This is a genomic window from Pseudomonas graminis, assembly GCF_900111735.1.
Lineage (GTDB): Bacteria > Pseudomonadota > Gammaproteobacteria > Pseudomonadales > Pseudomonadaceae > Aquipseudomonas > Aquipseudomonas graminis.
Genome location: NZ_FOHW01000002.1, coordinates 1 through 106346 on the forward strand (window position 1 = coordinate 1; position 106346 = coordinate 106346).

Consider the following 106346-nt stretch of genomic DNA (forward strand, 5'->3'; position numbering starts at 1 on the left):
CAATACTAATTGCCCGTGAGGCTTGACCATATAACACCCAAGCAATCTGCAGAAAGACAGCAGGTTGCGGTGTGTGAAGACGCATGAAGACGAAAGTTTGCGAACACACAAGCTGTACCTTGATCACATACCCGATTTGCTGAAGCGTTCGAGAGAACGACTCAGTACCCGAATTTCTTGACGACCATAGAGCGTTGGAACCACCTGATCCCATCCCGAACTCAGCAGTGAAACGATGCATCGCCGATGGTAGTGTGGGGTTTCCCCATGTGAGAGTAGGTCATCGTCAAGATTAAATTCCAAAACCCCATCTGCGAAAGCAGATGGGGTTTTGTTTTTGTGCTCGAAAAGTTCCTGGCCCCGCCAACCGCCAACCGCCAACCGCCGCCAATCAGCGCCCACAAAAAAGCCCCTCATCGCTGCGAGGCTTTTTGCTTTCGAGTGGTTTAATTACTCGCTAAGGGTTTCAACTGCTTGGGCTACGTTTACCGAAGCTGCCTCATCACGACGCTGAATGTACTTCCAGTCTGCCTCGTCGATATAGATCCCGGCAGGGCCGCTGCCGCCTTCCAGGTCAATGGCCACATGTGCCGACACTTGTGGCTTAACGCTCGCCAGAATCGGTACAAAGCCCAGCTGCAAACTTGTCTCCAGCAGCGCGGCCTGGTTTCTTTCATCAATGTCAGCGGCTTCGTCGAGGTAGTAGGGCAGACGAATCCGTCCGGCCTGCTCACGATCCATAAGGTGCAGCAAGAGGTACATGTTGGTCAGTGCCTTAATGGTCATGGTCGTCCCGTTGGACGCCGCCCCATCAATGTCGGTGTGGATAACCGGCTGGCTGTTGACTTTGGTGATCTCGAACGCGAGCTCGAACAAGTCTTTAAGACCGAGCTGGTTGTGGTTAGCCGCAACCAGGCGTGCCAGATACTCCTTGGCTTCTTCGTTCTTGTTGTCCTGCTCGGCGCTCTGGCTCAGATCAAACACCGACAGTGTCTCGCCCTCTTCGTACTGACCGGCGCTGTGGATGATCTGGTCGATGTGCTTGAGCGCTTCCTTGTTCGGCGCGAGGACAATGCGGAAGCTCTCCAGGTTGGACACCTGCCGGCGGTTAATCTCTCGGTTGAACAAAGCCAGTTGGTGTTCGAGGCTGTCGTAGTCGCTGCGGATGTTGCGTAGCGTCCGCGCGATGTCGGTCACAGCAGCCCGCCGCGCCTTGCCCAAAGTAAGCGCTTCATCAGTACGGTGCGCGTACGCGTTGATCAGCAACTGCAGACGCCGCTCCATGTCGTCTTCGCTGTCAAACTTCGCAACGCCTTTCAAACGTACTTGCGCGTACAGCGCTTCGATCTGACCATCGCAGCGCAAGAGTCCCTGCCAGCTGTCCTGATAATCATTGAGCAGCGGCAGCAGGTTCTCCAGTGAGTCGTCGACCGGCTCCATGAACGGTGTGCCAAATGGCAGATCGGCGGGGAGCAGCTGACGACGACGCAGTGCGTCATCCAATGTGCGTTGCTTGGATTCGAGATCACCGATCTGACGACCGATCAGCTGCAGCTTGGCTGAAAGCTGTTGAACGCGCTCGGTGAACGCATCACTGGCCCGTTTGAGTTCGTCTTGCGCCGCTTCCATCTGAGCCAACTGCTCAAGCTTCTCGCCCTCTTCGGCGCTCAATGTTTGAGCGCGGCGGAAGTCCTCGAGCGCCTTCTGCGCATCCAGCACCTGTTGGTACAACGCTTCCGTCTGGGTCTTGCTGGCCGCGCGGTCAGCTGCGACGGCTTGTTGCGTCTTCAGTTGCTTGAGCTCTTTCTCCAAGCGCTCCTTCTGATCACGCAGCGCGGCGCGATCGGCCAGCGCTTGCAGGGCAGGGGGCTCGATGTTCGACAGATTGACCGTCAGGCCGGGCACTTCGAAGCGCTCGCCTTTGAACCCGTCGAGAATCGCTTCGAGGGATTTGACCCACGCATCGCCATCATCCAGCGCGATGCCTTGCTCACCCAGTGGCAGGCTGAATAGCGCGCTGTTGAACAGGCGCATCAGACGCTCTACATCAGGCTGCGAGAACTCTTCGCGCAGGCGGGCATAGCTGTTGTTGTCCGCATGATCGAGCTGTTGTTTCACTGATTTCAGGCGTTTTTCCAGATCGCGCAGGCGCTCATCCAGATCCTCGGCGCTGAATTGGCGCGACTGCGCAAGCGCGCCGGCCAGCTCATCATGGGCATCCTTGGCAGCCAGTAGCTGCTGTTCCAGAACTCTTACGTCGTCGACCAGCGCAAAGCGGTTCTTCAGGACTGCCAGTTCGCCGATCCAGCGCTGGATGTTGCTGATCTCGCGCTCCAGGCGCATCAATTCTTGCGTGCCGCCACGCTGATCGTTCTGCAGCGAATCCTGTTCGTTACGGTAGTGCTCGCTCTGAATGACCAGCTCTTCTTTGCGCGCATTGGAATAGTCCTGCCATGTGCCCAGCAACGAGTCGAGCAACGGCGACAGGCGATGCAGCTTGCCGCGCAGGATGTCGCGCTGTCTGACGCCGTTGGCCAGTGCTTCGACCAGCGGGCCGGCGAGGACCAGTGCGTTGTAGTCCTGCTCCATGCGTCGTACATCGCGGAAGGCTTCTTCACATGCGGCGATGTAATCGACGCTGCCGGAACGCAGGCTGTGTTCGAATGCGTCGAGAAACAGCTGCTTCAATTTGGCAGCGGTGATCTCGCGCATGTGCAGCAGGTTGATGAACAGCGCGCGGAAGGTCTTCAGGCTCTGTTCACTGGTCGAGCGCAGGGGAATCAGCGTCAGGTCCAGCGGAATCGACGTGTGGCCACCGACGAGCAAGCGGCGCAGTTCATCGGGCTTCAGCTCATAGGCTTTCAGGCCCTGGCTTTCCAGATTGGCAAACAGCTCCTTCTGGCGCAGGCAGGTGTCGTTCTTCTGGTAGTGAGCCAGGTCCAGCTTGCCGGCATAGGCGAAGAACTGGTGACCGAAACCGCCGCCCGGGCCGCGACCGACCACGCCAATGACATGGGGGCCGTGGGGCAGGGAGACTTCGACGAGGATGTAGCTGGTGTCGGAAGCGAAATAGAAGCGGCGCGATTGATCAAGGCTGTATTTGCCGAAGCTCATGTCTGACATGCGCGCCAGAATCGGGAACTGCAGAGCGTTGATCGACGCACTCTTGCCCAGGTTATTCGCACCATAGACCGAGAGCGGATGCTCCAGTGGAAACAACCCGAGGCTGTAACCGGCCGTGTTCAGCAGCGCGAAGCGGCGTATGCCGTAGCGTTCCTGGCTCATGCGTCATGCTCCTGTTCTTCAGCGATCGCCCGGGCTAGCGCTTGCTCTTCGGTTTCTGCGGATTCATCGAATTTGGTGAGGTCCAGCGGATCGTCGGTTTCCAGCAGTCGCTCATCGCTGTCTTCGTCGATCAACACCGGGGCCGGTAACGGCAGGGCGCTATGCAGGCTGGCGGCCAGATCACGGTCTTGTTGCACGGACAGGCAGACGTCGAGGAAGCGATGCATGGGCGGCAGGAACCGATAGATGCCCACTTCTTCTGCAGCGAATCCCAGCTGGGTCATGCGCCGCATGATTTTTTCTTCCAGCTCTTCCTGGGTCTGTACTTCAGCTTGCAGGAACAGATCGCGGTACTTTTCCAGCAGCGAGGGCAATTCGTCACGGCCCAGGCTACCGCCATCCAGCACGGCAACCGGGTCGCGGCCCTGGTCGGCCAGGTGCTCGACGAGGATGAATGTGAAAAGCGCCAGACGTTGGGCCGTCTTGTTGACCTGCGCGGCCGCCAGATCAGGCACGAAATAGTAGAACCCACGTGTGTCGCAGACCAGTTCGAAGCCCAGCGCCTTGAACAGGCCGCGGTACTGGTCCTGAAGATTCGACAGTTGTGCGTACAGCTCGGGGTCGCGGCGGCTGACGTGGTAGCCCTTGAATAGCTCGCGGAAGATCGGCGCCAGCTGGGTCATTTCGGATAGATCAAGATGCATGGGCGGTGCCCTCGGAATTCTCTGTGGTGGCGTCTTTGCTCGAGAGCAGTGCGAAGGAGCGCAGGCTGACGCGGTGCTCCTGTGTCAGGTATTCGCGGCGCTCAAGGCGCTCGCGCGTGAAGCGTTTGTCCCGCGACAGGCGCGAAAACCAGTACAGCAATTCGTCGGTCGCGCCGGTGGGCTCCTGCTCCAGCAGCCAGACCATCAGATCCGGCATCGGCAGGGCGTCTTCGCAGCGCTCGACCATCTCTTTGACCGTACGCGGCGCGCGAGGCGGCTCGCCCTTGCGGGTGATGTTGGCCTTGGGGAAGTGCGCGGGCTTAGGCTCGAAGCGCGCCAGCGCATATACGTACGCTTCAACCTGATTGGCACTGCCGAGGAACGTACTTTGCGGACGGGTGAACATCGGCATAGCCGCTTGCGGCACCGCGTCGATCCCCCGCCGACGAATCGCCGACAGCGCCAGCGCTGCGCCCCGGGTCACGGCATTGTGGCGACGCGCTTCTTCACGCAGCGGCAGCAGCAATTCACGCGCATGACGCAGGGTCAGTTGCGCGCTGGTCTGCATTTCCAGAATCCGCGCGTGGGTACGCAGCAGCATGTCGTCGTCGACCAGATGACCGAGACGCTGCTGGTCGGTGAGCATGCGAAGCAGCACGTTCTCTACCTTGCGTACGCCCTGTTCGAAGGCGCCATCAGCGTTCACCAGCTGGATCATCGGCTCGACGTATTCATCCCAAGTCGCCAGTACTTCCGCGTAACGCTGACGCAGCGGAATCTGTCGATCACTGGTCTTGGCGCGTTCTGCCACGGCCACCAGCGCCTGCTCATCGTTGGCGAGCTTCTTTAGTACATCGCGCACGCGCATGTCGAGCAGGCGCAGTTGCCGCGCCAGGTCATTGGCGTCGCGGGCGTCGAAAGCTTCCTGTATGTAGCCAGCCAGCCGTTCGAGGTGGCGCAGGTACGCTTCGATTTCCAGGCACAAGCCCAGCCGATGCTCGCGGCGCAGGTACGAGAGGAAATCGTGGATCTGCGCATTCAGCTCGAAACGGTTCGGGCTTTTCGCCACCGGGACCAGAATGTCGAGCCGAATCCAGACGTCCAGCAGAGTGGTGATGTCCTGGGGCGTGCTCTCCAATTGCTGGGCCGCCAGCTGCAAGCGCAGTTCGCTCAGGCTCAGAGTGCCTTGGTCGAAGTGCTCGCAGAGTGGCTCGAGAAGCGCCCAGTGTTCGGCAAGGGCGCGCAGGACGCGCTTAGGTTCGATCATCGGATGGTCGCTGACTGGCAAATAAAAGCGGCGATTGTACTGCATCGCCGGGCTCGTTTTTCACCCTCAGTCGATCAACAGCGGCGGGAAGCAGTGAAGGCCTGTAGAATCTCCCGCCTGACTTTATCCACAGGTAGCTGACCTTTGCTCAACGAGCCTCGCCGTCGCGCTTATCTGACCGCCATGCAGGTGGTCAGCTGGCTGCCGCGCACTGAATTGCCTTTCGCCGCGCCGTCGCGCCCCGAGCTGCTTGCGCCCGTGCCGCAGGTAGTGGATGCGCCCGCGCCGGTTATTCAGGCGGATGCGCCACGCGCGCCGGAACGCGACTCGCCACCCGCTGCCCCCACGCTTGTTGCGCGTACAGTCGAGCGGCCGAAGATCGATATACCCCGACCATCCAGTGCGCCCAAGCCAAAAGTCGTGCAGGAAGAAGAACCTGCGCCGGCCGTGGTGAAAGCGCCGGTTGTCCCGCCTCCACGTTTTGCCCTTCAGCTGTTGCGCGCCGGGAGCTGCCTGCTGCTTGTAGAGCTGGTGACCGGCGAGCCGTTTCAGAGCCGCGACCCTTCCTATCTGTTGCTCAAAGACATGCTGCGCGCCGCCGGTTTGCCGGACAGCCCTCAGATCATCGGTGAGCCTGTGCGCTGGCCGCTATTGGTGCGCGGGCAAATGGATCAAGGGCCGGAAGCCGCGCGGGATTTCGTCCAGGGCTTTCTTTATGCACGCGTCGAAGAACAACCCTGCGCCTGCCTGTGGCTGATCGGACTTCCGGCGCTGCGGTTTGCGGCTGAAACGGATGCTGAATCTTTCAATCTCGAACTCCAGGTCGACGGCCTGGGCTTGGCCTGGGCGCTGCCGGGTCTGGAATTGTTGATGGACGAGCCGCAGCGCAAGGCCGAAGTGTGGCGCTCCATGCGTCAGTTGATGGGCCGTTGGAAGACCGTAGATGAATGACGCAGTAACGTTTCGCCGCATGACTGAAGCTGACCTTGATGCCGTCCTGAAGATCGAATATGCCGCGTTCAGCCATCCCTGGACGCGGGGCATTTACCTCGATGCGCTGAAGTCATACGAAGTCTGGCTGATGTTCGAAGGCAGTCAGCAAGTAGGGCACGGTGTGATCAACGTGATCATTGATGAGGCGCACTTGCTCAACATTACGGTCAAGCCAGAGAGCCAGGGACGTGGGTTGGGGCTGGTGCTGCTTGAGCACCTGATGAAGCGCGCCTACGAAATAAATGGCCGGGAATGTTTTCTTGAGCTGCGAGACAGCAACCGGTCGGCGTATCGCTTATATGAGCGCTATGGCTTCAACGAAATAGGCCGACGTCGGGATTACTACCCAGCAGTGGGCGGGCGTGAGGACGCGGTCGTCATGGCCTGTACGCTGTTCGAATAAATCAGAGGCCGTCGTGGGGCGAACCAGGTTCGCTCCCACAACACTCAAGCCGCTGATCAGACGCCAGGCTTGCCATCCAGCGGATCGAGAATAGCCATTTCTTCTTCATCCAGGCCATCGCCACCGCCGATGTCATCTTCATCGACAATGCTCAGGTCCAGATCAGCCGGGCCATCTTCGCCGGCTTCACGGGGCGAGCGCGCGCCGTCTTCACGGATCAATGTTTCCGGGCTCATGTCGTCGTCGGTCGGGTTGTGATCTTCGGTAGAGGCACCGGTCAAACCGGCTTCACGTGCACGTTCATCAGGAATCAACGTGTCCAGCTCATCTTCAGGGATGACATCGCCAATGCGCCCGCTCGGCTCATTGTTGTCGTTGAAGTTGAGCTCTTCCATTGATCCCATGCGGTCTTCGTTGTCATCGATGGGCTCAGGTTGAGTGGCATCGAATGGACGGCGTGAATCGTTCATGGCAAATCCTCAGTAATGTCGGTCCTAATGGGTGGACCGGACGACATGGCGAAGATTCCATCCACTTCCTGATCGGTGCCGCCGATGGGGCGATCACCGCGCGTGACCTGAAGCGCCGAGACCCAGTCATAGCTGAGCATCATTTCCGAGGCATCAACGCATGAACGAACTACAAGACTTGATCGACAACAACGAACGTTGGGCTGCCGCCATCAAGGAAGAAGACCCCGAGTTCTTTGCCAAGCTGGCGCGCCAGCAGACGCCGGAATTCCTATGGATCGGTTGTTCGGACGCCCGTGTACCCGCCAATGAAATCGTCGGCATGCTGCCGGGCGATCTGTTCGTGCACCGCAACGTGGCTAACGTAGTGCTGCACACCGACCTTAATTGCCTGTCGGTGATTCAGTACGCCGTCGATGTGCTGAAGGTGAAACACATTCTCGTTACCGGTCACTACGGATGTGGCGGCGTGCGCGCTTCGATGCAGGATCGCCAGTTCGGCCTGATCGACGGCTGGTTGCGCACCATTCGCGACCTGTACTACGAAAACCGCGAGCTGCTGGCGAAACTGCCGACTGAAGAAGAACAGGTCGACCGGTTGTGCGAGCTGAACGTGATTCAGCAGGTCGCCAACGTTGGCCATACCAGCATTGTGCAAAACGCCTGGCATCGCGGGCAGAAGTTGTCCGTCCACGGCTGCATCTATGGCATCAAGGACGGGCGCTGGAAAAGTCTGAACGCGACCATCAGCGGCCCGGAGCAATTGCCGCCGCAGTATCGGTTGCGTCCGCAGGGGGAGTGATCGAGTAGGGCAAGCGTCCATCAAGGTGTAGGAGTGAGCTTGCTCGCGATAGCGTCAGTCCAGTCACATCTGTGTGCGCTGAGGACATCGCGAGCAAGCTCACTCCTACAGGATCGATGCGTTAAAGCTGAGCGCTCTTCATCTGGGGCAGCGGCTTCTGCAGTTGCTTGATCTGCCGCGACACCTCGCCCGTCCGGCATTTCGCGGCCGCCTGATCCGGCGTCAACTTGCGGACCGTGGTGAAGAACGACTTGCAGGTCTGAACCTTGTTGGTCACTTGCCAGTTGGTCGTGCACTGGTTCAATAGCGCCGCCGGATCGGTTGCCGGTTTCTGGCCCATGCCGGCCTGCCAGCACGCCGCGCTCAGGTCCTGGCCCATGACCTTCAAACCGGCTTCATCCGCCTTGGCTTCGTCCCCGCCGTAATTGCTTTTGTCCGCTGCATTCCAGATATAGCTCGGGTGATTCGAACCCAGCACGGCGACGCTTTGCCCACTGGCCGGGCTGATGCTCGCCAGGCCCAACACCGGCACCGTCACGTTGTATTGCTGCTTGAGCCAGGCGCGCACCGGGGCACCGAACGCGACCATCGGCAGCGATGTGCCCGCAGTGCTTTGAGTGAGCTGCTTCACCATGCTGGTCTGGTAATCGGTAAAATAGCTGTAAACGTTTTCGAGGTCCTTGCCGGCGTTGGAGGGCGCAGCAATCGGCGCGATGTCGATGATGGTCTGATAGGCCGGCGTCTGCTCCTTGGCGATGCCGTTCTCCGTGAGCAGCTCAGACCAGCGGTCGGTAGTGGCCGAGAACAGATAGTCCTGAGCCTGAGTCAGCGAGTAGTCCGGAGGGAAATGCAGCAGCTCGACGCTCTTGCGGTTTTCCAGCGCCATGCCCAGCGGCAAAAACAGATACCAGTTGTAGGCGAATTTGCCATCGGCGTTGAGTTTGCTTGCGCCGGCGTAGGCCAGGTCGCCGGCGTCGAGCAGCGCTGAAAGTGGTTTGTCGTAGCCGTCCGGTACGCCGGTGATGTCGGCGTAGATCACATCGTTGTCATTGTGCACCGCGACCTGGGCCGCGCCGTAGCCATCACGCTGCACGCTTTGCGTGAGGTAGTGCTCGATGGTCTGTTCCAGCGTCCAGTTTCGGAAGCAGATGACATTGCAATTATTCGGGTAGGCAAACAGGTGCGTGACGCGCTCCTTGCTCCCCAGGTTCACGTTGACGTCAGCCTGAGCGTTGAGGCTCAGCGTCAGTACAGTAAGGGCGATACTCAGTGCAGCTGTTTTCTTCATGCTCATGTCCTTGTTGGCGTAAACACCCCTCTGCGTGGGTGGTGTTTCGATAATGAAACACTTGGACAAGGCTGGGAATGGGCTGGGAAGGCCGCGGTGACATTTTTCAATGGCGCCCGCCTCACAACACGAACCGCTGAACCACCGTGTTCAGGTCGGTTGCCAGCATCGACAGCGCATTGCTCGCCACCGTGGTTTGCTGCGCCCCCGACGCCGATTGCGTTGACAGGTCGCGAATGCTGCTCAGGTTGCGATCAACTTCGTTAGCCACTTGCGCCTGTTGTTCGGCGGCGCTGGCGATCAGCATGTTCCGGTCGCTGATGGTCGAGGTTGCGCTGATGATGACGGTCAGTGCGTGACCAGTGGCAGCGGCCTGCTCCAGAGTCAGATTGGCCTGAGCAGCGGTGACGCGTAACGTTTGCGCGGTTTCCTGAGTGCTTTTCTGTACATCGTTGATCAGCGTTTCGATCTCGGTGGTCGACGCGCTGGTGCGTTGAGCGAGTGAGCGCACTTCGTCGGCGACCACAGCGAATCCGCGACCTGCTTCGCCCGCCCGTGCAGCTTCGATGGCGGCATTCAGTGCAAGCAGGTTGGTCTGGTTGGCAATCGCGCGAATGACTTCGAGGATCTTGCTGATGCTCAGCGTGCGCTCGGCGAGACCATCGGCCTGGTGAGAGGAATCAAGAACGTTGTCGGTCAATTCCTTGATCGAATCGATGGTGCCGGTCAGGCGCAGGCGCCCCTCGGCGGCCGCTTCGTTGGACGCCTTCGATTCGATCGATGTGCTGCTGGCGTTGTCGGCGACTTCCCCTGCAGCCTGACTCATCTGGTTCACGGCAACCGCCGCCTGCTCGATCTCATCGTTCTGCAATTGCAGATTCCTCGCGCTGGCTTCTGCGATCGCCCCCATCTCCTGAACTGACTGGCTTAGCTGGCCCGCGGCGGCGTAAATCTGATCGATCGTGCCATGCAGATTGGCGCGCATCAGGCTCAGGGTCTTCAGCAGTTGAGCCGTTTCGTCCTTACCTTCCGGAATCGGCTGCGGGCTTAGATCTCCCTGGGCAATGGTGCTGGCGATGTGCAGCGACTGACGCAGGGGGCGGATGATGCTCAGGCTCAGTCGCCACGCGAGCAACAAAGTGAGCACCAGCGCCACCGCGATGGCGCTGACGGCGATGATGCGGGTCTGCTGGAAGCGCGCGCCGGCGGCATCGACGGCGCCCGCCGCACTTTGCTTGTTCAGCTCGCGCAGTAACTGCACCTGCATGTCCATCAGGTCACCCTGCAGGCTCAGCGTGGTGTTGAGCAGCATGCGCGCGTCGTCCAGTTTGCGTTGTTCAATCAGCGCGATTTCGTCGTGTAGCCCCGGCATGAAGGCGCCATAGGCGTCTTGAAGCGCCTTGATGGAGTCCCGCTCGGTGCTGTCAGTGGCGTGGGCGAGATAATCGACGAAGCCTTTTTCGACTTCGTTCTTCAACTGCTCGACATTGATCTTGCTGGTAACCACCGCGCCGGGGTCGTCGGCATTGGCAATCAGCCTGGCGCTCTCGCCGCGCAATTTGATCAGGTCGATGGCGATTGCGTCGGCCATGGCAATGCTGGGCAACGACCCACTCTCAACCGCTTTTCCCTGATCGCGGATGCTCTGCATCTGCAACAGGCAAAACACACCGAGCGCGACCAGCAGCAGCGCAGTCACGCCGAAGCACAGCACCAACCGCTGGGTAATCCTGAAGCGACGCAGGAAAGCAGGCCTGGAAGAAGGACGGACTACACGACGCAATAACCTTTTCACTGCCACCCATCCCATCGACGAAAACACCGGAGAAATGGTTATAGAGGTGTTCCGTGATGTCTTTGTGACATTGCCGGGAATGTTTCGGAATTGTTGCGGTAGGGTCAGCTGATGAAAGCGAGCATGACGTCGGCGGGGATACGAGTAGGCACTGGCAGCGCGGATTGTGGGATACGTCCTTACGTGTCTCGGAGACCTTGTTGCGTTATTTTCTGTACATACAATAATTCAATGCAGATAATCTTCGACATCGCGAAACGCGACATCACCCTTTTAGAGCGTGGCCTCGACTTTGGGGATGCCGGGTTGGTATTCGCCGGCAGGCATTTGACCAGCGAAGATTGCCGGCAGGACTACGGGGAAACCCGATACATCACGATCGGTGTGTTGTCAGAACGTATGGTGGTGTTGGTCTGGACGCCGCGCGGCGCGGCTCGCCGTATCATTTCCATGAGAAAAGCCAATGAGCGTGAACAAAACCTCTACCGGCATCGACTGGGTTGATCCCGACGATGCCCCCGAATTGTCAGATGCATACTTCGATCATGCTGATGAGTACATGGGAGAACAGCTGGTCAAGCGTGGCCGACCTCGTGCGGCGGTTTTGCGAGAGCGGATTACCATTCGCCTGGAACATGACGTGGTGGAGCAATTCCGTGCGTCAGGGCCGGGCTGGCAAACGCGTATGAATGCCGCGCTGGTCGACTGGCTAAAAACCCATAAGCCATCTGAAATATCGCTATGACCTTCCAGGCACCCTAAGCCCCAATCTCCTCCATAAACTCCATCAAGAACCGCTCCGCCCGTGCATGCCTGACCTGCGCCATATGGCGGCCCGCGGCCGTTTTAAACCCCTGCGCCAGGGTGAAGATTTTGGTTGTGAAGTGATCGACGGCGAAGCGTTTGTCGTCCAGGTCGCGCTGTTGCGCCTGCGGGTCGACCGGATCGTAGAGGTGGCTGCCCATCCGCCCGGACACGTAGAACAGCCGCGCCACGCCAACCATGCCAAGGGCGTCGAGACGGTCGGCGTCCTGCAGGATTTTTGCTTCCAGCGTGGTGGGTGTGATGTTGGCCGAGTAGCTGTGGGACTCGATGGCGTGTGCGACGGCCTGGGTGCGCTCCTCGTCCCAGCCCATTTCGGCCAGTAGCTCGGTCGCTTTTGCCGCGGCCAGACGCGAGGCGCTTGCGCGAAAGGGCGAGTTCTTTTCCACCGAAACGCAGTCGTGGAGCAGGGTGGCGGCCAGCAGGATTTGATGATCACCGCCCTCCGTGTCACGAATGGCGCAGACGTTGCTCCAGACTCGGTGCAGGTGGGAAACGTCGTGGGAGCCGTCAAGCCTTTCCGCCACGGTGTGGGGAATCAGCAGGTCGGCGAGGGACTGAAAAGGGGCGAATGAGAGAGCGGTCATTGATCATCCTGTCGATGTCGGCGGACGGTGCGCCAGCATACAGATTGACCCGCACCAGCGCGGCCGGTTCGCTGATCTCTGCCACGCACATCGCGCAGCAGAGATCAGTCAGCCGTTGCGGCGTTGCATCACTGGCTTTTCATGGCCGCTGTCAGCTTGTCCACGTTGTAGCGAAACATCGTCACGTACGTCGCCGCCGGGCCGTCTGCGGGCGACAGCGATTCCACATACAGCTCGCCGCCCGGGTGCGCGCCGCTGGCTTTGGCGATCTGCTGCACCAGGCGCGGGTCGCCGGAGTTCTCGAAGAAGTAGGCGCTGACGTGCTCCTTTTTGATCTGATTGATCAGCTTGCCGACGTCAGCAGCAGAGGCTTCGGTTTCAGTGGAAAAGCCCAGTGGCGAGAGAAAGGTCACGCCATAGGCGTCGCCGAAATAGCCAAAGGCGTCGTGGGACGTCAGCACCTTGCGTTGTGCGACCGGGATGGTGCCGATCTGCGTGCGGGCGTAGGCGTCCATGTCCTGCAGTTGGGCGATGTATTTCTCACCGTTGGCTTTGTAATCGGCGGCATTGTCCGGGTCGGCTTTCTGCAGGGCCTTGATAATGTTTCTGACGTAAACGACGCCGTTTACCGCACTGTTCCAGGCATGGGGGTCGGTGATCTTCTTGCCGTCTTCTTCCATGCTGCGGGTCATGATCCCGTCAGAGAGCACGACAGGCTGGCCTTTGTAGCCGGAGGCGGTAATCAGCCGATCCAGCCAGCCCTCCAGATGCAAGCCGCTGACAAATACTACGTCGGCTTTTTTCAGTGCCTGGGCATCATTTGGCGTGGGCTCGTAGACATGAGGATCGCCATTGGGCCCGATGAGCGAGGTCACGTGCACGTGATCGCCACCGACGTTGTGCACCATGTCGGCGATGACGGTGAACGAGGCGACGGTCTCCAGGGTTTTTGCCTGGGCGAAGTTGGCCAGGCCCGACAACGCCAATGCGGCGGTCAGAAGTGTGAAACGTTTCATGGTGGTTTCCTTGCGGTAAGAGGACGATCAGCCGGACAGATGAACCCTCGGGAACAGCCGGCGTACAAAGCCGCTGCGTCCAAAGAACAGTGAGAACCCGTAAAAGACGCTGGCGGTAAGCACGATGGCCGGGCCCGAAGCGACGCTGGCGTGGTAGGAGACGATCAGGCCGATGAAGCCCGAGAGCGTCGCCACGACGGTCGAAATCACGATCATGCCGGTGAGCGAGCGAGCCCAGAACCGCGCGACGGTGGCGGGCAGCATCATCATGCCGACGGCCATCAGCGTGCCCAATGCCTGAAACCCCGCCACCAGATTGAGCACCACCAGCAGCAGAAACAGCACGTGATACAGCGAACCCCGGCCCCCCACAGCGCGCAGAAAACCCGGGTCGAAGCATTCGAGGATCAACGGGCGGTAGATCAGCGCGAGCAGAATCAGGGTGAATGAGGCGATGCCGCCGACCATGAAAATCGCCTGATCGTCGATCGCCAGAATGGTGCCGAACAGCACGTGAAGCAGGTCCACGTTGGAGCCGTGCAGTGAGACGATCAGCACGCCGGCGGCCAGCGATGTCAGGTAAAAGCTGGCGAAGCTGGCGTCCTCGCGAAGCGTGGTGTAACGGCTTACCAATCCTGAGAGCAACGCCACGGCGAGACCTGCGATCAGGCCGCCGAAGCCCATCGCCGGGAGTGACAATCCGGCGAACAGAAACCCCACCGCAGCACCCGGCAACACCGCGTGACTCATGGCGTCCCCCACCAGGCTCATGCGCCGCAGCATCAGCAGCACACCGACCGGACCGGAGCCGATGCCCAGCGCCAGACACGCCACCAGGGCGCGGCGCATGAAACCGAAATCGACGAAGGGCTGGATCAACAGGCTATAGAGCGTCACAGCGTTTGCTCCCCATCGGCGTCGCACGGCTGTGCGTCAGGGTTCCAGTGTTCGGCCATGTTCTTGGCGCGGCGCAGGTTGTCGTCGTTGAGGATGTCGGCGGTGTCGCCCCAGGCAATGATTTCCCGGGCCAGCAGCAGCGTGCTCGGGAAATGCTGACGCACCTGCTCGATGTCATGCAGGACGGCGATGACGGTGCGCCCTTGGCCGTGCCAAGTGCGGATCAATTCCAGCAAGTCCCGCGTGGTGCGTGCATCGATGGCGGTGAAGGGCTCGTCGAGCAGAATCACCGAAGCGTCCTGCAATAGAAGCCGGGCGAACAGCACGCGTTGAAACTGACCCGACGACAGCGAGCTGATGCTGCGTTGCTCGAACCCCGCCAAACCTACTGCCCCCAAAGCCTCCTGTGCCTGTTGAGCGTGCTTGCGCGTGGCGCCGCGGAACGCGCCGATACTGCGCCATGCGCCCATCATCACTGTGTCGGCCACGCTGAGCGGAAAGCTGCGGTCGATCTCGGCAGCTTGTGGCAGATAACCGATGTGCCGCGTTGCCAGCTGGTTGCGCTCGACGCGCCCCGCGGCGGGTTTGAGCGTCCCGGCGATGGCTTTGATCAGCGTGGATTTACCGGCGCCGTTCGGCCCGACGATCGCCGTCAGGCTGCCCGCCGCGAATCGGCCGTTCGCGTGGTGCACCGCTGGCCGGCGCTCATAGGTTAGCGTCAGGTCGTGGAGGTCAATGGCGGCACTCATGGAATCGCCACCGCCCAGGCAACGCCGATCCACAGCAGCACCAGCACGGCGAGGGAAATCATCACGCGTTTGCCAGCCGATTGAGCCAGAGCGGACGTTGCAAGGGAGGGGGAAAGCCGAGAGTCGCGTTTCACGTAAAGGACTGCCTGAAATACTTTGTTATAGTATTACATCACCTTTGGCTTGATCTGCAAAGCGCGATTTGGGTGAGTTTCAGGCAGGCGACAGTTTCCTTCATGCACGGGAGGGTGGCGTTCCACCGCTGCGATAAACCCTGTAGTTTTCGATCACTTTTCTCTTTGCCAGGATAATCTCCATGACCGTTTCTCACCGGCGTCCGGTACCTCTCGCCAAATGCTACCGCTTGCTCAACCATGGCCCGACGGTCTTGATCAGCGCTGCCCACGACGGCCAACGCAACATCATGGCGGCGGCGTGGGCGATGCCGCTGGACTTCCAGCCGCCGAAAGTGACTGTCGTTCTGGATAAGTCCGTATGGACGCGGCAGTTGCTCGAAGGCTCCGGCACGTTTGTGATCAACGTGCCGACCCTCAGCCAGATCGATATCGTCGAAACGGTCGGCTCGACCTCGGGGCTGGACATCTCCCAAGAACAAGGCCTGGATAAATTCAAGGCTTATGGTCTGGAGACCTTCGCGGGCTCCCACGTTGAAGCGCCCCTGCTGGAAGGCTGCGCAGGCTGGCTGGAGTGCCGATTGATTCCCGAGCCGCACAACCAGAGCGCGCACGATCTGTTCATCGGCGAAGTGGTCGCGGCGTGGGCGGATGAGCGCGTGTTTTCCGAAGGGCACTGGCATTTCGAGGGGCATGACGCGCTGCGGACGATTCACCATGTCGCGGGCGGGCATTTTCTGGTGATCGGCGATGGCGTGGAGGGCAAGGTGCTGCCGCGATCTGCCGACTGATGATGCCTCGCTTGCCATGACCGCGCCCCTGATTGGAAGGAGCGCGGTGACGCAGGTTCCGTCGCCGGACGTGGATGCAGCTCAGTCCTTTGACAGTTCGCCGTTCACCAGCCGCCAGGTATTCAGCGGATTGCCGGCTTTCAACGCAGGCGGTAGCAGCGAGTCCGGCACGTTCTGGTAACACACGGGACGCAGGAATCGATCAATGGCCGTCGCGCCTACCGAGGTGCTGCGACTGTCGGAAGTGGCCGGGAAAGGCCCGCCGTGGACTATCGAATAACTCACTTCGACGCCGGTCGGGAAGTCATTGAACAGAATCCGTCCCGCCTTGCGCTCCAGGATCGGCAGGAGCGACTGGGCGGTGGCTTCGTCGCCGTCGTCGAACTGCAGCGTCACGGTCAGTTGCCCGTCGAAGCTGGCAGCGACCTTCTGCAGATCGGCAACGTCGGTGCAGACAATCAGCAGCGCGCTTGGTCCGAAGTTCTCGTCCTCCAGCGCAGGGTTGGCGAGGAAGGTGGCCGAGTCGGTACGGAAAAAAGCCGGGCGTGCCTGGAATGAACCTTCGGCCTCCTGACCTTCCGCCACCAGCGTTACACCGGACGCGCTGTGCAGATTATTCAAGCCGTTGCAGTAAGCGCCGTGGATATTTGGCGTCAGCATGGTGGTCGGTAGTTTGTCAGACAACGCCTTGGCCGAGGCCGACACGAACGTCTCCAGCGCGTCGCTTTCCAGTGCCAGCAGGATGCCGGGATTGGTGCAGAACTGCCCCGCGCCCATAACCAGCGATTCGACAAAACCCTTGGCGATGGCTTCGGCACGGGCCAGCAAAGCAGCCGGCAGCAGGAACACCGGGTTGATGCTGCTCATCTCGGCATACACCGGGATCGGCACCGGACGCGCTTGAGCCGCTGCCACGAGCGCCAGGCCGCCACGGCGGGAGCCGGTGAAGCCCACCGCCTGAATCAATGGGTGGCTGACCAGCGCCTGGCCGACGGCAATGTCCTTGTCGATCAGCAACGAGAAAACGCCCTCCGGCATGCCCGTGTCGCGCGCCGCTTTCTGAATCACGCGTCCCACCAGTTCGCTGGTGCCCAAGTGAGCCGGGTGCGCCTTGACGATGACCGGGCAGCCAGCCGCCAGCGCTGAAGCGGTGTCGCCGCCGGCGACCGAGAAGGCGAGGGGGAAGTTGCTGGCGCCGAACACTGCCACCGGGCCAAGGCCGATGCGCCGCAGACGCAGGTCGGCGCGCGGCAGTGGCTGGCGCTCCGGCATTGCGGTGTCGACCACGGCACCGTGCCAGCGGCCATCACGCAGCAGGCTGGCAAACAGTTTGAGCTGGTTCACCGTGCGCATCCGCTCGCCTTCAAGGCGTGGCTTGGGCAGGCCGCTTTCGACATGAACGCGCTCGGTCAGCACATCGCCCAGGTCCAGAAGGCCTTGGGCGATGGCTTCTAGAAAGGCGGCGCGTTGATCGTCACTCAATTGCCGGTAGTGATCGAATGACGCCTCGGCCAGTTCGCACGCAGCGTTGACGTCTTCCAGCGTGCTGGCGCCAAACGACGGTGCCAGGGGTTCACCCGTGGCGGCGGCGAGGGCAAAAACCTCTCCGGCCTGGCCCCGCACAGCGCGTTGTCCGATGATCGTTTCACCAAGAATCTGCATTGCTCAACACCTCTCGAGGGCGGCGACCGTCAGTTGGCACCGCTGTGGCCAGCCCTTGAGGTTACCTCATGGCGCTGCGATCGCCACCGGTCCGGGTGTTGAGCTTGCTGCGGCGCCTTTGGCCGCGCTTATTGCTGCAGCTTATTGCTGAACGACGCTGAATCCTTCAAACGCAGTTTGCTGCTGGATCGCGCTGACGATGTTCTTGCGCGTGGCGGGCTGCTGGTTACCGTCCTTGTCCACGAACACCTCGCTCTGCAGCTCGGCCTCCTCGCCTTCACCGACGAACGAGAAACCCAGGAATTCAAAGGCTTCCCGGTCCGCGTTGGCTTTCGAGCGCGGCGTACGCAGGGGCAGGGTGACGCTGGCGCCGTCCTTGCTGATGACGAAAACCTCGGCTTCCTTCTTCGGCCGTGCCGCTTTGCTCTTGCCGCCGCTCGGGTTGCTGACCGCTTGATGCGTCTGGTTGAGCACTTTCAACGCCAGGCTGTAGACCAGCTCCTGGAAACTCGGGTCGTCCTTGTAGCTGGAGAGAATCCGGCTGATCGGAAACTTCGCGCTCAGATCTTCGAGTGCGGCCATGTCGGCGGCTTCGGCGTCCTTGAGCTGTTTAAGCTGACCCATCAGTTCGTAGGCCTGGTCATCATCGAATCGGTCATGGGCGGCGCGTATGGCCAGGCGCAGATCGCGAATCTGGTCGCTTTCCTTGGCGCTCTGAAACGCGTCGAGCACCATCTCGCTGATGGTTTTGGCCTGTGGCACATGTTGTGAAAGGTTGATGGCTTCTTCGTAGGCTTGCTTCGACGACACGGCGTTTGCCGCCGGATCGGTATGGGAATCAGACATTGAACATCCACTGCTTCGTTAACTGGGTTTGAGGCGCGAAAAGCCCGGGGCGTTTCGAGGGGCGTAATCTATTGGACGAGAGCGCCGTTGTCACGGATTGCCGTCTTCGCCCGGGCCACAGGGCAACATCCAGCCGTCTTGCCGCATGCGCGCTACGCTATGAGTTCATCGAGCCACAGGCGCCGGACCATGCGAAAAATCTGGGTGCGTTACATCGATTTGCTGGAACACGATCTCAGCACGCAAATCTTCGACAACATCAAAAACCTGCTGGTGTGCGCGCTGTTGTTCGCGGCGGGCACCAGTGCGTTGAGGGCGGATTACCACCAGTTCATCGGTGTACTGGTGTCCGGCGCTACTGGATGGGGGCTGATTGGCGTGTCCGCCGTGCTGATGTTCCTGAACGTCAGCGACGGCATTCGCAGGCTTGGCAAGCTGCGCTACCACGTGGCGATTCAGATTCTGGTGTCGCTGGTTTATCTGCTGATCGCTGCCAGACTGGTGGAAGTGGTCTGGGCGTTTCGGGCTGGTTGAGGGGAGGTTGGCCTTAAGGTGCACCACGGAGCAGGGTTGATGACGTTCCGAGACAAATCTGGTTGAAACCTAAACGCCAGAAACAACAAAGCCCGCGCAAGGCGGGCTTTGTTGAGGTACTTGGTGGCTACACAGGGACTTGAACCCCGGACCCCAGCATTATGAATGCTATGCTCTAACCAACTGAGCTATGTAGCCAAGTGGCGCGCATTATTCGCTCAGATCGAATATGTGTCAAGCGTCTCTTTGAAAAAAATTATCCACGCGATCAATCGGTTAGCCTCCCGCACCGTCAACCATCCTTCATCCCCGCACCTCGGTGACAGTTTCACTGCTCACGATGAGTGCTTTTGCCCCACTTTCGAGCACCCGGCGCGCACTCTGACGGGTCTCGTGCCCGGTTTGATGGCCTCGTGCTATCGGTCCGTTTTTTGCTTATGCCTGCCGCAGCGCTGCCGATATGGATGTAGGTGGCTGCGGATTTCGACAAGCCCTAACGCGGCCCTGGTTCAAAAGATGGACGGTTATCGTTTTTAAAACACAGACATGGCATTTTGCCGGTAAAAATGTAAGGCAGCGCAGCGATGATCATGGGTCGTGCAGCGGTTGTCGGTGAGGAGTAGTCGGCTATGCAGAGTCTTTTGTCGCCAGGCATCCGCCTGCTCGGACGTCTCGGGTTCGCACGCAAGTTTCAGGTGCTCTTCTTTCTATTCATTTTGCCGCTCGCAGGCAGCCTCTGGATGATCGGGCAGGATTACCGCAGCAAGCTGGAAGTGATTTCTCAGGAACAGGCCGGCGTGCGCCAACTCATGGCGCTTGATGCGCTGGATGTGCAGCTGACGGCCCAGCGCAACCGCGCTGCGCGCTGGAAGGCCGTCGACATTCTTCGTGATCCGACGCCGGCCGCGAAGGCAGCCATGAACGCGCTGGATGCCGCCAACCCTGACCTGACCCGAACCCTCGCTTCTCTGGGCGATGAACTCAAAGCGCAGAACGCCAGCGCGGACATCATGACGCGGTATCAAGCGGTGCAGGCTTCGGTCAAAGGCATGGATTCGGAATCTCTGCGCACCGTTGGCTGGTGGCCGGACGGCTATGACCGTTTTACCTCCGCCCTCACAGCGTTGCAGAGTCTGCGAGAGCAGATCGCCATGGACAGCGGCTTGATTCTCGATCCATGGCTTGAAACCTACTTGCTGATGCAAATCTCTACGCAGCAGGCGCCGGAACTGGTCGAGCGCGTAGGGCGGATGGCGAGTATCGGCCAATCGTCGATCGCGTCCGGGCAGTTCTCGTTGCAGAGCCGTCTTCAAATGCGCGACCTGCGCAGTCGTATCGGTGACGCGCGGGATCAACTGGTCAAAGCCGTGGGTTCGCTCCAATCCAAAGCGTATCCGGGCATGGAAGTCTGGACGCGTCAGTATGAAGACAGTCTTCAGCGCCTTGATAACGAATTGAAAGTGCTCGACGACGGTGTGTTCGGCGGCAGCATCAAGTTAGACCCTGCTGCTTTCGAGCGCAGCGTCGATGGCGTCAGTGAAGGACTGGCTGCCTTGCGCAAGCAATCACTGTCGTCACTGACCAGTCGGCTCGATTATTACCATGAGCAGTCGACTCTGCAGTTCGTTCCGGTGGCCGCAATTTTCAGCATTCTTGCGCTCGCGGCGCTGTATCTATTCATGTGCCTGCAAGCGTCGATCCAGCGCAGCGCCAAGGGCATTACGACCCTGGCCGAGTCGCTGCGTGACGGCAATTTGTGCGTTGAAGTCGCCGTCCAGGGGCGTGACGAACTCGCTGCAATCAGCACCGCCCTCAACGTTGCGGTGGTGCAACTGCGCACCAGTCTGCTGGGCGTCAACCACGAAACCCAGCAACTGGGCTCTGCGGTGCTGACCCTCAATGCGCAGTCCGGCAGCACGCTCAACGAAGTTGAAGATCAACAGCAGCAAATCAGTCAGATCGCCGCTGCGGCCACCGAGCTGGCCGCGACGTCCATTGGTGTGGCCCGCAGCTGTGAAGCCGCATCCGGCAGCGCCCAGGCCACCCGACGCATCGCCGAAGACAGCAGCCGCGACAGTCAACGCACCACGGCGAGCATTCAGCAGCTGAACCAGAAGCTAACCGACACCGCCAACGCGTTGAGCAAAGTCAGTGAGCAGGGGCAGCAGATCCAGTCCGTGGTGGACACCATCCGCGGCATTGCCGAACAGACCAACCTGCTGGCGCTCAATGCTGCCATCGAAGCGGCGCGAGCGGGGGAGCAGGGCCGTGGCTTCGCCGTGGTCGCTGACGAAGTGCGCAGTTTGTCGCAGCGGACCCAGGCGTCGACCGCGCAAATCGCCGGGACCGTGGACAGCCTGCGTTCGACTGTCAGTCAGGCCGTCAGCCTGATGGAGGCGGCATGTGGCCAGGCGGTCAGTGATGCACAGTCGGTGACCGGGTTGGGCGAGCGGCTGGAAGAGATCGCCAGCGCGGTGCAGATCGTCACTGACACGCTGGCGCAGATCGCCACGGCGGTTGAGGAACAGGCCTCGACGGCGGACGAGGTCAGCGGCAACATCCAGCAGGTTGATCAGGCTGCTGGCCGTTTGCTTGAAGGCGCGCGTGCGGTCAATCAGGCCGCAGACACACTGACTAAAGGCAGTCGGGCCTTGAGTGACAACACCGCGAGATTCCATTTGGGGTGAGCTGCGCAGGCGAGGCGTGAGGGTGACCGGCGCGCGATTGCGTGCACGCCATCATGGGGCAGCGTACGGCGCGGGTTGAAAGAAGAAAGGAAGGCGACGTATAAGATCCGTCGCTTTCTTTTGGTATTTCGATACCCATCGCCGTAGGGGATTTCTCCATGACCGACAGCAGTGCCGCAGGTGCGGCGGTTTATTCGCCCCTGACGTTAGCGTTGTACGACGCCTGGGTGTTGGGCATCTCCAATCGGTATGCCTGGCGTTGCACGACCGACGAGGTGTTGTTGCCGTTCTTCCGCGCCAATGTTCGCGCGCATCATCTGGATATCGGTGTCGGCACGGGTTATTACCTGGCCAAGGCGAAGCTGCCGGTGGCCACCCAAATCACCCTGATGGACCTCAATCCCAGCAGCCTCGCCGCTGCCAAGCGCAGAATCGGCCGGTCAGACACGCGCACCCTTCAGCACGATGTGATGACGCCGATCCCCGGCAACGAGCGTTTCGATTCGATATCGCTGTTCTACCTGCTGCATTGCCTGCCAGGTCGGCTGGCCGCCAAGGCAGCGATCTTTGCTCACCTCAAGCACAACCTGAACCCTGACGGCGTATTGTTTGGCGCAACGATTCTGGGGGACGAGGCGGGGCACAATGGCTTCGGTCGCAAGCTGATGGCGGTTTACAACAAGAAAGGCATCTTCGGAAACAGCCAGGACACCCAGGCCGGTTTCGAGGCGCATTTGCGGACTCATTTTCGCGAGGTAACGCTCAAGCGCGAAGGCGTAGTTCTGCTGTTTCGCGCAGCACAGCCGATCGTCTGAGGCGCATTAAAAGCACAAAGCCCGCGGATCACTGAGTGATGTGCGGGCTTTGGTGTTCAACGAAGTTCGTGGAAGTCCACGAGGGCGTCAGACGTTGAAACGGAAGTGCAGAACGTCGCCGTCCTTGACGATGTAATCCTTGCCTTCCAGGCGCCATTTGCCCGCTTCCTTGGCACCGGCCTCACCTTTGTACTGGATGAAGTCGTTGTAGGCGACGCACTCGGCGCGGATGAAGCCTTTTTCGAAATCGGTGTGGATCACGCCGGCAGCCTGTGGCGCGGTGGCGCCGACACGGACGGTCCAGGCACGCACTTCTTCGACACCGGCAGTGAAGTAGGTCTGCAGATGCAGCATTTCGTAGCCGGCGCGGATCACGCGGTTCAGACCAGGTTCTTCAAGGCCCAGGGCCTCCAGGAACATGTCCTTTTCTTCGCCGTCATCGAGTTCGGCGATTTCCGCTTCGATCTTGTTGCAGACCGGCACCAGCATTGCGCCTTCTTCTTCGGCGATAGCACGAACCACGTCCAGGTGCGGGTTATTCTCGAAACCGTCTTCCGCGACGTTGGCGATGTACATGACCGGTTTGGTGGTCAGCAGATGGAAGCCCTTGATGACGGCTTTCTCATCGGCGTTCATGCTCTTCATCAGGCTGCGCGCAGGTTTGCCCAGCGTGAAGTGTGCGATGAGTTGTTCCAGCAGGCCTTTCTGGACCACTGCGTCCTTGTCGCCGCCCTTGGCGTTGCGCGTGACTTTCTGCAGTTGCTTCTCGCAGCTGTCGAGGTCAGCGAAAATCAGCTCCAGATCGATGATCTCGATGTCGCGCTTTGGGTCGACGCTGTTGGAGACGTGAATCACGTTCTCGTCTTCGAAGCAGCGCACGACGTGAGCAATGGCGTCGGTTTCGCGGATGTTGGCGAGGAACTTGTTGCCCAGGCCTTCACCTTTGGATGCACCGGCAACCAGCCCGGCGATGTCGACGAATTCCATGGTGGTCGGCAGGATGCGCTTCGGGTTGACGATGTCGGCCAGGGCCTGCAGGCGCGGGTCCGGCATTGGCACGATTCCGGTGTTCGGTTCGATGGTGCAGAAGGGAAAGTTCTCCGCCGCGATACCGGACTTGGTCAGGGCGTTGAACAGGGTGGACTTGCCGACGTTGGGCAGGCCGACGATGCCGCAGTTGAATCCCATGGTGTTTCCCCTCGAGTGATGTCAGGCCTTCTGGCTGTGCAGGACGCGCATCGCCTTGGCGAAGTCGCCAGCGAGTACATCCGGCAACACGCCGAGGGCAAAGTCGATGCTGGCGTCCAGTTTTTCCTGTTCGGCGCGTGGCGCACGACCCAGAACGAAGTTGGACACCAGACTGGCGTCGCCCGGGTGGCCGATGCCAAGCCGCAGGCGGTGGAAGCCGTTCTGGTTGCCGAGCTGCGCAATGATGTCGCGCAACCCGTTATGCCCGCCGTGCCCGCCACCCAGTTTGAGTTTGGCGACGCCCGGAGGCAGGTCGAGTTCGTCGTGGGCCACCAGAATGGCTTGCGGAGGAATCCGGAAGAAACCCGCCAGAGCTGCAACGGACTGGCCGCTGCGGTTCATGTAGGTGGTGGGAATCAGCAGACGAACGTCTTGGCCCTGATGACTGAACTTAGCCATCAGGCCGAAATATTTGCGGTCAGCGGTCAGATTGACACGCTGTGCGCTGGCAATGCGCTCAACGAAAAGAGCCCCTGCGTTATGCCGGGTCTGTTCGTATTCGGGGCCTGGATTTCCCAGGCCGACGATCAGTTGGATGGCGGTCACGTCAGGGGCTCTTCCTTGGGTCGAGTGTGATGATGGAAAACATCATCACGGGTTCAACCGGCTAGCGAGTAGTAATTACTCTGCTTCGCCTTCTGCGGTGCCTTCTTCTTCGTCCTGGACGATGCGAGGAGCGTGGACGTTAGCGATGTCCAGATCCTTGTCGTGGGCCAGAGCGACGAATTCAACACCTTTAGGTGCCTTGATATCGGACAGGTGAACCTTGTCGCCGATTTCCAGCGCGCCCAGGTCAACTTCGATGAACTCAGGCAGGTCTTTTGGCAGGCAGGTCACTTCCAGCTCAGTGGTGGTGTGCGAGATCTCGCCGCCTTTCTTGACCGGTGCTTCTTCGTTGATGAAGTGCACTGGAACGATAGCGGTCAGTTTCTGGCCAGCCACGACGCGGATGAAGTCGGCGTGCATGATGAACTGCTTGGCAGGGTGACGCTGCATCGCTTTAACGATGACGTTCTGCTTGGCGCCAGCAATGTTCAGCTCGATAACGTGGCTGTAAGCAGCTTCGTTTTCGAACATTTTGGCGAGTTCTTTGGCTTCGATGGTGATCGAAGTCGCTTCCTTGCCACCGCCGTAAACAACGGCTGGGACGGAGGCGGCGAGACGACGCAGGCGGCGGCTCGCACCTTTCCCCAGGTCAGTACGCGCTTGGGCGTTCAGAGTAAATTCGTTCATTTTGCATCTCCAATATAGCCATGACCGAGCGGCGTTTGCGACCAGCGCCTGACACGGTATGGGCAAAAAAGCCCCGCCCCGGCATTGAGTGTCGGGGCGGGGCGCTTTTCGTCAACGGATGGTTCGGCAGGGCAGGGCCCTTATCGGAACATCGCGCTGATCGATTCTTCGTTGCTGATGCGACGCATCGCCTCAGCGACTACCGGTGCGATATCCAGTTGACGGATACGGTCACAGGCCTGTGCTGCAGCGGACAACGGGATGGTGTTAGTGACCACCAGTTCATCCAGCACGGAATTTTCGATGTTCTCGATCGCACGGCCCGACAGGACAGGGTGTGTGCAATACGCGAAAACCTTGGCAGCGCCGTGTTCCTTCAGCGCCTTGGCCGCATGGCACAAGGTGCCCGCGGTATCGACCATGTCGTCGACGAGAATACAGGTACGGCCTTCAACGTCACCGATGATGTGCATCACTTCGGAGTGGTTGGCCTTCTCGCGGCGCTTGTCGATGATGCCCAGATCAACGCCCAGAGACTTGGCAACAGCACGTGCACGCACGACGCCGCCGATATCCGGAGAGACAATCATCAGGTTTTCGAAGCGTTGGTCTTCAATGTCATCCACCAGGACCGGGGAGCCGTAGATGTTATCTACCGGAATATCGAAGAAGCCTTGAATCTGGTCAGCGTGCAGGTCAACAGTCAGCACACGGTCGATACCGACGACGGTGAGCATATCCGCAACCACTTTAGCGCTGATAGCCACACGGGCAGAACGCGGACGGCGATCCTGGCGGGCATAACCAAAGTAAGGGATTACAGCAGTGATACGAGTAGCCGAGGAGCGACGGAAGGCATCAGCCATCACGACGAGTTCCATCAGGTTATCGTTGGTCGGAGCGCAGGTCGGCTGGATAATGAAGACGTCTTTACCGCGAACGTTTTCATTGATCTCAGCGGTAATCTCACCGTCGGAGAACTTTCCAACAGAGATGTCACCGAGAGGGATATGCAGCTGACGTACGACACGCCGAGCCAGATCGGGGTTGGCGTTCCCCGTAAAGACCATCATCTTGGACACGCGCAGTACCTGGAGGCTTAGGGTATGCCTGGATGACTATAGGAAAATGGCAGGGGCGGCTGGATTCGAACCAACGCATGGCAGGATCAAAACCTGCTGCCTTACCGCTTGGCGACGCCCCTGTATCTGTTGCACGAGTGCCTTGCACTCGGTTCCTTTTAGAGCAGCGCTTGTAACTTCCGGTGCAACATCGAGATGTTTGCGCCTTTTGCTACAAACCCTGTAAGGGTCTCTGTAAGAAGGGCCGAGACTTTATCAGCTTCAGCTTTGCTTGGGAAGGCCCCAAACACACAACTTCCAGTTCCGGTTAATTTTGCTTCGGTAAAATTACCTAACAAATTCAAAGCGTTACCAACTTCTGGATACCGCCTCGTTACAACCGGTAAGCAGTCGTTTCGACTGTTTCCCTTGGGAACGGGGCGCACTTTAATGGGAGGAGTGTCACGTGTCAACAGCGGATCTGAAAAAATTTCTGCTGTACTTACAGATACTTGCGGCACCAGCACCAGATACCAGGGTTCTTCGGGGGTTACAGGGGTCAGGATCTCGCCGATGCCCTCGGCAAAAGCGGCGTGCCCGCGCACGAAAACCGGCACGTCAGCCCCAAGTTTGAGGCCCAGCGCCGCCAGTCGATCTTCATCCCAGCCAAGTTGCCAGAGATGATTCAGGCCGAGCAGTGTAGTTGCCGCATCGGAGCTTCCGCCGCCAATACCGCCACCCATGGGCAGGATTTTTTTCAGCCAGATATCGACACCGAGCGGGCAACCGGATTGATCTTTGAGGGCGCGGGCCGCTCTCACGATCAAATTACTGTCGTGGGGGACGTCGGCAATTTCTGTCTGCAGGCGCACTTCACCGTCGTCGCGAAGCGCGAAACTGAGTTCGTCGCCATAATCGAGAAACTGAAACAGCGTCTGCAGTTCGTGATAACCATCGGCACGGCGTCCAGTGATGTGCAGCATCAGATTCAGTTTGGCAGGGGCGGGCAGTGTCAGTCGTGCTTGCAACATGCTCATTGCCCCAGTTTGCGTGGTTGCCAGTCCTTGATGACCAGCGTGACGTCCAGATCCTGCCCGTGCAGCTTCATGCGTTCAGGCAGCCAGAAACCGTTTTGCTGGGTGTAGCTCAGGTACTCGATCTGCCAGCCATCCTGTTCAAGGCTGGCCAGGCGACTGTCACCGTCAAGGGTCAGGCTGCTTTTGCTGTCCGGGGCGGGCAACCCGCGCACCCACCACACAAGATGCGACACAGGCAGTTTCCAGCCCAACTGATCCTTGAGCAGGGTTTCCGGATCCGGCGCGTCGTAGCGGCCCTGATTGGCGACTTCCAGCGACACCGCGCCAGGGCGACCCGTCAAGCGAGCGGCACCGCGACCCAGCGGGCCGGACAGGCGAATGTCGTAGTAATCCTGACGTTGCAGCCAGAACAGCGTGCCGCTACCGGAGTCCTTGGGCGCGCGGATCCCAACCTTCCCGTTGATCTGCCAGCCGTCGAGGCTGCTGAGTTGTTCTTTGTTCACACGCCATTGATTGGCGTCGCCCTTGCCTTGAACGGCTTCGCGGGAGGACATGCCGGCACAGCCGGCGAGCAGGGCGATCAGGCTGAATACGAGTACGTGGCGCAATTGCATAAATTCAAAGGGTCTCGGCGCCGGTCAGGCGTTTGATGGTGCTGCGCAAGACCGGGCTGTCAGGTTGTTGTTCGAGGGCCTTGGCCCACACTTTGCGGGCTTCACGCTGCTCGCCTTTGGCCCACAGGACTTCGCCCAGGTGCGCGGCGACTTCGTGATCCGGGAACCGCTCCAGCGCCTGGCGCAGCAGACGTTCGGCCTCATCCAGATTGCCCAGGCGGTAATTGACCCAGCCCAGGCTGTCGAGCACTGCCGGGTCTTCCGGATTGAGCTGGTGCGCGCGCTCGATCAAGTCCTTGGCCTCGGCGTAGCGCGTCGTGCGGTCCGAAAGCGTGTAGCCCAGGGCGTTCAGCGCCATGGCGTTGTCCGGCTCGCGTTTAAGAATGGCGCGAAGATCGCTCTCCATCTGTTTCAGATCGTTGCGTTTCTCGGCCAGCATCGAGCGGGTGTAGAGCAGATTCAGGTCGTCCGGGTGCTGCTTGAGCGCCTGACTCAACACTTGCCAGGCGCGATCGCTCTGGTTGTTGTTGGCCAGGGTCTCGGCTTCCACCAGATACAGCTGAATGGCGTAGTCGGGTTGGTCCGCGCGGGCCTGAGCCAGCCGTTTCGAGGCCTCGGCGGTGTTGCCGTTGCTCATGAGAATATCGGCCTGACGCAGCTGCGCAGGCAGGAAGTCATTGCCGGGGCCCACTTGGGCGTATTCGGCCAGCGCGGTTTGTGGGTCGTTGCGTTCTTCGTAGATGCGGCCAAGGTTTACGTGGGCCGAATCGACGTGACTGCCACGGGCGACGAGGTCTTCGAGGTAACCCTGCGCTTCGTCCCATGCCTTGTTTTCCAGGCACACGAGGGCGAGCGAGTAACGCAGCTCATCATCATCCGGGTACTGCTGAACCAGGCTGGAGAACTGCACTTTGGCGTCTTCCATGCGGTTCTGTTCCACCAGCATGCGCGCATAGGTCAGGCGCAGACGCTTGTCATCCGGGTACTTCTTAATGCTTTTTTCCAGTAGCGGAATCGCTTCCTTGCCGCGGTTCATGCTTTGCAGCAAGCGAGCGCGCAGCAGAATCGGCGCCACTTCGCCTTCACCCGGCGGGTTGTCTTCCAGCAGTTTCAGGGAGGCGGCACTGTCGCCTTCCTGCTGAAGGAGCAGTGCCTTGCCGAAGATCAGCTGGCCGTTTTTCGGGTACTTCGTCAACAGGCGGTCGAAGCTGGTGATCAGCCCTTTGCGCGTAGTGGAGTCGGTTTCCGACGCCGACAGCGCGAGGAAGTCAAAATGCGTGTCGCCCTGGCCCTGAAGCACCTTCTCCATGTAACGCATGGCGTCGTCGTAGCGACCGGCCCGCGCCAGCTGGATGGCTGCCGCGCGCTGTGCCTCGAGATTGCTCGGGTCGTTTTTGGCCCAGATCATCGATGTGTCGAGGGCTGCCTGATCGGCGCCCAGGTACTCGGCGATGCGGAAGGCGCGCTCGGAAATCCCCGGGTCCTGGGTCTGGATCGCCTGGGTCACGTAGTTATCAAGCGCGATGTCGAAGCGGTTGCGCTGGCCGGCAAGCTCGGCAGTCAGCAGGCTGACGACAGTTTCCTGAGTAAAGGAGCCGTACACCTGAGGTTTGGCCTCGGGTGCGGGCGGCGCTTCTTTCGCCGGTGCGGAGGGCTCCGTAGAAACGGAGGCCGTAGACTGGCAGCCACTCAGAGCGACAAGGGCAAGGAACAGCGCGGAGGATTTATTCATATAGAAGAGGGGCGGCTTACCTGCGGTTTGGAAGCATCATGACACAAGGCCGGGAGCAAACCCACAGCCCGCACGAAATCTGGATACGCTCAATCTACAGCCTGCGCGCGGACATTTTGTCGCAGGCCGGAGGCGGTGATACGCAACCTGTATAGGGACAATAGCGTGCTGCGGACGTTCTGAATGTATTGCGGTGGTTGTCCTCCCTCTAGTGAAGTAGGACAATTGCCGGCTTCACGTCACCATCAGCGACCTTGAATGGCCTTTCTTGCTCTGGGTATCAACCATAAGACTGCATCAGTTGATGTCCGCGAGCGCGTGGCATTTACGCCTGAGCAGCTGGTTGAGGCGCTGCAGCAGCTCTGCCGCCTGACCCAGAGCCGGGAAGCGGCCATTCTCTCCACCTGCAATCGCAGCGAACTTTATATCGAGCAAGATCAGCTGACCGCCGACGCCGTGTTGCATTGGCTGGCGGATTATCACCACCTGAATGTCGATGAGCTGCGGGCCAGCGCCTATGTACATCAAGACGACGCGGCGGTGCGTCACATGATGCGCGTGGCGTCGGGGCTGGATTCGCTGGTGCTCGGCGAGCCGCAGATCCTCGGTCAGATGAAATCAGCCTATGCCGTTGCCCGGGAGGCCGGCACGGTCGGGCCGTTGCTCGGGCGGCTGTTTCAGGCCACCTTCAGCGCTGCCAAACAGGTACGCACCGACACCGCCATTGGCGAAAACCCGGTCTCCGTCGCCTTTGCCGCCGTCAGCCTGGCCAAGCAGATTTTCAGCGACCTGCAGCGCAGTCAGGCGTTGCTGATCGGGGCAGGGGAGACCATCACTCTGGTTGCCCGTCACCTGCACGAGCTTGGGGTCAAGCGTATCGTCGTTGCCAACCGCACCCTTGAGCGGGCGAATATTCTCGCCGAGCAGTTTGGTGCTCACGCGGTGCTGTTGGCCGACATCCCGGCCGAGCTGGTCAATAGCGACATCGTCATCAGCTCCACGGCCAGCCAACTGCCGATTCTGGGCAAGGGAGCGGTAGAAAGCGCGCTGAAACTGCGCAAGCACAAGCCGATCTTTATGGTCGATATCGCCGTGCCGCGCGACATCGAGCCCGAGGTCGGCGAGCTGGACGACGTCTACCTCTATACCGTTGACGATCTGCACGAAGTCGTCGCTGAAAACCTCAAGAGTCGCCAGGGCGCGGCGCAGGCGGCCGAAGAGCTGGTCAGCGTGGGCGTCGATGACTTCATGTCGCGGCTGCGCGAACTGGCGGCGGTCGACGTGCTCAAGGCGTATCGTCAGCAGAGCGAACGCCTGCGTGACGAAGAATTGCAGAAGGCCCAGCGCATGCTCGCCAATGGCAGCAACGCTGAAGACGTGCTGATGGCGCTGGCGCGTGGCCTGACGAATAAATTGATGCACGCCCCCAGCGTGCAACTCAAAAAGCTGTCCGCCGAAGGCCGCGTCGATGCGCTGGCCATGGCCCAGGAACTCTTTGCCCTCAACGAGGGCTCCACGGATAAATCCCCGCAATGAAAGCTTCACTGCTTAATAAGCTGGACGTGCTCAGCGACCGTTTCGAGGAATTGACCGCGCTGCTCGGCGATGGCGAAGTCATCTCCGATCAGACCAAATTTCGCGCGTACTCCCGTGAGTACGCCGAAGTCGAGCCAGTGATTCAGGTGTACCGGCAACTGCAGAAAGTGCAGGCCGACCTCGAAGGCGCCCAGGCGCTGCTCAAGGACAGCGACCCTGACATGCGCGAAATGGCCGTCGAAGAAGTACGCGATGCCAAGGATCAATTGCTGGTGCTTGAGGCTGACCTGCAGAAAATGCTGCTGCCCAAGGACCCAAACGATGGCCGCAACGTGTTTCTGGAAGTTCGCGCCGGCACCGGTGGCGACGAAGCCGCCATTTTCGCCGGGGACCTGTTCCGCATGTATTCCCGCTATGCCGAGCGACGTGGCTGGCGTGTCGAGATCCTGTCCGAGAACGTAGGCGAACATGGCGGCTACAAGGAAGTCATCGCCCGGGTCGAAGGCGAAAACGTCTACGGCAAGCTGAAATTCGAGTCGGGTGTGCATCGTGTTCAGCGCGTCCCGGAAACCGAATCCCAGGGACGCATCCACACCTCTGCGTGTACGGTAGCGGTGTTGCCGGAGCCGGACGAGCAGCAGACCATCGAGATCAATCCATCCGACTTGCGCGTTGACACCTATCGCTCATCCGGCGCCGGTGGTCAGCACGTCAACAAGACCGATTCGGCCATCCGCATTACGCACTTGCCGTCCGGCATTGTGGTGGAGTGTCAGGAAGAACGTTCGCAGCACAAGAACCGTGCGCGGGCCATGTCCTGGCTATCGGCCAAGCTCAATGATCAGCAGACCTCTGCGGCGGCCAACGCCATCGCCAGCGAGCGTAAATTGCTGGTAGGTTCCGGGGATCGCTCGGAACGCATTCGTACGTACAATTTTCCACAGGGCCGAGTCACGGATCACCGCGTGAACCTGACCCTCTATTCCCTTGATGAAGTTCTGGCCGGCGGGGTCGATGCAGTGATAGAACCGTTACTTGCCGAGTATCAGGCAGATCAACTTGCGGCACTGGGTGATTAAATGACCATCATCGCCAGCTTGTTAAGAAGCGCCGAGTTGCCGGACTCTCCGACAGCGCGTCTGGATGCAGAATTGTTGCTGGCCGCTGCCTTGGGCAAACCGCGCAGTTTCCTGCACACCTGGCCCGAGCGTATTGTCAGCACCGAAGCAGCGCACGCCTTTGACGGCTATCTCAAGCGTCGTCGAACCGGTGAACCCGTCGCGTACATCCTGGGCCTGCAAGGGTTCTGGAACATCGACCTGGAGGTCGCGCCCCATACGCTGATCCCGCGGCCTGAAACCGAGATGCTGGTGGAAACCGCGCTGGAGCTTTTGCCCGGTGCGATTCCCCACACGCTGCTCGACTTGGGCACTGGCACCGGCGCCATCGCGCTGTCGCTGGCCAAGGATCGTCCGCAATGGAGCGTCACGGCGGTAGACCGCGTTGAAGAGGCGGTCGAGCTTGCCGAACGCAATCGGCAGCGCCTGCATCTGGATAACGCGAAGGTTTTGCACAGCCACTGGTTCGGTGCGGTCGAGGGTCAGCGTTTCGACCTGATCCTGAGCAATCCTCCCTACATCGCCTCCAACGACCCGCACCTGGTCGAAGGTGACGTGCGCTTCGAGCCAAGCAGTGCGCTGGTCTCCGGCGCCGATGGCCTGGACGATCTGCGTTTGATTGTGTCGCAAGCGCCCGCGCACCTTGAAGCCGGCGGCTGGCTGTTGCTGGAGCATGGTTACGATCAAGGCGCGGCGGTGCGCGAGCTGTTGGTTGAGCACGGATTCGAACAGATCAAGACCCGCCGCGATCTGGGCGACCATGAACGCATCACCTTCGGGCGAGTGCCGTGCTGACGGACGAGGAACTGCTGCGCTATAGCCGGCAGATCCTTCTGCAACAAGTCGACATCGATGGTCAGTTGCGCATCAAGCAGAGCCGCGTGTTGATTGTCGGCCTCGGCGGACTGGGTTCGCCGGTGGCGTTGTACCTTGTGGCGGCCGGCGTTGGTGAACTGCATCTGGCGGATTTCGACAGCGTCGATCTGACCAACCTGCAACGCCAGATCCTTCATGACACCCCGAGCGTGGGCCTGAGCAAGGTCGATTCAGCCATCACCCGGCTGACTGCTATCAATCCGCAGATAACACTGGTTGCCCATCGCGCGGCCCTTGATGTCGACTCACTGGCGGCAGCCGTTGCCGAGGTCGATCTGGTTCTGGACTGCTCGGACAATTTCTCGACGCGCGAGGCGGTCAATGCTGCCTGCGTTGCCGCGTGCAAACCCCTGGTCAGCGGCGCCGCGATCCGCCTCGAAGCGCAACTGTCGGTGTTCGATCCGCGCCGTCCGGAGAGCCCTTGTTACCACTGCCTGTACGGGCACGGCAGCGAGACCGAACTGACCTGCAGCGAGGCCGGCGTCATCGGCCCGTTGGTGGGGTTGGTCGGCAGTTTGCAGGCCCTTGAGGCTCTCAAGCTCATTGCCGAATTTGGCGAACCGATGGTGGGGCGACTTCTGCTGATCGACGCTGTGAGCACGCGATTCCGCGAGTTGAAAGTCAAACGCGATCCTGGCTGCAGCGTGTGCGGCACCGGGCGTCGAGCTTCCGCCGAGCATGAATAGAGACAGTGACGCGCCGGTGGCGGTATTTGATTCCGGCGTCGGCGGGTTGTCGGTGCTGGCGGAAATACAGCAACTGCTGCCACGAGAGTCATTGCTTTACGTCGCCGACTGCGGCCATATCCCCTACGGCGAGAAAACCCCCGAATTCATTCGTGAACGTTGCGCGACGATTGCCGAGTTCTTCCACAATCAGCGCGCCAAGGCCCTGGTGATCGCCTGCAACACGGCGACGGTGGCCGGCATCGCTGACTTGCGCCTCCGCTACCCTGACTGGCCGCTGGTGGGTATGGAGCCGGCGGTCAAACCTGCGGCCGCGGCGACGCGAACCGGTGTCGTCGGTGTGCTGGCGACCACGGGCACTTTGCAAAGCGCCAAATTCGCCGCATTGCTCGATCGCTTCGCGGCAGACGTGCAAGTCATCACGCAGCCCTGCCCGGGGCTGGTCGAGTTGATCGAAACGGGTGACCTGGTCAGCCCGACGATTCGCCAATTGCTGCAGGGTTATGTCGCGCCGTTGCTTGCGGCGGGTTGCGACACCATCATTCTGGGTTGCACCCATTACCCGTTTCTCAAGCCGTTGCTGCGGAAAATGATCCCTGCGTCCATCACGCTGATCGACACCGGGGCGGCTGTAGCGCGGCAGTTGCAGCGGTTATTGAGCGAGCGCGAGCTGTTGGCGAGCGGTCATCCTCAGACCGCTCAGTTCTGGACGACCGGCGATCCAGAAGATTTCAGAAACGTCCTACGCGTGCTTTGTAACAACTCCGACAATGTGCGAAGCTTCGTTTCGTGAAAAAAACGTGAATCGCTTCGTCTGTGGGTGAACTAAAGTTCAGCCGCCGGCTTCTACAGCACTTCTGTCGGTATAAAAATTTTTAACTGCTTTCGAAAATAGGATGTTTCAGATGAAGCGACTGTTTTGTTTGGCTGCGATTGCGGCTGCGTTGTTGGGGCAAAGCGCAATTGCTCAAGCTGATGGGGTCGAGTTGTCCGTAGGACACACTGGCGAGTCCACGATGACTTATCGTCTGGGCGCGCAATTTGATTGGGATCAAAGCTGGTGGCAAACCGGTGTCGGTCGCCTGACGGGTTACTGGAGCGGCGCCTATACATACTGGGAAGGCGACAAGAGCTCCAGCAACAACAGCCTGTCGTTCTCGCCGGTATTCGTCTATGAGTTTTCGGGTGAGAGCGTCAAGCCTTACATCGAGGCCGGCATCGGCGCCGCTGTATTCCAGCGTACCGAAGTGGAAGGCAACAAGTTGGGCAGTGCGTTCCAGTTCGAAGACCGTTTGGGTTTTGGTCTGCGCTTTGCCGGTGGACATGAAGTTGGCCTGCGCGCCACTCACTACTCCAACGGCGGCATGACCACCAACAACGACGGTATCGAAAGCTACGCTATTCACTACACGATGCCGTTCTAATCGCTATATCGCGTTAATGCAGTCGCGGCCCTGACCGCGATTGCAACGTAGCAGCCGCAGATGTGTCAGCCAACGCGGCTGACGCATAAAAACCAGTCATCACAGATACGCCGTCGCAATCCCTTCTCGTTCGGCAATACACTCCGGTGCACCCATTTCGAATTCTCTACAAATCAACGGCCGACGGTCGTAGATCGTGCACATCATCGTGTCGCGATCCAGCGCCGCGCACCAGCCATCGTCCAGGCGCAGCATGACTTCCCCGCCCCAGTCATCGGTGTCGATGTAACGCTCGGGCACGCCGGTGTCGGTGATCAGCATGACTTCCAGCTGGCAGCAGCAGGCCGCACAAGTTGAACACGTGATAGCGGGTTCGGCAGGGAGTTGAAGCGAGGGGATAACGGTCGTCATGGGCGGCAGTTTAAATCACCGCGCAGCAGACCGCTAACCGATGTGACCAATGCTCACCCAATCTCCTGGGTCTCGGCCTGTCGCTGTGGCAGCGACTTGAACGCTTGCAGCGCGCGTTCGCGGCTGGCTTTCAAATCGACGATAGGCGCGGGGTAACTTTCGACGCTGAACAGCCCGCCCAGTGCAGTGGGGTTGTGAATGTCGCGCTTGTTCAACTCAGCCAGTTCAGGCACCCAATGCTTGATGAATCGACCTTCAGGGTCGAAGCGCTCCGACTGACTTTGCGGGTTGAAGATCCGGAAGTAAGGCGACGCGTCGGTGCCGGTTGATGAACTCCACTGCCAGCCGCCATTGTTCGACGCAAGATCGCCGTCGATCAAGTGCTGCATGAAGTAGCGTTCACCTTCACGCCAGTCGATCAGCAGATTCTTGGTCAGGAACATGGCCGAAATCATCCGCAAGCGGTTGTGCATCCAGCCGGTTTCAAGCAGTTGGCGCATGGCTGCATCGACAATCGGCAGACCGGTTCGACCTTGTTGCCAGGCTTCCAGATCCTTCGGCGAATGGCGCCATTTCAACGCTTCGGTTTCCGGGCGGAAGGCGCGATGACGGGACACACGGGGAAAGCCCACCAGCACATGCTTGTAGAACTCACGCCAGAGCAGCTCGTTGATCCACGTCACTGAACCCGGATTACCGGTTTCAAACTCGCCATTGTTGCTGCGCAGCGCCGAATGCAGGCACTGGCGGGGCGAAATCACGCCGGCCGCCAGGTACGCAGACAGCTGGCTGGTGCCTGGCTTGGCAGGAAAGTCGCGCTCTTGATCGTAATAATGCACTTGCTCGTCGGTGAAGTTGTGCAGGCGGTCACGCGCCTCATCTTCACCTGCAGGCCAGAGCGCGCGCTGGGCCTCGGTCGGCGCGGCGAAACCCTTGACCGCATCCGGAACGACATCGCTTTTGATGGACAGCTTCTGTTGCGGCTTGGGCAGTGCAACCAGCGCCGGCATCGAGTAATGCAAGCGGGCGTAACAGACCTTGCGGAATTGTGTGAAAACCTTGAAGTAACCCCCGCTTTTGGTCAGCACGCTGCCCGGCTGAAAAAACAGCTGGTCGAGGTGGCGGCGAAACACAATGCCGGCGCCGTCGAGTGCCTCCTCCACTTCACGATCTCGCCGGGTCTCGTTGATGCCGTACTCGTCGTTGACGTGAACGCCTTCGATCCCGTGTTGCTGACACAACTCCAGTATCGCCTTGGGAGCCTGCGCCCACGTGTCTGCATGGACAATCAGCAGCGGCACGTTCAGCGCTTCAAGCGCCTTGCGCAGCTCGCTGAGGTTACGCAGCCAGAAATCGACTTTGCACGGGGCATCATCGTGGCTCTGCCACTGGCCCGGGCTGATCATGTACACGGCAAGAGTCGGGCCCTGCTCCATGGCAGCGCTCAGCGCGGTGTTGTCGTGCACACGCAGATCGCTGCGCAGCCATATCAATTGCATAGTTATTCCTTAGATAAGCCCCAGCCGCTGCAAAGCGGCCTGGGCGGTCAAAGGGTCTTCCGCAAGAGAGAGGCCGGAGACTTCACCCTCGGCTGCGGATAATTCCGTGGAATGAATGCGCACCGCGGGACCGACGATCAGCTTCGGACACTCGATTTTGTGCAGCAGGCGAGGCAACTGGCCGACGTTCAGTGATTTGCTGGAGTACAACAACACCGCGCGCGGCTTGAGGTATTCGCAGGCCAGGGCGAGTTCGCCGGCCGGCAAAGGCCAGTCGAACACTTCCACCGGGCAATCGGCGCTACTGAGCAGCCACGCGGTCAGCCACAAGTGCGGTTCGAGCGGCAGATCGGACTGGTTGACCAGCAGAAGGGGCGCGCCACTGACCTGACGATTGTTGTGGTACAGCCGCGCGCCGAACTTGCTGCGCAGCCACGAGTAGAAAAACACCCGCTCCAACTGCGCGCCGAACTGGCCCTGCCAGCGCTGCTCAAGTGACGCCAGCAGCGGGAGTAACAGTTGTTCGCAGAGCGTGCGCGGCGGATACAGCGACATCGCGCGGTTGAGCGAATCATCGAGACGTCGCTCGGCCAGGGCGCCGATGGCGTCCTGAAGGGTCTGGCGAAGAATGTCCCAGTCGTTCTCGACACTCGGCGCTGGCGCCTGCTGATCGTCGATCAACTGCTTGACCTGACTGACCGACACGCCGCGGTTCAGCCACGTGAGGATGGTCAGCACACGGTCCACATGCTCGTGACTATAGAGCCGGTGGCCCTTGGGCGTTCGGTGCGGAACGATGAGGCCGTAGCGGCGTTCCCACGCACGCAGGGTTACAGCGTTTACGCCGGTCAGGCGGGCGATTTCGCGAATTGGCAGCCAGCCGTTTTCAAAGGCACTCGCGGGGTCTTGCGGGTCGCCTTCCGGCGGTTCTTGCTCGTTGGGGGTCATGGTCAAATCGCGTTGCGAAGACTGAGGTTTTCCGGATGAGGCTGCAGATAGACCTGCAGCGCAATGTACGGATCGGGGTGTCGGCGGAAATGGTGTTTGAGCAGCGTCAACGGCACAACCAGCGGCACGATGCCTTGGTGGTACTGATTGATGACGCCCTGGATTTCTTTCTTGTCGGACGCAGTGAGTGTCTGCCGCAGATAGCCGCACAGATGCTGCAACACGTTGGTGTGGGTGCGCCGGGTGGCCGGTTTCTTCAGCGCGCTCATCAACTGACTGAAATAGCGCGGGGCGATTTCGGCCGGGTCATTTCGGCCCATGGTCCCCAGCAGATTGCCCAGCGTCTTGTACTGGACAGGATCATTGGCCATCAGTTGGTATTTATAGCGAGCGTGAAACTCGGTGAGCGCACGACGGGTAATGCCGCTTTTCAGCAGCGTCTGCCAGGCGGCATAAGCAAACACACGGGTGATGAAGTTTTCCCGCAGCACCGGGTCGTTCAAACGGCCGTCTTCTTCGACCGGCAGATCAGGATGACGCGCGCAGAACGCCTGGGCATAAATGCCGCGTCCACCTGTCTCGAACGGCACGCCGTTATCACGGTAAACCTTGACGCGCTCCAGGCCACACGACGGCGATTTCTGCATGAAGATATAGCCGCAGATGTCGCTCATCTCGGTGGCCATGTGTTCGCCGTAATCAGCCAGCTGCTCGGTCACGTTCATGGCGTGGTGGACACTGCCGACCGCCTGAGGATGATCCGGGTCACCCACCAAACGGATGGCTTCGCGAGGGATGCCCATGCCGATGGCGACTTCGGGGCACGCGGGCACGAAATCGAAATATTCGGTGAGGGCTCGGGTCAAAAGGTGGGATTCCTTGTGCCCGCCATTGAACCTGACCTCCACGCCCATCAGACAGGCGCTGACGCCCAGCTTGGGTTTGGAAGCTTGCTCTGATGAATGATCGAGTACAGCAGACATGACAAACCCTCGATGAACTTCTTATACAGATGAGTTTCTCTGTACAACATTTGCCCATCATAGGTTTGTCGCAGTGCAAGTCAAATAATTTGTACAGGATCGGGAAGTGAAACGACAAGATGCGCGGATTTAGCCGCATTTGACGGGTAGCGTGACGATTTGGTGGTGCCTACTTCCAGCCCATTTGCCAGGCTTGGTCATTCTGCAATGTCTGCCAGGCCAGCTTCTGACTCCGCTTGGTCATCACGGCTTGCAGTTCAATCTCCAGCACCGTGCCTTCTTCATCACAGAACAGCTCAGTGACCAGAAAGTGCTTTTCACGGTTTTGAGGGGACGCTGCCGTCCATTTCGACAGCAGCAACTTGCGCGGGTTGAGACGATTCATTTGAGGTGTTCCAGTAAACGCCGTGCGGCTTCCTGACCACTCAGCCATGCGCCCTCGACTCGGCCCGACAGGCACCAGTCGCCGCAGACGTACAGGCCCAGATCCGCATCAGACAACGCGCCGACTTCGCGCCCGCCAGCAGGTCTTGCGTACAGCCAGCGATGGGCGAGGGTGAACGCCGGGGCCGGTATCGCGCAATTCATCAGCTCGGCAAATGCGCCGTGCAACTGATCGATGACTTCTTCCTTTGGCATGTCGACATGTTGACGGCTCCAGGCGCTGGTGGCGTGCAAAATCCAGGTGTCCATCTGACTGTCGCGCCCGGGCTTGCTGCGATTGCGGGCCAGCCAGTCGATGGAGCTGTCTTGCACGAAGCAGCCTTCGAGTGGCGTGTCCAGCGGGCTGTCGAAAGCCAGCGCGACGGCCCAGGTCGGCTCCATTTTCACGCCAGCAACGACGCTCGCCAGTTTTGGTGCGTCGGCCAGCAACGTAGTGGCCTGAGGCGCGGGGATGGCGATCACCACCTGACTGAACGGGCCGTGGCTTTGGCCGTCGGCGTCCAGTAGATTCCAGTGTCGTTCGCCGCGAAAGACTTCAGTGATGCGGCAGGAAAAGGTCACGGGCATGTCGCCGAGCATGGCCCGGGTGATCGCACTCATCCGCGGCGCGCCGACCCAGCGCACTTGCTCGTCGGGGGACAGGCTGAGTGTTCCGCCATGATAGTTGTAGAGCAGCGGCTTCCATTCGGCCACATGGCCCTCGGCCTGCCATTGCTGTACGGCGGCGGCGAAGCGGCGGTCACGGGCCGTGAAATACTGGGCACCCATGTCCAGTGCGCCGGCATCGCTGCGTTTGCTGGACATCCGGCCGCCACTGCCGCGGCTCTTGTCGAAAAGGTGAATGCTATGCCCGGCGGCTTGCAGCGCCTGGGCGGCGGAGAGTCCGGCGATGCCGGTACCGATGATTGCGATGGGGACAGTCATAGGGGCCTCGTTACCTTGTCTGCACAGACTACGCCTCAGGCAAAAGCTGTACAATGCCGTTTTTCGGTATAAGTTGTCGCCCTGCATAGGCAGGACGCGACCTTTTCAAGGGCTCGCCGACAAGTCTGACGCGTTGCTTCAATCGTTCAACTGCACGATCGTGCTGTCCTAAAGAACAGCGGTGGAGTGGGGCGCCGTAACTTGACCTAAAGTTGAGTGATCATTCCGCGCACGAGCTTATGGCTTGTGAAGAAATAGACTCCGCAATTGCGATGAGCGCCACGTAAGGAACTCAGTCATGCACATCTTGCTGACCGGCGGTACAGGCTTGATAGGGCGTCGTTTGTGTAAACACTGGCTCGCGCAGGGCCATGAACTGACGGTCTTGAGTCGTAAACCCGAGGAAGTGGCGCGGCTGTGCGGCGCCAACGTTCGAGGGATTGCACATTTCGATGACGTAGGCAGCCAGCACGTCGATGCGGTGGTCAATCTGGCCGGCGCACCCATTGCCGACCGCCCCTGGACGCGCAAACGCAAAATATTGCTGTGGGACAGTCGCATCACTCTGACCGAGCAGTTGGTCACCTGGCTTGAGCGCCGTGAGCAGAAACCCGACGTGTTGATTTCCGGCTCGGCGGTGGGCTGGTACGGCGACGGCGGCGAGCGCGAACTCGACGAAAACGCGCAACCGGTCAGTGAAGATTTCGCCAGTCGCCTGTGCATTGCCTGGGAAGAGACCGCGCAGCGTGCTGAAACGTTGGGGATTCGCGTGGTGCTGGTGCGCACTGGTCTGGTGTTGGCTGACGAAGGCGGCATGCTGCAACGCCTGTTGCCGCCGTTCAAGATGGGCATGGGCGGACCGATCGGCAACGGACGCCAGTGGATGCCGTGGGTTCATATCGAGGATCAAATCGCCCTGATTGATTTTCTGATGAACCGGGATGACGCACGTGGTCCATATAATGCCTGCGCGCCAGCACCGGTCCGCAACCGGGATTTCGCCAAGACCCTTGCGTCCGTGTTGCATCGCCCGTCATTCATGCCAATGCCGGCTGTCGCGCTTCGGTTGTTGCTGGGCGAACTGTCGATTTTGCTGCTGGGCGGTCAACGTGCCCGGCCAGACCGTCTGCAAGAGGCGGGTTTCACTTTCCGATTCACTGATCTGCGCGCGGCACTGGAAAACCTTCTGGGCCGCCACTGACATCAAGGTGTTGCATGACCGATCACGCTTTATTGATGGTTAACCTGGGCTCACCGGCGTCCACGTCGGTGGCTGACGTGCGCCGTTACCTCAATCAGTTTTTGATGGACCCTTATGTTATTGACGTGCCGTGGCCAGTGCGTCGCCTGATCGTCTCGCTGATTCTGATCAAGCGCCCGGAGCAGTCGGCCCATGCCTATGCCTCGATCTGGTGGGAAGAGGGTTCGCCGCTGGTGGTACTGAGCAAGCGACTTCAGCAGGCCATGGTCAAGGAGTGGAAGCACGGGCCGGTTGAGCTGGCGATGCGTTACGGCGAGCCCTCGATCGAAACCGTGCTCACGCGACTGGCAGCCCAGGGCATCAAAAAGGTCACCCTGGCGCCGCTGTATCCGCAGTTTGCCGACAGCACCGTGACCACGGTGATTGAAGAAGCCAAACGCGTTGTCAGTGCCAAGAAGCTGAATTTCGACTTCTCGCTGTTGAAGCCGTTCTTCAATCAGCAGGAATACCTCGACTCCCTGGTGGCGAGCGTGCGGCCGCATTTGCAGCAGGATTACGATCATCTGTTGCTGAGTTTTCATGGCCTGCCCGAGCGGCATCTCACCAAGCTCGACCCGACCGGCAATCACTGTTTCAAGAGCGGCAACTGCTGTGAAACGGCGTCGCCTGAGGTGCTCGCCGTCTGCTACCGCGCGCAGTGCATGCGTTCAGCGGTAGAGTTCGCCAAGCTGATGGGAATTCCCGATGGCAAGTGGTCGGTGTCGTTTCAGTCGCGTCTTGGCCGCGCCAAGTGGATCGAACCCTACACCGAACCGCACCTGGCCGAGCTGGCGGCTCAAGGCGTCAAGAAGCTGCTGGTCATGTGCCCGGCGTTTGTCGCGGACTGCATCGAGACGCTCGAAGAGATCGGTGATCGCGGTGCCGAGCAGTTCAGGGAAGCGGGGGGCGAGGAGCTGGTGCTGATTCCGTGTCTGAACGACGACCCGAACTGGGCGAAGGCGCTGAACACACTGTGCGAAAAGGCACCGGCGATGGCGTTGTAATAACGCGAGCTCAGGTGTTGGCAAAATCTACTGTAGGAGCGCGCTTGCCCGCGAAGGCGTGTGTTCAGTCGCCGTCGATGTGACGTGGAAACCGCGTTCGCGAGCAAGCTCACTCCTACAGATTGGGCATGCGCCGACTGTCTCAGGTGTGAGCAAGATCCACTGTAGGAGCGCGCTTGCCCGCGAAGGCTTCTGTTCAGTCGCCGTCGATGTGACGTGGAAACCGCGTTCGCGAGCAAGCTCACTCCTACAGATTGGGCATGCGCCGACTGTCTCAGGTGTGAGCAAGATCCACAAGGAGCCGGCTTGCTGGCGAAGACGTCCGTCCAGTCGCCATTGGTGAGGCTGATGCGCCGCCTCCGTGATCAAGCTCACTCCTACATAATCGAGCAGACAAAAAAGGGGGCGTCACGTGAGTGATGCCCCCTTTTCATAACGCTTTAGAACTACGGCAACTGATCATCCAGATGCTTGTTCTTCCACGCGTCATTTCCCGGCAGGATCAGGTTCAGCACGATCGCGGTCACGGCGCAGAGCGCGATGCCTTTCATACCGAAATCATCAGGGCCGTTGCCGGTGCCGATCAGCACGCCGCCAATGCCGAACACCAACGTGACGGACACGATCACTAGATTGCGTGCTTCGGCCAGATCGACCTTGTGGCGAATCAGCGTGTTCATGCCCACCGCCGCGATCGAGCCAAACAGCAGGCACAGAATACCGCCCATGACCGGCACCGGAATGCTCTGCAGCAACGCGCCGAACTTGCCGATGAAGGCCAGGGTAATGGCGAAAACCGCCGCCCAGGTCATGATTTTCGGGTTGTAGTTTTTGGTCAGCATCACCGCGCCGGTGACTTCGGCATAGGTGGTGTTGGGCGGGCCACCGAAAGCGCCGGCCACGGTTGTCGCGATGCCGTCACCCAGCAACGTGCGATGCAGGCCGGGCTTCTTCAGATAATCACGGCCCGTGACACTGCCCACCGCAATCACGCCACCGATGTGCTCGATGGCCGGGGCCAGCGCCACCGGTACGATGAACAGGATCGCCTGCCAGTTGAATTCCGGTGCCGTGAAGTGCGGCAAGGCCAGCCAGGGCGCGGCGGCAATCTTCGCCACATCGACCACGCCGAAATAGAACGACAGCGCAAAACCTACCAGCACGCCCGAGATGATCGGGACCAGGCGGAAGATGCCTTTGCCGAATACCGCAACGATCAAGGTCGTCAGCAGCGCCGCCATCGAAATGATGATGGCGGTGTTGTACGGGATCAGCTCTGCGGCGCCGTCACCTGTCCGGCCCATTGCCATGTTGGCGGCAATGGGTGCCATCGCCAGACCAATGGAAATGATCACTGGGCCGATCACCACCGGCGGCAGCAGGCGGTCGATGAAACCGGTGCCTTTGATCTTCACGGCCAGGCCAAGGAAGGTGTAGACGAAGCCCGCTGCCATGACGCCGCCCATGGTCGCCGCAAGGCCGAACTGGCCCTTGGCGAGAATGATCGGGGTAATGAACGCAAAGCTCGACGCGAGGAAGACCGGCACCTGACGACCTGTCACCACCTGGAAGCACAGGGTGCCCAGGCCTGCCGTGAACAGTGCCACGTTGGGGTCCAGTCCAGTGATAAGCGGCATCAGTACCAGCGCGCCGAATGCCACGAACAGCATCTGCGCACCCGACAAAATCGTGCGCCAGAGTGGATCGTTGAACTCATCCGGCTTCATCAGGCTTCCTTCTGCTTGGTGCCGAAAATCTTGTCACCGGCATCGCCCAGGCCCGGAATGATGTAGCCGTGTTCATTCAGTTGCTGATCGATGGACGCGGTGTAGATGTTGACGTCCGGGTGGGCTTTCTCGACCGCGGCGATGCCTTCCGGCGCGGCCACCAGGACCATGGCGCGAATGTCACGGCAACCGGCTTTTTTCAGCAGGTCGATGGTGGCAACCATGGAGGAACCGGTGGCGAGCATCGGATCGATGATCAGTGCCAGGCGCTGGTCGATCTCTGGGGCGAGTTTTTCCAGGTATGTGTGGGCTTCGAGGGTTTCCTCGTTGCGCGCGACGCCCACGGCACTGACCTTGGCGCCCGGTATCAGGCTGAGCACGCCTTCAAGCATGCCGATGCCGGCCCGCAGGATGGGCACCACGGTGATCTTCTTGCCGGCGATCTTCTCGACCTGAACCGTGCCGGCCCAGCCCTGAATGTCGTAGGTTTCCAGCGGCAGATCCTTGGTCGCTTCATACGTCAGCAGCGCGCCGACTTCCTGAGCCAGTTCACGAAAGTTCTTGGTGCTGATATCGGCACGGCGCATCAGGCCGAGCTTGTGGCGGATCAGCGGATGGCGGATCTCACGAATGGGCATAGGGGAAAGGCTCCAGCGGGCGGGCAAAAAAAACGGCTTAGATTAATCTATTCAGCTGTAGCTTGTCCTGACGGTTAGGTTCGAGCGCCGACATTTCTGGGACGGCAGTGCAACGTTAGTCCAGAAACACTTGCCCTGATGTCGGCGGATGCGTACCTTTGCCCGCTTTTCCTTACACAGCCCCCTTGGAGAGCGTCATGTCCGCTGATCTCGAGCATATCCGTCAAGTCATGCGCGAGGCTGACTGCCTTTACAACGAGGCCGAAGTCGAAGCCTCCATCGCCCGCGTCGGCGAGCAAATCAATGGCGTGCTGGCCGACCGTAACCCGGTGGTATTTTGCGTGATGAACGGCGGCCTGATCTTCGCCGGCAAGCTGCTCACTCATCTGAATTTTCCGTTGGAAGCGTCCTACCTGCACGCCACCCGCTATCGCAACGAAACCAGCGGCGGTGACCTGTTCTGGAAAGCCAAGCCTGAAGTCTCGTTCATTGACCGCGATGTGCTGATCATTGACGACATCCTCGACGAAGGTCACACCCTCGGCGCGATCATCGACTTCTGCAAACATGCCGGTGCGCGTGCTGTTCACACCGCGGTGCTGATCGACAAGGACCACGACCGCAAAGCGCGTCCTGACCTGAAAGCCGATTTTGTCGGCCTGCCGTGCATCGACCGCTACATCTTCGGCTATGGCATGGATTACAAAGGCTACTGGCGCAATGCTGCCGGGATCTACGCCGTCAAAGGCATGTAACACGACGCAGCATGCTGCTCTACAGCGCCTGCGTCTGACGAAGATCTTGGGTAATACCCGAGATCTATTGTAGGAGCGCGCTTGCCCGCGAAAGCATTCGTTCAGTCGCCATCGATGCAGCCTGACCCACCGCGTTGGCGGGCAAGCGCGCTCCTAAAGATGCTGCCGGGCGCCACATGCTAGAGTGCCCCCATTTTTCGGGAGGCGCCCATGCCGTTATCGTTTCGAAGTACCGCTGCGTTGATGTTGCTGTTGACGCTGCCTCTCCCCGCACTCGCCGAACCCATGCATGCGCAGTACCTGCCGCCGGACGAGCTGTCCGTGCGCGAGGGCGAACCCGAGCAGCAGCAATTGCTGCAGATCACCGAGTATTCGGTGGTGGTGGGCAGTCAGCGCCAGTCGAATCAGCAGCCGATCCCGGTCACCTCGCCGCTGATCCTGCGCCTCAAAGGCAAGCCCATGAACAAGGGCGCCACAGTCACCGAGGTGCTGATCCACTTCGACGGCGAAAGCAAAAGCCTGAAGAAACCGACCTATGACCAGCCTTCGCGTACGCTGACGCTGTATTACCCGGCGACGCAGTACCGCGTGCTCATGGATTTGCTGCGTAACGAAAAGGTCTACTGCCAGTTCCTCAGCTATGCCAACGGTCATGTCTGGGCCGACCTGCACACCGGCAGCTTACGCGCGCGTTGAGCCCGCGACCGGGCGGGGGGTAAACTGCCCGCCCGAGAAATGTCCCGCAAGTCAGTTGGAGTCAGCAATGCGTAAAGATAAGAAGCAGGTGATTGGCGATGAAATCGGCGACGCCCAGATCAAGCTGTTCCTGGATTTCGAGCCGGTCGACGCCACTTCGCCTTCGCTGCACAAGCTGATCAAGGCCTACCGTGGCCTTCGCGTCGATGACTTCGGGCGGTTTCTGACGTTCTTCAAGGAAGCCGGTTACGACCTCGACGGCAAAGACGAGCACGGTAATGACTTCGTTACGCTGATCAAGGATCAACGCAACGCCGAGGAATACATCGACCTGATCGAGACGGCGAGAGGCTGAATCGCATAATTCCCGGGCGCCATCCTTCGGCGCCCGATGCTCCCCTCCCGTCATTAACCAAGTCGCTGCTCCTGCGCTGCCACTACATAATCGAAAGACCCTTCCTACCGTATCCTTCGGCGTTTGCGACTACCGAAATCGACGCGCTGAATCATACTCAGCCCTGTGACAACGCTCACAGGAACGCGAGCAGGACGCTCGCTTTAATGATCGAAAGGGAATTCATGCAATGAAAAATCGACTGACTTGCTTCACTCGCGCCATCGCCGCAATTGCAATGATGGCCGCGGCAGTATCCGCTCAAGCGGCGTATCCAAGTAAAATCCAGCTCAACATCGAAATGTGGAATCAGTCAGGCGTCGACCTCGCGCTGGTATCGGCCAGTTGGGCGCCGGCCAATACCGATTACACCGGCTACGGCTTTGCCGCTGACGCACCCACCGCAGCTGTGTCGGTCCCGCTGAAGAACCCGCGCAATGATTCTGCAACTTTCCGCGTGAGCGGCGAAGGCAAAATCTGCGAGTTCACCGCAGCCCATTCAGTGACCTTCAGTTGGGTTTCGATCTCGCCGGCACCGGAGAAGTCCGCAACGGGCAGGTCGATCGGGAAAGTCCCGGCGGAATGCATCGCTTCGGTGACCAAAGGCACGAACTCGATGCAGGCGTACTCCGTGAGATTCGTGATGAAGTGATGTTGATGCTGCGCTCTGCTACAGAGCCGCTTTGCGGTTAGAGCTGATCCCGCTTAATGCCAAAAAGAAAACCCCGCCTGATGGCGGGGTTTTTCTTTTGCAGCTTTATTGAAGCAGGCCGGCTGTCAGGCGAAAGTCGCCGCTTCGCTGTTCTGCACCAGATCCAGACTGGCGTCGCTCTGAGCACTGACGCGCTGGTAAAGCTGCGCGTCGGTTTCCAGTGCCTTTTCGCGAGCCGGGAAGATCTCGTTCAACTTGGCGGCCCATTCGGTGCGGGCCTTGTCCGGGAAGCAACGCTCGATCAGATCCAGCATGATCGAAACGGTCACCGAGGCGCCCGGCGAGGCGCCCAGCAACGCGGCAAGGGAACCATCCTTCGCCGACACCAGTTCGGTACCGAACTGCAAGACGCCGCCTTTTTTCGGGTCTTTCTTGATGATCTGTACGCGCTGACCGGCGACTTCCAGACGCCAGTCTTCGGCTTTGGCTTCCGGATAGAAACGGCGCAGTGCATCAAGCCGCTGCTCCATCGACTGCCGCACTTCGCTGATCAGGTACTTGGTCAGGTCCATGTTGTCGCGCGCGACCGCCAGCATCGGCGCGATGTTGGCCGCGCGGATCGACAGCGGCAGGTCCATGAGCGAACCGTGCTTGAGGAACTTGGTGGTGAAGCCGGCGTAAGGGCCGAACAGCAAAGACTTCTTGCCGTCCACAACGCGGGTATCCAGGTGCGGCACCGACATCGGCGGCGAACCCACCGCCGCTTGGCTGTACACCTTGGCCTGATGGCGTTTGACCACTTCAGGGTTGTCGCAACGCAGCCACTGGCCGCTCACCGGGAAACCGCCGAAACCCTTGCCTTCCTCGATGCCGGACATCTGCAGCAATGGCAGTGCTGCACCGCCCGCGCCGAGGAACACGAATTTGGCGTCGATGTCGCGGGTGCTGCCGCTGTTCACGTCCTTGATGGTGACGGTCCAGCCGTCGCCCTTGCGGCTCAGATCGGTGACGCGTTTGCAGTACTTGACCTGCGCATCGGGTGCGCTGGCCAGATGCTTGAGCAACATGTTGGTCAGGTTGCCGAAGTTGACGTCGGTGCCGTGCATGACCCGGGTCGCTGCGATGGGCTCATCGGCAGGACGGCCGGGCATCATCAGCGGCATCCACTCGGCCAGTCTGGCTTTGTCTTCGGTGTATTCCATGGAGGAGAAGGCGTGGTGGGGACGCAGCGCTTCGTAACGCTTTTTCAGGTACGCCATGCCTTTTTCGCCCTGCACGAAGCTCAGGTGCGGAACCGGCGTGATGAACGAGCGCGAAGAGCCGAATGTGCCTTTGCGGGCCAGGTAGGCCCAGAACTGTTTCGAGACCTCGAACTGGGTGTTGATATGAATCGCTTTTTTGGTATCGATCGAGCCATCCGCCGCTTCCGGCGTGTAGTTCAGCTCGCACAGCCCGGCGTGGCCGGTGCCCGCGTTGTTCCAGGGGTTGGAACTCTCGGCAGCACCGGAATCCATCAGCTCGACGACTTCAACCTTGAGGTTCGGGTCCAGCTCTTTGAGCAGCACTGCGAGGGTGGCACTCATGATGCCTGCCCCGACCAGCACTACGTCGACTGCTTCGTTATACGCCATTAACGCGTCTCCAAAATCTGCAGCACCAAATTGACGGCATGTGTTCCCGTGGTCAGTCGCCAGGTTCGGGCGGCGCGGTGTTCGCGCAGTGCCTCGTTCAACCTGGCCGGGATCGCCATGTCCGATTCTTCGCAATTTTTTGCATCTTCAGCGGACGCCACTGAACGAGCCTGGTTGATGCTTTTATAAAGCAAGCATGAACGCATTTTTCGGCCCGTGCAGCCATTCGACTATCGTCAAGGCGTCCGGTTGTGCAACCAAATCCGTAGTGGACAGGCTTCAGGCTCTTTTGACGGAGACTGCGTTGCGGTCGGTCCTTTGCAAGGGGGCTGGGTCAGACGCTAACGGTGCATTTACAAACGCGAAACTATTCATTTGCTTGCCACACTCTTGTGAAGTTGTGAAAACCCGTTTTTTTCACGCTCTTTTGGAGACGCGAACCTCAAAAAGGGCTGCGCGATGGCAGCTCTGGCAGATCAGGTTCATACGCGATGTGAGGCAAGGACTGGTGCAGGACGTTCGGATTAATCGACGATCCGGCGTCTGCGCCGCGGCCACATCGGGCTGCACATGTCTGTGTGGAAGGCTCTCTGTGGGCGGGACGGAGGAGTCGATAGTGTCTATCGACGATGCTGCGAGGCCCGATCAGGAGACGTCCTTATAATCGGGGGAAGATTATAGCGATGAAACGGGCAGAAATGATCCAGGAAAAATGACTTTTATTCGCCTTTCGGTCAGATGCTGAGCATATGCCGGGCGGTAATCGAACGTGACCGGGAAGTCACGCGCGCACTGGCAGGGAGCGGGCGCTGAAGCCAGCACAGGTTTGCTTCGTGGACTTCGACCCAGCCCTGGCCGCAAGGGGTTTCTGCGCAGTGCTTGAACGCCAGGCAGGTGCCGTGGGTGTCCAGACGAGCATAGTGACGATGACGGCGACGCAGCGAGAACAACGACCAAAGAAAGTCCATGGCAGGACTCCTTGCTGGAGAGTTGAAAAAAGTATGGCCGGCAGGCATGACACCGCTGTGACGTTGCGATTGCGCAATTGTGTTTATTTCGACCCGGTAGAGCATTCCCGTCTGGCCGGAACCGGCGCGATGGCACTTTGTCGTATGTTTACCCTAGTGAGCGGCCTTGGGAGGTCGCTATACTGCGGCACATTTTGTGCCTTGGCCCATGGAGAAATGAGCATGTTGCGTCGCGTTCTGTTCGGTTTGCTTGCCGCTGGCAGTCTGACCCTGGCGGGCTGTGCCCACAGCCCGCAATCCCTCACCCCGGAACCCAAGCTGAACGCTCAACTGGCACCGGTTGGTCACGGCCAGCAAGTGGTCGTGCGCGTGGTTGACGGCCGTCAGTCGCAGCAACTGGGCACCCGTGGTGGCCTGTACCCGGAAACCAGTTCGATCACCGTCAACGGTCAGCAGTTGCTGCCAAAGTTGCAGGCTCAGGCTGAAGCTGGCGTGCGGTTGCTGGGTTTCACGCCCGTGCCGAGCGGCAGTGGTCCGCAGTTGACCGTCACCCTGGCCGACCTGAAGTATCAGTCGCCGAAAGAAGGCCTGTACGTCACTGAAGCCAACATCAGCTCCACGTTCCGCGCTGACGTTCAGAATGGCGGTCGTAACTACAGCGGCCGTTATGCGGCCTCGATGGATCAACGCTTCGGCATGGCGCCAAACGAAGAGACCAACACCAAGCTGATCAGCGACGTACTCAGCGACGCCCTGACTCGCCTGTTCCAGGATCAGACGATCGGCCGCACCCTCGGCCAATAAGCTCAACGCCTGATTCTGATAAACAAAAGCCCCGGTTTCGCGAGAAACCGGGGCTCTTTTTATTCGGCGGGGGGCAGTCGGGACTTCAGGCTCAGGGGGCTCAAGCCGCCTGATAGAAATCCAGAAAACTGAAACCGGTCTGCTGATCCACTTCCGGCAGATCGTTGTGGGCATGTCCGCCAAGCGCGCAATACACCAGCCAGTGCCTGTCCTGGACGTTGAACGCCAGTGCGTCGATCAATGCTTCCTGTTCGTCGCTGGGGTTGATGAGGTAAAGGCGGTCCTGGTTGTGGGCGTGCAGCATGACGCTCTCCGTGGCAGTGGGTCGGTTTAAGGTCCCACACAGTGCCCGGTTCAGGTGACGTTAAGGTGACAGCGACTAGTGTGAGCGGCAGGTCCAAACAGAGTCTGCGGCGCCTTCAATGCGGCGCCATCGAGGCACCATGTCGCTTATCCATCACGCCCCCGGTCTCGCCATCAACCTCTGCGCATTGCTTGCCGCCGGCCCCGGCATCTGGCTGCTGCAGACCACGCGCACCCGCGAACAGCGGGAGATGGCCCACCTGCACCACCTCACCGAACAAGCCCCGATCGACGAGCCCATGCACCTGATGGATGTACCCACCCTCCGCATGATCCGTCTTAGCTACCGGTTCGGCACCGCCTGCCTGGCGTTCGCGCTGTTGCTGTCGTGGGTGAGCACGAAGCTGTGATCGCTTAGAAAGCCAGCGTCACCCGCGCATTCAACGTCTGATCCGACGCATCGCTGCTCACCTGTCCGTTGTAACTCAGCCCGACACTCAGTGTGTCGCTCAAGCCCAGATCGACACCCGCGCCCAACACTGCAGCGTTGCGAGCGATCGGCGCGCCGGAGAGTTCGAAGGTGTCGCCGCCGCTGAAGGCCGCGCGGCTCTCTGGCGTCACGTCGCCGTAGGCCCGACGCCAGCCCAGTGTCGCGTTGGGTTTGATCGCGACGCTGCCAGCGTTCAAGCGAGTGGCAGCACGCAGGCCGAGGGTGCTGAAGGTGATGTTATTGTCCTGAGACTTGTTCTCCAGCCTGATCGCGTTGCTGTTCTCATCGAAGGAGTCCGTGTCCAGTCGCACATGGGCGAGATTGGCGAAGGGTTCAAGCTGCGCGTTGCCCAGCTCGATGGCGTAACCCAGTTCGCCAAATACCTGATTGGTCGCCGCGTTGTAATCTTCCTTGAAACGCTCGGAAGCACCCGGCAAGTCCAGCGTGCGCTTGGCCGTCAGCTCGTGCCAGGTGCGGACCGCGCCGAGGCGCAGGCCCAGTTGGCCCCACTTGGCGCCCGCATAGACGCCCAGATGGTAGTTGTCGCTGTCAGTGGAGCCGGAGGCATGGCGCAGGTCGAAGCTGCTGTTGCTGAAACCGGCCAGCGCACCCACGCGCCAGGTCTCGTCGAGCGGCACGTCAGCGCCGAACAGCACGCCGCTGGTGTGCGTGTCGAGGCCCGACACATCACCCTTGCTGTCGGTTTTGCCGGTCGCGCCGATGGCTTGAGTCCACACCACGCCACGGGAATCATCTCCTGCGAGGGTCTGTGTCGTGCTGCCCAGTGCCGGTGCCGACTGCGCTTGCTGCAAGCGATCGTTCACCGCGTTGCGCACCAATCGGCTGTCTTCGATCAGCGCGGACTGGGTCGACGCATGCAGCTCGTTGGACAGCGCCTTGAACGTGGCCTGCGCGGTCGACGCGTCGTCCTGCACCACCTGACGCCAGAGCGCGTTGCCTGCCCCGGCGCTGTCCAGCCCTTGAGCAACGGCTCTGGCATTGCGGGTCGTCGCCAGGCTGGCGAAGGTTTGTGCGTTACGATCCAGCGTCAGCCCGACATCGGTCGCCGTGTAGTTCAGCGTCGGGGTGAGGAAGGCGTAGTTGGTTTGCACGCTGGCAAACGCACCAGTGACGCCACCGGCTGCCGAGAGAATCGAGTAACGGCTTGCGGCCAGCCAGTTGCCGCCTTCAACCAGCGAAAGCGTACTGTTGTTGAGCGTCGCGCGGCCGCTGGCGACGATACGATCGGCATTGCCGTTGGCGTCCGATTCGACCTGGTAGACCGAGCCCTGAGCAAGGTTGACGTCGCCGTTGACGTTCAGTTGCCCGACCGAGTTACCCGGTGCAACTACGCCGCCCTGGGCGACATTGATGCCGCCAACGGTGCCGTTGCCACCCAGCGTTGCGCCTTGCTGCACGCTGACGATGGAGTTGCCCAGGTTGCCATTGACCGCCAGCCGACCCGCTTGCACCGTCGTGGCGCCGGACAGGCTGTTGTTGCCCGTGAGGTTCAGCGAGCCAATGCCACGTTTGATTAACGCACCGTTGCCCGTGAGGGTGTTGGCGAGGGTGTCGTTGGTTGACTGATCGACGACCAGCGTCGCGTTGTCGGTGATCGTTCCGCTACCGAACGCCTTGGCATGGCCGGTCAGCACGCCACCGTTGATCACCGTGCCGCCCGAGTAACTGTTGTTGCCGGTCAGTATCAGATTACCGCTGCCGTTCTTGATCAGCGCGCCGCTGCCGCTGATGTCGTTGCGCCAGGCATCAACGGCGTTATAGCCGCCGAGGCTGGCGTTCATGTTGACCGTCACGTTGGAATTGAACGCCGCATAACCGTCGCCGGCTGCGTACAGGTTCAGACGGCCGTAGCCACCTGACTGATCAATCACCGCATAGCCGGACGAAATCTCGGTGGTCGCCAGTATCTCGCGGCGCTGACTGGCGTCCAGGTACGGGAAGCGGGTTTCCAGCAACACTTCGGCGTTGGTCGGCACCACGGCGGCCAGGTTGGTAGGGCCCACCGGATCGAAGCCATAGGTCATGCGCGAGGTGAACAGCGCCTTGTCTTGAGCGTGTTGAGACGTGCGATCGGTCGCCGGGTCTATGGCGGCCATGCAATTGTTGACGTCACCGCCGCACTGCGCCGTGAAATAGCTCAGTGCCTGTGCGCGAGCATCGGCGCGCAGTTGGGCGTTGGCCGGGTTGGAGAGGTTGTCGATGGCGAAATAGGTTGCGGTGATGCGCCCACCCATCACGTCGAACGGCGAATGCATGCCGGCTTCGATGCGGTTGTCGCCAATTTCCGAGGCGCGCAGCATCAACTCGCTGAAACGCTCGGGAATGGCGTACGCCAGTGCGTATGAAGACAGGTAGGCAGCGTTGGTATGACCGCTGGGGAAACCTGAGTCGCTGGCCGGCGTGGTGCTTTCTGCCGGGCGAAGGGAGGGCGCAACCACAAAAGCCAGACTTTGGCCGTCCAGACTCTGCCGCCATGGTCGCGGATACAAATAGTGGGATTTGGCCGGCGTGGTCGAGGCGTCGTTGCGTACAGCGCCGACCAGATCGACGACTTTGCCCAGCGCCGAAGACGAACTGCCTGCGCCATTGCCTTTGTCGTCGTACTTCACGGTTTTGTTGCTGTCGTCGAACTGAGTGATGGTCGTGAAGGCGCCGGCACCTGCCTTGTACGCAGCGCTCAACGAGCCCAGGCCGCTGATGGCGCTGTAGCTCTGGTCTCGGCGGTCATCGAAGTAGGCGGCTGTTTCCTGGGCGAGTGTCCGAGTGTTGGCACGGTCGACCACGATTTGCAGGTTGCGCCTCAGCAGACTCTGACCCAGGGCGGTCGGCGTGCCCGTGTCCCACGTAGCGCCGGTCGTCCACAGGGTGTTGAATCCGGACAGCAGGTCGACACCGTTGATGGTGTTGTCACCCGAACGGCTCGCTGCCTGAACCGACACGGCGAGCACTGAAAGTACCAGGGAAGACACCATGACATGGGCAACCGGTTTGCTGGATCGCATAGCGTACGCCTTCACTCGTTTGGATAGGCGACGACCTTAGCGAGCAAGTCTTACGCTTGAGTGTGTCAGCGGTGACACATTTGTGAAGGCTGATATCGCCAAGGCAACGGAGGCGCACAACGAAAAACGGCGCCTTGAGGGCGCCGTTTATTCGGGGGAGGGAAGGGGGCTTAAAGCGGCAACCCGGCCTTCACTCTGTACTGGTTGCGGACCGGCATCGCATATTGCTGAATCAGAAACGGACGATGCTCGGCAGGGCAGCCATTGAGGCGGCGCTGCCATTCGTCTTCGGCGCGGTCCAGCTCGTCCGCCGGAAACACGTCAGCGGCCTTCGGCACCTTCAGCGCCGGCTCGGCGTCGGCCCACTGCGCGTACGCCAGGTAGTGGACCGGGAACAGTCGATAGCCGCCGAGGATCTGCCGGTCCATCTCGATGGCCAGTAGCTTGGTGTCCTCGAACAGTTCGGTGATCGGCGGGGCAAAGTTCACGTGCACGCGGCCTTTGTAGCCGGTGATCCCCAGTGCGATGCTGACGTCGTCCTCGCCTGGCACTTTGGTGTAACTGCCGGTAGTGGCGCGGATATACAGCTCTCGCGCCTTGGCGTGATCGCACGGGTCGTATTCATAGCTGATCGACACCGGCGTCAGGTTCAATGACTGAATGACCTCGCGAAACGGCTCGTCCTTGCGGCTCATGTGGAACATCTTGAGGATGGCCGATTCGGTGCGGTCATCGCCGTCTTTGGCGCGGCCTTCCGCCTGGGCGATCCAGATCGACTGGCAATCATTGCGAATGGAGTGATTGATGTACGCCGACAGCAACTGGTAGGCCGCCATCTTCTCGCGACGGCCGATGATCGAGCGGTGCACGATGAAGCTTTTGTTCAGGCGCATCAGGTCGCTGACGAAAGGCTTCTGCAGGAGGTTGTCGCCAATGGCAATGCGCGGCGTTGGCAGGCCCGCGTGGTAAACCGCATAGTTGACGAAAGCCGGGTCCATCACGATGTCGCGGTGGTTGGCCAGAAACAGGTACGCCACCCCAGACTTGAACTGCTCAACGCCGGTGTAGGTCACACCGTCAGTGGCGCGTTCGATGGTGTGATCGACGTAATGCTCGACCTTGTCCTGCAGGGCCGCGACGGTGTCGATGCCGGCGAACTGGCGACGCAGCTTGCGCGCGATGGCCGGTTGCAGAATCCAGCCGAGGGAGCCGGCCAGGCGCGGAAATCGGAAATGCGTGAGGATCGCGAGGAGTGCTTTGTCGCCCAGCAGCCGATCAAGCACGGCTTTTACTTCGCTGTCGTCGTACGGTCGGATGGCATCGAATTCGCCCATCATGCTCTCTTGTCGGAAACGGCTAAGGTAAAGAAGGTCGAGTCCGGTGCAGCAGCGAGTCACGACACCGCAGGCGTGATGCCTGGGCGGCGGCCGCGCAACAAGGCGGCTTCGCTAAAAGTGTCGACTCAGGCTGATGCCCGGATGCTGAGGAATAAAGCTCGACCCGCAAACAAGTGGGCGATTATACGCAAAACTGGGCCCGGAGACTGGTATGCAGGAAATACAGGATTATGACTGCCCTTATTGCGGCGAACGGGTGGAGGCGGTGCTGGATTTGTCCGGCGGCGATCAGACCTACATTGAGGATTGCCCCGTCTGCTGCCGGCCGATCAACTTCAGTCTGCAGACCGATGGGGAAACGTGGACGCTGGACGTCCGCAGCGAGAACGAGTGATGCGCAAGATTTATGAGCCTGAACACCTGATGGAAGGCGAGCTGTTGCAGGCCATGCTTGCCAGTGAAGGCATCGAGTCCCACATCACCGGTCGGCACCTGCTGGGTGCCGTTGGGGATCTGCCGGCGTTCGGGTTGCTGGGCCTGACGGTCGATGACGACCAGACCGAGCGGGCGCGGCAGTTGATCACCGAGTACAATGCCGCCTTTCCGCTGCCCGGCGACGAGCCGGACAGCTACCCCGATGTGTTGCTGTGCTGAATCCGGTTCGCGCGCGCCTCATTCGCTTTTCAAAAGAGTTGTGCTGAACCCATGTGTGGACGTTATGCGCTGTTTCGTTGGTCGCCTGCCTTTGCGGCCTTGCCCGGATTTCCGAGCGATCAGCAAGCGCAGTGGAATATTTCTCCTGCTGCGACTGTCCTGATGGTCCGGGCGGGGGGCGAGGTCGAGGAGGGTGCGGAGCGCGGACGCGAAGTGGCGCGGGCACGTTGGGGGCTGACGCCGCCCTGGCTGACCGACATGTCCCGCACGCCGGCCCATGCCCGCGCTGAAACCGTGGCCGAGCAGCCGATGTTCAAGCAGGCTTTTCGGGAGCGACGCTGTCTGCTGCCGGCCAACGGTTTTTATGAATGGCGTGGCAGCGTTCGCAAGCGGCCGTTCTGGCTGACGCCGGCCGAAGGGTCGACGCTGTATTTCGCGGCGATCTGGGAAGCCTATCCCGTAGAAGGCCACACCTACCTGAGCGTTGCGGTGGTCACGCAGTCGGCCATGACCCAGCGTCGACCGTTGATTCTCGACGATGAAGGGCAACGCGCCTGGCTTGATCCGGACTGCCCGCTGATCACGTTGCAATCATTGCTCGCCGCCCCGCAGACGCAACTGCGCGAACGGCCGCTGGCCAATCTGGTGAATGATCCGAAGCTCAACGCGCCGGAATGCCTGACGCCGCTGTAGCACTGTCTCTTGCGGTATAAACCGCGATCCCGTTATTTCTTCCCTGTTACACAGACGCGTTTTCCTGCGCCTTTTCGCCTGGCAGACGGCTGGCATCTGGTGCTCAGCCCGGGTATTGCCTAGGATGGCGCGATTGTTTCGAAGGAGATACGAAATGCGCGGGATTTTTGCTCTTTGTGGTGTGACGGCAGCTTTGTTGATGGCCGGGTGTCAGGCGGTCAATACCACCACCGGCGATTCGGTGGGTGTCGAGCGCAAGCAATACATGTTCAGCATGCTGTCGACTGACGAAGTCAACAAGATGTACGCCCAGTCGTATCAGCAGACGGTCAGCGAAGCGTCATCCAAAGGCGTGCTCGACAACAGCAGCGCCGAGGGCAAGCGTGTTCAGGCCATCGCCAAGCGACTGATTGCTCAGGCGCCGAAATTGCGGCCCGACGCGGCGCAGTGGCAGTGGGACGTGAACCTGATCAAAAGCGATGAGCTGAACGCCAACTGCGGTCCCGGCGGCAAGATCATTGTGTACAGCGGCCTTATCAATACGCTGAAGCTCAGCGATGATGAACTGGCAGCGGTCATGGGCCACGAAATCGCCCACGCTTTGCGTGAACACGGCCGTGAAGCCATGTCCAAGGCCTACGGTGTGCAGATGGCGAAGCAGGGCGCCGGTGCACTGTTGGGTTTGGGCCAGGACAGTCTGGCGTTGGCCGATACCGTGGTCGATTACAGCCTGACGCTGCCGAACAGCCGCGCCAATGAAAACGAAGCGGACTTGCTGGGCCTCGAGCTCGCGGCGCGCGCCGGTTACAACCCGAACGCCGCGATCACGCTGTGGCAGAAGATGGAAGCCCAAGGCGGCGCGTCGCAGCCTGAATTCATGAGCACCCACCCGGCCTCGTCCAACCGCATCGCCTCGTTGCAGGCGGCGATCCCGAAAGTGATGCCGTTGTATCAGCAGGCACCGAAGGGCTGATCATCGCCTGATCCCGATAGGTGAGCTGGCGCGCCGTTTTTCGGAGCGGGTTGGTGCATGAAACGCTGTAGGAGTGAGCTTGCTCGCGATCATCGAATAGTCGCCGCGTATCTGCGGAACGATTGAAGAGCATCGCGAGCAAGCTCACTCCTACAAAGGCATGGGGTTTGTGACTACACCCAGCCGCTGATCTGCATCGCCTTGTACACCGCAACGATCGCCAGAATGAAAAACGCACCCGCCGCCAGGCGACGAATCAACGTCAGTGGCAGTTTCTCCGCGGCGAAATTCCCCGCCAGCACCACCGGCACATTGGCCAGCAACATGCCCAGCGTCGTGCCCAGGATTACCAGCCACAAGCTTGGGTATTGCGCCGCCAGCATGACGGTCGCGATCTGCGTCTTGTCGCCGATTTCCGCGATGAAAAATGCGATCAGCGTGGTCAGGAAGGGGCCGAACTTGCGACTGGTACTGGCTTCATCATCGTCCAGCTTGTCCGGAACCAGCGTCCACAGCGCCGTGGCGGTAAAGCTGGCAGCCAGTATCCAGTGCAGGACGGCGTCCGAAAGGTAGCTGCTGAACCATGCGCCAACGGCGCCGGCTGCGGCGTGGTTGGCCAGCGTGGCGGCGACAATCCCGGCAATGATGGGCCAGGGCTTGCGGAAGCGGGCGGCGAGAACGAGCGCGAGGAGTTGGGTCTTGTCACCGATTTCAGCCAGTGCGACGACAGCGGTGGGGACCAACAGGGATTCCAGCATCAGGGTTTTCCTAAGGGGCGGGTCAACACGGCTATGACACGTACAACCTCCCCGCCCCGGGTCAGGATGTTCGTGTCATAGGTCTTGTCAAACCACCGATCCGTCTGAGCGGATCTGGGGTCGCACGCACCATGGTCTGAGGACCAAGTATGTTGATGCGTGCCGGACGAGCATGGCGCTCGTGGGAGACTACTCCCCTAGGACGGTGCGGATTCTGCCTACACGTCTCGTGTTCGGCAAGTGCTAATTATCACGCACGTTTCGCACGGTAAATCCGGAAACCCTGGCCCTCGGCCATGATCGCGCACGGCCCGAGATGCGACTCGATGATCGGCTGATAGCGCAGGAAACTGTTGGCAACCAAACGTAATTCGCCGCCTTTTCTCAGATGTTCACGTGCTTTTTTCAGCAGGTTCTCGGTCGCGGCGTAGTCGGTATGCACGCCGGTGTGGAACGGCGGATTGGTCAGAATCACGTCCAGATCGCTCGGCGCGGCGTCGATTCCGTTGCCCGTCAGCACGTCGGCTTCGAGGCCATTGGCAGCCAGGGTCATGCGGCTGCTGGCAGTGGCGAACGCGTCGACATCCAGCATCGTCACTGTCGTTTCGGGGTAACGGCGTTTCACCGCCGCACCGAGAACGCCCGCGCCACAGCCGAAGTCCAGCAGATGGCCGGTGGGAAGGCGGTCGATGTTTTCCAGCAGCAGCGCCGAACCACGGTCCAGACGGCCGTGACTGAACACGCCTGGCAGACTCACCACCTTCAACGCGCCGCCTTCGATTTCAATGTCGAAGCGTTTAGCCAGGCTGTCGAGTTCAACGGCTGGCGGAGGCGTCTCGACAGTGACTTGCCAGAGCTGGCAATGACGCGCGCTGTCGAGTTTGCGGGTTCGCCCGAAAGGGCTCAGCTGGCGGGCGGCGGCTTCGATGCCGCCGCGTTTTTCACCCACAAGAAACAGCTCACGTCCGGCCAGGCGGGAAGCGAGCGCGTTGATGAGGTAATCGGCGAGGTCGCGGGCCTTGGGCAAAAACAGCACCGCCGCTTCAAAGTGTTCGGTGGGTGCTTCGGTGCCGAAGTGCACACGCTCGGGAAACCGCGAACCGAGGGTGTCGAAGTCGCCAGCGTGCCAGCTCCAGCCGCGTGCATTGGGCAGCGTGCTCATCAAGTCGTCGGCGGGGAGGCCGGCCAGCAACAAGGAGCCCTGAAACAAATCGGCCTGCCGGAGTAACACTTCACTGCGCGGGTCCATCATCGGCTCCTCAAAAAAAGGGCGAAGTTTAACAGGCCTGTCACGCTGCGCACGTGCCCTGTGCAACGGCGTGCGGGGCTGCAAGGCGCTGCGTGTCAGCTCACGACCCGAACGGGTTCGCCTGCATAAAACGCCAATGCGTTTTCGTTGATCTGTCCGACGATGCGCTGCCGCGCTTCCTGGCTACCCCATGCGCTGTGGGGCGTGATGATCAAGCGTGGAATATCGCCGGACAGCAGCGGGTTGCCATTCACCGGAGGCTCGACCGTCAGCACGTCGGTGGCCGCGCCGCCGAGATGGCCGTTGCGCAGTGCATCGGCCAGTGCCTGCTCGTTGATCAAGCCGCCCCGCGCAGTGTTGACGATGAAGGCTTTGGGCTTTAGCAAGCTCAACTCATGGGCGCCGATCATGTCCCGAGTGTGCTCGTTGAGCGGGCAGTGCAGGGTGATGGCGTCGACCTGTGGCAGCAGCTCATTCAGCGGCACGCGATCAGGACGGGCAGGACGACCGGGAATCTGACCCGACAGCACGCGCATGCCGAAGGCTTCCGCCAGCTTCGCGACGGCGCCGCCCAGTTCGCCATGGCCCAGTAGCCCCAGTGTCTTGCCTTCCAACTCGACGATGGGGAAATCCAGCAAGCAGAACTGCTTCGATTTTTGCCACTGGCCCTGTTGAATCGCTTTTTGATAATCAGGCAACCGGGTGGACATCGCCAGCAGCAACATCATTGCGTGCTGGGCCACGGAGGGCGTGCCATAGCCCTGACAATTGCTCACCACCACACCGTGTTTACGCGCGGCATCGAGGTCGACATTGTTGACGCCGGTTGCGGTCACCAGCACCAGTTTCAGATTCGGGCAGGCGGCGAACGTGTCGGCATCGATCATGATCTTGTTGGAAATGGCCACGTCGGCGTCCTTCAGGCGCTCGGCCACCTGATCGGCCGGGGTGCTCGCGTGCAGCACCAGTTCGCTGAAGGTTTCACGCCACGGCGCGAGGTCGAGATCCCCCAGATCCAGAGAGGTGTGATCCAGGAAAACTGCTCGGCGTTGACTGGGCATCAGCTGTACCTTTTGCTCGGTGGGTGGGAAGGGTAATGTGACGAGCCTACCAGAGCCTGCCGCTCGCCATAACGCCTGGAGAACTTCAATGTACTTGACGGAATTTTTAACCGTTGCGCTGATTCATCTGCTGGCCGTCGCCAGTCCTGGGCCGGACTTCGCGGTCGTGGTGCGCGAGAGCGTGACCCACGGGCGCAAGGCCGGCACCTACACTGCAATGGGCGTGGGCACCGCGATTTTTCTGCACGTCGGCTATTCGCTGCTGGGGATCGGCTTGATCGTTTCGCAGTCCATCGTCCTGTTCAATGCCTTGAAATGGGCCGCGGCGGCTTACCTCATTTACATCGGCATCAAAGCGCTGCGCGCCAAACCTGCGAGTGCATCGGATGCGCCCGTGGACATCCCCAAAGGCGAGCGCACCGCGCGCGGCGCCTTCACTGCGGGGTTCGTCACCAACGGGCTGAACCCGAAAGCGACGCTGTTTTTCCTGTCGCTGTTCACCGTCGTGATCAATCCCCACACGCCGATGCTGGTTCAAGCCGGGTATGGGGTTTATCTGGCATTCGCGACCGGCGCATGGTTTTGCCTGGTGGCACGCCTGTTCAGCCAGCCCCGGATTCGCGCGGGCTTTGCGCGGATGGGTCACTGGTTTGATCGGGCGATGGGTGGGGTATTGGTTGCGCTGGGTTTGAAGCTGGCGTTGACGGAGATGCATTGATTGCGCGGTATAGAAGGCAAATCGAGGTGGGCGGCGGCGTGATCAGAAGAATTGGGGGCGTCCGAGGGTTCTCCCCGGCCCACCAACCGCGTATCGCCGTGCACACATTTCCCGCCAGACGACGCCCAATGTAGGAGCGCGCTTGCCCGCGATCGGCTGCGCAGCAGTCGTAAATCAGACGCCTTGGTAACGTCTGACCCACCGCATGCACCGGTTTGCTACCGCTGCGCGCCAGATCGCGAGCAAGCTCACTCCTACAGTTTGCGGAGGGTCTGAAGACTTCGCCCCAGACCACGAACCGCGTATCGCCGTGCGCAGATTCCGCGCCAGACGACGATCAATGTAGGAGCGCGCTTGCCCGCGATCGGCTGCGCAGCAGTCGTAAACCAGACGCCTTGGTAATGTCTGACCCACCGCATGCACTGGTTTGCTGCCGCTTCGCGCCAGATCGCGGGCAAGCGCGCTCCTACAGTTTCGATCCGCGTCGTTCCCGCGCCTCTGATATTCGCCTTGGCAGACGGCGCCGGGCTGCACCGTTTCCGACAGACAATTCATCCCTTCGGCTGATCCGATCGACGATCCAAGGCCCTACAGTGCATATTTTCAAGCCCGCACCTGCACCGTGAAAAGGGATTCCTATGCTGCACACCCGCGTGATTCCGCCCGCCGAAGGGGCGTACCAGTACCCTCTGTTGATCAAGCGACTGCTGCTGTCCGGCGTGCGCTACGAAAAAACCCGCGAAATCGTTTACCGGGACCACTCGCGCTATTCGTATCAAATGCTCAACGAGCGCATCTGCCGGCTGGCCGGTGCGCTGACGGCGGCGGGGGTGAAGGCGGGTGACACCGTCGCGGTGATGGACTGGGACAGCCATCGTTACCTGGAATGCATGTTCGCCATTCCGATGATTGGCGCGGTGATCCACACGATAAACGTCCGGCTTTCGCCCGAGCAGATCCTGTTCACCATGAACCACGCCGAAGACAAACTCGTGCTGGTCAACAGTGAGTTCGTGCCCCTCTACAACGCCATCGCCGGGCAACTGACGACGGTCGAAAAAACACTGTTACTCACCGACACCGATGGCGCTACTGCCGACCTGCCCAACCTGGTCGGTGAGTACGAAGCGTTGTTGGCCGCCGCGAGTCCGCACTATCAGTTCGAGGATTTCGACGAGAACTCGGTGGCGACCACGTTCTACACCACCGGCACCACGGGTAACCCCAAAGGTGTGTATTTCACTCACCGGCAACTGGTCCTGCACACCCTGGCCGTCGCGACGATCATGGGCAGCGTCGAAGGCATTCTCGGCGGCGACAAGGTTTACATGCCGATCACGCCGATGTTCCACGTTCATGCGTGGGGCGTGCCGTATGCCGCGACCATGCTGGGCGCCAAGCAGGTGTATCCCGGCCGCTACGACCCCGAGCTGCTTGTGGCGCTCTGGCAAAAAGAGAAGGTCACGTTTTCCCACTGCGTCCCCACCATCATGCAAATGGTCCTCAACGCCAAAGCCGCCCAGAACATGGATTTCACCGGCTGGCACATCATCATCGGCGGCAGCTCGCTGAATCGTTCGCTGTACGAAGCGGCCAAGGCCAAGGGCATTCAGCTGTCTGCGGCCTACGGCATGTCCGAGACCGGGCCGTTGGTGTCCGTTGCGCACCTGAACGACGACCTGATGGCGGCCAGTGAAGACGAACGCATCACGTACCGCATCAAGGCGGGCGCACCGGGTGTGCTGGTCGAGGCGGCGATTGTCGATGGCGAGGGCAATTTCCTGCCTTCCGACGGCGAGACCCAGGGCGAACTGGTGCTGCGTGCGCCGTGGCTGAGTGAAGGGTATTACCGCGAACCGGAGAAGGGTGCCGAACTGTGGGCTGGCGGCTGGCTGCACACCGGCGACGTGGCGACGCTGGACAGTATGGGCGGGATCGACATACGCGACCGCATCAAGGACGTCATCAAGACCGGCGGCGAGTGGGTGTCTTCGCTGCAGCTGGAGGATCTCTGCAGCCGCCATGCCGGTGTGCGGGAAGTCGCCGTAGTGGGCATCGCTGACCCGCAGTGGGGCGAGCGCCCGTTTGCGCTGTTGGTCGCCCGCGAGGGTCACGTCCTGGATGCCAGGATCCTGAAGGAACACCTCAAGCCGTTTGTGGAACAGGGGCACATTAACAAGTGGGCGATTCCGAGCCAGATCGCCCTTGTTACCGAAATTCCCAAGACCAGTGTCGGCAAGCTCGACAAGAAGCAGATCCGCCAGAACATCCTTGAATGGCAGGGCAGCAACAGCGCTTTCCTCTCCACCCTCTGACGCTTTTCTTCGCGGCCATTTTCATCGGTCATTACGTTGAAAATGTGCCGCGGAGGCTCTACTCCGGCGTCTTCCTTGCCAATTCTTCTTTTTCAGCCATGCTCCCCCTGCGATGTGATTTGCCACTCTGGAGTCGGCGTGCCAGAGGTGTCGGCGCTTTAAATCACACTTTAGAGGGATCAAGCAGCAGCACCTGCTGGCTATAGTCGGCAGTAGGTTGATACCGGAGAAAAGCGCATTGATCGTTTCGCAGTTGATTGGCTGCCCGATCAGCGTTGACACCAGGCACTGCGGCCCGTCCGCCTGAGTCGTTTCCGGAAGCACCCACTGCCATAAAAATAAAAGCACATGGAGTAGCGTCGATGACATCAGCTAACCAGTTCTGGCGCCGGGCTAAATTGCCCTTGGCCGTCAGCCTCGCTTCCACGCTCGCCGGCCCTGCATTCGGCGTCAGTTTCAATATCGGAGAAATCGAAGGTAACTTCGACTCGTCGCTCTCTGTGGGGGCAAGCTGGTCCACCCAGAATGCCAACAAGAACCTGATCGGCTCCAACAACGGCGGTCACGGTCTTTCGCAAACCTCCGACGACGGTCACCTGAACTTCAAAAGCGGCGAAACGTTTTCGAAGATCTTCAAGGGCATCCACGATCTTGAACTGAAATACGGCGACACCGGTGTGTTCCTGCGGGGCAAGTACTGGTACGACTTCGAGCTCAAGGACGAAGGCCGCGACTTCAAGGACATCAGCGATTCCGGCCGCAAGGAAGGCGCCAAATCCTCAGGTTTCGAGCTGCTCGACGCATTCGTCTATCACAACTATTCCATTGCCGATGAACCGGGGTCGGTGCGTCTGGGCAAGCAAGTCGTCAGCTGGGGTGAAAGTACCTTCATCCAGGGCGGCATCAACAGCATCAACCCGGTCGACGTGTCCGCGTTCCGTCGCCCTGGCTCGGAAATCAAGGAAGGCCTGATTCCGGTCAACATGTTCTACCTCTCGCAAAGCCTGACCGAAAACCTGTCGGCAGAAGGCTTTTACCAGCTGGAATGGGACCAGACCGTCGTCGATAACTGCGGCACCTTCTTCTCGCAACCGGACGTCATCGCGGACGGCTGCAACAGCAACCTCGCCGTGCTGCGCACCCGCAACAGTCTCAATGGCGCGCTGCCAGCCGCGTTGCGTGGCCCTGTTCAAAGAACGCTGGCCGCCCGTGGCGTGAGCTTCGGCAATCCTGACGAGGGCGCCGTGGTTGCCCGCGGGCCCGATCGCGATGCACGGGACAGTGGCCAGTATGGGCTGGCCATGCACTACAACTTCGAGCCGCTGGACACCGAGTTCGGTGCCTATTACATGAACTACCACAGCCGCCTGCCGATCTTCAGCGGCAAGGGCGGGCCGGCAAGCGCGTACAGCGCAGCGGGTCTGGTGGGCGGTCTGGCGGCCAATGGCGTTCCTCGGGGCGTTGCGGCGGCCCTTGCGCCAACCCTGTTGCCTGTCGTGGTCGCCGGCAATTCCAGCTACTACGTGGAATACCCGGAAGACATTCACCTGTTCGGCCTGAGCTTCTCCACCACCTTGCCCACCGGCACGGCATGGAGCGGTGAACTCAGCTATCGCCCGAACGCACCCGTGCAGTTGAACACCACTGACATTCTGTATTCCGGCCTGTCGCCGCTGAACTCGAACGTGTCGCTGCTCCAAGGCGCGCCCGGCCAGGACCAGAAAGGTTATCGCCGCAAGGAAATCAGCCAGGCGCAGACCACCTTCACGCACTTCTTTGATCAGGTGATGGGCGCCGAACGTTTGACCGTGGTGGGTGAGGTGGGCTGGACCCACGTCGGCGGTCTGGAAAGCACCTCGAAACTGCGTTATGGCCGCGACCCGAGCTATGGCCCCGGCCCGCTGCCGGGTGGTCAATGCCAGACCCTCAACGCCAGCACCCTGGCCGGTGCGGCGCAGAACAACCTCAGCCGCTACTGCGAAAACGACGGCTTTACCACCACCGATTCGTGGGGTTACCGCGCTCGTGCCATCTGGGATTACAACAACGTCTTCGCCGGCGTGAACCTGCGCCCGAGCGTGGCCTGGTCCCACGACGTTGACGGCTACTCGCCGGGCCCTGGCGGCAACTTCGAGGAAGGTCGCAAGGCTGTGAGTCTGGGGCTCGACGCCGAGTACCAGAACACCTACACCGCCAACCTTTCCTACACCAACTTCTTCGACGGCAAGTACACCACCGTGGACGACCGCGACTTCGTAGCGCTCAGCTTCGGCATGAACTTCTAAGGACAATAATGAAAATGAAAATCACGAAGGGTCTGTTGCAGGTTGGCGTGTTAGGTCTGTCGTTATTGGCGACCAGCGTGATGGCGGCGGTGTCCGATGCCGAAGCCGCCAAGCTGGGCACTACGCTGACGCCGATGGGCGCGGAAAAAGCCGGCAACGCGGCCAACACCATCCCGGCCTGGAGCCCGATGCCGACCAATGCCGGCGCCGTGGACGATAAAGGTTTCCTGGCCAACCCGTACGCCAACGAAAAGGCGCAGTTCACCATCACTGCGCAGAACGTGGATCAGTACAAGGACAAGCTTGCCCCGGGCCAGTACGCGATGTTCAAGCGTTACCCGGACACCTACAAGATGCCGGTCTACCCGTCCCACCGTGGCGCGACGGTGCCCGCTGACGTGTTCGCCGCCATCAAGAACAACGCCACCAAGACCAAGCTGGTGGGCGGCGGTAACGGCCTGGAGAATTTCGAGACCGCGGTGCCGTTCCCGATTCCGAAAGACGGCCTGGAGGTGATCTGGAACCACATCACCCGTTATCGTGGCGGCAGCGTCTCGCGTCTGGTCACCCAGGCCACGCCGCAGACCAACGGCTCGTTCAACCCGGTGTACTTCCACGATGAGTTTGTCTTCCGCGACAAGATGAAGGATTTTGATCCGAAGAATCCCGGCAACATCCTGTTCTACTTCAAGCAGGAAGTGACGGCGCCGGCGCGTCTGGCAGGCTCGGTACTGCTGGTCCACGAAACCCTCGATCAGGTCAAAGAGCCGCGTGCGGCGTGGGTCTACAACGCCGGACAGCGTCGCGTCCGCCGCGCGCCGCAAGTGTCCTATGACGGGCCGGGCACCGCCGCCGACGGGCTGCGCACCTCCGACAACCTTGACATGTTCAACGGCGCACCCGACCGCTACGACTGGAAGCTGATCGGCAAACAAGAGATGTACATCGCGTCCGACAGCTACAAGCTCGACGATCCGAAATTGAAATACGCCGACATCATCAAGGCCGGCCACATCAATCAGGACCTGGCGCGGTATGAGCTGCGTCGTGTCTGGCACGTGACCGCTACGCTGAAAGAAGGCCAGCGCCACATCTACGCCAAACGTGATTTCTTCATCGATGAAGACACCTGGCAGGCAGCGGTCATCGATCACTACGACGGCCGTGGTCAACTGTGGCGCGTGGCGGAAGCCCATGCCGAAAACTACTACGACAAGCAGGTACCGTGGTACGCCCTTGAAGCCTTGTACGACCTGCAATCAGGCCGCTACCTGGCGCTGGGCATGAAGAACGAAGAGAAGAGGGCTTACGACTTCGGCTTCACCGCCACTGCCAGCGACTTCTCGCCCAACGCGCTGCGCCAGGAAGGCGTGCGCTAACGGCTGACCGGATAAGCGGAGAGCGTGCAATGTTGATCACAGCTACAGCGCACTGATGTACTCCGCTGTTTCACCCTATGGCTGAACCCCATAGAGCAGCAAGAAAACACCCCGAGTGGTCGGGGTGTTTTTTTTCGTCTGGATTCAACGCTGCCGCCGCGCTTCAGGCTCGACCGCACCCCCGATTAAACGTCGGCGGACGGGCAAACATGTACCTTCCCAGACATATAAACCGACATTCGCCCTGTTGATGGGATACGTTTTCTTACAGTCTTTCGTCTAACAATGTTCAAAAGGTTCCACATAGCCGCTAGTCTCCCGACATCTGAACGCCGAACAACAAGCACTCCAACAAGAGCCGGCCATGACTGATCTGTCGCGTTTGCAAGGATTCGCAAATCACGCAGTCACTGCGTTGGAAGGTCGTTTCTTCCGTCCGCCCCTGCCTGAAGGTTATGTATCGAGACCTCGATTGTGCGAGCGCCTGAGTGCGGGTCTGTCTGGCCGCCTCTTGTTGATCAGCGCGCCGGCCGGTTTCGGCAAAAGCTCGCTGGCGGTGGAGTTCTGCGAGAGCCTGCCCGATCAGTGGCAGAACCTCTGGCTGGGTCTCAGCCACAGGGACAGCGACCCGGGCCGGTTTCTCGAACGTCTTCTCTGCGGTCTCCAGCAATTCTTTCCTCAACTCGGCACCCAGGCGCTCGGCCTTCTGAAGATGCGTCAGCGTCACCAGCCGTTTGCCTTCGAAGAGTGGCTGGACGGCTTGCTGGACGAGTTGGCGATGCACCTGATGTTGAGCAAACCGCTGTTGCTGGTGCTCGACGACTATCACCTGGTGCAGGGACCCGTACTGGATCGCTGCCTGCAATTTCTTCTCAATCATCTGCCTGCGGGCATGAACATCATGGTTACCAGCCGGCAGAGACCCAACTGGCACCTCGCGCGGCTGCGGCTGTCCCGTCAATTGCTGGAATTGTCCGAGCAGGATTTGCGTCTGACTGACGACGAGTCGCTGGCGGTGCTGGATCAACAGCGCAACGGCTTGAGCGATGAAGCACTGCACGCCTTGCTGCAACGCAGTGAGGGTTGGGTGGCCGGGCTGCGATTCTGGCTGCTGGCGGCCAACGAAGCTGGGAGTAACGCGCTGACCCAGGGGCTCAACGGCGGGGAAGGGCTGATCCGTGATTACCTCCTCGAAGAGGTCATCGATTGCCTGCCGGCTGACGTTCAGGCCTTTCTCTATGAGACCGCCTGTCTGGAGCGCTTCAGCGGCGCCCTGTGCAATGCCGCACGTGACAGCCATGACAGCGACGAAATGCTTGGGTACCTGCAAGCGCATCAGGTGTTTCTGGTCCCCCTGGACGAGCATGGTCGCTGGTTCCGCTATCACCATTTGTTCTCGGATCTGCTGCGCGCGCGTGCCGGACCCAGTGTCACGCCGGAACAAAGGCGCGTGCACCTGAACGCCTGCCGATGGTTCAGCGATCAGGGAATGCTCGACGAAGCCATCGAACAGGCGTTGCGTGCGGGGCATCTTGATGTAGCCGCCAACCTGGTGCAGAACCTGTCCGAAGAGCAACTGCTCGCCGAGCAAAACGTCGGCATGCTGCTGCGCTGGAAAATGGACTTGCCCGACAGCCTGCTGGTCAGCACGCCGCGGTTGATCGTGCTGTACGCCTGGGCCCTGGGCCTGGCGTGTCAATTGGACGCAGCCGCGGAGCTGGGCAATCACCTCAGTCGATTTCTGCCAGCCCCTTCCGCGACCGCGCAAAATTCGATGCTGGCGCAATGGCTTGCGCTCAGCGGGATCATCGCTCGGGGCCGCGGCGACAGTGAAACCGCCCGGCGTTATTGCAGCGAAGCGTTGGTCAGTCTGCCGCCCAAGCGGTATGGCCAGCGTTTGTTGTGCCTTTCGACGCTGGCGAACCTGGCCATTGCCGATGGCGATTTATGGCGCGCCCGGGCGCTGAACCGTGATGCCCTTGAGTTGGCACAGCGGGTGGCCAATCCGTTGTTTGAGGCGCTGGCGCACTACGACCGCGCGCGCACGTTGCAGGCCCGTGGCGAAACGCTTCGCTCGATGGAGGAAGTGCGCCAAGGCTTGCGGCGTCTGAATGGCTTGTCTTCGCAAAAGCTGTACGCGGTGCGCGCGCGGCTGACGTTGTACGAAGGGTATTTGCTGGTGCAGTTCCTTCAACCGCAGGCAGGGCGCGAGCGTTTGAATGCCGGGCTGGCCGAGGCGCGCGCTTGCCGTGACATCAGCGTGCTTATCGGCCACTGCGTGATTGCCGGGATGGAGGGGCGTGAAGGGCGCTACGCCGAAGCCTTCGCCGAGCTGGCCGAGGCCGAGCGACTGATGCACATCTGGGACGTGCCGCCGGTGTATTACCTGGCAATGATCACCCTCGCCAAATGCGAGCTGTGGCTGGCCCAGGGCCGTATCGACCTGGCCGACGCCTGGTTGCTGCGACTGGGGCAGACTTATGGCGGCCAGCAACCCGCTGCCGCCCCCGAATGCTCGCCGCAACTGCCTCAGCAGATCGAAACCCTGCGGGCGGTTCTTGACCACATTCAGGGTCGCACCGAAGAGGCGATGGCGCGGCTGCACGGTCTGGTGGAGTATGCCCAGCGGATCGGTGCAGGGCTGCTCGGTCTCAATGCAGCGAGTCAGCACATCCTGTTGTTGCTCGACACATCACGTGGCCCTGAGGCCGATGAGCTGTTCCAACAGAGCCTTCTGCTCGCCACGGGGGGTGCGGTTCTGCCGTTCCAGCGCCTGATCCGTGGCCATCCCGACTGGTTGCGCGAGCAACTGCACAAACGCCCCTCATGCCGGCTTGTCGATTATCTGCTCCAGCAACTTCCTGAAGCGGCGCCCGCCCAGGGGCTGCCTTGCCTGCGCATGACCAGCGAGCCGTCCAGCTGCAACGCCGGCAACGGCGGCGACCACCTCAGCGCCCGCGAACTCGGCGTGCTGCAGCTGATCGCGCAAGGTTGCTCCAATCAAGAGATCAGCGAGCGCCTGTTCATTTCCCTGCACACCGTCAAAACCCACGCCAGCCACATCAACGGCAAACTCGGCGTCGAGCGTCGGACCCAAGCCGTTGCTCGGGCGCAAGAGCTGGGATTACTGAGCTGATTGATCGGCATGTGCGGCGTCCCAGCCCTTCTTGTAGGGCCGGTCTAAAGTCACCGCGTCATACACGTCGCAGATAGCGCACATTTTCGCGAGCAGACTGCCCGGTTATCCAGTCAATATCTATTTAATTCATAGGGTTGTATGCGTTGACAACGCGTTGTTTGACGGATTTCTCGAAGGATAAATACGCTGAGCAGCATGTTCAAAAAACACATAAATATTTGTTTTTTTATTTAAGAGACCTGCCTTTGGCCGTACAAAGGCGGTTCAGCCCCCGTTAAGGAATTTTTGACGGGGAGCATGCTCTAATCGCACAAATCGTCGGCCTTTATGTGTGGCCGTAGAAAAGCAAAACAGGAGCTCTCCTTGATGTTGACCTTTCGCCGTTTGATCATCGCTGCCACCGCACTGACAGTGCTTTCCGGCTGCGCGACGCAGAATCCATACGACAATCAGGGGCAGGCGCAGAACTCCGGCGGCATGAGCAAGACCGCCAAGTACGGCGGCCTGGGTGCCTTGGCCGGCGCCGTTGCCGGTGCTGCCATCGACCACAACAACCGTGGCAAAGGTGCGCTGATTGGCGCTGCGGTGGCAGGTGCGGCATCGGCCGGTTACGGTTACTACGCCGACAAGCAGGAAGCTGCACTGCGCGCCAGCATGGCCAACACCGGCGTACAGGTCCAACGTGAAGGCGACAACATCAAACTGGTGATGCCGGGCAACATCACGTTCGCCACTGACTCGTCGGCCATCGCCAGCAGCTTCTACTCGCCATTGAATAACCTGGCCGGTTCGCTGAAGCAGTACAACCAGAACATGATTGAAATCGTTGGCTACACCGACAGCACTGGCAGCCGTCAGCACAACATGGACCTGTCGCAGCAGCGCGCGCAGAGCGTTGCGACCTACCTGACCTCCCAGGGCGTTGATGCGTCTCACCTCTCGGTGCGCGGTGCAGGTCCTGATTCGCCGATCGCCAGCAACGCCGACGTCAACGGCCGCGCCCAGAACCGTCGCGTTGAGGTCAACCTCAAGCCGATTCCTGGCCAGCAGTACCAACAACAGCAGTAACCCCGTGACGTGAAACCAAAAACCCCGGCCAGTGAGCCGGGGTTTTTATTTGCCGAGCAGATTTCTCCCATCCCTTGTAGGAGTGAGCTTGCTCGCGGTAGCGGAGTGTCTGGCAACTGATAAGCGTCTGACAGAGTGCCATCGCGAGCAAGCTCACTCCTACAGCAGCGTATCAATGCAGCCTTCAGGATCTGGCGGGGTAGCGCTCATGCATCTGCGCGAGCAGCGCGTCCTTGTCTTCCCACAGCCGGTTGATCCACTGCTGAAACTCCAGGCGGTAGGCATCGTCCTGATCGTAGCTTTTGCCAATGAACTGCGGCGGGATCTGCACTTCTTCAAAATGCGCGACCACTTCGCGAACGTTCCCGCACAGCAAATCCCAATACCCTGGCCGACCGGCCGGGTAATGAATGGTCACGTTGACGATGGATTCCAACTGCTCGCCCATGGCGTCCAGCACGAAGGCGATGCCGCCTGCCTTGGGTTTCAACAGATAGCGGAACGGCGAGTTCTGCTGTGCGTGCTTGGCTTCGGTGAAGCGCGTGCCTTCGACGAAGTTGAAAATGCCTACCGGGTTGTTACGAAACTTCGCACAGGTGCGGCGGGTAGTGGCCAAGTCCTTGCCTTTCTTTTCCGGGTGCTTGGCCAGATACGCCTTGCTGTAGCGCTTCATGAACGGAAAGCCCAGCGCCCACCAGGCGAGGCCAATCACCGGCACCCAGATCAGCTCCTGCTTGAGGAAGAACTTGAGCGGGCGGATGCGCCGGTTCAGCACGTACTGCAGCACCATGATGTCGACCCAGCTCTGGTGGTTGCTCGTCACCAGGTACGAATGCTGATAGTCCAGTCTTTCCAGCCCGCTCAGGTGCCAGCGGGTGTGACCGAGCAAGTCCATCCAGGCGTTGTTGTTGCTGATCCACGCCTCGTGGATGTGGCTCATCAGCCAGTCGGTCACCTTTTGCGCGGCCGGGAAAGGCAGGCACAGCTTGAAGATAGCGACGACGAACAGCGGCGTGCAGCAGAGAATCGTGTTGAGCGCCAACAGCAACGAGGCGATGACGCCGCGCAAAGGGGCGGGCAGGAAATCCATGTGAATCGAACTCCGGGTCAGTCAGCCGCCGGTGGGTTCCGGCGGGGTTATTGTGGGCAAGCGATATTGCAGCGCAATGTTATTGCGGCAGCGTGGCTGCCTGAATGGCCGTCAGTGCAATGGTATAGACGATGTCGTCGACCTGAGCCCCGCGGGGTAGATCGTTAACCGGCTTGCGCAGGCCTTGCAGCATCGGGCCGAGGCTTACGCAGTCCGCACTGCGTTGTACCGCCTTGTAGGTCGTGTTGCCGGTATTCAAGTCCGGAAACACGAACACATTGGCGCGACCCGCCACCGGGCTGTCCGGCGCCAGTTGCCGGGCGACGTGCTCGTTGGCGGCGGCATCGTATTGCAAAGGCCCGTCGATCAACAGACCACGCTGGGTCTCGCGCGCCAGTTGCGTGGCTTCGCGCACCTTTTCCACTTCTTCGCCGCTGGCCGAATTGCCGCTGGAATAGCTGATCATCGCTACCCGCGGTGACAAGCCAAACGCCACGGCCGAATCCGCGCTCTGCACGGCGATCTCCGCCAGCTCGGTGGCGGTCGGGTGCGGGTTCATGATGCAGTCGCCGTACACCAGCACCTGCTCCGGAAACAGCATGAAAAACACCGATGAAACGAGGGTGCAACCTGGCGCCGTCTTGATCAACTGCAAGGCAGGCCGAATGGTGTTGGCCGTCGAATGAATGACGCCCGATACCAGCCCGTCCACTTCGTCGAGGGCCAGCATCATGGTGCCGATCACCACAGGGTCCTCCAGTTGCTGCTCGGCCATTGGCGCATTGAGGTTTTTGCTGCGGCGCAGATCAACCATCGGCGCGACGTAGCGCTCGCGGATCTGGTCCGGGTCGAGAATCTCCAGGCCCGGCGGCAGCTCGATGCCGTGGGCTCGCGCCACGGCATTCACTTCTTCGGGCTTGGCCAACAGCACGCAGCGGGCAATGCCGCGGGCCTGACAGATGGCGGCCGCTTGCACGGTCAAAGGCTCGGCGCCTTCGGGCAACACGATGCGTTTGTTTGCCGCCTGGGCGCGCTGGATCAGTTGATAACGAAACACGGCTGGCGACAGGCGCATCTCGCGAGGCGTGCCGCAGCGCTGATGCAGCCAGTTGGCGTCCAGATGGCTGGCGACGAAATCAGTAATGATCTCCGCGCGTTCGCGGTCATCAATGGGGATTTCCTTGTTCAGCTGATTGAGCTGCGTCGCGGTCTCGTAAGAACCGGTGCTCACCGACAGCACCGGCAACCCGGCCTGCAGCGCGCCTCGGCACAGGTCCATGATGCGCGGGTCGGGCAGGGTGTCGCTGGTCAGCAACAGGCCGGCCAACGGCACGCCGTTCAGCGTCGCCAGGCTCACGGCCAGAATAATGTCGTCACGATCCCCCGGGGTGACCACCAGCACGCCCGGCTTGAGCAGCTGCAGCGTGTTGAGCACCGTGCGGGCGCAGATGATGATCTTCGACATCCGCCGCTGCTCGTAATCGCCAGCGTTGATCACTTGCGCACCGAGCAGATCGGCGACGTCGCGGGTGCGCGGAGCGTTCAGGTCGGCCTGAAACGGAATGCAGCCGAGCAGGCGGAAATCACCGCTGCGCAAGAGTGGCGAGTGTTCCTTGAGCCGCGCCGAAAAGGCTTCCATGCTCTCGTCTGTGCGGACTTTGTTGAGGATCACACCGAGCACTTTCGGGTCCTTCGGGCCGCCGAACATCTGCGCCTGCAGCTCGACACGGCCGGAAAGCTCGGTCAGCACTTCGTTTTCCGGGGCCGATACGAGAATGACTTCCGCATCCAGCGCTTTGGCCATGTGCAGGTTGACCCGCGCGGCGTAGCTGGCGCTGCGGGTCGGGACCATGCCTTCCACGATCAGCACGTCGCGGCCAATCGAGGCCTCTTGGTACAACTTGATGATTTCTTCCAGCAGCTCGTCGAGCTGGCCTTCACCGAGCATGCGTTCGACGTGGGCCAAGCCCAACGGCTTGGGCGGCTTGAGGCCGTGGGTGCGCGCGATCAGTTCAGTCGAGCGTTCAGGGCCCACGTCCCCGGGATGGGGCTGAGCGATCGGCTTGAAAAAACCGACCTTGAGCCCGGCGCGCTCCAGGGTGCGCACCAGCCCCAGGCTGATGGACGTCAGGCCCACACCAAAATCTGTGGGCGCGATAAAGAAAGTCTGCATGCGGGCTTCTCGAAAATGAGCAGTGCAAGGGTCATGGCGCTATGAGTTCAGCCATCGAACCGGATAAACCAGGACGCTGTTCAGTCGCAGCGTCTCAACGGGGCCCAAGGTTATCGTTATCTGACCCCGACGCGCACCAGCCGCAGTGAAAGGACTGGCCGATTGTTGCCTCGCGCTGCGCCGGATCAACCACCCAGGCCCGGGATTGCCAGGGCGGGTCGTGGCGCAAATGCTGGGTGTGGCCGCAGGACAGCTCAACCACCCAATGACCGTCACGGCCCTGTACAAAGCCGGTAATGATTGAGTGGGGGGAGGGGGCTTTCGGGGATTCCAATCGGGGCCGTCCGTCTGAGTTGCGTTCGCTTTCGCGCGAGTGCTTGGTTAGACTTGGCCGCTCATATCTATTTGCAAAAGGTCTCGCCCCATGCCGATCGCCGCCAACAAGGCTGTCTCCATCGACTATACCCTGACCAATGACGCTGGTGAGGTCATCGACAGTTCTGCCGGCGGCGCGCCGCTGGTTTACCTGCAAGGCGCAGGTAATATCATCCCGGGTCTGGAAAAGGCACTGGATGGCAAGGAAGTCGGTGACGAACTGAAAGTGGCCATCGAGCCTGAAGATGCGTACGGCGAATACTCCGCCGAACTGGTCAGCACCCTCAATCGCAGCATGTTCGAAGGCGTCGACGAGCTGGAAGTCGGTATGCAGTTCCACGCTTCTGCGCCGGACGGCCAGATGCAGATCGTGACCATCCGCGATCTGGACGGCGACGACGTTACTGTCGACGGTAACCACCCACTGGCCGGTCAACGCTTGAACTTCGATGTGAAGATCGTTGCCATCCGTGATGCCAGCGAAGAAGAAATGGCCCACGGTCACGTGCACGGCGAAGGTGGTCATCACCACTGATTGTCCTGCTAAGCTGAGTGAGCTGGCCAGGCGTCCTCGCGGTCTTGTGAAAACGTTTGTTTTTGCGGTCTGACAGGGCGCCTTTTTCGGCCAAGGGTTTTTAGGGGAGTTGTCATGAGTGTATTTCACGAGCTGAAGTTGAAGGCTCTGGATGGCCAGGAGCTACCCCTCGCGCCGCTCAAGGGCAAAGTGGTTCTGGTGGTCAATGTCGCGTCGAAATGTGGCCTGACGCCGCAATATGCCGGGCTCGAAACCCTGTACCAGAAGTACAAGGATCAAGGCTTCAGCGTTCTCGGGTTACCGTGCAATCAGTTCGCCGGTCAGGAACCTGGTACCCAGGAAGAGATCCAGACGTTTTGCTCACTGAACTACGGCGTGACCTTTCCGTTGGGCGACAAGCTTGAAGTCAACGGACCGCACCGGCATCGGCTGTATCAGATGCTCGCTGGCGAAGGCGCCGAGTTTCCCGGTGACATCACCTGGAATTTCGAGAAGTTTCTCGTCGGCAAGGATGGCCGCGTTCTCGCACGCTTCTCCCCAAGCACGCTCCCGGATGACGCCAAAGTGGTCAGTGCGATCGAGAAGGCGCTGCCCTAGTCCCTCGATTCACTGTGGTTCTTCTTAGCCTTAATCACTCCAGTCAATAGTGCTTCGTCTCCCTCGCGCTTCGGCTCATTCTGTATGACCTTCATCATATTTCCAGAATGCCGAGGACGCCTGCATGCCTGCTCAAGCCTTGTTTAAACCCTTCCATATGGGCAGCCTCGAGTTGCCGACGCGCATCGTCATGGCACCGATGACCCGCTCGTTTTCACCCGGAGGCATACCGAATGCCAAAGTGATCGAGTATTACCGTCGTCGCGCGTCTGCGGGCGTTGGCTTGATCATTACCGAAGGCACCACGGTTGGGCACAAGGCCTCGAATGGCTACCCGAACGTGCCGCAGTTCTTCGGCGAAGCGGCGCTGGAAGGGTGGCGCAAAGTGGTGGAAGCGGTTCACGAAGAAGGCGGCAAGATCGTGCCGCAGCTTTGGCACGTTGGCGCTGTGCGGCGGCTGGGCACGGAGCCCGACGGTACGGTGCCTGCCTATGGCCCGACCGAGAAGCTCAAGGACGGTAACGTTGTCGTTCATGGCATGAGCAAGCAAGACATCGACGAGGTCGTCGCGGCGTTCGCCCAGGCGGCGAAAGACGCCAAGGCCATCGGCATGGACGGCGTCGAGATCCATGGCGCCCATGGTTATCTGGTCGATCAGTTCTTCTGGGAAGGCACCAATCAGCGTACCGACGAATACGGCGGTGACCTCGCGCACCGCTCACGCTTCGCCATCGAGTTGATTCAGGCCGTGCGAGCCGCCGTGGGCCCGGATTATCCGATTATCTTTCGTTACTCGCAGTGGAAGCAGCAGGATTACAGCGCACGGCTGGTGCAAACGGTGGAAGAACTCGACGCCTTCCTCAAGCCGCTGTCCGACGCCGGGGTGGACATTTTCCACTGCTCGACGCGGCGTTTCTGGGAGCCTGAGTTCGAAGGCTCCGACCTGAACCTGGCCGGATGGACGCGCAAGCTCACCGGTAAACCGACCATCACGGTGGGCAGTGTCGGACTGGACGGCGAGTTTTTGCAGTTCATGGTCAACACCGACAAAGTCGCCCAGCCCGCGAGCCTTGAAAACTTGCTCAAGCGTCTGGGTGACGAGGAGTTCGATCTGGTCGCGGTAGGCCGCGCGTTGCTGGTCGACCCGGACTGGGCGATGAAAGTGAAGGAAGGCCGCGAGCACGACATTTTGCCGTTCAGCCGCGAAGCCCTGGGCCGGTTGGAGTGATGATCCGGTCGCTTAGCCGGCGCGGTCTTCATGAGTAAAAGATTCCACAGGCGTCGCACCTTTTGTAGGAGTGAGCTTGCTCGCGAAGAGGCAGGTACATCCGCCGCCTATTCAGCGGTTTAAATACTGTCTTCGTGAGCACGCTCATTCCCACCCATATGGCGTTTGGAGACAGTGTGAGGCTCTTCTGTGACCACTACACGCCCAGAACAACCCCTTCCCGCGTCTCGCTCGCAGCGCGCAGGTAAGTCTCGAATGAGTCGATAATTCCGGCCCATCCCTGACGACTCGCGTGCTGGCGGGCATTCAGCCTGACCCGGCGCAACGTTTCTTCATCCTCAAGCATCCAGCGTGCGGCATCGATGAATCCTTCCGCATCCCCCGGCATCGCCACCGCCCCATTGTGGCCGTGGCGAATATGCTGAGCCGCCGCCGCTTCGTCATAGGCGACCACCCCAAGACCTGACGCCAGCGCTTCCAGCACGACGTTGCCGAAGGTTTCAGTCAGACTCGGAAACAGAAACAGATCACTCGACGCATAGTGCGCCGCCAGCGCATCCCCGCGCTGGGTGCCGCAGAAGATGGCGTCCGGGAGCTGACGCTGCAGAGTGGGCCGGACCGGTCCATCGCCGACGATCACCAGCCGCAGGTTTTTCTCGGGATAGGTGCTGACCAGTCCGTCAAAGGTGGTCTTCAGCAGCCCCAGGTTTTTCTCCGCCGCCAGCCGTCCGACATGCAGGATAGCCGTATCGCCCGGTTCAAGCCCCCAGCTTTCACGCAGCGCACTCGAACGCTTGGACGGGTGAAACAACTGGCAGTCGACCCCACGGGACAGCAACTCCAATCGCTCGAAGCCTCGGCGTTCGAGTTCGGTTTTCTGCGTGAAACTGGGCACGAGCGTGGCGTTAGAGCGGTTATGAAACCAGCGCAGGTAAGTCGTCAGCAGGCGAGTGACGAAGCTCAGCCCGTACTGCCGGGTGTATTGCTGAAAGTTGGTATGAAACCCGCTGACGATGGCGATCCCCAGCCGCCTCGCAGCACGCAATGCCGAGAGACCGAGCGGGCCTTCCGTCGCGATATACAGCACGTCAGGACGGTTGCGCTGCCAGCGGCGCAGCAGTTTGTGCATCGACGACTGCCCCCACTGCAATCCGGGATACCCTGGAATCGGCCAGCCACGGCACAGCATCAAATCTTCCCCGGCCGCGCGCATTTCATCGTCGCTCTGCCGCGGCCGAATCACCTCAACCCGATGCCCCCGCAGGCGCAGACCGTCGCATAAACGGCTGAGCGTATTGGCCACGCCGTTTATTTCCGGGGCATACGTTTCGGTGATCAGGGTAATACGCAGGGATTTACTCATGACGTCAGTTTCTGAGCGGGTCGTTGCGCTTGTGTGGCGGTTGAGTGATGGATTTGTGACTGCTAGAAACGCCGAGAGGGACTAGGTAGAAGTTAGGGAAGTAATAATAAGCGATATGCGTACGCATGAATTATTGGTCTGATAGGGCAGTAGGATGTTTCCTAGTTGCTCTTTATTACAGGTTTTGCTGTTGACTACGCCTCCGTCCTGAATAACGTCAGGGGATCGAGCTCCTCAAATCTATTGATGAGTTGTTAATCGATAAGCGTTTATCGGAACTGACGCTGGGTTCGATATCCGTCCCTTTATTTCAGGAAGTATTTATATGAAAACTTTAAATGGTTGAACGGTGGTGCTGTTGCTGCAAGCTTTGCATTTTCGGCAACTATGTTGTCAGCTCCGGCTCTGGCTGGAAGCTCCAACTCTTCAGTAAAACTACCAACGCTGCATTCTAAAAATTATGTATATACTGCTCATCTGCCAACAGCTTCTGGGTTGCGCACTGGGCAGTCAATCAAAAGTATTAGCTGGAACTGGAATGTGCACGGATGGCCGCGAGGGCTTCAGGTTCAGCTTTGTCAAGGCCCTACCAGGTGCATTGACGTTTCCCGCCAACGTATAGGCTCAACAAATAAGTTTAAGCATTTCCAGCCTTTCTACTACGAGTTTATGTTGTCCGACCCTGGCCGTGTACCAGTGGCCGGTCTCTTGGGAAAGCTTACTGTAGATTGGTAAGGTAACAGCTTATACCCGCACTCACCGTAGGTGAGCGCGGGTCGTTTTATAGTCCAAGCATGTCTTGGAATTCTTTTGGCATTGAGTCGTGAAACTCAAAAATTTTTTCCAGAATCTGATCAGCAGATGTGCCTTTTTTTATTTCTTGTCGGTACAAGTTTGCACACTGACGTTGCATCTCTTGGCTGATTTTAGCGAAGTAAGCTTCTGTCTTCGGCGTTACCAGTTCTCCGGTTCCGGAATAACGGATATTGGGCCTGTCCGATACGTCTAGCAAAGCGTGAGCTAAATAGTTAAAAGCATACCCATGGGCTATTTTTTTGCCCTCTTCAGGATTAGCCTTCGCTACTTCCAACGATCGTTCGCGCCCCTGCGCGCGTTCTTCGAGTCTAGCTGGCTCGCTAATAGCAGGGGATCTGGGTGCTGCCTCTCGCAGGACCCCCGCGAACGTGCTCGCGGGCGGATTGCTTGGCTTGTTCGAAACTGAATTGCCGGTGTCTACTGAGGTATGCGCGAACACAGAAACAGGGTTTATACGCATGGATGCTCCTTGAGTGGTGGTGCGCCAACCAGAGTAGGTAGGCGTTCGGTTCCTCGCCCGGAGTGGGCATTTCCATGGTTAAACACGAAGGCTGTGGGACGTTATGAATAGTGTTGTAGGAACGGTCCTGATTTTCCCGAGGTTGATTAAATCAGTGTTTCCGCCTTTAGCATGCGTCGCCTCAACTTCTGGGGGAAACGCTGTGTCCGAACAATTCAATACACCACCTGCTGCCGATTTGACGGCTTTGCCTACGAGCGGCCCACCGTTTTATACGGTATCGCTGGTCAAGTTGACGGTGATGATGTTTATCACTTGCGGGTTGTACGGGCTCTACTGGTATTACAAAAACTGGTCGCGATACAAAGCGTATTCGGCGAAGCCGATCTGGCCGGCTGTGCGCACGCTTTTCTGTTTTTTCTACATCCCGTCACTGTTCAGCAAGGTAGATGCCGCGCTTAAAGAGAAGGGTCGAGGCGGTATCCCTTACTGGGGCGTCTACGTAGCAGGGATCTACCTTCTTACGTTTACCCCTTCGATTGTCACTGGGTACGCATCGGGCATGGGCAGCAGTCCGTCCACAGCGCTAGGGCTTATCCCGACCATGGCGGTCTACGCCACTACCGGGCTGGGCCAGTTCTTAATCATGCTTAGGGTTCAGTCGTTCATCAATCGGCTGGACGGCAAGTCCGGAGAAAGTTGCAGGATCCGCTTCACGTTTTGGGATGTGGTCTGGGCGGTGACAGGCATCTGTTATTGGACACTGTTAGTGCAGATCTATGCCTGGCTGAGCTCAGCAAACATGTAATACAAAAAAGGCCTCGATCGAGGCCTTTTCTACAAATCAGCGAATCCGTTCCGCCAGCGTCTCCGCCCCACGCTCCCTCACCCAGAACAACGTCGCCCCCGCCACTGCAGCCGGCATCATCAGGATGTTGACCACAGGAATCAGCAGCACCAGATACACAATCCCGCCGAAACTCATGCTCTGCCATCGCTTGGCGCGCAGCCAGGCGAGCATGTCTTGCCAGCTCATTTTGTGGTTGTCGGCGGGGTAGTCGATGTATTGGATTGCCATCATCCACACGCCGAACATCAGCCACAGCGGCGCGGCGACGAGGTTTACCACGGGGATCCACGAAAGGATGAACAGGCCGATGGCACGGGGCAGGAAGTAGCCCAGTTTGCGCATTTCCCGGCTAAGGGTGCGCGGGACCATTTCGACCAGCTCGGCCCAGCTGAAGGCAGGAAAATCGTCCGTCCCGCGCAGGACCACTTCCACCTTCTCGGCGAGAAAGCCATTGAATGGCGCGGCGATGATGTTGGCGATCATGGTGAAGGTGAAAAATACCATCAGCGCGACAAGCACCACGAACAACGGCCACAGGATGTAGTTGAGAAAGCTGAGCCAGCCGGGGAGGGTCGGCATGAAGGAGTCGACCCAGAGTCTGAATTCGTGGCCGGCGAAATAAATCATGGCGCTGAACAGCACCAGATTGATGGCCAGCGGCAGCATGACGAACAGGCGCAGGCTTGGGCTCAGGACCAGTTTCAGGCCTTCGCGCAGGTATTGCGGGCCAGACAGGACGGGTGCAGGCATGTGTGCCTCCAGGCAGTGATATCGCGCCGACCTTACCGGCTTTGCGACGAGGGCGGAAGCGCCGCCGCAGGTGCGACATTCGCTGAAACAATCGTGCAGCGGTAAAGTCTATGCAGGACTGCAATGTCCAAAGCACAGGGCGCACATAGGGCGCGCCTATGAGCTGGATTGTGAAACGATATTTCCTTAATGTGCTCCGCCCCGATAAGCTTGCGGCCAACTTTCACCGTTGCTGTGCCCCGAGTGGCAGCTTCATGTTCTCAGGATCGGCGGGCGCCTCCCGTGCGGCGCAGGCCCCGTCAGTCCCAATCCTCTCAACCGGTACGCCGGTTCAGATCCAGTGACTCCGACCACGCGTAACGATGGCCGGTCAATAGGAGTGTGTCATGTCTGATGTACGTCATTCGCGAGTGATTATTCTCGGCTCCGGCCCTGCCGGTTACAGCGCTGCAGTCTATGCCGCGCGCGCCAACCTCAAGCCGTTGCTGATCACCGGGATGCAGGCGGGTGGTCAGTTGACCACCACCACCGAAGTCGACAACTGGCCGGGCGATCCCCATGGCCTGACCGGCCCGGCATTGATGGAGCGTATGCGTGAACACGCTGAGCGTTTCGAGACCGAGATCGTTTTCGATCACATCAATGCAGTGGATCTGGCCGGCAAGCCGTTCAGCCTGAAGGGCGACAATGCCACTTATACCTGCGACGCGCTGATCATCGCCACCGGTGCCAGCGCCCGCTATCTTGGCCTGCCGTCCGAAGAAGCGTTCATGGGCAAGGGTGTGTCGGCCTGCGCGACTTGTGACGGTTTCTTCTATCGCAACAAGCCGGTCGCTGTGGTCGGCGGCGGCAACACGGCCGTCGAGGAAGCCCTCTATCTGGCCAACATCGCCAGCAAGGTCACCCTGGTTCACCGTCGCGATACCTTCCGCGCCGAGAAGATCCTCATCGACAAGCTGCATGCCCGCGTTGCCGAGGGCAAGATCGAGCTCAAACTCAACGCCACCCTGGACGAAGTCCTGGGCGACAACATGGGCGTGACCGGTGCGCGCTTGAAGAACAACGACGGCAGCTATGCTGAAGTGACCGTCGACGGCGTGTTCATCGCCATCGGCCACACACCGAATACCAGCCTGTTTGACGGTCAGTTGGCGTTGAAAGACGGCTACATGGTCGTTCAAGGCGGTCGCGAAGGTAATGCGACAGCCACCAGCGTTGACGGCGTTTTCGCTGCCGGCGACGTGGCGGATCACGTCTACCGTCAGGCGATCACGTCGGCTGGCGCAGGCTGCATGGCTGCACTGGACGTCGAGCGCTATCTGGACGGCCTGGCGAACGTTTCGTTCTGACCTGATCTCCAGCTGAAAAAAACCGGCTTATTGAGCCGGTTTTTTTATATCTGGCAAACGCGCCTTGTCGCCGAAAAACCTGCGGTCATGCCTTGGGCTTGAGCGGCTCGGCCGAGAACTTCACGCCGGCCAGTCCGTTGGCAATCAGCGCCCGAATGTTGCCGTGGTCGGAGCCTTCCGGTGTATCGAGCACAGAACGGTAGTGCTCGCCAAAAGCCAGCAGCGCTTCTTCATTGCTCAGGCCTTCCAGCAGCGCCAGGCCGAGGGTCTTGCACGAGCCTTCGTTCTGGCCAGCGGCGTTTTCCATCGGGCCGTTGCTGAACGCCTGAGGGTGATAATCGTAATGCGCGGCGATGAAGGCCAGCGTGTCTGCGAACGAGTGATTGCCGCTGGCGAGGCTGGCGCGCAGGGCGTTCAGGTCAGTCATGCTTCGGTTCCTTGGCGAACGCGGCTTGCTGCTCGGCGCTGGCTTCTTTCTGGTACGTGGATTTCCACTCGCTGTACGGCATGCCGTAAACCACTTCGCGGGCGTCATCCAGGGTGATGTCGATCTGCTTCTCGTCGGCCTCGGCCTTGTACCACTTGGACAGACAGTTGCGACAGAAACCGGCGAGGTTCATCAGGTCGATGTTCTGCACGTCCTTGCGGCTGTCCAGGTGCGCAACCAGACGGCGGAAAGCGGCGGCTTCAAGTTCAAGACGTTGTTGCTCGGTCATGGTGTGCTCTGTCGGAAGTAAAGATGGGCGGATAATAAGAGTGGCAGTCAGGCCGGGCAAGCGCGCCCGCAAAGGCGAGCGCAGGAATCAGCGCGCTGCCGCCAGGGTGATCGACACCGATTCGGCAAACCGCAGCGCGTGGGGCTTATCCACTTCGACTTCGGCGTATTGCACTTCTTCATGGGTCATCACCAGGTCGAGCACTTCCTGGGTCAGGCGCTCAAGCAGAGCGAAGCGATTGCTTTCGACGTGCTGGATGATGGCCTTGGTGATGGTCCGGTAGTTCAACGCGTGATCAATGTCGTTGTCGCGCACCGCTTCCTGGGCCGCGTACAGGATCGTCAGGTTGATCAGCACGTCCTGCTTGTTGAGGATTTCCGCTTCGTTGATGCCGATAAAGGTACGCAGGCGCAGGTCTTTGACCCTGATGCGTGCGGTGCCGGGTTCGAGTCTTGCCATGGACTACTTGCTCCGTCCGATCAATTGCAGAAATTCCATGCGGGTCGTCGTCGACTCGCGGAAGGCGCCGAGCATTACCGAGGTGTTCATGGTCGAGTTCTGCTTCTCAACGCCGCGCATCATCATGCACATGTGCTGAGCCTCGATCACCACGGCCACGCCTGCGGCCTTGGTCACGTCCTGAATCGCATCGGCGATCTGCCGCGTCAGGTTTTCCTGAATCTGCAGGCGCCGCGCAAACATGTCGACGATGCGCGCGATTTTCGAAAGGCCGAGAACTTTCCCGGTGGGGATATACGCGACGTGAGCCTTGCCGATGAAGGGCAGCAGGTGATGCTCGCACAGCGAATACAGCTCGATGTCCTTGACGATCACCATCTCGTCGCTCGCGGAGGCAAACAGCGCGCCGTTGACGATATCGTCCAGCGTCTGCGCGTAGCCATGACAGAGGTATTGCATCGCCTTGGCGGCGCGCTTGGGCGTATCCAGCAGGCCTTCGCGTTCAGGATCTTCACCCAGGCCGACGAGGATTTCACGGTAATGCTGTGGCAGTGACTGGGTCATCAATGGTTCCTCGGGGCGGCTTACTTGACGTGCCTTCCGCCGTTTACGGTCAGAGTGGTGCCGGTGACGTATGGGTTGTCGAGCAGATAGCGCAGGCTCTGGTAAATCACCTCGGCGCCGGGTTCGATCCCCAGTGCCGATTTTTCCAGCGTGCGCGCGCGGTATGCCGCATCGTCGTCGGGTTGAAACATCAGCATGGCCGGAGCGATGCCGTTGACCTTGATATGGGGCGCATACCGGGCTGCGAAGGACAGGGTCAGGTTTTCCAGCCCCGCCTTGCTCGCGCTGTAAGCGATGTGCTTGCTACTGCCCTTGCGGGTGACATCGTCGCTGATGTGAATAATGTCGGCCGTCTCCGAGCGCCGCAACAGCTCGGCGCAGTGCAGATTGATGAGGTAGGGCGCCAGCATGTGGACATTGAACATCTGCATGAACACCTCCGCCTCGTCCCCAGGCGTCTCGGCCAGCCAGTCGGATGCGTTGTGCACGATGGCCCTCAGGCTGTCGGTGTGCTCTTTGAGCCGGGCGATGAAGTCCAGCACGCTCGTCTCCGACGAAAAGTCGGCCTGAAGTACCACCGCGCCCAGCGTCTTCAAACGCTGCACGCCCGGCCGCTCACTGCGGTAGGTGATGATCACCCGCTGGCCTTCCGCCAACAGACGCTCGGCGCAATAGAGGCCGACGCGCTGGCTGGCACCAGTGATCAAGACAGGGGCAGGGAAGCAGGCCATGGTCGTCACGCATTCATCAACGGGGGAGAGAGGTCGGGCGAGTCGGTGCTGAATGGCGAACAGTGGATGCTCGCGTGCACCATCGAAAACGACCGTGGGGCAAAGTTACCCCAACGGTCGGTTCTTGTACAATACCGCAGGGCTGTACATGTTTTTGAATCGGCGAAAGACCGGGCATTGCAAGGCAGGTCGGCGGCGCCCGGATCGGGAAAGCGCTTGTCGCTGAGCGCTAGCTGTTGGACACCGGCTCGGTGCCGCTGACCTGCGCAGGCGTGTTGGTGTTCAGCCAGCCCGCCAGAAGATGGGTCGACAGCGGAATGAACCAGAACACCATCAGCGGCGTGAGGATCAACGTGCTGATCATGATGCGCGGGAACAGATCCAGCTGACTGAGCAGCGGCCCCAAGACGAAGTTGAAGATCAGCGACACCGGAAAGAACGCCAGCCAGATGGCAACGGCTTGCTTCCAGCGCGGCGGGCGCTGACCGACTGCGCCAAACCAGCCGTCGATGCCGCTCACGCGGTGTACGGAATTTTTGGCAAACAGGCCGCTGCCGCGCACCAGCCAGGAGCGTCGGGAGGCAGAATGCTCCCAGGCGTGCATGGTGGCCTGATCGGCAAAGCGGAAAATAATCTGGAATTCGTCATCCCCTGGCGGCGGCGCGAGGACGCCTGACCCTAGATAGCCGGGGAAGTCTGTAGCGAGTTGTTCGCCTTCTTGCAGCCAGGCCATCAGTTCCTGATAGCGGCCATGGGCGACGCGACGGGCAACCATCAGCGTGACGGGTGAGGTAGACATTGTGTATCTCCGATAAACACGTGAGCTTCCCGGGTAGGGAAATCACATGACGCGACGCCGGGGTGGTGGCGATGCGTCAGCTTCACTGGAAAAAGCAAGCAAGGATTATTCCTGAAACCTGCGATAAAGCCAGCGGCGTTTGTCGGATGGGGGAGGGTGTCGCAGGGGATCGCCTGATCAGACAACCCTAAAGGTGCATCGAGGGGTGAATCTTGCGGTGTTCCTGAAGAATGTACTGACGCAGGCGTTCAGTGTCTTCCTTGCTGTTCTGACTCAGCCGATACGCCGCAAGACCATGATGGTTCAAACGTTCGAAGGTGCCACGCAAGGCGATTGGGGCATAGCCCTGGGGGGTGAACCAGGCGGCAAAGGACTTCGGCGGCTTGGTCTGCTTGCGCATCTCCAGCAGGATGCCCTTGAACGAGATTTCATGAACCCAGAGTGCGGTCAGCGAACCCTTTTCGGTCTCCAGCTGCACCGGCTCAGGCAGCGTCAGACGCCAGGGGCGAATGCGCGGACCTTCCTCGAAAATGCTCGGCGCGCCCAGCTCCAGATGCAGTGCATGGAATTCGTCTTCGACGAGGTGCAGCGGGAAGGTCATTTGCTGATTATCGAACTGGGCCTGGATCGTGACTTGCTCATGGGCCGCCAGACGAGTGAGCAGATCCTGAATCTGCACGCCGCCGTTCACCACCAGACTGCTGGACTTGTCGCCCAGATTCAGCGTGGGGTTGTGCTGCATGTTCTGGATGAACTCCAGTTCATCAGGCGTGAGGATATTGTCGCGCTGCATGGCCAGGCTCGATTAACCGGTTATTGAAAGAGCAGACAGATGGTTCACTTTTAGGTTGCGACCGTTCGTCAGTTGCAAGATGTTACCCCTTCAGGATTTCATTCTCCAGCCGAGCTTGCGCCCGTTCGGCATTTAACTCGACCTCTTTCCGCCGGGCGTATGGCTGATCACCGACGGCATTGGAGTGCTGATCTGACGTTAGTCCAGCGAATAGAGATCGGACAGGAGATTTGCAGCATCGTTGAAACTCATTTTCATCCACGCCGGCCTCATCACCTGAGATGTCGTTTGGCAGCTCAAGGTCGGGAGTCCAAGACATCGCGTCGAGCTGAGGCATAATGCCGCACGATTTTACCCGTCACAGGATTAACCCATGAAAGTCGCGATTATTGCGGGCTCGGTGTATGGCTCGGCTGAAGAGGTCGCCCGCCACGCCCAGCAGATCATCAAGGATGCAGGGCACGAGGTGCTGTTCAATCCACGCGCCACCCTTGCCGATCTGCAAGCCTTTGCACCCCAGGCCCTGCTGGCAGTGAGCTCGACCACCGGGATGGGCGAGCTGCCGGACAACATTCAGCCGCTCTATCACCAGATCCGTGATGTATTGCCTGCGGCATTGCGGGGGCTGCCTGGCGGTGTGATCGCGTTGGGCGACGCGAGTTATGGCGATACGTTTTGTGCGGGCGGCGAGTTGATGCGAGAGCTGTTCGGCGAGATGGGGATCCGTGAGGTGCAGGCGATGCTGCGTCTGGACGCCAGCGAAACCGTGACCCCGGAAAGTGATGCCGAGCCGTGGCTGGCAGAGTTTATCGGGCATCTGAACGGTTGAACGGCGAGCCCCGTGCTCGGAGCTGACCAAGCGGTTGACGACACCGTCGCCGCGACCTCCCGTTAACGGCTCGGTGGTGGAACCGGGAAACGACCAAGCCATCCCTTGACGTTATCGACCACTATTCAGCGTGTCCCGTGTTGATTGTGAGCCTGCTCCGAGTCGTTGACACTCAATGACATCACGCCCGCTCCTGCTTTCGCTGACACCTGATGGCTCCTGATGAGTCAAGGGCAGCGAGTGCAGAGCCGGCTTCATCATTGAGGAGAGCAACATGAGCGAGTCCGTGCGTTTCGAAGACAAAGTGGTGATCGTCACCGGAGCGGGCGGCGGACTGGGGCGAGCTCACGCATTGTTGTTCGCGCAACACGGCGCGCGGGTGATCGTCAACGACCTTGGCGGCTCCGCCCATGGCGAAGGCGCCAATGCCTCGGCGGCGGATCGGGTGGTCGCGGAAATTCGTGAAGCAGGCGGCGAGGCGGTTGCCAATCATGATTCGGTCACCGACGGCGACAAGATCGTCCAGAACGCTCTCGATGCCTTCGGCCGCGTCGACGTCGTGGTCAACAACGCCGGCATCCTGCGCGACAAAAGCTTTGCCAAAATGGAAGACGCCGACTGGGATCTGGTTTACCGCGTCCATGTCGAAGGCGCCTACAAAGTCACCCACGCCGCCTGGCCCCATTTGCGGGACCAGAACTACGGCCGCATCATCTTCACCTCCTCCACTTCCGGCATCTACGGCAACTTCGGTCAGGCCAACTACGCCATGGCCAAGCTCGGCCTTTACGGTTTGACGCGCACGCTCGCGGTTGAAGGGCGCAAAAACAACATCCTCGTCAACGCCATCGCCCCGACCGGCGGCACCCGCATGACCGAAGGCCTGATCCCGGCCAGCGTGTTCGAGCTGCTCAAGCCCGAGTTGGTCAGCCCGCTTGTGGTGTATCTGGGCAGCGAGCAGTGCCAGGACAGCGCCGGCCTGTATGAAGTGGGTGGCGGCTGGATCGGCAAAGTCCGCTGGGAACGCAGTCTGGGCGCCGGCTTCGACCCACACGCAGGCTTTTCACCGGAGGACGTCGCGGCGCAGTGGCAAACGATCAGTGACTTCAGCGATGCGGTACACCCGGCTGACAACGTCGAAGCGCTCAAGGAAATGATGGCGAACTTGCAGACATTTGGCTGATCCGTGTTCTATCAATCAGCGGCCAGTTCGGGTGATCGAACGGGCCGTTTTTGTAGGAGGCTTACTTGCGGCGATGTAGGAATGGTCTCTGAATCAGGCAATGATTCCGTCTTCACTTTTTCAGCCTCAACCCAACCAAGGGTCGCCCGACACTCCTGAGGATCAACCGATTTCAGGAGGTTTTATGATTGGCAATTTGAGTAAGGTGCAAGAGCGGCTGAGTGTGTATATGGCCGCGCCCTACAAACGCTTCGAGGCCAGCTCCGGGCTAAGTACCGAAGAGCAGGCAGTCAAACAAAAAGTCCGACAGTACTGGGCAGATGAAAGTCTTTCCAACATCAAGAAATTACAAGGGTTTAATCTCGATATCGCCGGGTTCGACCCTACCCGGACCAACAACAAGCAGTTGAGGGAGATCGGTGCGGTCTTGGCGGAGCGCGGACTCATCGATGAAGGACTTGTTGATGCGATGTCCAGCATCAATATCGAATTCGACGCCGATGGAAAAGAAATCAACATGGAGCGCGAAGTGAATGCTTATGCCTTTTTCGAGAAGGAGTTAGGCGCGCTTCATGACCTGATGACCCAGGAAAATGATGTGGCCAAAGGTGGACTGGTGGAATTAAAGACGGTCATGTCTGTGGTGATGGCGCTTGCCGAGTATGCAAACACGCCACGCGAACGCTCGCTGGTGAACATCCGCGCCTAAGCCTTCCTTTGTGGCCCGACCCGTCAACACAAAAAAAAGCCGCTGCAATCGCAGCGGCCAAATAAGACGTTGAATCCAGGAGCTTCAAAACACAACGTCGGGGACGAGGGGCGAGCACATCCAGTCCGTGCAAAAACAGCGTTCCTGCGAAGGCCTTGGGGGTTGTGCTCAGATGGCGCGAAGGTTAAGGGGTTTACTGTTACTGAAACAGTTGGCTTTTTGACAAGCAGTGTTACAGCCACAGCAACAGTAGGAGTGCGCGGCGGATTATCAGCGAATGACGCTTTTTCCTGCATAGCTCGTCGGTGCAGGTTGCCTCATGGCATCAATAGTTATTCCATCGGTGAGCGATGCAGCACTTTTAATAACAGCTCTTTTGGACTGCTCACGTATTTCACACTTTGGCTGGATGCCTGGGTGGCGCGGGCGGTCATCATGGAGCTGTAAAGATGACTGATCATATTTTCAACAATCATCCCCGCCCAAACCCGGGCTCGTTGCTCGATCACGCCAATAACGAGGCCGAGCTGTCAGCGTTGATCGTTTCGCATCTGCGTCACGCCCCCACACTGCGCGAGGCTGCCAGGCAGTTGCTGGTCGAGCAACTTCGCCAACTCAGGCCATTCCCTAACCCTGACGCGCTCTTCATTCACAGGGAGCATGCCGGAGAGGCAGATCCCGCCCCGCGGTGTCTGACCGATGCCCTGCTGCACGCCCTCATCGGAGACAGGGTTTACCTGGATGACCCAAAGGCCGTTTTCTCTACGCGTAAAGACTCCTCCCATGTCGCCTATACGTTGCCGGGGTTTGGCATTGGCGCGTTCAGAGCAATGTGCGAGGACCTGATCACTCAACTGCCTGGTATTTTGAAGTTCAACCTCAATGCGTATTGGGAAGTGGATGAGCCGACGTTCAAATCCATACCCGGCGAGAGTGCCATTAGCGGTACACGCAAGGAGGTCTTCGCGACGCTGCAGTCCTGGGTTTACGGGCACTCCATTCGATTGGCCGTGGGCCGCGGCGAGCTGGATGCTCAAGACGAAACACGTCTATCGCGCGTTGTCGGGGACACCGAGGCCAAGGGTCGCTATGCCCTGTCGTTGCGCACCTCACAAGGCACACTGCTGCCCCTTGCAGGGGTTTACGCAGCGACTGCGGACGATGTCGATGCCATGCCGCTGACTGACGATGGCAGTCATGCGGGCGTCTACCTGTTCAGCCCGGCGGCCGGGGTGGAGAAGTTCGCCACAGTCAGTGCAATGAGCGCGGCGCTGATGCACCGTCTTGAGCAGGATTCCACTCGGTATATGCTGGCAGGGTGCCTGTCCCTTGAAGATCAGGCGTCGCTGGAAAGCACGCCGGGGTGCGCGTTGCAGGTGGAGTACTCGCTGCTCAAAGAAAAGCCCGCGAGCCACTGGATAACTCGCTTGCGTGAAAAACAGCTGGGCGATCTCAACCACCTGCTCGCCTACGCGCCATCGATAGATGCCGAACCCCAGGCACGGCTGCAAATGTTCGATGATGCCAGCCGCCTTGATGACCTGGATGAGGCCCTTAACGTCCGCTACCTTGAGCTGCTGGCGATCATCCAGGAGCGACGTCTGCCCGATGGAATCCGGTTCGCGGCCCCTGAAGATCGTCATCGTTACGACACACTCGCCGCCGAGCAGTCACGATGTGAGGCGATCATGCAGGCGCAGATGGCCGGCACCGAGTCGCCCGAAATCTACGCTCGCAGCGAAATCGCTGCTTATCTGATGAAGCATCTGGGCTTTACCCTCGATCCGGCGAAAGTGACGATTAATCTGCCGGACGAAATGGCGTTCGCCAGCGGGCCGCTCAATGCTGTGTACACCCATACATTGTTAGGGTTTGCCCTTGATGGCTTGCCGGAGCTCGATCAGCAATTTAGCCCCGGTGTCGAGGTTGATCCCGCTTATTCACACCCGCGACTGGACTTCGACTTCATCTGTCGTTTGCTGAAAGACCTTGATCTGAAACAACGCTTCGAAAGCGAGCTGGAGCACCGTTATCGCGAGCAGGCCACACTGGACGCCATGGCAGCACTACGTGCCAGCACCATTGCATTGAGTGCGTGGGCGGCAAAGCTCCAGGGTCATCTTTCCGATCGTGGTCTGGCGTTGATCGAGCGAGCGCAGTCGAGCTTTGGCAGTACCCGCGCATTAAGTGTCGGTGGCCTGTACCTCAAGGGTGGCGACCGCAGACTGGAAGATGCTGTGGTCATCAGGGAGACCAACGGCGATGACGCCTTTTATGTGCTCTACGCCCCGGGGCATCCGAGTGGGCGCGACATGTTCGATTTCGACAGCTGGCGCAAGTTGTCGTTTGAAGTCGGCGGCTGGACGGCCACTGCTCGCGGGGCCCAGTATTTGCTGGATCAGACCGTGGTCAACGCTGATCAGCACGTGGTGCCCTACATTGAAAGCCTTCGGTTGAAGCCTTCAGCCTGGAATGTTGACAGTGTGCTGTTCGTCACCGTCGACGCTTCCTCGTTCAACGGGGCGTTGTCGAGCTTGAGTCACTACAAGATCGAGCAGATGTTGAGCCGTAATCGATTCGTCTCCAGCACCCGTGCGCCACACATCACCCGGAAGGATCGGATGGCGGCCGTGGTGTTGGAGCAGCGGATCTCGGCACTGCAGAAAGCCTATGACAGTTTCGGCGTCATGCCATGGCGCGCCGCTGCTCGTCAGGAGTGCGAGCGCTTGATCGACAAGCATCTGAAAGCCTCGGGGGTGCCGGGACGCATCGACCCGGACACGGTGTTTTTTGATCTGGAAGGCAGCACGGGCAATGGGGAGCCGGATTTTGGGCGGTACACAACGCTCCGGTGCCTGACCGACTTGTTCATGGTGGGGTATTCGGAAGAAGACTACGCGTTCGCCCCCGATGCGCCGGTGTACTCCTCCATTGGTCAGGATGTGTCCGGGCTTTCGGGTGCGTTCGTGGATGAGATGATCCGTGGGTCCAATTACGCCGACAAGTACATCACCGCGTTGCGCCGGCATACCCAAGGGCTGACCAACTCCCCGCCACCCAGAGTTCGCGCCCTGTTCGCGCGCAAGACACATTATGAGCTGCGCCGTGATGCGCTGAACGAGTACATCGCAGGCCGGCTGACGCCCGATCAGTACATGTGGCTGGTCAGAATGGCCGCAAGCCTGGACACCAGCATTGTCGGAAATACTGCTCAAACGCCCGGGACTCTCCATATCCTGATGATGGAGCAGAAAACCTTTGCCGGTATCTACGTCTTCAGACCGGACAAGGACAATGCTCGTCTGGGAGCATGGGTTTACACCCCCGGGGCGCCGGACGGCCACCTGTTCCGTCAGGAAGAGGACGTCGTGCGATCCGTCGCCCGGCCAGGTATGAGTCGTTATTACTACGACCGGGTCCCTTACAGAGCCCAGCGCATCATTGGCACGCTCATGCAAAAGCTTGAGATGTCACCGGAGGTAGACGGCAAGCCGTATACGGTCGGCTATTCAACTCCGATCAGAAGCCTGGAAGGGCTGCACGGTATCGCCGTGCAGCACTTGATCGTTGATATCGATGCGCAAACCGAAAGCGTTGCCGAACGGCGCTTGCTCAACACGTATACCTTCATACGTAAATACGGCGGCTATCTGGCTGACCTTAACCCGATGACTAAACTGGTGTGGACGGCCCTTCACGCTTCGGTGGATCTGTATCGCGGCGTTCAGGCTTACCAGGATGGCGACCGAGCGCGGGCGCGGGGCTATTTCGCCAAAGCGGCTTTCGGTGCATTCAAGGCGGGCCGGCAGGTACGATCGATCCGCAAGGCCGAGAAGTTGAAGCAGCTGGAAAAGGCGAAAAACACCACCGGCTCGCTGGCGCGTTCCTGATTTTCAGTGCAGCGCGCCCATGCCGGGCAGCTGAACCAGACGCTGAGTGAGCCGCATCCGTTGAACCGGGTCATCACTCAACATCAATGCATGCTCCAGGTCGAACCGTTCGGCCTGAGGGCATTCCAGATGCTGATACAGGCTGGCACGAGCGAGGTAATCGCTGGTGTTGGCCTGGCCCAGTTCCATCACGCGGGTCGCGTCTTTGAGTGCGGCGATCAAGTCGTCGTTTAGCTGATGCAGGTACCGCAGGTTTCGCGACAGGCGCTGCAGCATCGCCGCTGGCGTCGCCGTTTTCATGTGCTCGGCCTTGAGCAGCATGTCCGCGCCAAACTGGCGCAGCAACAATTCCCGGCAGTCTTTCGGATAGAGCCTGCGCCCGCCGCAAGGGTCAAGCGTATGGTCGGCGCCGGGCACGCGCAGCAAAAAGTGTCCGGGAAAGTTAACGCCCTCGAGGGGGATTTCCAGACGCCGTGCGATCTCCAGCGCAATGAGTGCCAGGCCCAGCGGCTGGCCGCGACGACGTTCAAGCACTTTGTGAATCAAGGCAGCCTGGGGTTTGGGCTGAGCGGCATCGTCCTGCTGGAACCCCAGCGCCGCCAGTTGCCGCAGCAACGGCTGGGCAAGCTCTGCGGCCGGCAACAAAGGAAGCGAGGTGCTGACGATGCGTTCCAGAGCGGTGAGCTGGTCGCGGATAACCTGAAAATCAACTTGCCCGTCGTGCTCTGTGGCGATCCACGAAGCGGCTTCGAAGGTAGACGGCGGGTTACGTTCTAGACAGGCAATGCATTGCTGGCGCGGATTCATCGACTTCTCCGGCAGGATAAGACGGCTGAGAAGAACTACAGGATGACTCTGTTTTAGCCTTGGCCGCGGCCTTCGTCCAGCGATGATTCATCCCGCGTGGCCAACGGCAGTCCTTCGTCCGGATCCGCCCGGGGCCGGCCTTCTTTTTTTCAATCAGCGCCTATACTCGCCAGTACGAAAAAGCGGAGCAGTGCCCATGTTCGCACTCATGCAAAGCTCTCGCGTGCAGTCACTGCACATGATGGTTGAGCCGCGCACCGGCCTGAAGGCCGTGATCGCGATCCACAGCAGCCAGAAAGGTCCGGCGATGGGAGGCTGTCGCTACCTCTCCTATCCAAATGAAGAGAGCGCCATCGAGGACGCCATTCAGCTGGCACGGAACATGAGCTACAAAGCCGTGCTTGCAGGGTTGTCACTGGGCGGTGGAACGGCCGTGATCATGCGTCCGGCCCACGTGCCTGATCGGGCTGCCTTGTTCGAGGCCTTCGGGCGGTTCGTGCAGACCCTCGACGGCCGTTATGTCACGGCCATGGACAGCGGCACTTCAAGGGAAGACATGGACTGCATTGCCCAATCCACCCAGCATGTCACCAGCACCACGGCGGTCGGCGATCCGTCAGCGCACACCGCGCTGGGTTTGTACGCCGGGATTCGCACCACGGCCATGGCAAGACTGGGCAGCGACAACCTCGAAGGTTTGCGCGTGGCCATTCAGGGACTGGGGCATGTGGGTTATGCGCTTGCGGAACAGCTGCACGCAGCGGGCGCCGAGTTGTTGGTTGCAGACCTGGACAGCGGCAAGGTGCAGCTCGCCATGGAGCAATTGGGCGCCAAACCGATTGCCAGCGAAGCGCTCCTCAGCACGCCTTGCGACATCCTTGCGCCGTGCGGGCTGGGAGGCGTGCTCAACAGCCACAGCGTGACCAAGTTGCGTTGCGCCGCCGTCGCGGGTGGCGCCAACAACCAACTGAGCTGCGCTGCGATCGCCGACCAACTGGAAGCACGCGGCATTCTGTATGCGCCGGATTACGTGATCAATTCCGGCGGCCTGATTTATGTCGCGCTGCATCATCAGGGGCAAAGCCCGGGCAACATCACCGCGCATCTGTCTCAGATCGGCACTCGGCTGACCGAGGTGTTCGCCCATGCGCAAGCTGAAAAGCGCTCACCCGCGCGGGTTGCAGATGAGCTGGCAGAGCGGCTGCTGGACATGGACTGAATCGCTTGGGTGGCAAGCTTGCCTTCAGCTGGCTGAAGCCGAAGTCGCGGGCCTGATTACTCTGCCGGCTCGGCCGCGGGTGCGAGCTCGTTGAGGGCCAGCGCATTGCTCTTGAACGCGGCAGCGAAAACGGCGCGGTTTTTCGCCATGAAAATGCTGGCATCTTCTGCGTGTTTTTCGGAGAGGCCGTCGACGTTCTTCATCAGCACATCGGTGAGCAGTTCGGCCAGTTCCAGCATCTGATCATGGGCATCGGCGAGTTTGCGGTCCACGAACGTAGTCTCCAAATCACGGGTACTGCGGTAAAGGGTTTCAACAGCCATTGTTGGCCTCGTCGTCATTTCCAGAGTTGTAAGGGATCAGCCCGGGCGCTCAACGCTTCGGCCGACGGATGATGCAAAGACAGCGTACTCTGTCTTTTTACTGTGTATTTATACAGTGCGCAGCATAGGTGAATCGCCGCAGCTTGGGTAGGGGGTGTGCGCTCACTTTTTTTGCCAGTCGCGGCCTTGCGACATCTGGTCACGTTCTCAACCTTAGCCGATGGCCCTATTAATGCTTGCCTGCAACCAGGCTGCGCACGAGCAAACCGTCATGCGCGTAGAGCATCATCCGGTCCAGGTCATCCAAGGAAGTACATCGTGAACATCAATGCGGTCATAGCCCTGCGTCGACAGATCCACTGCTGCGATCAATCGCAGCGCTCGTTATGAACACTTTTGTTTTGGTCAGGGGAGGTGAGGGATGGCGGGTGTGAGATGGGCAGATCGAATGCGGGCGAAGCTTCACGGCGGCGCCAACAGCCTGGGCAATCTGGCCGTTGAAGCGTTTCATTATCTGGCGCTGTTCGGTATTGGGGCGGTGACCGCCTACGCCGCGATCAAAGCCTTCATCGGCATGCTTGGGCAGGAGTACATCGCCGTAGATGATATTTTGCTGTTGTTCATCTACCTTGAGTTGGGCGCGATGGTCGGGATTTATTTCAAGACCAACCACATGCCGCTGCGCTTCTTGCTCTACATCGGGGTGACCGCTTTGATTCGCTTGCTGATCAGCGACGTGTCGCACCATAAGGCGCCCGATCTGGGAATTATCTATGTCTGTGGCGGGGTGCTGTTGCTGGCGTTCTCGATTCTGGTCGTGAGGTATTCCTCGTCGAGGTATCCGTCGGTGCAGGAGAAAGTGGATTAGTGATGAGGCGAGTCCTTATCGTTAAGGACTCATTCAACGTTTGTCTGGCCTAGTTCCTGGCGTTTGGTATGCATGTAGTTGTCAGCCGCCGCCGAGGACTGGTGACAGGGGCGTGGCGACGGCCTTTCCCATCCATACGCATCACCAGACGGGCCTGGATTACTTCCTGACCTTTTTCATGATTTCTTCAATCATCTTGAGCGTATCCGAGCCGCGACCTTCGATAAGTTCGACATAAAAATTGCTGTAAGCTTCAGAAAGATCGCGATATTTTCGGAGGTTTGATTCATCCATGATTCGATGGCCAGGTATGTCTCGTGGTTCGACCTGGGCATTAATCTCACCTCGCTCGGCGGCCGATATTAAACACTCCATATGTTCGTACAACGCGAGTGCTGCGGGTTCTTTTTCTTTATATCGTTCTAATTGCTTCCGCAATTCGAGTGCGGTCTGTTTCAACGCTAGAATATCCATGGTGATTCCTAATTGTCGATTTCGCCAATGAGCTTTGCTGCGGACCATTCTTTCCTATTAGGCACTAGATATTGTGCCGCCCCGCCTGTTCTAGTGACATTTCCGCCAAACTCTACTGTTGGTGCAACCGTGCTCTTGAATACTTCGGTGGGCTGAAGTGGCGTAATTTCAAAAACATGATATCTGGCATTTTCACTCGTAACCGGTAAGCCGAGTGCATCTGCTAGCGTTTTATCGGATTTAGCCGCCGCTTGCAATTCTTCCATCGTAGTGAAGAATGGTGAGTAGTCAGAGACACTTTTTTGGGTCACAGGTACGATTTTCACAAGCGGTGTTGTAATGCTGGTGGTGACCGGTACGGTACTCCCTGATGCTACATGGCTGAAAGCTCTTTCCATGACGCCTGTAGATGATAACTTAGGATCTGCCGCTACGATTTTAGCGATATATTTCTGTCCGTCAGCGCTTTGCAGGTAATCATGGATCTGCTGGGCGCTTAAGCCCTTTGGCTCAAGTGTCTTCACAGAGTCTCGTTTATGCTCGACTGACACGAACTCTGGGTCTTGCTTGGCGTAAAACTTGCGCATCTTACTTTCCCGCGCCAGCTGCTCGACTGAAGTGACCCCCCTGATCTGTAATTCAGGATGCCCCAAAAGAATCTCTTCATTTTTCGTGAGCCATTCAACGATCGGTTTACTGGAAATATCTGATCGCAGCCTGGCACTTCTTGTCGCGATACTTTCCAAGCTGTTGAATACACCCGCTCTCATCTCCCCACGGGTCAGATAAGTGACAATAGCCATTAGTAATAGCAACACCAATTGCTCTTGCCCTTGGGCCAGCAGCCGAGCTGCGCGCTCTGTGCGGTCCTGAATCATCGCGGCGGCCCCGCCAGTTGGATCGAGGCCTGGATTTGTCAAGCCGTCATCAGCTTGCCAAGCGGTGCATAGACCTTCGTATATCGTCGATAGGCATGGCCCTATACCTGCCGAGAAATAACCAGCGATTGCATATAATCCGAGCGCTGCCATGATCAAGTTGCCAACCTGCAACCCTACACTTGCGCCGATTGCCGCACCGGGCAAAGCTCCAGCACCGAAAGCAAGTGAGCCGGCTGCGCCACCCATCGCAGCTCCCATCATGACGCTGCCGCCTACGATCATCACCACTTCCTGCAACAGCTTAATCAGCTCCGGCAGAATTTCCTCAATGTTGATCGACGCCCATTTGCGCCGAATGTTCATCTGCATGATGGGAGAGGACAAGTCCAGCGCGTGGCGAACATTATCTATCTTATGCCCACCTACGTACCCGTAGGCTTGAGTTGCGCCGTTACTGACGCGGCGGGTGAAGCCGTTCCAGCCGTCATCAACGCCCTGATTCAGCTCACTGAATTTTTGGTCGAGGTTTCGCTCGATGTCGCCCCAGCTAGGTAAATTAGCGAAAAAATCCATTTAGCGGTTATGTCCCCATTGGAGGGCGCCAATTACGCCCAGATGGTGGCCCGACAGGACCACGGCATGCCGCTAATTTAGGACTACAGGCGCCATAAAACAACTGAGAGTGGATCCTGTCCTTCGCCATTAGCGCTACGACCAGTGAGGCTTCAAGCAGTTGGCAGGTTGTTGCTGCAGCGGTGACCGAGATACTTTGCCAGATGGGATGGTCGTTCGGTACGAACTTGCCTCTCCCTTGTAATCACCGCTTGCAACCAATGAACTGCTTTCGATGACCTATCCACCAGCGAATCCAAAAAAATGCCCCGTCTCAACGGGGCATTTTCATGTGCAAAGAACCGTCAGTTCACCCACACCCCAACATGGTAATGCCAGCCATCGCCCCGGCTTTCCCAGTACGGATGTTGATAGCGATAGCCCGGCCGTACCGCTTCCCAGTGGCCGTGCTCGGCGACGTAGCGGTTTCCGTTCCAGCGCCAGTAGCCGCGGGACCAGACATAGCCCGGGCGCGGGGCGGGTTCTTCTTCGATGACGCGCACGGGCGGCGCTTGCGGGGCGACGACTTCAACGTACTCGGCCCGCGGCGCGGGTCGGTCGACCACTCGGCGCTCGTGCACCACTCTTTCTTCCACGCAGCCGGTCGCGAGCGCCAGCGCGCCAATCAGCGCTATGTATCGTAGAGACATATCGTCACCTCAGACTTGTCCAGACTCTGCTGCCTGCCGTTTTTTAACGGGGCAGCCGGCTTGCTACAGGTTTGTTGTAACAGGTGCTTTCTGTCTGGGGGCTGAATCGGCGGGCATTACAGGGAAGTTGGCGATCGTCGGCGGGGAGCAGAGCGCATCGGGAATGACGCCCCGAAGAGGTTGCGCTGGAGAGGCGATAGGTGTCGCCTCATACCATGGGCATCAAGTCATCAGAGACCGGCAGTCGGCTGCGGACGGCTGAGGAAGCTGGTTCGGGTGGGCGGCGGCGAAAGTTGCTTGAGGTCGCCGTCGGTCATGGCCGCGAGGATCTTGATGGCGCTGTGGCCCTGTTCAATGGCGATGCCGAACTGGATGCTTTCGATCAAACGACGTAACCGCTTGGGCGAGTTGCGTTGCTCGGCACTGAGCAAGCGTTTGGCGACGACGCCTGACTCATTCGACAGGGTCAGCATGATGGTCCCGTCGAGGCCCTGAATACTCAGATTGACCCGATAGTCGGGATGGAAAGCATCGGTGATCTGTTGAAAAGGGTTATCCATGGCCTGTTACCTATTAACGATCTGCATGAATTGACTGGGGGTGAATCCCTTTAGTTCTCGAAGTCGATCAACGGTTAATGATTCCTGCCCTGGCCGCTCTCGCTGAAGTCGCGGTGGTATCCCTGAGTGGTCCGTTGAAACGTCGTCTCATTGAGCGAGTCACTGAGCCGGAAGCCATCAGGCTTGCGGCTTACAGGTGAGGTGTAAGCTCGACGATACAAAGCTTGCAGGGTTTGGGCCACAAGGGACGAAAGGTGCAAATGCGCCCAACAGGTGGACCGTGGTGCGCTGAATCGAGAAGCAGATCATGGTTTCGGCGTCCCAATCGTGCTGGCCAACTGCTTGGCCAATTCCCACTCGGCACCATTTGCGCGCCCCATGCGTTCTTTGTGTGCGTAAGTTTGGCGAGTGAACTTGCCGCGTGTTTGGCGGGGCTCTTCAGTCGAGCCCTTGGGCCTTAATGACCGCGCAAAAAAAGGGGCGGGCCCGTTTCCCGGCCCGCCCCTCGTTCAGCAGTTCAGTGTCTCAAGGCTGCTGCATCAGCCGTGCAACGCGTCATCCTTCTCGAGAAACTCTTCTTCGAGCAACGCATCGGCGCTGACGGGCTCGTCGTCCAGATCGCTTGCAATCACCGGAGCCGCGCCGCGTTTGTTGCCGCGCAGTTTTCCGAAAAGATGTTCCAGGGCGTGGTCCAGTTTGACCGCTGCGCCATCCACTGCCTGATCGATCGAATCGGCTTTGTGGGTCACGGAAATAGGTTGGTGTCCTTTTGGCCGGGCTTCCATCTGGCAACGGATGTCATGGGGGCCGGGCTTGTCGCCATTCTCGTCGTTGATGTGGACTTCAACGCGGGTGAGATCCTCTTCGTATCGTTCGAGCGTAGTTTCAACCGTGGTTCGTACCCACTCCTCCAGACGGACGCTGTTTTCGATGTGGTTATCGCTGTTGACCTGGATTTGCATAGTTCTTCCCTTACTTTGGCTTGCTCGGGAGAGTCTGGACGAGGTGTTTTTCGTCTGCCCTCATTCACAGTGTTGGCGCCGATCCACGAACAATTCAACCCCTTGGAACCGAGAATATATTTCGCCGATGCGGGAACTCGACCGGCAAGTCCAGTTTTGCTGGGCTGCGCCTTTTCACCGCCTGATTTCAGCCGCTGCAGATTTGTTGCGAGATTCGTCGGACATCTTTTGCGCATGAGAATATTTATCATTAATATCGCGCCTCGCATCCTCCCTCAACCTCGTGCCTTAATCATGATCGATCCACCTCCGTCCTCGAACTCAGCGTGTCAGGACCTCGACCACGAGGCGCCCAAGGCTGCGCGCGCGCGGTTTCTGGAGGTGTTTCTGTCCCAGCGTCCTCAAATGGAGGCGCTGGTTAGCCGAAGAGTGGGTTGCCGGGCGACAGCTGCTGACCTGGTCCAGGACCTGTTTCTCAGGTTCTGGCGGCGTCCGTTGGTGCAGGTCGAGGAGCTCAACACGTACCTGCTGCGCTGCGCCGGCAATATCGCCATTGATCACCTGCGCAATGAGAGCACCCGCGCCCGGCTCAGCGAGGATCTGCTGCCTGATGCGCATCGGCCCGAGACTGACGAACCCCAGGCGGCGCTGGAGGCGAGCAATGATCTGCGCCACATCGAAACGGCATTGCGCGGATTGCCGGAAAAAACCCGGCAGATCTTCCTGCTCAACCGTATCCACGGGCGCAAATACGCCGAAATCGCCAAGGCCATGGAGCTTTCGCAGAGTGCGGTGGAGAAACACATGATGCGCGCCCTGCAAGCCTGCAAGGCGAGTGTCAATCAGGACGTCCCTCGGGTTGTGCCCTTTGTCCGGAGATCCGGAGGTGGTCGTCCATGAAGGCCTTTCCTGATCCGAATGCTGATTCGAATGCCGATCACCACGCCGTGGCCCTGAGTTGGCTCAGTGTCTTGCACAACCAACCCACGATTGCCGATCAGGCGCGTTTCAGCCGCTGGCTGCACGCCGATCCTGCCCATTCCGAGGCCTACGCTCAGGCACAAGTGCTGTGGGAACTCAGTGAAGAGCCTGCCACCACACTGGCCGGCGAGGACGCCGCCGCGCTGGATGCCTTATTGCGAAAAATGGACACGCCTACCGCGCGAAAGCTGCCGCACGGGGGAGCGGCGCTGGCGATGGCGGCGTGCCTGGTGCTGATGGTGAGCGTCGCGATGGGATTGAATCCGCAGCGCTGGGCAGATGATCTGGGCGCCGATTATGTATCGGCACCGGGGCAGGTCCGCACGTTCATCCTGGAAGACGGGTCGCAGGTAACGATGGACGCCGACAGCGCGATCGACGTGCATTTTGACGACGGAGAACGGCATGTCGAGTTGCGCCGTGGCGCCGCATTCTTCCAGGTTACCCACACTGGCGAGCCGTTTGTGGTCGATGGCGGACGCGGGGAGACCCGGGTGCTGGGCACGCAGTTCGAGGTGCGCCTGCAACCTGCCGGCGCGCAAGTCACTGTGCTTTCCGGGCGGGTTGGTGTGAAGGCCGCCGCCGATGCGCCGCAGCAGATCCTGACGGCAGGTCAGCAGGCCCGTTATGACCGTGAGCGAACCGGCGCTCCGCAGTCTGTCGACAGCGAAAGCCAGTTGGCCTGGCGTCAGGGCTGGCTCAATTACGCCCGCACGCCCCTCGCCGATGTGATCAACGACCTGAACCGGTATTACCCGGGCCGGATCATTTTGCTTAACGATCAACTGGCCGCGAAGACCGTCAGCGGCAGCTTCCCCAGTCGCGATCCACAGGCCGTGATGGCCGCGTTGAAATCCGTCGTTGGTTTCCAGCAGTACGAAGCGTTCGGGCGGGTCATTGTGATCCGTTGATCGCAGGCGAGCTGTTGACATGTATCGCAGTCAAGCGGGGTTAATCGATGTGAGAAGTGGGTTCGGCTTATCGGTGGTAGCGGTGTGGAGCGCGTGCGCTCAGGCAGCCGCGCCGGCCTACGACTTTTCGATCCCGGCCAAACCGCTGCCCCAGGCGTTGAGGGATTTCAGTCGAGTGACAGGGCAGGGCGTGATTTACACCCAGGATGCGCCCTACGCGGTCGATGCCCCGGCGTTGATGGGATCGTTCAGTGCGGAACAGGCGTTGGGCGTACTGTTGAGCACGTCCGGCCTAACGTTCCGCCGTGCCACTGACGACACCTTCACGCTGCAAGCCCGGCCCGCTGACGGTGCGGTCACCCTTGGCGAGACGCAGATCGATTCCACGCGCTCCTACAACTATCAGCCGCCTGCTGTGACATCGGTGATGCGCAGCGCGACGCCGTCGCTGGAAAACCCCCAGGCGGTGAGCGTGGTTCCGGCGCAAGCGCTGAGCGATCAGGTGCCGCGCAACCTCGACGATGCGCTGGCCAACGTGAGTGGCGTGACCCAGGGCAATACCCTCGGCAGCACACAAGACACGCTGATGAAGCGAGGTTTTGGCGACAACCGGGACGGTTCGATCATGCGCGACGGCATGCCGGTGGTGCAGGGCCGCAACCTGAATGCGACGGCCGAGCGCGTTGAGGTCCTAAAGGGGCCGGCCTCGCTGCTGTATGGCATTCAGGACCCGGGCGGGGTGATCAACGTGGTCAGCAAGCGCCCGCAGTTGCAGTCGGCCAACGCCCTCACGGCCCGAGGTTCAAGCTACGGCGCAGGCAAGAACGGCAGCGGCGGCACGTTCGATAGCACTGGCGCGATTGATGGCGCTGAAGGGGCGTCGACCGGTCTGGCGTACCGCTTGATCGTCGACCACGAAGACGAAGAGTACTGGCGCAATTACGGGGTGCACCGCGAGTCGCTGGTGGCGCCGTCCCTTGCCTGGTACGGCGATGACACCGAAGTGCTGGCGTCCTTCGAGCATCGCGAATTTCTCTCACCGTTTGATCGCGGCACGGCAATCGACCCGCGTACCAATCACCCGCTGGACATCCCCGCGACCCGGCGCCTGGACGAGCCCTTCAACAACATGGAAGGGCGTTCGGACCTGTATCGATTCGACGTCGACCACACCTTCGACGACGCCTGGAAAGGCCACCTTGGTTACAGCTACAACCGCGAGACCTACGACGCCAGCCAAGTGCGCGTGACCGCCGTCGCCCCGGCAACCGGCACACTGACCCGCTCCATCGACGGCACCGGCAGCGCCCTGAGCACCGATCGCTTCACCACGCTAACGTTGAGCGGCGACACCTCGTTGGCCGGCTTGCGACACGAGGTGCTGATTGGCGTCGACGACGAATACCGCAAAATCGCGCGGGGTGAACTGATCCGCCAGAAAAGCCAGGGCACGTTCAGCTACGTGAATCCGGTGTATGGCCAGGAAGCGGAGGGCACTCAGGTCAGTGCGGCGGACAGCCATCAGCTCGACATCCTGCGCAGCGACTCGGTGTTTGCTCAGGACTCCGTGCACCTCACCGATCGCTGGATTTTCGTCGCGGGCGCGCGTTATCAAGTGTTCGACCAGCAGGCTGGCAAAGGCTCGCCGTTCACGCGCAACACCGATTTGAACGGGCAGAAGTGGATTCCGCGAGCGGGCCTCGTTTACCGCTACAGCGAAGAGCTGTCGTTGTATGGCAGCTACACCGAGGCGTTCAAGCCCAACTCCAGCATCGCCACCCTGGCGGGCGGCACCGTGCTGGATTCGGCAACGCTGCCCGAAGAATCGAAAGCGTGGGAGCTGGGTGCCAAGTGGGATTCCTCCGATGGCATCAGTGCGACGCTGGCGCTGTTCGACATCAGAAAACGCAATGTGCTGGTGGCGAATTTCGACTCACTGACGGCGAATACGGTGTACACCACGGCGGGTCAGGTGCGCTCGCGGGGTGTGGAGCTGGACGTGAGCGGGCAGCTGTCAGACCGCTGGAGCCTGATTGGCGGCTACGCCTTCACCGACGCTTGGGTGATTGAGGACCCGACGCTGAAGGGCAAGCGCTTGCAGAACGTGCCCCGGCACAGCGGTTCGTTCTCGGCGGTGTACGACTTCGGCGCGGTGTTGGGCGCCAGCCGGCTGCGGGCGGGAGCGGGCGCCCATTACGTCGGCGAACGCGCGGGCAATCCGGACAACGATTTTGATCTGCCGGGCTACACCGTCGCCGATGCCTTCGCGACCTACGAAACCCGTCTGGACGGGCAGAAAGTGAAGTTTCAGCTGAACGTGAAAAACCTGTTCGATCGCACCTATTACAGCTCGGCGGTGAGCCGTTATTTCGTGTCGCTGGGGGATTCGCGGCAGGTGGTAATGGCAACGACGCTAGAGTTTTAAGCCGTTACATTGCCGACCCGGTTCTGCCGGTAGGCGCTTGACCCTGTAGGAGTGAGCTTGCTCGCGATAGCTTTGTTTCAGCCCACGGAAAATCACTGGATGTGCCGGCCCCTTCGCGAGCAAGCTCACTCCTACAGTT

The 106346-nt window shown here is 59.8% G+C and carries 103 protein-coding genes, 2 tRNA genes, 1 rRNA gene, 3 pseudogenes and 1 riboswitch; of the genes and pseudogenes, 49 read left to right on the forward strand and 60 right to left on the reverse strand.

What is annotated here, in order from left to right:
- Positions 1-176 precede the first annotated feature (176 nt).
- Positions 177-292: ribosomal RNA gene (rrf, locus tag BMY98_RS01780) — 5S ribosomal RNA — on the forward strand.
- A gap of 158 nt (positions 293-450) precedes the next feature.
- Here rrf and mksF read toward each other — a convergent pair.
- Genes mksF through mksB form a run of 3 tightly spaced genes read right to left on the reverse strand, consistent with a single transcriptional unit; the run spans position 451 to position 5256 of the window.
- A complete protein-coding gene (mksF, locus tag BMY98_RS01785; RefSeq protein ID WP_074883897.1) occupies positions 451-3285 on the reverse strand; it encodes an Mks condensin complex protein MksF in 2835 nt (944 codons plus the stop codon).
- The gene (gene mksE, locus BMY98_RS01790; RefSeq protein ID WP_074883900.1) at positions 3282-3989 is read right to left on the reverse strand and encodes an Mks condensin complex protein MksE; all 708 of its coding nucleotides are present in this window, start codon (positions 3987-3989) and stop codon (positions 3282-3284) included. Before mksE ends, mksF begins: the two co-directional genes overlap by 4 nt.
- Positions 3979-5256, reverse strand: a complete 1278-nt coding sequence (gene mksB, locus BMY98_RS01795; protein ID WP_074884727.1) for an Mks condensin complex protein MksB — start codon at positions 5254-5256, stop codon at positions 3979-3981. The genes mksE and mksB overlap by 11 nt, the downstream gene beginning before the upstream one ends.
- 144 nt (positions 5257-5400) lie before the next feature.
- Between mksB and BMY98_RS01800 the strand changes: the two genes are divergently transcribed.
- The gene (locus BMY98_RS01800) at positions 5401-6207 is read left to right on the forward strand and encodes an energy transducer TonB (RefSeq protein WP_074883902.1); all 807 of its coding nucleotides are present in this window, start codon (positions 5401-5403) and stop codon (positions 6205-6207) included.
- The gene (rimI, locus tag BMY98_RS01805; protein WP_074883905.1) at positions 6200-6652 is read left to right on the forward strand and encodes a ribosomal protein S18-alanine N-acetyltransferase; all 453 of its coding nucleotides are present in this window, start codon (positions 6200-6202) and stop codon (positions 6650-6652) included. Before BMY98_RS01800 ends, rimI begins: the two co-directional genes overlap by 8 nt.
- A gap of 56 nt (positions 6653-6708) precedes the next feature.
- Here rimI and BMY98_RS01810 read toward each other — a convergent pair whose 3' ends face one another.
- Positions 6709-7122 carry a serine kinase/phosphatase gene (locus BMY98_RS01810; RefSeq protein WP_074883907.1) on the reverse strand — a complete coding sequence of 138 codons (414 nt, stop codon included), beginning with the start codon at positions 7120-7122 and terminating at the stop codon, positions 6709-6711.
- Positions 7123-7282: 160 nt separating this feature from the next.
- On the opposite strand from BMY98_RS01810, the gene can reads away from it, so the two are divergent.
- Positions 7283-7924 (forward strand): carbonate dehydratase, encoded by a 642-nt coding sequence (gene can / locus BMY98_RS01815; protein WP_065991764.1) that lies wholly within the window; start codon positions 7283-7285, stop codon positions 7922-7924.
- A gap of 121 nt (positions 7925-8045) precedes the next feature.
- Here the strand turns inward: can and BMY98_RS01820 are convergent, their stop codons facing one another.
- The 3 genes and pseudogenes from BMY98_RS01820 to BMY98_RS27990 all read right to left on the reverse strand — a co-directional run.
- Positions 8046-9212, reverse strand: a complete 1167-nt coding sequence (locus BMY98_RS01820; RefSeq protein ID WP_074883910.1) for a hypothetical protein — start codon at positions 9210-9212, stop codon at positions 8046-8048.
- Between the two features lie 121 nt (positions 9213-9333).
- Positions 9334-10197 carry a methyl-accepting chemotaxis protein gene (locus BMY98_RS27985; RefSeq protein ID WP_425438842.1) on the reverse strand — a complete coding sequence of 288 codons (864 nt, stop codon included), beginning with the start codon at positions 10195-10197 and terminating at the stop codon, positions 9334-9336.
- Positions 10192-11022 (reverse strand): annotated as a pseudogene (locus BMY98_RS27990) (MCP four helix bundle domain-containing protein); the annotation flags it as partial. The pseudogene BMY98_RS27990 and the gene BMY98_RS27985, both read right to left, overlap by 6 nt.
- 216 nt (positions 11023-11238) lie before the next feature.
- Here BMY98_RS27990 and BMY98_RS01830 point away from each other — a divergent pair.
- Entirely contained in the window at positions 11239-11511 is a 273-nt protein-coding gene (locus tag BMY98_RS01830; RefSeq protein WP_074883913.1) for a BrnT family toxin, read from the forward strand.
- Positions 11471-11752 carry a BrnA antitoxin family protein gene (locus BMY98_RS01835; RefSeq protein ID WP_074883915.1) on the forward strand — a complete coding sequence of 94 codons (282 nt, stop codon included), beginning with the start codon at positions 11471-11473 and terminating at the stop codon, positions 11750-11752. Before BMY98_RS01830 ends, BMY98_RS01835 begins: the two co-directional genes overlap by 41 nt.
- A 13-nt stretch (positions 11753-11765) precedes the next feature.
- Here the strand turns inward: BMY98_RS01835 and BMY98_RS01840 are convergent, their stop codons facing one another.
- The 5 genes from BMY98_RS01840 to BMY98_RS27235 all read right to left on the reverse strand — a co-directional run bounded on the left by BMY98_RS01840 (position 11766) and on the right by BMY98_RS27235 (position 15212).
- Positions 11766-12416 carry an HD domain-containing protein gene (locus BMY98_RS01840; protein ID WP_074883918.1) on the reverse strand — a complete coding sequence of 217 codons (651 nt, stop codon included), beginning with the start codon at positions 12414-12416 and terminating at the stop codon, positions 11766-11768.
- Positions 12417-12544: 128 nt separating this feature from the next.
- Positions 12545-13432 carry a metal ABC transporter substrate-binding protein gene (locus tag BMY98_RS01845; protein WP_074883919.1) on the reverse strand — a complete coding sequence of 296 codons (888 nt, stop codon included), beginning with the start codon at positions 13430-13432 and terminating at the stop codon, positions 12545-12547.
- Between the two features lie 27 nt (positions 13433-13459).
- On the reverse strand, positions 13460-14329 hold the full coding sequence (locus BMY98_RS01850) for a metal ABC transporter permease (RefSeq protein WP_074883920.1): 870 nt from the start codon (positions 14327-14329) through the stop codon (positions 13460-13462).
- Positions 14326-15078 carry a zinc ABC transporter ATP-binding protein AztA gene (aztA, locus tag BMY98_RS01855; protein WP_074883921.1) on the reverse strand — a complete coding sequence of 251 codons (753 nt, stop codon included), beginning with the start codon at positions 15076-15078 and terminating at the stop codon, positions 14326-14328. Before aztA ends, BMY98_RS01850 begins: the two co-directional genes overlap by 4 nt.
- Positions 15075-15212: a hypothetical protein gene (locus BMY98_RS27235; RefSeq protein ID WP_158273366.1), complete on the reverse strand. Its 138-nt coding sequence runs from the start codon at positions 15210-15212 to the stop codon at positions 15075-15077. Before BMY98_RS27235 ends, aztA begins: the two co-directional genes overlap by 4 nt.
- A gap of 182 nt (positions 15213-15394) precedes the next feature.
- Here BMY98_RS27235 and BMY98_RS01860 point away from each other — a divergent pair, with 182 nt between their 5' ends.
- Positions 15395-16003: a flavin reductase family protein gene (locus BMY98_RS01860; protein WP_074883922.1), complete on the forward strand. Its 609-nt coding sequence runs from the start codon at positions 15395-15397 to the stop codon at positions 16001-16003.
- A gap of 81 nt (positions 16004-16084) precedes the next feature.
- On the opposite strand, the gene BMY98_RS01865 is transcribed toward BMY98_RS01860, so the two are convergent.
- Positions 16085-17665 (reverse strand): aldehyde dehydrogenase (NADP(+)), encoded by a 1581-nt coding sequence (locus BMY98_RS01865; RefSeq protein WP_074883923.1) that lies wholly within the window; start codon positions 17663-17665, stop codon positions 16085-16087.
- Positions 17666-17806: 141 nt separating this feature from the next.
- Complete coding sequence (locus BMY98_RS01870; RefSeq protein WP_074883924.1) at positions 17807-18511, reverse strand: hypothetical protein; 705 nt, start codon at positions 18509-18511, stop codon at positions 17807-17809.
- 189 nt (positions 18512-18700) lie between these two features.
- On the opposite strand from BMY98_RS01870, the gene BMY98_RS01875 reads away from it, so the two are divergent.
- A complete protein-coding gene (locus tag BMY98_RS01875; RefSeq protein WP_074883926.1) occupies positions 18701-19045 on the forward strand; it encodes a hypothetical protein in 345 nt (114 codons plus the stop codon).
- A gap of 121 nt (positions 19046-19166) precedes the next feature.
- Here the strand turns inward: BMY98_RS01875 and BMY98_RS01880 are convergent.
- Positions 19167-19243, reverse strand: a tRNA-Met gene (locus BMY98_RS01880).
- 431 nt (positions 19244-19674) lie between these two features.
- Here BMY98_RS01880 and BMY98_RS01885 point away from each other — a divergent pair.
- The gene (locus BMY98_RS01885) at positions 19675-21732 is read left to right on the forward strand and encodes a methyl-accepting chemotaxis protein (RefSeq protein WP_074883932.1); all 2058 of its coding nucleotides are present in this window, start codon (positions 19675-19677) and stop codon (positions 21730-21732) included.
- A gap of 158 nt (positions 21733-21890) precedes the next feature.
- Positions 21891-22547: a class I SAM-dependent methyltransferase gene (locus BMY98_RS01890; protein WP_074883935.1), complete on the forward strand. Its 657-nt coding sequence runs from the start codon at positions 21891-21893 to the stop codon at positions 22545-22547.
- An 87-nt stretch (positions 22548-22634) separates the two neighbouring features.
- Here the strand turns inward: BMY98_RS01890 and ychF are convergent, their stop codons facing one another.
- From ychF to BMY98_RS01930, 8 genes are all read right to left on the reverse strand, one after another.
- Positions 22635-23735, reverse strand: a complete 1101-nt coding sequence (gene ychF / locus BMY98_RS01895) for a redox-regulated ATPase YchF (RefSeq protein WP_074883938.1) — start codon at positions 23733-23735, stop codon at positions 22635-22637.
- A gap of 21 nt (positions 23736-23756) precedes the next feature.
- Positions 23757-24341, reverse strand: coding sequence for an aminoacyl-tRNA hydrolase (gene pth / locus BMY98_RS01900; RefSeq protein WP_074883940.1), 585 nt, complete (start codon positions 24339-24341; stop codon positions 23757-23759).
- Positions 24342-24416: 75 nt separating this feature from the next.
- Entirely contained in the window at positions 24417-25028 is a 612-nt protein-coding gene (locus tag BMY98_RS01905; protein ID WP_074883943.1) for a 50S ribosomal protein L25/general stress protein Ctc, read from the reverse strand.
- A 140-nt stretch (positions 25029-25168) separates the two neighbouring features.
- Entirely contained in the window at positions 25169-26110 is a 942-nt protein-coding gene (locus BMY98_RS01910) for a ribose-phosphate pyrophosphokinase (protein ID WP_037018241.1), read from the reverse strand.
- Between the two features lie 47 nt (positions 26111-26157).
- Positions 26158-26232: transfer RNA gene (locus BMY98_RS01915), tRNA-Gln, on the reverse strand.
- Between the two features lie 36 nt (positions 26233-26268).
- Positions 26269-27117 (reverse strand): 4-(cytidine 5'-diphospho)-2-C-methyl-D-erythritol kinase, encoded by an 849-nt coding sequence (gene ispE, locus BMY98_RS01920; protein WP_175514134.1) that lies wholly within the window; start codon positions 27115-27117, stop codon positions 26269-26271.
- Between the two features lie 5 nt (positions 27118-27122).
- Positions 27123-27740: a lipoprotein insertase outer membrane protein LolB gene (gene lolB / locus BMY98_RS01925; protein WP_074883947.1), complete on the reverse strand. Its 618-nt coding sequence runs from the start codon at positions 27738-27740 to the stop codon at positions 27123-27125.
- A gap of 4 nt (positions 27741-27744) precedes the next feature.
- Entirely contained in the window at positions 27745-29472 is a 1728-nt protein-coding gene (locus BMY98_RS01930; RefSeq protein WP_074883949.1) for a tetratricopeptide repeat protein, read from the reverse strand.
- Positions 29473-29730: 258 nt separating this feature from the next.
- On the opposite strand from BMY98_RS01930, the gene hemA reads away from it, so the two are divergent.
- The 6 genes from hemA to BMY98_RS01960 all read left to right on the forward strand — a co-directional run bounded on the left by hemA (position 29731) and on the right by BMY98_RS01960 (position 35112).
- Positions 29731-31008: a glutamyl-tRNA reductase gene (hemA, locus tag BMY98_RS01935; protein WP_074883953.1), complete on the forward strand. Its 1278-nt coding sequence runs from the start codon at positions 29731-29733 to the stop codon at positions 31006-31008.
- Entirely contained in the window at positions 31005-32087 is a 1083-nt protein-coding gene (gene prfA / locus BMY98_RS01940; protein ID WP_074883956.1) for a peptide chain release factor 1, read from the forward strand. Before hemA ends, prfA begins: the two co-directional genes overlap by 4 nt.
- On the forward strand, positions 32088-32921 hold the full coding sequence (gene prmC, locus BMY98_RS01945; RefSeq protein ID WP_074883959.1) for a peptide chain release factor N(5)-glutamine methyltransferase: 834 nt from the start codon (positions 32088-32090) through the stop codon (positions 32919-32921). It abuts the gene before it with no gap.
- Positions 32915-33688: a molybdopterin-synthase adenylyltransferase MoeB gene (locus BMY98_RS01950; RefSeq protein WP_074883962.1), complete on the forward strand. Its 774-nt coding sequence runs from the start codon at positions 32915-32917 to the stop codon at positions 33686-33688. Before prmC ends, BMY98_RS01950 begins: the two co-directional genes overlap by 7 nt.
- Complete coding sequence (gene murI, locus BMY98_RS01955; protein ID WP_074883965.1) at positions 33681-34481, forward strand: glutamate racemase; 801 nt, start codon at positions 33681-33683, stop codon at positions 34479-34481. The genes BMY98_RS01950 and murI overlap by 8 nt, the downstream gene beginning before the upstream one ends.
- Positions 34482-34593: 112 nt before the next feature.
- Positions 34594-35112 carry an acyloxyacyl hydrolase gene (locus BMY98_RS01960; RefSeq protein ID WP_074883968.1) on the forward strand — a complete coding sequence of 173 codons (519 nt, stop codon included), beginning with the start codon at positions 34594-34596 and terminating at the stop codon, positions 35110-35112.
- A gap of 99 nt (positions 35113-35211) precedes the next feature.
- Here the strand turns inward: BMY98_RS01960 and BMY98_RS01965 are convergent, their stop codons facing one another.
- The 6 genes from BMY98_RS01965 to BMY98_RS01990 form a co-directional block, all read right to left on the reverse strand.
- The gene (locus tag BMY98_RS01965; protein ID WP_074883972.1) at positions 35212-35523 is read right to left on the reverse strand and encodes a YkgJ family cysteine cluster protein; all 312 of its coding nucleotides are present in this window, start codon (positions 35521-35523) and stop codon (positions 35212-35214) included.
- Positions 35524-35576: 53 nt separating this feature from the next.
- On the reverse strand, positions 35577-37022 hold the full coding sequence (gene phrB, locus BMY98_RS01970) for a deoxyribodipyrimidine photo-lyase (RefSeq protein WP_074883976.1): 1446 nt from the start codon (positions 37020-37022) through the stop codon (positions 35577-35579).
- Positions 37023-37031: 9 nt separating this feature from the next.
- Complete coding sequence (locus tag BMY98_RS01975; protein WP_083398691.1) at positions 37032-37970, reverse strand: MerR family transcriptional regulator; 939 nt, start codon at positions 37968-37970, stop codon at positions 37032-37034.
- Positions 37971-37972: 2 nt separating this feature from the next.
- Positions 37973-38953 (reverse strand): 2-thiouracil desulfurase family protein, encoded by a 981-nt coding sequence (locus BMY98_RS01980; RefSeq protein WP_074883978.1) that lies wholly within the window; start codon positions 38951-38953, stop codon positions 37973-37975.
- A 169-nt stretch (positions 38954-39122) separates the two neighbouring features.
- Positions 39123-39338 (reverse strand): TIGR02450 family Trp-rich protein, encoded by a 216-nt coding sequence (locus BMY98_RS01985; protein WP_074883982.1) that lies wholly within the window; start codon positions 39336-39338, stop codon positions 39123-39125.
- On the reverse strand, positions 39335-40321 hold the full coding sequence (locus tag BMY98_RS01990; protein ID WP_074883984.1) for an NAD(P)/FAD-dependent oxidoreductase: 987 nt from the start codon (positions 40319-40321) through the stop codon (positions 39335-39337). Before BMY98_RS01990 ends, BMY98_RS01985 begins: the two co-directional genes overlap by 4 nt.
- Positions 40322-40619: 298 nt before the next feature.
- Here BMY98_RS01990 and BMY98_RS01995 point away from each other — a divergent pair, with 298 nt between their 5' ends.
- Entirely contained in the window at positions 40620-41522 is a 903-nt protein-coding gene (locus BMY98_RS01995) for a TIGR01777 family oxidoreductase (RefSeq protein ID WP_074883987.1), read from the forward strand.
- Positions 41523-41536: 14 nt separating this feature from the next.
- Positions 41537-42565, forward strand: a complete 1029-nt coding sequence (gene hemH, locus BMY98_RS02000) for a ferrochelatase (RefSeq protein WP_074883990.1) — start codon at positions 41537-41539, stop codon at positions 42563-42565.
- Between the two features lie 446 nt (positions 42566-43011).
- On the opposite strand, the gene BMY98_RS02005 is transcribed toward hemH, so the two are convergent.
- Positions 43012-44292 carry a uracil-xanthine permease family protein gene (locus BMY98_RS02005; protein ID WP_074883992.1) on the reverse strand — a complete coding sequence of 427 codons (1281 nt, stop codon included), beginning with the start codon at positions 44290-44292 and terminating at the stop codon, positions 43012-43014.
- Positions 44292-44930, reverse strand: coding sequence for a uracil phosphoribosyltransferase (gene upp / locus BMY98_RS02010; protein WP_074883995.1), 639 nt, complete (start codon positions 44928-44930; stop codon positions 44292-44294). Before upp ends, BMY98_RS02005 begins: the two co-directional genes overlap by 1 nt.
- Before the next feature lie 197 nt (positions 44931-45127).
- Here upp and BMY98_RS02015 point away from each other — a divergent pair, with 197 nt between their 5' ends.
- From BMY98_RS02015 to BMY98_RS02030, 4 genes are all read left to right on the forward strand, one after another.
- Entirely contained in the window at positions 45128-45685 is a 558-nt protein-coding gene (locus BMY98_RS02015; protein ID WP_037018287.1) for a hypoxanthine-guanine phosphoribosyltransferase, read from the forward strand.
- 210 nt (positions 45686-45895) lie between these two features.
- A complete protein-coding gene (locus BMY98_RS02020) occupies positions 45896-46381 on the forward strand; it encodes a hypothetical protein (protein ID WP_074883998.1) in 486 nt (161 codons plus the stop codon).
- A 67-nt stretch (positions 46382-46448) separates the two neighbouring features.
- Positions 46449-46736 (forward strand): PA4642 family protein, encoded by a 288-nt coding sequence (locus BMY98_RS02025; protein ID WP_074884001.1) that lies wholly within the window; start codon positions 46449-46451, stop codon positions 46734-46736.
- Between the two features lie 229 nt (positions 46737-46965).
- Positions 46966-47427, forward strand: a complete 462-nt coding sequence (locus BMY98_RS02030) for a hypothetical protein (RefSeq protein ID WP_074884005.1) — start codon at positions 46966-46968, stop codon at positions 47425-47427.
- Positions 47428-47552: 125 nt separating this feature from the next.
- Here the strand turns inward: BMY98_RS02030 and mqo are convergent, their stop codons facing one another.
- Together mqo and BMY98_RS02045 are read right to left on the reverse strand one after the other, a co-directional pair.
- Positions 47553-49058 carry a malate dehydrogenase (quinone) gene (gene mqo / locus BMY98_RS02035; RefSeq protein WP_074884008.1) on the reverse strand — a complete coding sequence of 502 codons (1506 nt, stop codon included), beginning with the start codon at positions 49056-49058 and terminating at the stop codon, positions 47553-47555.
- Between the two features lie 734 nt (positions 49059-49792).
- The gene (locus BMY98_RS02045; protein ID WP_074884015.1) at positions 49793-50026 is read right to left on the reverse strand and encodes a hypothetical protein; all 234 of its coding nucleotides are present in this window, start codon (positions 50024-50026) and stop codon (positions 49793-49795) included.
- A 222-nt stretch (positions 50027-50248) separates the two neighbouring features.
- Here BMY98_RS02045 and BMY98_RS02050 point away from each other — a divergent pair, with 222 nt between their 5' ends.
- Positions 50249-50830 carry a YajG family lipoprotein gene (locus tag BMY98_RS02050; RefSeq protein ID WP_074884018.1) on the forward strand — a complete coding sequence of 194 codons (582 nt, stop codon included), beginning with the start codon at positions 50249-50251 and terminating at the stop codon, positions 50828-50830.
- Positions 50831-50930: 100 nt separating this feature from the next.
- Here BMY98_RS02050 and BMY98_RS02055 read toward each other — a convergent pair whose 3' ends face one another.
- Positions 50931-51134, reverse strand: coding sequence for a hypothetical protein (locus BMY98_RS02055; protein ID WP_074884021.1), 204 nt, complete (start codon positions 51132-51134; stop codon positions 50931-50933).
- Between the two features lie 139 nt (positions 51135-51273).
- On the opposite strand from BMY98_RS02055, the gene BMY98_RS02060 reads away from it, so the two are divergent.
- Positions 51274-51543 carry a hypothetical protein gene (locus BMY98_RS02060; protein ID WP_108120630.1) on the forward strand — a complete coding sequence of 90 codons (270 nt, stop codon included), beginning with the start codon at positions 51274-51276 and terminating at the stop codon, positions 51541-51543.
- A gap of 4 nt (positions 51544-51547) precedes the next feature.
- On the opposite strand, the gene BMY98_RS02065 is transcribed toward BMY98_RS02060, so the two are convergent.
- Both BMY98_RS02065 and BMY98_RS02070 read right to left on the reverse strand, forming a co-directional pair.
- The gene (locus tag BMY98_RS02065; protein WP_074884027.1) at positions 51548-54646 is read right to left on the reverse strand and encodes an autotransporter domain-containing protein; all 3099 of its coding nucleotides are present in this window, start codon (positions 54644-54646) and stop codon (positions 51548-51550) included.
- Positions 54647-54816: 170 nt separating this feature from the next.
- Positions 54817-55980 carry a 1-acyl-sn-glycerol-3-phosphate acyltransferase gene (locus BMY98_RS02070; RefSeq protein WP_074884029.1) on the reverse strand — a complete coding sequence of 388 codons (1164 nt, stop codon included), beginning with the start codon at positions 55978-55980 and terminating at the stop codon, positions 54817-54819.
- A 214-nt stretch (positions 55981-56194) separates the two neighbouring features.
- On the opposite strand from BMY98_RS02070, the gene BMY98_RS02075 reads away from it, so the two are divergent.
- From BMY98_RS02075 to BMY98_RS02090, 4 genes are all read left to right on the forward strand, one after another.
- The gene (locus tag BMY98_RS02075; protein WP_074884032.1) at positions 56195-56377 is read left to right on the forward strand and encodes a CPXCG motif-containing cysteine-rich protein; all 183 of its coding nucleotides are present in this window, start codon (positions 56195-56197) and stop codon (positions 56375-56377) included.
- The gene (locus BMY98_RS02080; protein ID WP_074884034.1) at positions 56377-56637 is read left to right on the forward strand and encodes a putative signal transducing protein; all 261 of its coding nucleotides are present in this window, start codon (positions 56377-56379) and stop codon (positions 56635-56637) included. The genes BMY98_RS02075 and BMY98_RS02080 overlap by 1 nt, the downstream gene beginning before the upstream one ends.
- A 51-nt stretch (positions 56638-56688) precedes the next feature.
- Complete coding sequence (locus tag BMY98_RS02085; RefSeq protein ID WP_074884037.1) at positions 56689-57330, forward strand: SOS response-associated peptidase; 642 nt, start codon at positions 56689-56691, stop codon at positions 57328-57330.
- A gap of 154 nt (positions 57331-57484) precedes the next feature.
- Positions 57485-58303 carry a M48 family metallopeptidase gene (locus BMY98_RS02090; protein WP_074884040.1) on the forward strand — a complete coding sequence of 273 codons (819 nt, stop codon included), beginning with the start codon at positions 57485-57487 and terminating at the stop codon, positions 58301-58303.
- A 173-nt stretch (positions 58304-58476) separates the two neighbouring features.
- Here the strand turns inward: BMY98_RS02090 and BMY98_RS02095 are convergent, their stop codons facing one another.
- The 3 genes from BMY98_RS02095 to BMY98_RS02105 form a co-directional block, all read right to left on the reverse strand.
- Entirely contained in the window at positions 58477-59061 is a 585-nt protein-coding gene (locus BMY98_RS02095; RefSeq protein ID WP_074884042.1) for a TMEM165/GDT1 family protein, read from the reverse strand.
- Between the two features lie 89 nt (positions 59062-59150).
- Positions 59151-59271, reverse strand: a riboswitch (yybP-ykoY riboswitch).
- A 40-nt stretch (positions 59272-59311) separates the two neighbouring features.
- Positions 59312-60310 (reverse strand): methyltransferase, encoded by a 999-nt coding sequence (locus BMY98_RS02100; protein WP_074884045.1) that lies wholly within the window; start codon positions 60308-60310, stop codon positions 59312-59314.
- Positions 60311-60405: 95 nt separating this feature from the next.
- Positions 60406-61371, reverse strand: coding sequence for a 2-hydroxyacid dehydrogenase (locus BMY98_RS02105; protein ID WP_074884047.1), 966 nt, complete (start codon positions 61369-61371; stop codon positions 60406-60408).
- A gap of 88 nt (positions 61372-61459) precedes the next feature.
- Between BMY98_RS02105 and BMY98_RS02110 the strand changes: the two genes are divergently transcribed.
- The 5 genes from BMY98_RS02110 to BMY98_RS02130 all read left to right on the forward strand — a co-directional run bounded on the left by BMY98_RS02110 (position 61460) and on the right by BMY98_RS02130 (position 71204).
- Positions 61460-62089 carry a LysE family translocator gene (locus BMY98_RS02110; protein WP_074884051.1) on the forward strand — a complete coding sequence of 210 codons (630 nt, stop codon included), beginning with the start codon at positions 61460-61462 and terminating at the stop codon, positions 62087-62089.
- Between the two features lie 638 nt (positions 62090-62727).
- Positions 62728-64404, forward strand: coding sequence for a fatty acid--CoA ligase (locus BMY98_RS02115; protein WP_074884053.1), 1677 nt, complete (start codon positions 62728-62730; stop codon positions 64402-64404).
- Between the two features lie 362 nt (positions 64405-64766).
- Positions 64767-66689 (forward strand): DUF1302 domain-containing protein, encoded by a 1923-nt coding sequence (locus BMY98_RS02120; protein ID WP_074884056.1) that lies wholly within the window; start codon positions 64767-64769, stop codon positions 66687-66689.
- Between the two features lie 14 nt (positions 66690-66703).
- Positions 66704-68068 (forward strand): DUF1329 domain-containing protein, encoded by a 1365-nt coding sequence (locus BMY98_RS02125; protein WP_074884738.1) that lies wholly within the window; start codon positions 66704-66706, stop codon positions 68066-68068.
- Between the two features lie 364 nt (positions 68069-68432).
- On the forward strand, positions 68433-71204 hold the full coding sequence (locus BMY98_RS02130; protein ID WP_074884058.1) for a winged helix-turn-helix domain-containing protein: 2772 nt from the start codon (positions 68433-68435) through the stop codon (positions 71202-71204).
- A gap of 6 nt (positions 71205-71210) precedes the next feature.
- Here BMY98_RS02130 and BMY98_RS27535 read toward each other — a convergent pair.
- A pseudogene (locus BMY98_RS27535) lies at positions 71211-71303 on the reverse strand (hypothetical protein); the annotation flags it as partial.
- A gap of 270 nt (positions 71304-71573) precedes the next feature.
- On the opposite strand from BMY98_RS27535, the gene BMY98_RS02135 reads away from it, so the two are divergent.
- The gene (locus BMY98_RS02135) at positions 71574-72275 is read left to right on the forward strand and encodes a YiaD family glycine zipper/OmpA-like lipoprotein (protein WP_074884061.1); all 702 of its coding nucleotides are present in this window, start codon (positions 71574-71576) and stop codon (positions 72273-72275) included.
- Positions 72276-72459: 184 nt separating this feature from the next.
- On the opposite strand, the gene BMY98_RS02140 is transcribed toward BMY98_RS02135, so the two are convergent.
- From BMY98_RS02140 to BMY98_RS02150, 3 genes and pseudogenes are all read right to left on the reverse strand, one after another.
- Positions 72460-73365 (reverse strand): acyltransferase, encoded by a 906-nt coding sequence (locus BMY98_RS02140; RefSeq protein WP_074884063.1) that lies wholly within the window; start codon positions 73363-73365, stop codon positions 72460-72462.
- Positions 73366-73444: 79 nt separating this feature from the next.
- Complete coding sequence (gene pta, locus BMY98_RS02145) at positions 73445-75538, reverse strand: phosphate acetyltransferase (protein WP_074884066.1); 2094 nt, start codon at positions 75536-75538, stop codon at positions 73445-73447.
- A 94-nt stretch (positions 75539-75632) separates the two neighbouring features.
- Positions 75633-75994 (reverse strand): annotated as a pseudogene (locus BMY98_RS02150) (DUF3565 domain-containing protein).
- On the opposite strand from BMY98_RS02150, the gene BMY98_RS02155 reads away from it, so the two are divergent.
- The 3 genes from BMY98_RS02155 to BMY98_RS02165 all read left to right on the forward strand — a co-directional run bounded on the left by BMY98_RS02155 (position 75963) and on the right by BMY98_RS02165 (position 78273).
- Complete coding sequence (locus BMY98_RS02155; RefSeq protein WP_074884740.1) at positions 75963-76448, forward strand: FKBP-type peptidyl-prolyl cis-trans isomerase; 486 nt, start codon at positions 75963-75965, stop codon at positions 76446-76448. The pseudogene BMY98_RS02150 and the gene BMY98_RS02155 overlap by 32 nt on opposite strands.
- 114 nt (positions 76449-76562) lie before the next feature.
- Positions 76563-77045, forward strand: a complete 483-nt coding sequence (locus tag BMY98_RS02160; RefSeq protein ID WP_074884069.1) for a glutathione peroxidase — start codon at positions 76563-76565, stop codon at positions 77043-77045.
- 124 nt (positions 77046-77169) lie between these two features.
- The gene (locus tag BMY98_RS02165) at positions 77170-78273 is read left to right on the forward strand and encodes an NADH:flavin oxidoreductase (RefSeq protein WP_074884071.1); all 1104 of its coding nucleotides are present in this window, start codon (positions 77170-77172) and stop codon (positions 78271-78273) included.
- A 196-nt stretch (positions 78274-78469) separates the two neighbouring features.
- Here BMY98_RS02165 and BMY98_RS02170 read toward each other — a convergent pair whose 3' ends face one another.
- A complete protein-coding gene (locus BMY98_RS02170; protein WP_074884074.1) occupies positions 78470-79636 on the reverse strand; it encodes a glycosyltransferase family 4 protein in 1167 nt (388 codons plus the stop codon).
- A gap of 387 nt (positions 79637-80023) precedes the next feature.
- Here BMY98_RS02170 and BMY98_RS02175 point away from each other — a divergent pair, with 387 nt between their 5' ends.
- Positions 80024-80371: a flagellar protein FlhE gene (locus BMY98_RS02175; protein ID WP_083398704.1), complete on the forward strand. Its 348-nt coding sequence runs from the start codon at positions 80024-80026 to the stop codon at positions 80369-80371.
- Between the two features lie 46 nt (positions 80372-80417).
- Here BMY98_RS02175 and BMY98_RS27540 read toward each other — a convergent pair whose 3' ends face one another.
- Positions 80418-80912, reverse strand: a complete 495-nt coding sequence (locus BMY98_RS27540) for a hypothetical protein (RefSeq protein ID WP_245760007.1) — start codon at positions 80910-80912, stop codon at positions 80418-80420.
- Between the two features lie 202 nt (positions 80913-81114).
- Here BMY98_RS27540 and BMY98_RS02185 point away from each other — a divergent pair, with 202 nt between their 5' ends.
- Positions 81115-81720, forward strand: a complete 606-nt coding sequence (locus BMY98_RS02185) for a hypothetical protein (RefSeq protein ID WP_139214425.1) — start codon at positions 81115-81117, stop codon at positions 81718-81720.
- Between the two features lie 36 nt (positions 81721-81756).
- On the opposite strand, the gene cysZ is transcribed toward BMY98_RS02185, so the two are convergent.
- Positions 81757-82512, reverse strand: a complete 756-nt coding sequence (gene cysZ, locus BMY98_RS02190; protein WP_074884083.1) for a sulfate transporter CysZ — start codon at positions 82510-82512, stop codon at positions 81757-81759.
- Positions 82513-82898: 386 nt separating this feature from the next.
- Here cysZ and trxB point away from each other — a divergent pair, with 386 nt between their 5' ends.
- A complete protein-coding gene (trxB, locus tag BMY98_RS02195) occupies positions 82899-83861 on the forward strand; it encodes a thioredoxin-disulfide reductase (protein WP_074884087.1) in 963 nt (320 codons plus the stop codon).
- An 85-nt stretch (positions 83862-83946) separates the two neighbouring features.
- On the opposite strand, the gene BMY98_RS02200 is transcribed toward trxB, so the two are convergent.
- The 7 genes from BMY98_RS02200 to BMY98_RS02230 form a co-directional block, all read right to left on the reverse strand.
- Complete coding sequence (locus BMY98_RS02200) at positions 83947-84288, reverse strand: HopJ type III effector protein (protein WP_074884092.1); 342 nt, start codon at positions 84286-84288, stop codon at positions 83947-83949.
- Positions 84281-84577, reverse strand: a complete 297-nt coding sequence (locus BMY98_RS02205) for a DUF1244 domain-containing protein (RefSeq protein ID WP_074884095.1) — start codon at positions 84575-84577, stop codon at positions 84281-84283. The genes BMY98_RS02200 and BMY98_RS02205 overlap by 8 nt, the downstream gene beginning before the upstream one ends.
- Before the next feature lie 87 nt (positions 84578-84664).
- A complete protein-coding gene (gene folX, locus BMY98_RS02210) occupies positions 84665-85036 on the reverse strand; it encodes a dihydroneopterin triphosphate 2'-epimerase (RefSeq protein WP_074884098.1) in 372 nt (123 codons plus the stop codon).
- Positions 85037-85039: 3 nt separating this feature from the next.
- Complete coding sequence (gene folE, locus BMY98_RS02215) at positions 85040-85600, reverse strand: GTP cyclohydrolase I FolE (RefSeq protein WP_074884101.1); 561 nt, start codon at positions 85598-85600, stop codon at positions 85040-85042.
- 20 nt (positions 85601-85620) lie between these two features.
- Entirely contained in the window at positions 85621-86331 is a 711-nt protein-coding gene (folM, locus tag BMY98_RS27415) for a dihydromonapterin reductase (RefSeq protein ID WP_074884104.1), read from the reverse strand.
- A 229-nt stretch (positions 86332-86560) separates the two neighbouring features.
- Positions 86561-87130 carry an antibiotic biosynthesis monooxygenase gene (locus tag BMY98_RS02225; RefSeq protein ID WP_074884107.1) on the reverse strand — a complete coding sequence of 190 codons (570 nt, stop codon included), beginning with the start codon at positions 87128-87130 and terminating at the stop codon, positions 86561-86563.
- A 187-nt stretch (positions 87131-87317) separates the two neighbouring features.
- The gene (locus BMY98_RS02230) at positions 87318-87923 is read right to left on the reverse strand and encodes a hypothetical protein (protein ID WP_074884109.1); all 606 of its coding nucleotides are present in this window, start codon (positions 87921-87923) and stop codon (positions 87318-87320) included.
- A 373-nt stretch (positions 87924-88296) separates the two neighbouring features.
- Between BMY98_RS02230 and BMY98_RS02235 the strand changes: the two genes are divergently transcribed.
- From BMY98_RS02235 to BMY98_RS02250, 4 genes are all read left to right on the forward strand, one after another.
- Positions 88297-88752 carry a flavodoxin gene (locus BMY98_RS02235; protein WP_074884112.1) on the forward strand — a complete coding sequence of 152 codons (456 nt, stop codon included), beginning with the start codon at positions 88297-88299 and terminating at the stop codon, positions 88750-88752.
- A gap of 274 nt (positions 88753-89026) precedes the next feature.
- Positions 89027-89935 (forward strand): SDR family oxidoreductase, encoded by a 909-nt coding sequence (locus BMY98_RS02240; RefSeq protein WP_074884115.1) that lies wholly within the window; start codon positions 89027-89029, stop codon positions 89933-89935.
- Between the two features lie 184 nt (positions 89936-90119).
- Entirely contained in the window at positions 90120-90644 is a 525-nt protein-coding gene (locus tag BMY98_RS02245) for a hypothetical protein (protein ID WP_074884116.1), read from the forward strand.
- A 449-nt stretch (positions 90645-91093) separates the two neighbouring features.
- A complete protein-coding gene (locus tag BMY98_RS02250; RefSeq protein WP_074884119.1) occupies positions 91094-94534 on the forward strand; it encodes a dermonecrotic toxin domain-containing protein in 3441 nt (1146 codons plus the stop codon).
- A 3-nt stretch (positions 94535-94537) separates the two neighbouring features.
- On the opposite strand, the gene BMY98_RS02255 is transcribed toward BMY98_RS02250, so the two are convergent.
- Positions 94538-95341 (reverse strand): SirB1 family protein, encoded by an 804-nt coding sequence (locus BMY98_RS02255; protein WP_074884122.1) that lies wholly within the window; start codon positions 95339-95341, stop codon positions 94538-94540.
- 196 nt (positions 95342-95537) lie between these two features.
- Between BMY98_RS02255 and BMY98_RS02260 the strand changes: the two genes are divergently transcribed.
- Positions 95538-96560, forward strand: coding sequence for a Glu/Leu/Phe/Val dehydrogenase family protein (locus BMY98_RS02260; protein WP_074884125.1), 1023 nt, complete (start codon positions 95538-95540; stop codon positions 96558-96560).
- 56 nt (positions 96561-96616) lie between these two features.
- Here the strand turns inward: BMY98_RS02260 and BMY98_RS02265 are convergent, their stop codons facing one another.
- A complete protein-coding gene (locus BMY98_RS02265) occupies positions 96617-96883 on the reverse strand; it encodes a YebG family protein (protein WP_074884128.1) in 267 nt (88 codons plus the stop codon).
- A gap of 448 nt (positions 96884-97331) precedes the next feature.
- On the opposite strand from BMY98_RS02265, the gene BMY98_RS02270 reads away from it, so the two are divergent.
- Positions 97332-97751, forward strand: a complete 420-nt coding sequence (locus tag BMY98_RS02270) for a phosphate-starvation-inducible protein PsiE (RefSeq protein WP_416148085.1) — start codon at positions 97332-97334, stop codon at positions 97749-97751.
- Positions 97752-97910: 159 nt separating this feature from the next.
- On the opposite strand, the gene BMY98_RS02275 is transcribed toward BMY98_RS02270, so the two are convergent.
- From BMY98_RS02275 to BMY98_RS02295, 5 genes are all read right to left on the reverse strand, one after another.
- On the reverse strand, positions 97911-98225 hold the full coding sequence (locus tag BMY98_RS02275) for a hypothetical protein (protein ID WP_074884134.1): 315 nt from the start codon (positions 98223-98225) through the stop codon (positions 97911-97913).
- Between the two features lie 8 nt (positions 98226-98233).
- Complete coding sequence (locus BMY98_RS02280) at positions 98234-99679, reverse strand: DUF6861 domain-containing protein (RefSeq protein ID WP_074884136.1); 1446 nt, start codon at positions 99677-99679, stop codon at positions 98234-98236.
- Positions 99680-100023: 344 nt separating this feature from the next.
- Positions 100024-100368 carry a YXWGXW repeat-containing protein gene (locus tag BMY98_RS02285; protein ID WP_074884139.1) on the reverse strand — a complete coding sequence of 115 codons (345 nt, stop codon included), beginning with the start codon at positions 100366-100368 and terminating at the stop codon, positions 100024-100026.
- Between the two features lie 230 nt (positions 100369-100598).
- Positions 100599-100928, reverse strand: a complete 330-nt coding sequence (locus tag BMY98_RS02290; protein ID WP_074884142.1) for a DUF3509 domain-containing protein — start codon at positions 100926-100928, stop codon at positions 100599-100601.
- A gap of 539 nt (positions 100929-101467) precedes the next feature.
- Positions 101468-101890, reverse strand: a complete 423-nt coding sequence (locus BMY98_RS02295; protein WP_074884145.1) for an HPF/RaiA family ribosome-associated protein — start codon at positions 101888-101890, stop codon at positions 101468-101470.
- 294 nt (positions 101891-102184) lie between these two features.
- On the opposite strand from BMY98_RS02295, the gene BMY98_RS02300 reads away from it, so the two are divergent.
- The 3 genes from BMY98_RS02300 to BMY98_RS02310 are packed head-to-tail and all read left to right on the forward strand — an operon-like array spanning position 102185 to position 106207.
- Positions 102185-102790: an RNA polymerase sigma factor gene (locus tag BMY98_RS02300; RefSeq protein WP_074884147.1), complete on the forward strand. Its 606-nt coding sequence runs from the start codon at positions 102185-102187 to the stop codon at positions 102788-102790.
- The gene (locus BMY98_RS02305; RefSeq protein ID WP_074884150.1) at positions 102787-103782 is read left to right on the forward strand and encodes a FecR family protein; all 996 of its coding nucleotides are present in this window, start codon (positions 102787-102789) and stop codon (positions 103780-103782) included. The genes BMY98_RS02300 and BMY98_RS02305 overlap by 4 nt, the downstream gene beginning before the upstream one ends.
- Positions 103783-103801: 19 nt before the next feature.
- The gene (locus tag BMY98_RS02310; RefSeq protein WP_074884153.1) at positions 103802-106207 is read left to right on the forward strand and encodes a TonB-dependent siderophore receptor; all 2406 of its coding nucleotides are present in this window, start codon (positions 103802-103804) and stop codon (positions 106205-106207) included.
- Positions 106208-106346: the final 139 nt, after the last annotated feature.

Coding starts and splice junctions, on each gene's coding strand:
- mksF (WP_074883897.1), bottom strand. CDS start 3,285: ATGAGCCAGGAACGCTACGGCATACGCCGCTTCGCGCTGCTGAACACG.
- mksE (WP_074883900.1), bottom strand. CDS start 3,989: ATGCATCTTGATCTATCCGAAATGACCCAGCTGGCGCCGATCTTCCGC.
- mksB (WP_074884727.1), bottom strand. CDS start 5,256: ATGATCGAACCTAAGCGCGTCCTGCGCGCCCTTGCCGAACACTGGGCG.
- rimI (WP_074883905.1), top strand. CDS start 6,200: ATGAATGACGCAGTAACGTTTCGCCGCATGACTGAAGCTGACCTTGAT.
- BMY98_RS01810 (WP_074883907.1), bottom strand. CDS start 7,122: ATGAACGATTCACGCCGTCCATTCGATGCCACTCAACCTGAGCCCATC.
- can (WP_065991764.1), top strand. CDS start 7,283: ATGAACGAACTACAAGACTTGATCGACAACAACGAACGTTGGGCTGCC.
- BMY98_RS01820 (WP_074883910.1), bottom strand. CDS start 9,212: ATGAAGAAAACAGCTGCACTGAGTATCGCCCTTACTGTACTGACGCTG.
- BMY98_RS27985 (WP_425438842.1), bottom strand. CDS start 10,197: ATGCGCGCCAATCTGCATGGCACGATCGATCAGATTTACGCCGCCGCG.
- BMY98_RS01830 (WP_074883913.1), top strand. CDS start 11,239: ATGCAGATAATCTTCGACATCGCGAAACGCGACATCACCCTTTTAGAG.
- BMY98_RS01835 (WP_074883915.1), top strand. CDS start 11,471: ATGAGCGTGAACAAAACCTCTACCGGCATCGACTGGGTTGATCCCGAC.
- BMY98_RS01840 (WP_074883918.1), bottom strand. CDS start 12,416: ATGACCGCTCTCTCATTCGCCCCTTTTCAGTCCCTCGCCGACCTGCTG.
- BMY98_RS01845 (WP_074883919.1), bottom strand. CDS start 13,432: ATGAAACGTTTCACACTTCTGACCGCCGCATTGGCGTTGTCGGGCCTG.
- aztA (WP_074883921.1), bottom strand. CDS start 15,078: ATGAGTGCCGCCATTGACCTCCACGACCTGACGCTAACCTATGAGCGC.
- BMY98_RS01860 (WP_074883922.1), top strand. CDS start 15,395: ATGACCGTTTCTCACCGGCGTCCGGTACCTCTCGCCAAATGCTACCGC.
- BMY98_RS01865 (WP_074883923.1), bottom strand. CDS start 17,665: ATGCAGATTCTTGGTGAAACGATCATCGGACAACGCGCTGTGCGGGGC.
- BMY98_RS01870 (WP_074883924.1), bottom strand. CDS start 18,511: ATGTCTGATTCCCATACCGATCCGGCGGCAAACGCCGTGTCGTCGAAG.
- BMY98_RS01875 (WP_074883926.1), top strand. CDS start 18,701: ATGCGAAAAATCTGGGTGCGTTACATCGATTTGCTGGAACACGATCTC.
- BMY98_RS01885 (WP_074883932.1), top strand. CDS start 19,675: ATGCAGAGTCTTTTGTCGCCAGGCATCCGCCTGCTCGGACGTCTCGGG.
- BMY98_RS01890 (WP_074883935.1), top strand. CDS start 21,891: ATGACCGACAGCAGTGCCGCAGGTGCGGCGGTTTATTCGCCCCTGACG.
- ychF (WP_074883938.1), bottom strand. CDS start 23,735: ATGGGATTCAACTGCGGCATCGTCGGCCTGCCCAACGTCGGCAAGTCC.
- BMY98_RS01905 (WP_074883943.1), bottom strand. CDS start 25,028: ATGAACGAATTTACTCTGAACGCCCAAGCGCGTACTGACCTGGGGAAA.
- lolB (WP_074883947.1), bottom strand. CDS start 27,740: ATGCAATTGCGCCACGTACTCGTATTCAGCCTGATCGCCCTGCTCGCC.
- BMY98_RS01930 (WP_074883949.1), bottom strand. CDS start 29,472: ATGAATAAATCCTCCGCGCTGTTCCTTGCCCTTGTCGCTCTGAGTGGC.
- hemA (WP_074883953.1), top strand. CDS start 29,731: ATGGCCTTTCTTGCTCTGGGTATCAACCATAAGACTGCATCAGTTGAT.
- prfA (WP_074883956.1), top strand. CDS start 31,005: ATGAAAGCTTCACTGCTTAATAAGCTGGACGTGCTCAGCGACCGTTTC.
- prmC (WP_074883959.1), top strand. CDS start 32,088: ATGACCATCATCGCCAGCTTGTTAAGAAGCGCCGAGTTGCCGGACTCT.
- murI (WP_074883965.1), top strand. CDS start 33,681: ATGAATAGAGACAGTGACGCGCCGGTGGCGGTATTTGATTCCGGCGTC.
- BMY98_RS01960 (WP_074883968.1), top strand. CDS start 34,594: ATGAAGCGACTGTTTTGTTTGGCTGCGATTGCGGCTGCGTTGTTGGGG.
- BMY98_RS01965 (WP_074883972.1), bottom strand. CDS start 35,523: ATGACGACCGTTATCCCCTCGCTTCAACTCCCTGCCGAACCCGCTATC.
- phrB (WP_074883976.1), bottom strand. CDS start 37,022: ATGCAATTGATATGGCTGCGCAGCGATCTGCGTGTGCACGACAACACC.
- BMY98_RS01975 (WP_083398691.1), bottom strand. CDS start 37,970: ATGACCCCCAACGAGCAAGAACCGCCGGAAGGCGACCCGCAAGACCCC.
- BMY98_RS01980 (WP_074883978.1), bottom strand. CDS start 38,953: ATGTCTGCTGTACTCGATCATTCATCAGAGCAAGCTTCCAAACCCAAG.
- BMY98_RS01985 (WP_074883982.1), bottom strand. CDS start 39,338: ATGAATCGTCTCAACCCGCGCAAGTTGCTGCTGTCGAAATGGACGGCA.
- BMY98_RS01990 (WP_074883984.1), bottom strand. CDS start 40,321: ATGACTGTCCCCATCGCAATCATCGGTACCGGCATCGCCGGACTCTCC.
- BMY98_RS01995 (WP_074883987.1), top strand. CDS start 40,620: ATGCACATCTTGCTGACCGGCGGTACAGGCTTGATAGGGCGTCGTTTG.
- hemH (WP_074883990.1), top strand. CDS start 41,537: ATGACCGATCACGCTTTATTGATGGTTAACCTGGGCTCACCGGCGTCC.
- BMY98_RS02005 (WP_074883992.1), bottom strand. CDS start 44,292: ATGAAGCCGGATGAGTTCAACGATCCACTCTGGCGCACGATTTTGTCG.
- upp (WP_074883995.1), bottom strand. CDS start 44,930: ATGCCCATTCGTGAGATCCGCCATCCGCTGATCCGCCACAAGCTCGGC.
- BMY98_RS02015 (WP_037018287.1), top strand. CDS start 45,128: ATGTCCGCTGATCTCGAGCATATCCGTCAAGTCATGCGCGAGGCTGAC.
- BMY98_RS02020 (WP_074883998.1), top strand. CDS start 45,896: ATGCCGTTATCGTTTCGAAGTACCGCTGCGTTGATGTTGCTGTTGACG.
- BMY98_RS02025 (WP_074884001.1), top strand. CDS start 46,449: ATGCGTAAAGATAAGAAGCAGGTGATTGGCGATGAAATCGGCGACGCC.
- BMY98_RS02030 (WP_074884005.1), top strand. CDS start 46,966: ATGAAAAATCGACTGACTTGCTTCACTCGCGCCATCGCCGCAATTGCA.
- mqo (WP_074884008.1), bottom strand. CDS start 49,058: ATGGCGTATAACGAAGCAGTCGACGTAGTGCTGGTCGGGGCAGGCATC.
- BMY98_RS02045 (WP_074884015.1), bottom strand. CDS start 50,026: ATGGACTTTCTTTGGTCGTTGTTCTCGCTGCGTCGCCGTCATCGTCAC.
- BMY98_RS02050 (WP_074884018.1), top strand. CDS start 50,249: ATGTTGCGTCGCGTTCTGTTCGGTTTGCTTGCCGCTGGCAGTCTGACC.
- BMY98_RS02055 (WP_074884021.1), bottom strand. CDS start 51,134: ATGCTGCACGCCCACAACCAGGACCGCCTTTACCTCATCAACCCCAGC.
- BMY98_RS02060 (WP_108120630.1), top strand. CDS start 51,274: ATGTCGCTTATCCATCACGCCCCCGGTCTCGCCATCAACCTCTGCGCA.
- BMY98_RS02065 (WP_074884027.1), bottom strand. CDS start 54,646: ATGCGATCCAGCAAACCGGTTGCCCATGTCATGGTGTCTTCCCTGGTA.
- BMY98_RS02070 (WP_074884029.1), bottom strand. CDS start 55,980: ATGGGCGAATTCGATGCCATCCGACCGTACGACGACAGCGAAGTAAAA.
- BMY98_RS02075 (WP_074884032.1), top strand. CDS start 56,195: ATGCAGGAAATACAGGATTATGACTGCCCTTATTGCGGCGAACGGGTG.
- BMY98_RS02080 (WP_074884034.1), top strand. CDS start 56,377: ATGCGCAAGATTTATGAGCCTGAACACCTGATGGAAGGCGAGCTGTTG.
- BMY98_RS02085 (WP_074884037.1), top strand. CDS start 56,689: ATGTGTGGACGTTATGCGCTGTTTCGTTGGTCGCCTGCCTTTGCGGCC.
- BMY98_RS02090 (WP_074884040.1), top strand. CDS start 57,485: ATGCGCGGGATTTTTGCTCTTTGTGGTGTGACGGCAGCTTTGTTGATG.
- BMY98_RS02095 (WP_074884042.1), bottom strand. CDS start 59,061: ATGCTGGAATCCCTGTTGGTCCCCACCGCTGTCGTCGCACTGGCTGAA.
- BMY98_RS02100 (WP_074884045.1), bottom strand. CDS start 60,310: ATGGACCCGCGCAGTGAAGTGTTACTCCGGCAGGCCGATTTGTTTCAG.
- BMY98_RS02105 (WP_074884047.1), bottom strand. CDS start 61,371: ATGCCCAGTCAACGCCGAGCAGTTTTCCTGGATCACACCTCTCTGGAT.
- BMY98_RS02110 (WP_074884051.1), top strand. CDS start 61,460: ATGTACTTGACGGAATTTTTAACCGTTGCGCTGATTCATCTGCTGGCC.
- BMY98_RS02115 (WP_074884053.1), top strand. CDS start 62,728: ATGCTGCACACCCGCGTGATTCCGCCCGCCGAAGGGGCGTACCAGTAC.
- BMY98_RS02120 (WP_074884056.1), top strand. CDS start 64,767: ATGACATCAGCTAACCAGTTCTGGCGCCGGGCTAAATTGCCCTTGGCC.
- BMY98_RS02125 (WP_074884738.1), top strand. CDS start 66,704: ATGAAAATCACGAAGGGTCTGTTGCAGGTTGGCGTGTTAGGTCTGTCG.
- BMY98_RS02130 (WP_074884058.1), top strand. CDS start 68,433: ATGACTGATCTGTCGCGTTTGCAAGGATTCGCAAATCACGCAGTCACT.
- BMY98_RS02135 (WP_074884061.1), top strand. CDS start 71,574: ATGTTGACCTTTCGCCGTTTGATCATCGCTGCCACCGCACTGACAGTG.
- BMY98_RS02140 (WP_074884063.1), bottom strand. CDS start 73,365: ATGGATTTCCTGCCCGCCCCTTTGCGCGGCGTCATCGCCTCGTTGCTG.
- pta (WP_074884066.1), bottom strand. CDS start 75,538: ATGCAGACTTTCTTTATCGCGCCCACAGATTTTGGTGTGGGCCTGACG.
- BMY98_RS02155 (WP_074884740.1), top strand. CDS start 75,963: ATGCCGATCGCCGCCAACAAGGCTGTCTCCATCGACTATACCCTGACC.
- BMY98_RS02160 (WP_074884069.1), top strand. CDS start 76,563: ATGAGTGTATTTCACGAGCTGAAGTTGAAGGCTCTGGATGGCCAGGAG.
- BMY98_RS02165 (WP_074884071.1), top strand. CDS start 77,170: ATGCCTGCTCAAGCCTTGTTTAAACCCTTCCATATGGGCAGCCTCGAG.
- BMY98_RS02170 (WP_074884074.1), bottom strand. CDS start 79,636: ATGAGTAAATCCCTGCGTATTACCCTGATCACCGAAACGTATGCCCCG.
- BMY98_RS02175 (WP_083398704.1), top strand. CDS start 80,024: ATGTTGTCAGCTCCGGCTCTGGCTGGAAGCTCCAACTCTTCAGTAAAA.
- BMY98_RS27540 (WP_245760007.1), bottom strand. CDS start 80,912: ATGCGTATAAACCCTGTTTCTGTGTTCGCGCATACCTCAGTAGACACC.
- cysZ (WP_074884083.1), bottom strand. CDS start 82,512: ATGCCTGCACCCGTCCTGTCTGGCCCGCAATACCTGCGCGAAGGCCTG.
- trxB (WP_074884087.1), top strand. CDS start 82,899: ATGTCTGATGTACGTCATTCGCGAGTGATTATTCTCGGCTCCGGCCCT.
- BMY98_RS02200 (WP_074884092.1), bottom strand. CDS start 84,288: ATGACTGACCTGAACGCCCTGCGCGCCAGCCTCGCCAGCGGCAATCAC.
- BMY98_RS02205 (WP_074884095.1), bottom strand. CDS start 84,577: ATGACCGAGCAACAACGTCTTGAACTTGAAGCCGCCGCTTTCCGCCGT.
- folX (WP_074884098.1), bottom strand. CDS start 85,036: ATGGCAAGACTCGAACCCGGCACCGCACGCATCAGGGTCAAAGACCTG.
- folE (WP_074884101.1), bottom strand. CDS start 85,600: ATGACCCAGTCACTGCCACAGCATTACCGTGAAATCCTCGTCGGCCTG.
- folM (WP_074884104.1), bottom strand. CDS start 86,331: ATGGCCTGCTTCCCTGCCCCTGTCTTGATCACTGGTGCCAGCCAGCGC.
- BMY98_RS02225 (WP_074884107.1), bottom strand. CDS start 87,130: ATGTCTACCTCACCCGTCACGCTGATGGTTGCCCGTCGCGTCGCCCAT.
- BMY98_RS02230 (WP_074884109.1), bottom strand. CDS start 87,923: ATGCAGCGCGACAATATCCTCACGCCTGATGAACTGGAGTTCATCCAG.
- BMY98_RS02235 (WP_074884112.1), top strand. CDS start 88,297: ATGAAAGTCGCGATTATTGCGGGCTCGGTGTATGGCTCGGCTGAAGAG.
- BMY98_RS02240 (WP_074884115.1), top strand. CDS start 89,027: ATGAGCGAGTCCGTGCGTTTCGAAGACAAAGTGGTGATCGTCACCGGA.
- BMY98_RS02245 (WP_074884116.1), top strand. CDS start 90,120: ATGATTGGCAATTTGAGTAAGGTGCAAGAGCGGCTGAGTGTGTATATG.
- BMY98_RS02250 (WP_074884119.1), top strand. CDS start 91,094: ATGACTGATCATATTTTCAACAATCATCCCCGCCCAAACCCGGGCTCG.
- BMY98_RS02255 (WP_074884122.1), bottom strand. CDS start 95,341: ATGAATCCGCGCCAGCAATGCATTGCCTGTCTAGAACGTAACCCGCCG.
- BMY98_RS02260 (WP_074884125.1), top strand. CDS start 95,538: ATGTTCGCACTCATGCAAAGCTCTCGCGTGCAGTCACTGCACATGATG.
- BMY98_RS02265 (WP_074884128.1), bottom strand. CDS start 96,883: ATGGCTGTTGAAACCCTTTACCGCAGTACCCGTGATTTGGAGACTACG.
- BMY98_RS02270 (WP_416148085.1), top strand. CDS start 97,332: ATGCGGGCGAAGCTTCACGGCGGCGCCAACAGCCTGGGCAATCTGGCC.
- BMY98_RS02275 (WP_074884134.1), bottom strand. CDS start 98,225: ATGGATATTCTAGCGTTGAAACAGACCGCACTCGAATTGCGGAAGCAA.
- BMY98_RS02280 (WP_074884136.1), bottom strand. CDS start 99,679: ATGGATTTTTTCGCTAATTTACCTAGCTGGGGCGACATCGAGCGAAAC.
- BMY98_RS02285 (WP_074884139.1), bottom strand. CDS start 100,368: ATGTCTCTACGATACATAGCGCTGATTGGCGCGCTGGCGCTCGCGACC.
- BMY98_RS02290 (WP_074884142.1), bottom strand. CDS start 100,928: ATGGATAACCCTTTTCAACAGATCACCGATGCTTTCCATCCCGACTAT.
- BMY98_RS02295 (WP_074884145.1), bottom strand. CDS start 101,890: ATGCAAATCCAGGTCAACAGCGATAACCACATCGAAAACAGCGTCCGT.
- BMY98_RS02300 (WP_074884147.1), top strand. CDS start 102,185: ATGATCGATCCACCTCCGTCCTCGAACTCAGCGTGTCAGGACCTCGAC.
- BMY98_RS02305 (WP_074884150.1), top strand. CDS start 102,787: ATGAAGGCCTTTCCTGATCCGAATGCTGATTCGAATGCCGATCACCAC.
- BMY98_RS02310 (WP_074884153.1), top strand. CDS start 103,802: ATGTATCGCAGTCAAGCGGGGTTAATCGATGTGAGAAGTGGGTTCGGC.